This window comes from Micromonospora sp. M71_S20 (genome assembly GCF_003664255.1).
Lineage (GTDB): Bacteria > Actinomycetota > Actinomycetes > Mycobacteriales > Micromonosporaceae > Micromonospora.
Map to the genome: position 1 here is coordinate 169961 of NZ_RCCV01000005.1, position 92540 is coordinate 262500.

78 protein-coding genes, 3 tRNA genes, 2 rRNA genes, 1 other RNA gene and 4 pseudogenes (2 of these 88 running past the window's edge) are annotated in these 92540 nt (G+C 72.8%); 39 read left to right on the forward strand and 49 right to left on the reverse strand.

What is annotated here, in order from left to right:
- The 5 genes from DER29_RS33375 to DER29_RS33395 form a co-directional block, all read right to left on the reverse strand.
- A protein-coding gene (locus DER29_RS33375; protein WP_121401653.1) for an adenylate/guanylate cyclase domain-containing protein crosses the window boundary here: on the reverse strand, positions 1 to 2998 show its 5' portion. Its footprint begins 587 nt before the window's first position; the window shows 2998 of its 3585 coding nt (coding positions 1-2998); its start codon is at positions 2996 to 2998; the stop codon falls past the left edge of the window.
- Positions 2995 to 3822, reverse strand: a complete 828-nt coding sequence (locus DER29_RS33380; protein WP_121401654.1) for an MBL fold metallo-hydrolase — start codon at positions 3820 to 3822, stop codon at positions 2995 to 2997. The genes DER29_RS33375 and DER29_RS33380 overlap by 4 nt, the downstream gene beginning before the upstream one ends.
- 120 nt (positions 3823 to 3942) lie before the next feature.
- Complete coding sequence (locus DER29_RS33385) at positions 3943 to 4404, reverse strand: RidA family protein (RefSeq protein ID WP_121401655.1); 462 nt, start codon at positions 4402 to 4404, stop codon at positions 3943 to 3945.
- Between the two features lie 76 nt (positions 4405 to 4480).
- Positions 4481 to 4636: a DUF4177 domain-containing protein gene (locus DER29_RS33390; RefSeq protein WP_018222171.1), complete on the reverse strand. Its 156-nt coding sequence runs from the start codon at positions 4634 to 4636 to the stop codon at positions 4481 to 4483.
- Between the two features lie 46 nt (positions 4637 to 4682).
- Positions 4683 to 5162, reverse strand: a complete 480-nt coding sequence (locus DER29_RS33395) for a hypothetical protein (protein WP_121401656.1) — start codon at positions 5160 to 5162, stop codon at positions 4683 to 4685.
- A 309-nt stretch (positions 5163 to 5471) separates the two neighbouring features.
- On the opposite strand from DER29_RS33395, the gene DER29_RS33400 reads away from it, so the two are divergent.
- From DER29_RS33400 to DER29_RS33410, 3 genes are read left to right on the forward strand one after another with little or no spacing between them, the layout of a single operon-like run.
- Positions 5472 to 6155 (forward strand): hypothetical protein, encoded by a 684-nt coding sequence (locus tag DER29_RS33400; RefSeq protein WP_121401657.1) that lies wholly within the window; start codon positions 5472 to 5474, stop codon positions 6153 to 6155.
- Positions 6156 to 6181: 26 nt separating this feature from the next.
- A complete protein-coding gene (locus tag DER29_RS33405; RefSeq protein ID WP_121401659.1) occupies positions 6182 to 7159 on the forward strand; it encodes an ArsA-related P-loop ATPase in 978 nt (325 codons plus the stop codon).
- 54 nt (positions 7160 to 7213) lie between these two features.
- Positions 7214 to 8365, forward strand: a complete 1152-nt coding sequence (locus tag DER29_RS33410) for an ArsA-related P-loop ATPase (protein WP_199729672.1) — start codon at positions 7214 to 7216, stop codon at positions 8363 to 8365.
- Positions 8366 to 8371: 6 nt separating this feature from the next.
- Here the strand turns inward: DER29_RS33410 and DER29_RS33415 are convergent, their stop codons facing one another.
- A complete protein-coding gene (locus tag DER29_RS33415) occupies positions 8372 to 8692 on the reverse strand; it encodes a WhiB family transcriptional regulator (protein WP_089003040.1) in 321 nt (106 codons plus the stop codon).
- Positions 8693 to 9097: 405 nt separating this feature from the next.
- On the opposite strand from DER29_RS33415, the gene DER29_RS33420 reads away from it, so the two are divergent.
- The gene (locus DER29_RS33420; RefSeq protein WP_121401661.1) at positions 9098 to 11536 is read left to right on the forward strand and encodes a penicillin-binding protein; all 2439 of its coding nucleotides are present in this window, start codon (positions 9098 to 9100) and stop codon (positions 11534 to 11536) included.
- A 90-nt stretch (positions 11537 to 11626) separates the two neighbouring features.
- On the opposite strand, the gene DER29_RS33425 is transcribed toward DER29_RS33420, so the two are convergent.
- On the reverse strand, positions 11627 to 12082 hold the full coding sequence (locus DER29_RS33425; RefSeq protein WP_121401662.1) for a GatB/YqeY domain-containing protein: 456 nt from the start codon (positions 12080 to 12082) through the stop codon (positions 11627 to 11629).
- 25 nt (positions 12083 to 12107) lie between these two features.
- Between DER29_RS33425 and DER29_RS33430 the strand changes: the two genes are divergently transcribed.
- A complete protein-coding gene (locus DER29_RS33430; protein ID WP_121401664.1) occupies positions 12108 to 13001 on the forward strand; it encodes a metallophosphoesterase in 894 nt (297 codons plus the stop codon).
- Between the two features lie 126 nt (positions 13002 to 13127).
- Positions 13128 to 13204: transfer RNA gene (locus DER29_RS33435), tRNA-Pro, on the forward strand.
- A gap of 53 nt (positions 13205 to 13257) precedes the next feature.
- Here the strand turns inward: DER29_RS33435 and DER29_RS35865 are convergent.
- A pseudogene (locus DER29_RS35865) lies at positions 13258 to 13395 on the reverse strand (site-specific integrase); the annotation flags it as partial.
- Positions 13396 to 13495: 100 nt separating this feature from the next.
- Positions 13496 to 14725 (reverse strand): cytochrome P450, encoded by a 1230-nt coding sequence (locus DER29_RS33445; protein ID WP_158619138.1) that lies wholly within the window; start codon positions 14723 to 14725, stop codon positions 13496 to 13498.
- A gap of 258 nt (positions 14726 to 14983) precedes the next feature.
- Here DER29_RS33445 and DER29_RS33450 point away from each other — a divergent pair, with 258 nt between their 5' ends.
- On the forward strand, positions 14984 to 15214 hold the full coding sequence (locus tag DER29_RS33450) for a DUF5988 family protein (RefSeq protein ID WP_121401669.1): 231 nt from the start codon (positions 14984 to 14986) through the stop codon (positions 15212 to 15214).
- A gap of 149 nt (positions 15215 to 15363) precedes the next feature.
- Positions 15364 to 15787: pseudogene (locus DER29_RS33455) on the forward strand (transposase); the annotation flags it as partial.
- A gap of 134 nt (positions 15788 to 15921) precedes the next feature.
- On the opposite strand, the gene DER29_RS33460 reads toward DER29_RS33455, so the two are convergent.
- Positions 15922 to 17001, reverse strand: coding sequence for a helix-turn-helix domain-containing protein (locus tag DER29_RS33460; protein WP_121401671.1), 1080 nt, complete (start codon positions 16999 to 17001; stop codon positions 15922 to 15924).
- Positions 17002 to 17345: 344 nt separating this feature from the next.
- On the opposite strand from DER29_RS33460, the gene DER29_RS33465 reads away from it, so the two are divergent.
- Positions 17346 to 18545, forward strand: coding sequence for a helix-turn-helix domain-containing protein (locus DER29_RS33465; protein ID WP_233600312.1), 1200 nt, complete (start codon positions 17346 to 17348; stop codon positions 18543 to 18545).
- 451 nt (positions 18546 to 18996) lie between these two features.
- Here DER29_RS33465 and DER29_RS33475 read toward each other — a convergent pair whose 3' ends face one another.
- The 4 genes from DER29_RS33475 to DER29_RS33490 all read right to left on the reverse strand — a co-directional run bounded on the left by DER29_RS33475 (position 18997) and on the right by DER29_RS33490 (position 21401).
- A complete protein-coding gene (locus DER29_RS33475) occupies positions 18997 to 19602 on the reverse strand; it encodes a transposase (protein ID WP_233600313.1) in 606 nt (201 codons plus the stop codon).
- Positions 19581 to 20072, reverse strand: coding sequence for a winged helix-turn-helix domain-containing protein (locus DER29_RS33480; protein WP_121401676.1), 492 nt, complete (start codon positions 20070 to 20072; stop codon positions 19581 to 19583). Before DER29_RS33480 ends, DER29_RS33475 begins: the two co-directional genes overlap by 22 nt.
- Before the next feature lie 60 nt (positions 20073 to 20132).
- Positions 20133 to 20549 carry a hypothetical protein gene (locus DER29_RS33485; protein WP_121401678.1) on the reverse strand — a complete coding sequence of 139 codons (417 nt, stop codon included), beginning with the start codon at positions 20547 to 20549 and terminating at the stop codon, positions 20133 to 20135.
- 378 nt (positions 20550 to 20927) lie between these two features.
- Entirely contained in the window at positions 20928 to 21401 is a 474-nt protein-coding gene (locus DER29_RS33490) for a hypothetical protein (RefSeq protein WP_121401750.1), read from the reverse strand.
- Between the two features lie 132 nt (positions 21402 to 21533).
- Between DER29_RS33490 and DER29_RS33495 the strand changes: the two genes are divergently transcribed.
- A complete protein-coding gene (locus tag DER29_RS33495; protein WP_121401680.1) occupies positions 21534 to 22817 on the forward strand; it encodes an MFS transporter in 1284 nt (427 codons plus the stop codon).
- A gap of 94 nt (positions 22818 to 22911) precedes the next feature.
- On the opposite strand, the gene DER29_RS33500 is transcribed toward DER29_RS33495, so the two are convergent.
- The 4 genes from DER29_RS33500 to DER29_RS33515 all read right to left on the reverse strand — a co-directional run bounded on the left by DER29_RS33500 (position 22912) and on the right by DER29_RS33515 (position 27062).
- Positions 22912 to 24624 (reverse strand): bifunctional UDP-sugar hydrolase/5'-nucleotidase, encoded by a 1713-nt coding sequence (locus DER29_RS33500; protein WP_121401681.1) that lies wholly within the window; start codon positions 24622 to 24624, stop codon positions 22912 to 22914.
- A gap of 266 nt (positions 24625 to 24890) precedes the next feature.
- The gene (locus DER29_RS33505; RefSeq protein ID WP_121401683.1) at positions 24891 to 25346 is read right to left on the reverse strand and encodes a lamin tail domain-containing protein; all 456 of its coding nucleotides are present in this window, start codon (positions 25344 to 25346) and stop codon (positions 24891 to 24893) included.
- Positions 25347 to 25615: 269 nt separating this feature from the next.
- Positions 25616 to 26257: a histone deacetylase gene (locus DER29_RS33510; protein ID WP_233600315.1), complete on the reverse strand. Its 642-nt coding sequence runs from the start codon at positions 26255 to 26257 to the stop codon at positions 25616 to 25618.
- Positions 26258 to 26279: 22 nt separating this feature from the next.
- The gene (locus tag DER29_RS33515; protein WP_121401686.1) at positions 26280 to 27062 is read right to left on the reverse strand and encodes a phosphodiesterase; all 783 of its coding nucleotides are present in this window, start codon (positions 27060 to 27062) and stop codon (positions 26280 to 26282) included.
- 216 nt (positions 27063 to 27278) lie between these two features.
- Here DER29_RS33515 and DER29_RS33520 point away from each other — a divergent pair, with 216 nt between their 5' ends.
- A complete protein-coding gene (locus DER29_RS33520) occupies positions 27279 to 28700 on the forward strand; it encodes a diguanylate cyclase (protein ID WP_121401687.1) in 1422 nt (473 codons plus the stop codon).
- A 14-nt stretch (positions 28701 to 28714) separates the two neighbouring features.
- Here the strand turns inward: DER29_RS33520 and DER29_RS33525 are convergent, their stop codons facing one another.
- From DER29_RS33525 to DER29_RS33540, 4 genes are all read right to left on the reverse strand, one after another.
- On the reverse strand, positions 28715 to 29218 hold the full coding sequence (locus DER29_RS33525; protein ID WP_121401688.1) for a helix-turn-helix transcriptional regulator: 504 nt from the start codon (positions 29216 to 29218) through the stop codon (positions 28715 to 28717).
- A gap of 62 nt (positions 29219 to 29280) precedes the next feature.
- Positions 29281 to 29694, reverse strand: a complete 414-nt coding sequence (locus tag DER29_RS33530; protein WP_121401690.1) for a hypothetical protein — start codon at positions 29692 to 29694, stop codon at positions 29281 to 29283.
- 1648 nt (positions 29695 to 31342) lie between these two features.
- On the reverse strand, positions 31343 to 32404 hold the full coding sequence (locus tag DER29_RS33535) for an aspartate-semialdehyde dehydrogenase (RefSeq protein ID WP_121401691.1): 1062 nt from the start codon (positions 32402 to 32404) through the stop codon (positions 31343 to 31345).
- A gap of 5 nt (positions 32405 to 32409) precedes the next feature.
- Positions 32410 to 33675 (reverse strand): aspartate kinase, encoded by a 1266-nt coding sequence (locus DER29_RS33540; RefSeq protein ID WP_121401692.1) that lies wholly within the window; start codon positions 33673 to 33675, stop codon positions 32410 to 32412.
- 224 nt (positions 33676 to 33899) lie between these two features.
- On the opposite strand from DER29_RS33540, the gene DER29_RS33545 reads away from it, so the two are divergent.
- The 3 genes from DER29_RS33545 to leuA all read left to right on the forward strand — a co-directional run bounded on the left by DER29_RS33545 (position 33900) and on the right by leuA (position 37361).
- Complete coding sequence (locus DER29_RS33545; protein ID WP_233600316.1) at positions 33900 to 34736, forward strand: hypothetical protein; 837 nt, start codon at positions 33900 to 33902, stop codon at positions 34734 to 34736.
- 84 nt (positions 34737 to 34820) lie between these two features.
- Positions 34821 to 35372: a nitroreductase family protein gene (locus DER29_RS33550; protein ID WP_121401693.1), complete on the forward strand. Its 552-nt coding sequence runs from the start codon at positions 34821 to 34823 to the stop codon at positions 35370 to 35372.
- Positions 35373 to 35609: 237 nt separating this feature from the next.
- Positions 35610 to 37361 carry a 2-isopropylmalate synthase gene (leuA, locus tag DER29_RS33555; RefSeq protein ID WP_121401694.1) on the forward strand — a complete coding sequence of 584 codons (1752 nt, stop codon included), beginning with the start codon at positions 35610 to 35612 and terminating at the stop codon, positions 37359 to 37361.
- Between the two features lie 22 nt (positions 37362 to 37383).
- Here the strand turns inward: leuA and DER29_RS33560 are convergent, their stop codons facing one another.
- On the reverse strand, positions 37384 to 38838 hold the full coding sequence (locus tag DER29_RS33560; protein ID WP_121401695.1) for an MFS transporter: 1455 nt from the start codon (positions 38836 to 38838) through the stop codon (positions 37384 to 37386).
- 108 nt (positions 38839 to 38946) lie between these two features.
- On the opposite strand from DER29_RS33560, the gene DER29_RS33565 reads away from it, so the two are divergent.
- Together DER29_RS33565 and DER29_RS33570 are read left to right on the forward strand one after the other, a co-directional pair.
- Positions 38947 to 39612 (forward strand): HNH endonuclease family protein, encoded by a 666-nt coding sequence (locus DER29_RS33565; RefSeq protein ID WP_121401696.1) that lies wholly within the window; start codon positions 38947 to 38949, stop codon positions 39610 to 39612.
- The gene (locus DER29_RS33570; RefSeq protein ID WP_121401697.1) at positions 39594 to 40049 is read left to right on the forward strand and encodes a hypothetical protein; all 456 of its coding nucleotides are present in this window, start codon (positions 39594 to 39596) and stop codon (positions 40047 to 40049) included. Before DER29_RS33565 ends, DER29_RS33570 begins: the two co-directional genes overlap by 19 nt.
- A gap of 58 nt (positions 40050 to 40107) precedes the next feature.
- Here the strand turns inward: DER29_RS33570 and DER29_RS33575 are convergent, their stop codons facing one another.
- From DER29_RS33575 to DER29_RS33605, 7 genes are all read right to left on the reverse strand, one after another.
- Entirely contained in the window at positions 40108 to 41211 is a 1104-nt protein-coding gene (locus DER29_RS33575; protein ID WP_121401698.1) for an ABC transporter ATP-binding protein, read from the reverse strand.
- Complete coding sequence (locus tag DER29_RS33580; RefSeq protein ID WP_121401699.1) at positions 41208 to 42305, reverse strand: ABC transporter ATP-binding protein; 1098 nt, start codon at positions 42303 to 42305, stop codon at positions 41208 to 41210. The genes DER29_RS33575 and DER29_RS33580 overlap by 4 nt, the downstream gene beginning before the upstream one ends.
- 63 nt (positions 42306 to 42368) lie before the next feature.
- Positions 42369 to 43325 carry an ABC transporter permease gene (locus DER29_RS33585; RefSeq protein WP_121401700.1) on the reverse strand — a complete coding sequence of 319 codons (957 nt, stop codon included), beginning with the start codon at positions 43323 to 43325 and terminating at the stop codon, positions 42369 to 42371.
- Positions 43322 to 44326 carry an ABC transporter permease gene (locus DER29_RS33590; RefSeq protein ID WP_121401701.1) on the reverse strand — a complete coding sequence of 335 codons (1005 nt, stop codon included), beginning with the start codon at positions 44324 to 44326 and terminating at the stop codon, positions 43322 to 43324. Before DER29_RS33590 ends, DER29_RS33585 begins: the two co-directional genes overlap by 4 nt.
- Positions 44327 to 44404: 78 nt before the next feature.
- Positions 44405 to 46069, reverse strand: coding sequence for an ABC transporter substrate-binding protein (locus tag DER29_RS33595; RefSeq protein WP_121401702.1), 1665 nt, complete (start codon positions 46067 to 46069; stop codon positions 44405 to 44407).
- A 320-nt stretch (positions 46070 to 46389) separates the two neighbouring features.
- On the reverse strand, positions 46390 to 46983 hold the full coding sequence (recR, locus tag DER29_RS33600) for a recombination mediator RecR (protein ID WP_089003014.1): 594 nt from the start codon (positions 46981 to 46983) through the stop codon (positions 46390 to 46392).
- 7 nt (positions 46984 to 46990) lie between these two features.
- Positions 46991 to 47299 (reverse strand): YbaB/EbfC family nucleoid-associated protein, encoded by a 309-nt coding sequence (locus tag DER29_RS33605; protein WP_233600326.1) that lies wholly within the window; start codon positions 47297 to 47299, stop codon positions 46991 to 46993.
- 159 nt (positions 47300 to 47458) lie between these two features.
- On the opposite strand from DER29_RS33605, the gene DER29_RS33610 reads away from it, so the two are divergent.
- A complete protein-coding gene (locus DER29_RS33610) occupies positions 47459 to 48532 on the forward strand; it encodes a DUF2332 domain-containing protein (RefSeq protein WP_121401704.1) in 1074 nt (357 codons plus the stop codon).
- 94 nt (positions 48533 to 48626) lie between these two features.
- On the opposite strand, the gene DER29_RS33615 is transcribed toward DER29_RS33610, so the two are convergent.
- Together DER29_RS33615 and ffs are read right to left on the reverse strand one after the other, a co-directional pair.
- Positions 48627 to 51449, reverse strand: a complete 2823-nt coding sequence (locus tag DER29_RS33615; RefSeq protein WP_121401705.1) for a DNA polymerase III subunit gamma and tau — start codon at positions 51447 to 51449, stop codon at positions 48627 to 48629.
- 107 nt (positions 51450 to 51556) lie between these two features.
- Positions 51557 to 51646: signal recognition particle sRNA small type (ffs, locus tag DER29_RS33620), an RNA gene on the reverse strand.
- Positions 51647 to 51728: 82 nt separating this feature from the next.
- Between ffs and DER29_RS33625 the strand changes: the two genes are divergently transcribed.
- The 4 genes from DER29_RS33625 to DER29_RS33640 all read left to right on the forward strand — a co-directional run bounded on the left by DER29_RS33625 (position 51729) and on the right by DER29_RS33640 (position 54581).
- A tRNA-Ser gene (locus DER29_RS33625) sits at positions 51729 to 51813 on the forward strand.
- Between the two features lie 247 nt (positions 51814 to 52060).
- Positions 52061 to 52852 carry a sulfite exporter TauE/SafE family protein gene (locus DER29_RS33630; protein ID WP_199729678.1) on the forward strand — a complete coding sequence of 264 codons (792 nt, stop codon included), beginning with the start codon at positions 52061 to 52063 and terminating at the stop codon, positions 52850 to 52852.
- Between the two features lie 587 nt (positions 52853 to 53439).
- Entirely contained in the window at positions 53440 to 54054 is a 615-nt protein-coding gene (locus DER29_RS33635) for a hypothetical protein (protein ID WP_121401706.1), read from the forward strand.
- Positions 54051 to 54581 (forward strand): hypothetical protein, encoded by a 531-nt coding sequence (locus DER29_RS33640; protein ID WP_121401707.1) that lies wholly within the window; start codon positions 54051 to 54053, stop codon positions 54579 to 54581. Before DER29_RS33635 ends, DER29_RS33640 begins: the two co-directional genes overlap by 4 nt.
- Here DER29_RS33640 and DER29_RS35870 read toward each other — a convergent pair whose 3' ends face one another.
- Complete coding sequence (locus tag DER29_RS35870; RefSeq protein ID WP_233600318.1) at positions 54582 to 55130, reverse strand: kinase; 549 nt, start codon at positions 55128 to 55130, stop codon at positions 54582 to 54584.
- Between the two features lie 214 nt (positions 55131 to 55344).
- Between DER29_RS35870 and DER29_RS35875 the strand changes: the two genes are divergently transcribed.
- The 4 genes and pseudogenes from DER29_RS35875 (at position 55345) to DER29_RS33655 (ending at position 58126) form a co-directional block, all read left to right on the forward strand.
- Entirely contained in the window at positions 55345 to 55896 is a 552-nt protein-coding gene (locus tag DER29_RS35875) for a DUF5872 domain-containing protein (protein ID WP_233600319.1), read from the forward strand.
- Between the two features lie 202 nt (positions 55897 to 56098).
- Entirely contained in the window at positions 56099 to 56299 is a 201-nt protein-coding gene (locus DER29_RS36455) for an NUDIX domain-containing protein (protein WP_370040982.1), read from the forward strand.
- A gap of 40 nt (positions 56300 to 56339) precedes the next feature.
- Positions 56340 to 56859: pseudogene (locus tag DER29_RS33650) on the forward strand (SigE family RNA polymerase sigma factor).
- A complete protein-coding gene (locus tag DER29_RS33655; protein WP_121401708.1) occupies positions 56852 to 58126 on the forward strand; it encodes a rod shape-determining protein MreC in 1275 nt (424 codons plus the stop codon). Before DER29_RS33650 ends, DER29_RS33655 begins: the two are co-directional and overlap by 8 nt.
- Before the next feature lie 510 nt (positions 58127 to 58636).
- On the opposite strand, the gene DER29_RS33660 is transcribed toward DER29_RS33655, so the two are convergent.
- Positions 58637 to 58723: transfer RNA gene (locus tag DER29_RS33660), tRNA-Ser, on the reverse strand.
- A gap of 75 nt (positions 58724 to 58798) precedes the next feature.
- Here DER29_RS33660 and deoD point away from each other — a divergent pair.
- The 3 genes from deoD to DER29_RS33675 all read left to right on the forward strand — a co-directional run bounded on the left by deoD (position 58799) and on the right by DER29_RS33675 (position 60720).
- The gene (gene deoD, locus DER29_RS33665; RefSeq protein ID WP_089003001.1) at positions 58799 to 59506 is read left to right on the forward strand and encodes a purine-nucleoside phosphorylase; all 708 of its coding nucleotides are present in this window, start codon (positions 58799 to 58801) and stop codon (positions 59504 to 59506) included.
- A gap of 111 nt (positions 59507 to 59617) precedes the next feature.
- The gene (locus tag DER29_RS33670) at positions 59618 to 60256 is read left to right on the forward strand and encodes a TetR/AcrR family transcriptional regulator (protein WP_121401709.1); all 639 of its coding nucleotides are present in this window, start codon (positions 59618 to 59620) and stop codon (positions 60254 to 60256) included.
- On the forward strand, positions 60253 to 60720 hold the full coding sequence (locus DER29_RS33675) for a thioesterase family protein (RefSeq protein ID WP_121401710.1): 468 nt from the start codon (positions 60253 to 60255) through the stop codon (positions 60718 to 60720). Before DER29_RS33670 ends, DER29_RS33675 begins: the two co-directional genes overlap by 4 nt.
- Positions 60721 to 60725: 5 nt before the next feature.
- Here DER29_RS33675 and DER29_RS33680 read toward each other — a convergent pair whose 3' ends face one another.
- The 4 genes from DER29_RS33680 to DER29_RS33690 all read right to left on the reverse strand — a co-directional run bounded on the left by DER29_RS33680 (position 60726) and on the right by DER29_RS33690 (position 62713).
- Positions 60726 to 61175, reverse strand: coding sequence for a nucleoside deaminase (locus DER29_RS33680; protein WP_121401754.1), 450 nt, complete (start codon positions 61173 to 61175; stop codon positions 60726 to 60728).
- 184 nt (positions 61176 to 61359) lie between these two features.
- Positions 61360 to 61887 carry a tRNA adenosine deaminase-associated protein gene (locus tag DER29_RS33685; RefSeq protein WP_121401711.1) on the reverse strand — a complete coding sequence of 176 codons (528 nt, stop codon included), beginning with the start codon at positions 61885 to 61887 and terminating at the stop codon, positions 61360 to 61362.
- 122 nt (positions 61888 to 62009) lie between these two features.
- Positions 62010 to 62177: a hypothetical protein gene (locus DER29_RS35000; protein WP_165947875.1), complete on the reverse strand. Its 168-nt coding sequence runs from the start codon at positions 62175 to 62177 to the stop codon at positions 62010 to 62012.
- 143 nt (positions 62178 to 62320) lie between these two features.
- Positions 62321 to 62713 (reverse strand): hypothetical protein, encoded by a 393-nt coding sequence (locus DER29_RS33690; protein WP_121401712.1) that lies wholly within the window; start codon positions 62711 to 62713, stop codon positions 62321 to 62323.
- 60 nt (positions 62714 to 62773) lie between these two features.
- On the opposite strand from DER29_RS33690, the gene DER29_RS33695 reads away from it, so the two are divergent.
- The 3 genes from DER29_RS33695 to DER29_RS33705 all read left to right on the forward strand — a co-directional run bounded on the left by DER29_RS33695 (position 62774) and on the right by DER29_RS33705 (position 67740).
- Positions 62774 to 63502 (forward strand): M23 family metallopeptidase, encoded by a 729-nt coding sequence (locus tag DER29_RS33695; protein WP_121401713.1) that lies wholly within the window; start codon positions 62774 to 62776, stop codon positions 63500 to 63502.
- Between the two features lie 171 nt (positions 63503 to 63673).
- Complete coding sequence (locus DER29_RS33700; RefSeq protein ID WP_233600321.1) at positions 63674 to 66598, forward strand: glycosyl hydrolase; 2925 nt, start codon at positions 63674 to 63676, stop codon at positions 66596 to 66598.
- 65 nt (positions 66599 to 66663) lie between these two features.
- Entirely contained in the window at positions 66664 to 67740 is a 1077-nt protein-coding gene (locus tag DER29_RS33705) for a PHP domain-containing protein (RefSeq protein ID WP_121401715.1), read from the forward strand.
- Between the two features lie 156 nt (positions 67741 to 67896).
- Here DER29_RS33705 and DER29_RS33710 read toward each other — a convergent pair whose 3' ends face one another.
- Positions 67897 to 69015, reverse strand: a complete 1119-nt coding sequence (locus DER29_RS33710) for a DMT family transporter (RefSeq protein WP_121401716.1) — start codon at positions 69013 to 69015, stop codon at positions 67897 to 67899.
- 91 nt (positions 69016 to 69106) lie between these two features.
- Between DER29_RS33710 and DER29_RS33715 the strand changes: the two genes are divergently transcribed.
- A complete protein-coding gene (locus tag DER29_RS33715; protein ID WP_148710170.1) occupies positions 69107 to 69733 on the forward strand; it encodes a Uma2 family endonuclease in 627 nt (208 codons plus the stop codon).
- Between the two features lie 52 nt (positions 69734 to 69785).
- Positions 69786 to 71456: a DUF885 domain-containing protein gene (locus tag DER29_RS33720; protein WP_121401718.1), complete on the forward strand. Its 1671-nt coding sequence runs from the start codon at positions 69786 to 69788 to the stop codon at positions 71454 to 71456.
- A 59-nt stretch (positions 71457 to 71515) separates the two neighbouring features.
- Here the strand turns inward: DER29_RS33720 and DER29_RS33725 are convergent, their stop codons facing one another.
- Positions 71516 to 71887: a hypothetical protein gene (locus tag DER29_RS33725; RefSeq protein WP_121401719.1), complete on the reverse strand. Its 372-nt coding sequence runs from the start codon at positions 71885 to 71887 to the stop codon at positions 71516 to 71518.
- Here DER29_RS33725 and DER29_RS34390 point away from each other — a divergent pair.
- Positions 71886 to 72077, forward strand: a complete 192-nt coding sequence (locus DER29_RS34390) for a hypothetical protein (RefSeq protein ID WP_121401720.1) — start codon at positions 71886 to 71888, stop codon at positions 72075 to 72077. The genes DER29_RS33725 and DER29_RS34390 overlap by 2 nt on opposite strands.
- Positions 72078 to 72762: 685 nt before the next feature.
- On the opposite strand, the gene DER29_RS35885 is transcribed toward DER29_RS34390, so the two are convergent.
- Both DER29_RS35885 and DER29_RS33740 read right to left on the reverse strand, forming a co-directional pair.
- Positions 72763 to 72876, reverse strand: coding sequence for a hypothetical protein (locus DER29_RS35885; RefSeq protein ID WP_233600322.1), 114 nt, complete (start codon positions 72874 to 72876; stop codon positions 72763 to 72765).
- A 579-nt stretch (positions 72877 to 73455) separates the two neighbouring features.
- Positions 73456 to 74577, reverse strand: a complete 1122-nt coding sequence (locus DER29_RS33740; RefSeq protein WP_158619139.1) for a DUF3068 domain-containing protein — start codon at positions 74575 to 74577, stop codon at positions 73456 to 73458.
- Between the two features lie 110 nt (positions 74578 to 74687).
- On the opposite strand from DER29_RS33740, the gene DER29_RS33745 reads away from it, so the two are divergent.
- Complete coding sequence (locus DER29_RS33745) at positions 74688 to 75887, forward strand: acyltransferase (protein ID WP_121401722.1); 1200 nt, start codon at positions 74688 to 74690, stop codon at positions 75885 to 75887.
- On the opposite strand, the gene DER29_RS33750 is transcribed toward DER29_RS33745, so the two are convergent.
- Positions 75779 to 80089, reverse strand: coding sequence for an alpha-(1->3)-arabinofuranosyltransferase family protein (locus DER29_RS33750; RefSeq protein WP_121401723.1), 4311 nt, complete (start codon positions 80087 to 80089; stop codon positions 75779 to 75781). The genes DER29_RS33745 and DER29_RS33750 overlap by 109 nt on opposite strands.
- Before the next feature lie 86 nt (positions 80090 to 80175).
- Between DER29_RS33750 and DER29_RS33755 the strand changes: the two genes are divergently transcribed.
- A complete protein-coding gene (locus DER29_RS33755) occupies positions 80176 to 81387 on the forward strand; it encodes a glycosyltransferase family 4 protein (RefSeq protein ID WP_121401724.1) in 1212 nt (403 codons plus the stop codon).
- On the opposite strand, the gene DER29_RS34030 is transcribed toward DER29_RS33755, so the two are convergent.
- Together DER29_RS34030 and DER29_RS33760 are read right to left on the reverse strand one after the other, a co-directional pair.
- Positions 81372 to 81563: a hypothetical protein gene (locus DER29_RS34030; RefSeq protein ID WP_148710173.1), complete on the reverse strand. Its 192-nt coding sequence runs from the start codon at positions 81561 to 81563 to the stop codon at positions 81372 to 81374. The genes DER29_RS33755 and DER29_RS34030 overlap by 16 nt on opposite strands.
- 139 nt (positions 81564 to 81702) lie before the next feature.
- A pseudogene (locus DER29_RS33760) lies at positions 81703 to 83268 on the reverse strand (hypothetical protein); the annotation flags it as partial.
- An 86-nt stretch (positions 83269 to 83354) separates the two neighbouring features.
- Here DER29_RS33760 and DER29_RS33765 point away from each other — a divergent pair.
- Positions 83355 to 84614 (forward strand): polysaccharide biosynthesis protein, encoded by a 1260-nt coding sequence (locus tag DER29_RS33765; RefSeq protein WP_148710175.1) that lies wholly within the window; start codon positions 83355 to 83357, stop codon positions 84612 to 84614.
- 89 nt (positions 84615 to 84703) lie between these two features.
- Positions 84704 to 87166 carry a DUF5005 domain-containing protein gene (locus DER29_RS33770; RefSeq protein WP_121401727.1) on the forward strand — a complete coding sequence of 821 codons (2463 nt, stop codon included), beginning with the start codon at positions 84704 to 84706 and terminating at the stop codon, positions 87164 to 87166.
- Between the two features lie 42 nt (positions 87167 to 87208).
- Here DER29_RS33770 and nudC read toward each other — a convergent pair whose 3' ends face one another.
- Entirely contained in the window at positions 87209 to 88129 is a 921-nt protein-coding gene (gene nudC, locus DER29_RS33775; protein WP_121401728.1) for an NAD(+) diphosphatase, read from the reverse strand.
- Positions 88130 to 88308: 179 nt separating this feature from the next.
- On the opposite strand from nudC, the gene DER29_RS33780 reads away from it, so the two are divergent.
- Positions 88309 to 90123, forward strand: coding sequence for a VanW family protein (locus tag DER29_RS33780; protein WP_121401755.1), 1815 nt, complete (start codon positions 88309 to 88311; stop codon positions 90121 to 90123).
- 122 nt (positions 90124 to 90245) lie between these two features.
- Here the strand turns inward: DER29_RS33780 and DER29_RS33785 are convergent, their stop codons facing one another.
- The 3 genes from DER29_RS33785 to DER29_RS33795 form a co-directional block, all read right to left on the reverse strand.
- Positions 90246 to 90983 (reverse strand): hypothetical protein, encoded by a 738-nt coding sequence (locus tag DER29_RS33785; protein WP_233600323.1) that lies wholly within the window; start codon positions 90981 to 90983, stop codon positions 90246 to 90248.
- Between the two features lie 188 nt (positions 90984 to 91171).
- Positions 91172 to 91288 (reverse strand): 5S ribosomal RNA (gene rrf / locus DER29_RS33790).
- Positions 91289 to 91375: 87 nt separating this feature from the next.
- Positions 91376 to 92540 (reverse strand): 23S ribosomal RNA (locus DER29_RS33795); it runs 1942 nt beyond the window's last position.

Genomic DNA, 92540 nt, shown 5'->3' on the forward strand with positions numbered 1-92540 from the left:
GCTCCGGCTCGCCCAGCCCGCGCGCCACGACGCCCCGGACGACCAGCGCGAACCCGCGCCCCCAGTCGTCGGAGGCGGCGGCGAACTCCCGGTACGCCCGCCGGGCCCCACGGTCCGCCTCGCCCAGCTCGCCCAGCTCGGCGGTGGCGAACGCCTCGACCGCGCGCAGCGTGCCCACCGCCCACGCCTCGCCGACCCGCTCGCCGAACGGCAGGAAGACCTGCGCCATCCGGCACGCCTCGCGCAGCCGGCCGGCGAGCAGCCGGGCGAAGGCGGTGGTGCCGCGCAGCCAGGCCCGCCCGTACGGGTCCTTCAGCTCGGCGAAGAGCCGGGCGGCCCGGCCGAGCACGGCATCGGTGCCGGCGAAGTCGCCCCGGGTCGTGGTCACCCAGGCCAGGTTCTGCAACGACCACGCCTGCCCCCGGCGGTCCTGCGCCTGGAGGCTCACCTGGTACGACGCGGCGAGCCGGCTGCTGGCCTGCCCCAACCGCCCGGCGACGAAGTCGGCCATGCCGAGTCGGCGCATCGCCGAGGCGCGCAGCGTCGGCAGCCCGCCGGCCGTGGCCACCTGCAACGCCTCCTGCCAGCAGCCCACCGCGCGCGCCTGGTCGCCCATGGTCTGGTGGGCCTGCCCGGCGAGCAGCAGCGCGCCGGTCCGGACGGCGGACTCGTCACCGGCGTTGGCGGCGATCTTCTCGGCGAAGGCGAGCGCGTCGGCGGGGCGCCCGACCTGGAGCAGCGCCCGGGCGTGCACCACCCGGTCGGCCGCCGGCACCCCGTCGCGGGCCAGCTCGGCCGCGCGTTCGGCGTACTCCACCGCCATCGCGGGCTCGCCCGCCTGCAACGACCGGCGCGCGGCCCCGCCGAGCGCGGTGACGCCCAGACCGACGACGGCCCGCGCCGGCGCGTCCGGTCGCAGCCCGACCGCGTCGGCCAGCGCGGCGGCCCGTTCCACGTGCTGGGCCACGAAGACGTCCCGGGCCGCCTCGGCGAAGCCGCCCGGCGCGCCCGCGCCCGCCGCCGGATCGGCCGCGGCCCACCGGGCCAGCGCCGCGTGCCGCTCGGCCAGTTCGGCCTTGCTCACCCCGGCGTACGCGGCCTCCCGCATCAACGGGGTCGCGAAGGCGTACCCGGTGCGGGTGCGGTGCAGCATCCGGCGTTGCAGCAGCTCCTCCACCGCCCGTTCCAGCTCGACGGCGACCACCGCCGCCGGTCGGCCGTCGCGGCCGGCCCGCTGCTCGCGCAGCGCCTCCAGCGCACCGTCCGGCACCGTGTCGCCGACGACGGCCGCGTCCCGCAGCACGGAGCGCGCCTCCGCCGGCAGCGCGTCGATGCGCGCGGCGAGCACCGCGGCCAGGTCGCGGGAGAGCAGGCGGCTGCCGAGCGAGCCGGGCACCAGTCGCCAGCCGCCCGGATTCGGGGAGTTCCGCTCGGCGACGGTGGTCAGCGCGCCCCGCTCCATCAGCAGGGTGACCAGCTCGGCCAGGTAGAACGGGTTGCCCTGGGCGGTGGCGAGCAGCCGGTCGGCGTCGGCCTGCGGCAGCCTGCCGCCGCCGAGGTAGGTGGTGAGCAGCCGGGCCGCGTCGGCACCGCGCAGCGGCGGCAGCGCGTGCACCTCGGCGTCCGCGACCCGGGTCAGCGCCCCGGCGGTACGCACCAGCTCGGGCCGGCCGAGCAGCAGCACCAGCACCGGGCCGGCGAGCCGGGACAGGGTGACCCCGAGCGCCTCGATGGTCTCGGCGGTGGCGTCGTGCAGGTCGTCGACGACGACCACCAGGGGCGCCTCCCCGGCGAGCGCGGTGAGCAGGTCCGCGACCGCGTTCGGCACGGCGTCGGCGTCGGCGGGCTGGGCGGTGCCCCACTCGCCCTGGTCGGCCGGGCCGCCGCCGGGCAGCTCGGCGTACCCGAGCAGGGCCAGCAACTGGTCGACGGCGACCGGCGCCGACTCGCCGGAGCGACTGAGTCGCTGGCCGAGGCGGCGCAGGCGTTCCTCGACGGCCGGGCGGGTGAGCGCGGTGGCGGCGTCGTTGGGCAGGCCGACCGCCGCCCGGACCAGGTCGGCCAGGGGCGCGAGCCTTCGCCGCTCGCCGAACGCGGCGCAGCGCACCGACAGCACCCGGGCACCGGTGTGCGCGGCGTACCGGCCCGGGCCCACGTCGTAGCCTGCGGCGAGGCGTTCCACCTCGGCGGCGAACCGGGACTTGCCGATCCCGGCCTCGGCGGTCATCAGCAGCACCCGGGGCTCGGCGCGGTCGATCACCTCGGCGAGCCGACCGGCGACCCGACCGATCTCGGTCTCCCGGCCGACGAAGGGGGCCTCGTCGCCGAGGCCGGACCGGGTGCCCGGGGCGTCCAGGAGACCGAGCAGCTCGTACGCCTCGACCGGCTCGCGCTTGCCCTTGAGCCGCAGCGGGCGCAGCGCCCGCCAGGAGGCCACGTGCCGGGTGGCGGCGGAGGTGCGTGCCCCCGCGTAGACGGCGCCGACGGCGGCGGCGTCGGCCAGCCGGGCGGCGGTGTTGACGGTGTCGCCGATGACCGTGTATTCGATCGCGGCCTGGATGCCGGCGATCACGTCGCCGGTGTTCAGCCCGACCCGCAGGCCGAGCGGCGCGCCGCCGCCCCGCTCGTCGTCGAGCACCCGGCGGACCGCCCGCTGCATCGACAGCGCGGCCCGCACGGCCCGCTCGGCGTCGTCCTCGTGCGCGACCGGCGCCCCGAAGACCGCCATGATCCCGTCGCCGGTGAGCTTGTCGACGTGACCGCCGAACGTCTTCACCGCGCCGGCCAGCGCGGCGAGAACCCGGTCGGTGACCGCGCCGACGCGTTCCGGGTCGAGGTCCTCCGACCAGGAGGTGAAGTCGGACAGGTCGCCGAAGAGCACCGTCACCACGCGGCGTTCGGCCGCGGGCAGCGTCGCGGCGGCCGGCAGCGCGGCGCCGCAGTTGTGGCAGAACCGCGCGCCGGGCACGGCGACGGTTCCGCACACCGGGCAGGTCACGCTTGCTCCAACCCCGCGGCACCTCCGCCGGATTCCCGGCCCAGGTACTCCAGCTGGGCCCGGACGGACCACTCGGCGGCCCACCACAGCGACCGGTCGACGTCGGCGTAGACCGTCGCGACGACCTCCGCGGGAGTGGTGGCGCCCCCGGCGACCGCCGCCCTGACCTGGTCGAGCCGGGCCCGGCGGTGGGCCAGGTAGAAGTCCGCGGCGACGCCGCAGTCGGCCAGCGCCGGGCCGTGCCCCGGCAGCGCCGGGATCCCCCGGTACGTCGAGAGCAGCTCCAGGCTGGCCAGGTAGTCCCCGAGGTGCCCGTCCGGGTGGGCGACCACGGTGGTCCCCCGGCCCAGGATCGTGTCGCCGGTGAGGACCACCCGCTCGTCGCCGTGCCCGACCAGGAAGCAGACCGAGTCGCCGGTGTGCCCGGGGGTCGGCACGAGCCGGACGCCCAGGCCGTGGCCGCCCAGCTCCTCCCCGGGCGTGGCCAGCGGCTCCCCCGCGATGGTGTGCGCCGGGTCGGCGGCGCGTACGGGCACCCCGCCGAGCAGTTCGTGCAGGCGGCGCGAGCCGTCGGTGTGGTCGGGGTGGCCGTGGGTGATCAGCACCAGGCCGATCGGCCCCCGCGCGGCGATCGCCGCCAGGTGCCCCTCGTCGGCGGGGCCGGGATCGACCACGACGGCGTGCTCCTGGCCGGGGGCGCGCAGCACCCAGGTGTTGGTGCCGTCGAGCGTCATCGGCCCCGGGTTCGGGGCGCGCAGCAGCGTCACCCAACCCGGCAGCTCGTCGGCGAGCGCCGCCGCCGGCGCGGTGAAGTGCCCGGTCATGGCTGCGATCGTACGGCCCCGCCGGCCGCTCCCCGCGATCTTGCAGTTCCGGCTTCCGATACGTCCCTTTTCACGGCTTCACCGGGCACCAGGCGCAGGATCGCGGGGAGGCGGCGCAGGTCAGGCGACCTCGACGATGACATCGACCTCGACGGGGGCGTCCAGCGGCAGCTCGGCCACCCCGACGGCGCTGCGCGCGTGTCGACCGGCCTCACCGAAGACCGCGCCGAACAGGTCGGACGCGCCGTTGATCACGCCCGGGACGGCGGTGAAGCCGGAGGCGGCGGCGACGAAGCCGGTCAGCTTGACGACCTTGACGACGTTCTCCAGGCCGACCAGCGAGTCGATCGCGGCCAGCGCGTTGAGCGCGCACTGCTGGGCCAGGTCCTTGGCCTGCTCGGCGGAGACGCCGGCGCCGACCTTGCCGGTGGCGAGCAGCTTCCCCTCGACCATCGGCAGCTGCCCGGAGACGTAGACGTGCTGCCCGGACTGGACGGCCGGCACGTAGCTGGCCAACGGCGGGACCACCTCGGGCAACGCGTGCCCGAGCTCGGCGAGCTTCGCGTGCGGACCGTTGCTCATGCCGCCACCTCGCTGCACTCGGCGGCGTCACGAGACACCGACGCGCCGAGCAGAGTGATTCGCTCGCTCCGCTCGCTCATGCCTTCGGCCGCTTCAGGTAGGCGACGAGCTGCTCCGGGTTGGGACCGGGAACCACGGAGACGAGTTCCCACCCGTCCTCACCCCAGTTGTCGAGGATCTGCTTGGTCGCGTGGACCAGCAGCGGGACCGTGGAGTATTCCCACTTCTGCATAGGTGGAGGGCTCCCTTGGCTGGAGTTCGACTTCTCGACGCACAGCCTACGGTCCGGCCGACGGGCGGGGCGCGGGACGTTGCTCCGGGGGCGCCGGCACCTCCCCGCAGGGGCCGCCGTGCTCGTACGGCTGGGGGCAGCGGGAGCGGTCGGGCAGCAGCAGGTCGCAGAAGACCCGGTGCCGGTTGTTCTGGTCGTCGGTGCTGGAGACGGTGGTCTCGCCGGCGTCCAGTTCGCTGAGGAAGCTCAGCGAGGTGGCGACCGTCCCGGCCAGCGCGGTGGCCGCCCGCAGATTGGCGACCCGGATCGGCAGGTGGATGACGAAGCCGGGCTCCTCCTCGTCCCGGGACCCCGGGCCCGGCCGGGCGGGCACGCGCACCACCTCGACGGGCTCGGCGAGCCGCCGGTACGACCGTTCGTTGATGGGCAGGCCGACGCCGCCCTCGGCCTCCCCAGGGGAGCCGGGCCGCCGCGCCCGGTCGCCCGCCGGGAACTGGGCCCGAGGAGTGTTTTCCACGTCGCGCATGCCTTGCCTCCGGACGTCGTACCTGTTCAGGTCATCGCTTGCGGTTCCGGGCCCTCCGCCCGGCCCGCCCCCCGCGCCGCTGAGAACGTAGGTCCGTGGCGACAGCCGCGCCAACCGGACGCGCACATGCGATCACACAAAGTCACATATGCGACACACCATCGGTAAGGAACCTGACGGCACCCGCCGCCCCCCGGAGCGGGGAACCGACCGCTACCCTTCCGGTCGGACGGGCGCTCGCCGGCTCGCCGCCAGCTCGATCACGCTCGTCGTCCGGTCAGGCGACGACGCCGCAACCCGGGGGATGAGATGACCCAACCACCCAGCGGTGGCCCCGTCGGACCGCCGGCCGACCAGCCGGGCTCCCCGGCCGCACCCGGCCCGAGCCCCGCGCCCGGCCCGGCAGTCCCACCGGGCCCGGCGGCCCCGCCCGGCGCGGCCGTCCCACCCGGGCCGGCCGCCCCGCCCACCGGCCCCGCCGCCGCCCAGGACCCGTCGATCCCGCCGCCCCCGGCCGGGTACCCGCCCTACCAGCCGCCCGCCGCGCCCAGGAAGAAGCGCGGCGTGCTCATCGCCTCCATCGCCCTGGCCGTGATCCTGCTGCTCTGCGCCGGAGGTGGCGTCGTCGCCTTCCTGACGCTGCGCGACGCCGAGAACGGCGAGGGGGCCAAGGAGCCGACGGTCGCGGTGGACGAGTTCCTCAAGGCCGTCTACCAGGAGCGCGACGCGGACCGGGCGGCCGGCCTGGTCTGTTCCTCGTCCCGCGACGAGAAGAAGATCGCCGCCAAGGTCGCCGAGGTCGAGAAGCACGTCTCGGCCCACCAGAGCCCCCGGTTCCGGTGGAGCGCCCCGAAGGTGGACAACCAGACCGGCGACCGCGCCACCGTCACCACCAAGGTCACCATGACCACCGCCGACGAGAAGGTGGCCGACCAGGACCTGCGGTTCACCGTGGTGAAGAAGACGGGTTGGTGGGTCTGCGAGGTCGCCTGAGCCCAGGGCCTGGATAGGCTCGACGGGTGCGAGCAGCAGAGTCGCCGGCCGACCCGGCCGGCCCGGAGTGGCCGGCCCGCCTCCACGTCGTGACCGGCAAGGGCGGCACCGGCAAGACCAGCGTCGCGGCGGCGCTGGCCCTGGCGCTGGCCGCCGGCGGCCGGCGCACGCTGCTGGTCGAGGTCGAGGGGCGGCAGGGCATCGCCCAACTCTTCGGCACCGATCCGCTGCCGTACGAGGAGCGGCACCTGACCGACGCGCCGGGCGGCGGGGAGGTGCGGGCCCTGGCGGTGGACGCCGAGGAGGCCCTGCTGGAGTACCTCGACATGTTCTACAAGCTCGGCGCGGCCGGCCGGGCGCTGCGCAAGCTCGGGGCGATCGACTTTGCCACCACCATCGCCCCGGGCCTACGGGACGTCCTGCTCACCGGCAAGGTGAAGGAGGCGACCACCCGCACCGCCGGCCAGCGGCGCGCGTACGACGCGGTGGTGCTGGACGCGCCGCCCACCGGGCGGATCGGCCGGTTCCTCAACGTCACCGCGGAGACCGCCCGGCTCGCCAAGGTGGGCCCGATCAAGACCCAGAGCGAGGGGGTCGCCGCGCTGCTGCGCTCCCCGATCACCGCCGTGCACGTCGTCACCCTGCTGGAGGAGATGCCGGTCCAGGAGACGGTGGACGCGATCGCCGAGCTGACCCAGCTCGGCTTCCCGGTGGGGCGGGTGATCGTCAACGGCGCCCGGCCCCCGCTGCCCGCGGGCCGGGTGGTGGCCGCCGACGAGCTGGAGCGGGGGCTGCGCGCCGCCGGGCTGCCGACCGACCGGGACACCGTCGCTGGGCTCGCCGCCGAGGCGCGTGACCAGGCCGTCCGCCGGGAGCTGGAGGATTCGCTCCGCGCCGACCTGGTGGAGCTGGGACTGCCGATGACCGAGCTGCCGCTGCTGCCCGACGGGGTGGACCGGGCCGGCCTGGACCGGCTCGCCGCGACCCTCGTCCGGGCGGATTGACTCACACCTGCGACCGGCCCGGGCGCACGGACCGACCCGGCCCGATACGCTCGATTGGTGCCTTCCGAAGACGCGGCGCCGCAGCTGGACGTCGACCAGATCCTCGCCGATCCGGGCGTCCGGATCGTGGTGTGCTGCGGGGCGGGCGGGGTGGGAAAGACCACCACGGCCGCCGCGCTCGCGCTGCGCGCCGCGGAGCGGCACGGCCGGCGCACGGTGGTGCTCACCATCGACCCGGCCCGCCGGCTGGCCCAGTCGCTCGGGCTGACCGAGCTGGACAACACCCCCCGCCAGGTCAAGGGGATCGACGTCGAGGTCAGCGGCGGCGAGCTGCACGCCATGATGCTCGACATGAAGCGCACCTTCGACGACGTGGTGCTCCAGCACACCGATCCGGCGAAGGCGGCGGAAATCTTCGCCAACCCGTTCTACCAGGCCATGAGCTCGACCTTCGCCGGCACGCAGGAATACATGGCGATGGAGAAGCTGGGCCAGCTGCACGCCCGGGGCGAGTGGGACCTGATCGTGGTGGACACCCCGCCGTCCCGCTCGGCGCTGGACTTCCTGGACGCACCGGCCCGCCTGTCCCGCTTCCTCGACGGGCGGATGCTGCGGCTGCTGCTGGCCCCGGCGCGTACCGGCGGGCGGAGCATGTTCAGCCTGGTCACGGCCTCGTTCGGGATGTTCTCCAAGGTCGTGCAGAAGGTGCTCGGGGCCCAGTTGCTGACCGACCTCTCCGGCTTCGTCGCCGCGCTGGATTCGATGTTCGGCGGCTTCCGGCAGCGCGCCGAGCAGACGTACCGCATCCTCCAGGCGCGGGAGACGGCGTTCCTGCTGGTCGCGGCGCCGGAGCCGGACGCGGTCCGGGAGGCCGCCTACTTCGCGGGCCGGCTGCGCGAGGAGAAGATGCCGCTGGCGGGCCTGGTGCTCAACCGGGTGCACCGCCCGGCGGCGCCCGGGCTCGACGCGGCGGAGAGCCTGGCCGCCGCGGAGCGGCTGGCCGGCCTCGGCGGGCACGAGGGCACCGTCGACGTGCTGCGGGCCCACGCCGCGCTGGCCCGGCAGGCGGTACGCGAGCGGCAGGTGGCGGCCCGGTTCACCGAGGCGTTCCCGGCGGTGCCGGCGGTGTCGGTGACGGCGCAGCCCGCCGACGTGCACGACGTCGACGGGCTGCGGACGATCGGCGCGGCGATCAGCCGGCCGTGACGGTGCTCAGCCGGCGGTGGTGACGAGGATCTTGTCCTTGCCGGCCTTGTCCTTGGCGTTCTTCTTCATCGCGGCCTCGAACATCTTGCGCCAGCTCGCCACCTGGGGGTGACGGCGCAACAGCGCGCGGCGTTCGCGTTCGGTCATGCCGCCCCACACACCGAACTCGATCCGGTTGTCCAGCGCGTCGGCCAGGCACTCGTACCGAACTGGGCAGCTCCGGCAGATCCGCTTCGCCACGTTCTGTTCGGCGCCCTGTACGAACAACGCGTCCGGGTCCCCGTTCTGACACGCCGCCAGCGACGGCCAGTCAGTGATCATGCCCATCTGTACACGTCCCCCCTTGCAGTACCTACCGACCCCGTCGCGGACCAGCCGGCAATTCCCCCCGATCGCCCTGCCCGCCTTCCCCAAGGCGGCACGGACGACATGTGGCGCTGTCGCCGCCCCCATCATGCTCTGTAGTCGACTGATTACGCAACGTTGTCGGCGAAATCCATCATTCCGGACACTCCCGGCTTCCCGGGCTTCGCGACCGCCGGTTACCCCGTCGGGGTCCGTGAAAACGCTGCGAGCCTCCTCCCGCAGGAGGGAGACTCGGCGGCGGATTCACGCAACCACGCACCGGGGGTCGTGCGTTTAGCACAACGAGGTCGGCGCGCGCAGGAAATGGGGAAAGAACGCCCCGGCGCCCCTCGTTCCCTACTCGCGTACCCTGTCGAGGTGACCTGGATGCGGAAACGTGACCACAATGTGCTGACCAACGCCGCATCGCTACTCATATGTGGCCTGTTGGCCGGCGTGGTGGTCGCGGCGGCGGCCTTCCCCGCGGTGGCGATGTCCGGACTGGCCGCGAAGGCCGGCGCCGAGACCTTCGGCGCACTGCCCAAGGAGCTGACCGTGGCGCGCGCGCCGCAGATCAGCTACCTTCTCGCCTCCGACGGCAAGACCCCGCTGGCGACCATGTACGACGAGAACCGTCGCGACGTGAAGCTGGCCGACATCGCGCCCATCATGCAGAAGGCGATCATCGCCGCCGAGGACCACGACTTCTACAAGCACAACGGCGTGGACCTCAACGGCATCGCCCGGGCCTTCGTCAACAACCAGTCCAACGCGTCCAGCCAGCAGGGCGCCTCGACGCTGACCATGCAGTACGTCCGGCTCGCCATCGCGTACTCGGCGAGCCACCCGGCGGACGTGGTCGCGGCCACCGAGGACACCAGCGCCCGCAAGCTGCGCGAGATGCGCTACGCAATCCAGATCGACAAGGAGCTCTCCAAGGACGAGATCCTGGAGCGCTACCTCAACATCGCCGCGTTCGGCAACGGCGCGTACGGCATCTACGCCGCCAGCCAGGTCTACTTCAACAAGCCGCCGAGCAAGCTGAAGCTCGAGGAAGCGGCCATGCTCGCCGGCATGGTGAAGGCGCCGAGCACCAACGACCCGACCACCAAGAGCGGCCACGCGGCGGCCCTCGCCCGGCGCAACTACGTCATCCAGAACATGGTCGAGACCGGCGCCATCACCCAGCAGGAGGCGGACGCCGCGAAGGCCACCAAGCTCGTGGTCACCGGCAAGCGGGCCCCCAACGGCTGCGTCTCGACCAACGAGAAGGGCTGGGGCTTCTTCTGCGACTACTTCTACCGCTGGTGGATGGGGCAGGAGACGTTCGGCTCGACCTCGTACGACCGGGAGCGGCGGCTGAAGAGCGGTGGCTACACCGTCGTCACCACCCTGGACCCGCAGGCCCAGCGGGGCGCCGACAAGGCCGTCCGCAAGGCCAAGTCGGAGAAGAGCAAGGAAGCCGCCATGGTGGCGGTGGTCGAGCCGGGCACCGGCCGGGTGCGGGCGCTGGCGGTGAACCGCAACTTCAAGCTCGACGACCCGAAGAAGCCGGCCAACAAGGAGCACAGCGACCCCAAGCAGCGCAAGAAGGGCAAGCGCGGCAACTACCCGAACACCGTCAACCCGCTGCTCACCGGCGGCGACGGCCTCACGGGCTACCAGGCCGGCTCGACCTTCAAGATCTTCACCATCGTGGCGGCGCTGGAGAAGGGCATCCCGCTCGGCTACACGATCAACGCCCCGCAGACGTTCAAGTCGGAATACATCGTCGAGGCGGGCAGCCAGGCCGCCTGCCCCGGCACCAACAAGTACTGCCCGACCAACTCCGGCAAGAAGGCCGGCGGCGTGCAGAACATGTGGAGCGCCTTCGCCCAGTCGATCAACACGTACTTCGTGCCGCTCCAGCAGCAGGTCGGCGCGGAGAACGTGGTCGACGTGGCCAAGCGGCTCGGCATCCAGTTCCGGGTCAGCGAAGAGAACAAGTGGGCCAACAACAAGGACTACGCGCACGACTGGGGCGCGTTCACCCTGGGCGTCTCGAACACCACCCCGCTGGAGCTGGCCAACGCCTACGCCACCCTCGCGGCGGACGGTAGGTACTGCGAGCCCATCCCGGTGCAGGAGATCAAGGACCCGGAGGGCAAGAAGCTCGACATCGCCAACCCGCGTTGCGAGAAGCGGGTCAGCACCGAGGTGGCCCGCGCCGCCGTCGACGCCGCCCGCTGCCCGGTCGGTGACAACTCCTCCACCAGCAAGTGCGGCGGCAGCCGCACGGCCGCCGAGGTCAAGGGGGCCGTCGACGCGCCGGTGGCCGGCAAGTCCGGCACCACCGACTCGGAGAAGAGCGCAGCCCTGGTCGCGATGACCAGGCAGTACGCGGTGGCCGGCATCATGGCCGACCCGGACTGGCCGCAGACCAACGTCAAGATGAAGCACAAGCAGAAGGACGGCATCAACCCGCCGGTCTACGAGACGTTGAAGGCCGCCATGAAGGGCAAGGACCGGAAGAACTTCGAGCCCCCGGGCCAGAAGATCCGTGAGGGCGACCAGCGCCGGATCCCCGACGTGAAGTGCCTGGACCCGGAGCAGGCGAAGTCCCGGATCGAGGCGGAGGGCTTCGACGCGGTCATCTCCGACATCAAGGTCCCGTCGAGCTGCCCGGCCGGCAAGGCCGCCGGCACCAGCCCCGACGGCCGCACGATCAAGGGCGGCGTGGTCACCATCCAGATCAGCGTCGGCGCCGGCACCGCCCCGGGCACGACGCCCGACAACAACCGGCCGCCGACCAACCCCGGCCGACCGCCGGGCCGCCCCGGCGGCTGAGCCGGCCGGACGAACGCCACGGGCGGGCACCCCCGCGGGGGTGCCCGCCCGTTTCGCGTACGCGGGTCGGTACGGCCCGGTGCGGCCCGGTCAGAGGCCGAGCTGTCGGCGTACCTCGGCGGCGACCCGACCGCCCTCGGCCCGGCCAGCCACCGCCGCCTGGGCCGCCTTCATGGCCGGACCCATCTGCGACTTGCCGGTGAAGCCGCCCGCGGCGAGCGCCCCCGCGACCAGCTCGGTCAGCTCGGCGTCGGGGAGCTGCTTCGGCAGGTAGCGCTCCAGCACCTCGCCCTCGGCGACCTCCTTCGCGGCCTGCTCGGTGCGGCCGGCGTCACCGAAGGCGGTGGCGGCCTCCCGGCGCTTCTTCGCCTCCTTGGTCAGCACCGCGAGCACCTCGTCGTCGGTGAGCTCGCGCTTGGCCTTGCCGGCGACCTCGGCGGTGCCGACGGCGGCGAGCGCCATCCGCAGCGTGGAGGTGGTCAGCTCGTCGCGCGCCTTCAGGGCGGCGCGCATGTCGGCGGTCAGACGGTCCTTCAACGTGCTCATGGTCGGTGAAACTACCCTGAACGGCATGCGAAAGCGCACACTATTCCGGCTCGCGACCGGGACCGCCGCCCTCGGCGCGGCGACCCTGGCGTACGCGTCACTCGTCGAGCGCAACATGTTCACCCTGCGGCGGCACGACGTGCCGGTGCTGCCGGCCGACGCGGAGCCGCTGCGGGTCCTGCACCTGTCGGACCTGCACATGATGCCCGACCAGGGGCGCAAGCAACGCTGGGTGGCGTCGCTGGCCGCGCTCGACCCCGACCTGGTCGTGGTCACCGGGGACAACATGGCGCACCCCGACGCCGTGCCCGGCGTGCTGCGCGCCCTCCAGCCGCTGCTCGACCTCCCGGGGGCCTTCGTCTTCGGCTCCAACGACTACACCGGGCCGGTCTGGAAGAACCCATTCACCTACTTCCTGCCCGACCGGGAGTACGCGGAGGGCGTCGAGCTGCCGCACGAGGAGCTGCGCGACGTCTTCGTCGGCGCCGGCTGGGCGGACCTGAACAACACCCGCACCACCCTGAAGGCCGGCGGCCGGGTCGTCGAGCTGCTCGGGGTCGACGACCCGCACGTCGAACGGGACGACTACGACTCGGTGGCCGGGCCGGTGTCGCCCACCGCCGACCTGTCGATCGCGCTCACCCACTCCCCCGAGCCGGCCGTCCTCGACCGGATGGCCGCCGACGGCTTCGGGCTGATGCTCGCCGGGCACACCCACGGCGGTCAGGTCTGCGTACCGGGGGTGGGTGCCCTGGTCACCAACTGCGGGCTGCCCCGCTCCATGGCACGCGGCCTGCACCGCTGGCCCGGCTCCGACTCCTGGCTGCACGTCTCCGCCGGGCTCGGCACCCACCCGACCGCGCCGGTCCGGTTCGCCTGCCCGCCGGAGGCGAGCGTGCTCACCCTGATCCCCCGCTGACCCGTACGCCGGTGCTCCGCCGGGCCGCTGCCCGCGGCCCGGCGGCCGGCCGCGAGGGCTGGTGCGGCCCTGGGGGTACCGAGTTGGACCCCCGACCGGGGTGGGCTACTATTTGTCGGCACGCCTCGGGGTGTGGCGCAGCTTGGTAGCGCGCTTCGTTCGGGACGAAGAGGTCGTCGGTTCGAATCCGGCCACCCCGACCAGGTGAGAGGGCACATCCTATCGAAGGATGTGCCCTCTAGTGCTTCCTGAGTGACTAACGTTCCGGGGTGAGCGCGAAGATGCGATCCATCGCTACCGCGCCACTCAGCAGCACCGGCCGCAGTTGGTGCCGGTAGACCTTCTCCGTGACCGTGGTGCCGGAGTGACCGCACAGGTCGGCGATGTCCGCCAGGTGATCGATTTCGTGACCGGCGCCAACTCCGGACCGCGCTGACCGTACGTGGGAGACGGAGCGGCCGGCCGGGATCGGCCGGCCGCTCCGTCTCACCGGTTCACCAGGTGACCGGCAATTCGTGAACGCCGAAGAAAGCGCTCTCGTGTTTGTATGACAGCTCCTCCAGCGGCACGGTGCAGCGCAGGTCGGGGAACCGCCGGAACAGGGTCTCGAAGACGATCTCCAGCTCCGCATTGGCGATGTTCTGGCCGATGCACTGGTGGATGCCGTAGCCGTACGCCATGTGCCCGCGCGTCGAGCGATGAATGTCGAAGGTGTCCGGGTCCTCGAAGAAGTCCTTGTCGTGGTTGGCCGAGGCGGCGAGGAGATACAGACCCTCACCGGCCGCGATCCGTTGTCCCGCGATCTCGACGTCCTCCTTGGCGATCCGGGGCAGAACCAGATCGCCGACGCTGAGGTAGCGGAGCAACTCCTCGACAGCCTTGGGCCACAGGGCCGGATCGGCTTTCAGTTCGGCGAGCGTACCGGGGTGTTCCAGCAGGACCAGCGTGCCGAGGGCGATCATGCTGGCGGTCGACTCGTGCGATGCGTTCAGCACGCTCTGGGCCGCGCCGGCGAGCTCGGAATCCGCCAGCTCGAGTTCGGCCGGTGCATGCGCGAGTTTGGTGAGGATGTCGTCGCCCGGGTTACGGCGTTTCTCGTCCAACAGGGCGAGCATGTGGGTGCGCATCTCCATCACGATGGTCCGGAGTTCGTTCATCGTGCCGCTGCGCTCGAGCAGGACATTCGCTCGGGTCTGGAAGAAGTGGTGCTCGGACTCCGGCACGCCGAGAAGTTCGCAGGTGAGCACCGACGGCACCCGTAGCGCCACCAGTTTCACGAGGTCGGCGGGCTGGCCACTGTCCCGCATGACGTCCAGCGCATCGTCCACCATCCGCTGGATCCGCGGGCGCAGGGTCCGGATCTTGCGCATCGTGAAGTCGGGCATCAGCAGTTTGCGGTATATGCCGTGCTCGGGCGGGTCCATCCGGACGAACGACGAACGTCGTCCTTGCGGGTCCACCCCGGTAGCGCCGGCCAGGGGAATGCCCGGGATGGTGCTGTCGCTGCTGATCCGGGGGTCGGTGAGCGCGGCCTGGACGTCGGCGTACCGCGAGACCAGCCAGACGGTGCTGCCGTCGCGAAGCGTGGCCCGGGACACCGGTTCCGTCGAGCGCAGCGTCTCGTACTCCGGGGGTGGGTTGAAGGGGCACCCGGAGCGGCGCATCGGGAATGACGGCGGACTGTCGGCCGTGCCGGCCGGCACGGTGGGGCCCAACGTTGCCATGCTGACTCCTGTTCGCAGGTGACCGCGATGTGGGGTGATCTCGTCTGTTGCCGCGCTGACGAAACATAGGATCCGCCGTGGAACAAGCCGGTAATCACCGGGTAAGCAACGTGGATCGGCGAATGCGGCCGCCATCGGCTTCCCCGATAGGGTTCCGTGAGGGGTGGGGCCCGTTCCCCCGATTGATTGCCGTCGAATGGCGTGGCGTCGAGATCCTGTTTCCGGACGTCATTCGCCACCGAAGTGTCGAGGAGGGGCATGGCGATGGGTCATCTCGCAGACGACAACCTCGTGGATGTTGTCCTGGAGGGCGGTCCGGCGGACCTTCCGCCCGAACGTCGCCTGCTCAAAGCCGTGGCTGCCGGCGAGAGGTCGAAGATCGAGCACTACGGCGGCTACGAGCATTTCGAACGCCAGACGGGCGCCGATCCCGCGGACGACGGCCCGATCGCCTTCCGCTGGACGATGCGTACCCGGATCGCCGAATAGCGGCCGCGAGCATTTCCGACGTCGGGGTGAGGGAGGAAGTCATCGTGCGTTCGGACGAGTCCTGGGAAAAGACCGGCTGGCGGGTCGCCGTGGACCGGAACCGGCGTACCGGGTCGAGCATGTGCGAAAGTGTCGCGGCCGGGCACTTCGCCGGCTGGCTGGCGTTCCTGCGGTCGTTGACCGCCCGCGGCCTGTCCGACGTCCGTCTGGTCATCTCCGACGCCACGCCGGCCTCGTGGCCGCCATCGGCGCCGCCCTGCCCGGCGCCTCCTGGCAACGCTGCCGCACCCACTACCTGCGCAACCTGCTCACCAAAGTTCCGAAGTCCGCACAGCCCTGGATCGCGACCCTGGTGCGCACGATCTTCGACCGCCGCACCGACGTCGTCGGGATCTTCCCCAACCGGCCGGCGATCATCCGCCTCGTCGGAGCCGTCTTGGCCGAACAAACCGACGAGTGGACGAAGGCCGCCGCTATATGGGCCTGGAACCACTCGCCAAAGCCCGCCTGATCACCGTCGAACCCGACCAACACGAAACCGACCAGACCGACCCCGCCCCGATCGCCGCATAGCATCAGACCGGATCCCGCGATGGCCGTCTCTTACACCACCAGCGCGGACGTGACCCGCCCGGCACGTGCTCACCGACGCGGGCCGCCACCAGTTGGCATAGGCCAACAGATTGGGCCCTGTCTCCCAGCGAGGTTCAGGTTGGCTTGCGGGCTGCTCTCTCGACTTCCTGTAGGACCAGTCCAAGAGTCTGTGAGCGGCGGTCTGCTGGCAGTGTTGCCCAGGCTCGTCGGGCGTAGGCGAGCCCTCCGGACCGATCTCCGGACTTGCTCATCATGAGGGCGCGGTGTAGCTCGATATGGGTGGCGAACCGGGTCAGCGCTGGCGGTCGGAGTCGGTCGGCGTCGGTCTGGGCCTGTTCGCCGGGGCCGACCATGCCGAGTCGGGCGTAGAGCATCGACCGGAAGGTAGCCATTCGCCAGGCGGGTACGGCGGCGTCGGAGATCTCCCCGTCTGGTGAGGCAGCTAGATCGAAGATCCGTCGTGCGTCCTCATCGGCCGTGATGGCTCCGCCGATGTCGCCTCGTCCGGCGGCGACGTGTGCGCGGGCCATCAGTGCCTGGAGGCGTCCGAGCGATGGCCGGTCGGACAGGGCGATGGCTTCGTCGGCGTACCGCTTGGCGACGGGCAGGGCCGCGCCTTCGTAGGCCAGGGCGATGGCGGCCCGGCCGCGTACCCAGACCCGGACGGTGAGGTCGTCGGAGCGGTCGGCGGCAATCCGGGCGGTGTCGTACCAGCCGATCGCCTCGGTCGGGTCCTTGGTCGTCTTGCCGTAGGTGGTGAGCGCGCGGGCGGCGGTCGCCCACATGGTCGGGGAGTCGAGCTGCTGTTGCAGGACGACGAGGTCACCGGCGAGCCGGGTCTGGAGGTTGTCGGCACCGATCTCCATGTAGTCGCGGCCGTACTGGTCGACCCGGTCGCGCCAGCGGTCCTCGCTGTCGCGGCGGCCGGCGAGGGCGGCGGTGAAGCCGGACCGGATCAACTCGTTGGCCGCGATCGGGCCGATTGTGGCGGCTTTGAGGAGGTGCCTGCGTCTCACGTCCGGGTCTCCCAACGCTCGCCCGTAGGCGAGCACGATGTCCGGCGTCGCGGTCCGGCGTCCCGCCTCGACGTTGCTCAGGTGCGATGCCGAGTAGCAGGTACGGGCCGCGATGGAGGCCAGCGTCACGCCGGCTTCAGTACGAGCCTGCCTCAGTTGTGCGCCGAGGTCATCCATCGGATCCCCTGTGAAAGGTCCTGAAAGCATCGAGGCGCTTCCGTGCGTAGCCGTGCGGTCACAAGAGTAGTTCCCAGGCGCGGCCGGTGCGGTCGGTGTGAGAACCAGGCCTGGTCGCGTCGCCAGCCGGCGCGGCGGCATCGGTCCTTCCAAGAGCAGTGCCGCCGCGCCCCTTCTCGCAGTGGAGGCGGGAATGAGCGACGACGCTCCAGCCGAGAGCCGAGGCGAGCAGATCCAGCAGGCGGAACAGGAAGCGGCGCGACGGCGGATTCTCGCGCAGGCTGTGGCGGATCGAATACCAGCCGAGGAGACGACCCGGGCTGTACCGGATCGGCGGTGGCGTCGTGGACGGCATTGAGTTGTTGCCGGTGGGTCGGCGGGTGGCGTACTGGCGGGGGCGGCGCAAGCTGTCGCAGCAGGTGTTGGCGGATCGGTTGGGTAAGTCGAAGAGCTGGGTGGACAAGGTCGAGCGGGGCGTGCGTTCGCTGGACAAGGTGTCGACCCTTCAGGAAATCGCCGCCGTACTGCGCATCGACACGGCGGTGCTGCTCGGCCGGGACATCCAGCCGACCGAGGCTGCCGAGCGTGTCGAGGGTGTGGAGCGGATCCGGGCGGCTCTGTCGACGTACGAGATTGCGTTGGAGCGCCCGGCGGCCCACGGTGTGCTGCCGGTCGACCGGTTGGTGCGGCAGGCCGCACACGTGTGGACGACCTTTCAGCACGCCCGCTACCCGCAGGTGGTCGACCTGGTGCCGGGGCTACTGGCCGAGGCGCAGCGCACCCATACCCGCGACCCCGGCGCCGGACGGGTGCCGCTGGTGGAGGCGTACCGGGTGACCGGGTCGGTGTTGGTAAAGCTCGACGCCCCCGACGTGGCGTGGCTGGCCGTAGACCGGGCGATGCTCGCCGCCACCGGCGACCGGGTGCTGGTGGCTGCGGCTGCGGTGCAGCTCGGGCAAGTGTTGCGTGCCTCGGGCCGGGCGCGGGTGGCGAAATCGGTGATGCTGAGCGCCGCGTACCGCATCGCGCCACCGGTGAGCGATGCCGGCGACCCGGCGGAGCTGTCGCTGTGCGGGACGTTGTTGGTGCAGGCCGCCTTGGCCGCCGCCCGTGACGGGGACGACCGGGCCGCCGTCGACCTGGTTGACGAGGGCGGCGAGATGGCGGCGCGGGTGGGCGACGGGCACGACCACTATCGGACCGGGTTCGGGCCGACGGCGGTGGAGTTGGCCCGCATCGCCGTGGCGGTGGAACGGGGCGACGCCGAGGAGGCCGTGGCGCGGCACGGGAGGGTGACCGTGCAGGACGGGTGGCGGTGGCTCAGCGTCGAGCACCGCGCCGCGTACCTCATGGATGTCGCCCGCGCCTACCTACACACCGACGACCCGGTCGGCGCTGGGCGGGTCCTGGTGGAGGCCGACCGAATCGCGCCAGCCGAGATCCGGCAGCGGCCAGCCGGCCGCGACATTGTCGCCCAGGTCGTCCGGGAGTCCGCCGCCCCGACGACGCTCACCCACCTCGCCGCGGCCCTCGGGGTGGGCTGAGCGGCGACCGCGCCGTTCCTGTCCCTGGCGCAGATCCGCAACCGACTGGTCCTCACCGCCCGAGCCATCCTCCGCCACCACCGACCCGGACCCGACGGACGCTGCCCGATCTGCCGAACCGCAGGCTGCCCCGTGGCGACCGCCGCCCGAAACGTCCTCCGTAGCGCCGAGGAAGTACAGCAGCGGAGTACAGCAACCGAACCGACCACACCCGACCGGGACGATCCCCAGCAGGCCGGCTGACCTCGGACGACACCCGATCCGACCGCCCCGCCGACAGTTCGGGACGAAGAGGTCGTCGGTTCGAATCCGGCCACCCCAACCAGAGGTAAGAGGGCACATCCAGTCGATGGATGCGCCCTCTCGTGCCCCGCACAGGTCGGCGACACCCTCCAGCCTCACAGCGCCTACTGCGCGCTACGCCCTTCCTGTTGCTACAGATCTTGAATGGTCAGGTTGTGTCGGGTTCGAGTGTCAGTCCGGTGTGAGCGAGGAACCCGTCGAGTAGGTCGGTGCGGTACTGGATGCTCTTGAGTCGGTTCTTGATGATCGCGAGGAGGTGGTCGACGCCGGTGACGGCGAGGTTGCCGATGCTGCGTTTGAGGTGGGACCGCACTGCCTCGGTTGGGTTGAGGTCCGGGGCGTAGGCCGGTAGCCGGATGACGGTCAGCCAGTCCCGGGCGTCGATCATCTGCCGCATGGCGGCGGAGACGTGGGTGTTCAGGTTGTCCCAGACGCACACGATCGGGCCGCCGAGCTGTTGGTGGGCGGCATCCAGCAGGGCGATGTAGTCGCGTTCGCTGAAGCTACGGCGCTCGTTCTTGCGGCCCCGGTGCACGATCGTCCGGTAGATGAACCGCGACCGCTGGCCGGGCCGGTAACAGGTCAACCCGGCGATCGAGACGCGACCGGAGCCCTTGCCGGAGACCGGGACCACGGGGGTGTGGCCGCGTCGTCCCCAGGTCCGCGCCTTTGGCGGGCGCAGCGTCTGACCGGCCTCGTCCTCGAAGACCAGCCACGCCTGCCGCTGCGCCGCTACCGTTTTCCCGCCGGCCACGTCTCCCGCCGCCAGGTGACGATCGCCGTCTCGTCCCGCTCGACCGCACGATGCGTGGGCACCTGCACCGACCAACCCAACCGGTACATGATGTTCGCCGTCCCGCGCAGCGTGTACCGGGTGCGAAACATCCGAGCGATCAGGTCCGACACCCGAGCCAGGGTCCACCGCTGATCACTATCGAAGCCGTGCGCCGCCGGGCCCTCATCCAGGGCATCGGCCAGCCGCCGCAGCCGCCCCTCATCCAGCCGGCACCGAGACCCACCAGGCCCTTTCGACGCCAGAGCCTGCTCACCACCGGCCTGCCACCGTTTACGCCAGCCGTACACCGCGGTCTGCGACACCCGCAGCCGACGCGCGATCTCCGGCACCGACACGTCCTGGGCGAACCACCCCGCCGCCTGCCGTCGTACCGCCTCACGCTTCGCCCGCCCCCGCGCGGACAACCCACCTCCATCGGGATACCTCATCCCATCGATCTACCCCAGCCCAAGGCCATCAGGCAGACCACTTCGGACGAACCTGGCCATTCAAGATCTGTAGCAGGTCGGCGAATCCATGATGCGAATCTTGTCTACCGTCCAGAAACCCGTGGGATTCGTCGAGTTGTTAACGTAGGTGCTGGGGTGAAGACAGTAGGTGTAGCCGTTGGTGTAATGCAGCAAGGCTCCGTCGTCATTCCGGGAGTTGTATACGTAGTAAGACCCGTAGGCGCCAGAGCTCAGGTTCTGGTAACTGCCGGTGATGTCCTGGTAGGCCGCAGTCCAGTCCCTCGCGGTCCAGTTGGCCTGGGTCTTGTAGAAGCAGACCTGCGGGTAGCCGCATCCGTAGGCCGTGCCGGCGGGGCCGACGTCACCTGCGATGGCGGGTGAACTCGAGCCGATTGCCGCAGAGACGACCGCAAAAGCTGTGGTCAACCCGGCTGCGAGAAGCTTCTTTACGCCCATTGTCCGGTGCACTCCTTGCCGTAGGGGCCGCAACAACACACAAGTAGCCGTGCGACTGCGTGGCGTAAAGGGCAAAGACGCCCGGACGGTCAGGTAGAGACATTGATCACAACCTTTGGTTACCTGCGACAGATCCCGTCGGATACCAGCGTAGTGACTAAAGGCGCAGGTCAATCAGTTCCACGTCGGCAGCGCGACGACGTTCGATCGAAAGACAGGCCGGCGAGCTCCGTGGCCGGCTGATCGCCCGCATTTCCATGCGGGGCTTGACCTATTTGTTCCGCCCCGAAAGCCGTTCGACCGCGCCCATCCGTCGCGTTCGATGAGATGCAGCGGCGAGGAACAGCAACCGTGTCGGCGCGCGCTCAGTCCTGTCGCTCAGTCGTGTCGCTCGGTGCGCGCGATCTCGGCGAACGCGGCGGCCAGGTAGCCGTCGAGGGGCCGGCCGGTGACGGCGAGCAGGTCGGCGACGAGCAGCGGCGCGTGCCGCGCCACGGCGGGCGGGTCGGGCGGCGACTCGTCGCCGTCCGGGTCGTAGACGCCGAGGGCGCCCGCCAGCAGGACGAGCACCACGTGCGGTTCGACGTCGGGCCGCCACTGCGCGGCGTCGCGGACGCAGCCCTCGAGCACCTGACGGACGTCGTCGCCGTCCAGGCCGTCCGGGTGGGTCTCCTCCAGCAGCAGCCGGACCACCGCGCCGAGCACCAGGCCCGACCGTTCGGCCGCCGCGAGCCGGGCCACCGCGACGTCGTACGCCTCGGGTGCACGCTCGCGCGCGGCGGCGACCGCGTCGGTGGCGGCGGTGGCGATCTCGCGGGCCGGTGCGGGCAGGTGTCGCCAGGTGGTGGTCATCCCGACCAGGATCGCAGAGAGGTACGACGCCCCGCCGGCACGCTCCCGGTGTGACACCGCGCACACGGTGAGCGGCAAACTCCGAGCGAAAAGGTCTCGCGCTGCGTCACACCCAGAGCACAGAATCGGGGGATGCTCAGTCGCGCCCTGCCCCGCCGTCCGGAAGCCCGGCGGATGCTCATCGGCACGCTGTTGTCGGCGATCGGGCGCGGTCTCACCCTGCCGTTCCTGTTCATCTACCTGACCGACGTCCGGGGTCTCACCGACACCCGCGCCGGCCTGGTGATCGGTTGGTACGGCGTGATCACGCTGGCGCTGTCGCCGATCGGCGGCACGCTCATCGACCGGTTCGGCGCCCGCCGGATCCTGCTGACGGGCCTGGTGATCGAGGCGGTCGGCACCGGGTCGCTGGCGCTGGTCGACTCGAGCGCCTCGGCGTTCGGGGTGATGACGCTGGTCGCGATGGGCAGCTCCGTCATCTGGCCCGGGCAGAACACGATCCTCGCCTCGCTCACCGACGCCGACGAGCGGCAGCGGGTCTTCGGGCTGAACTTCGCCCTGCTCAACCTCGGCATCGGCCTCGGCGGCCTGACCTCCGGCGCGATCGTCGACACGACCCGCGCGGTCACGTTCCAGACGATCTACGTGCTCGACGCGATCAGCTACCTGATGCCCGCGCTGATCCTGCTCACCCTGCCGCACGTGGGCCACCGACTCGCCGCCGCAGCGGCCGCGGACCGGACGTCGGCCGGCGGCTACCTCACCGTGCTGCGCGACCGCCCGTTCCGGCGGCTCGTCATCTTCGGCCTCGTCCTGACCACCTGCGGCTACGCGCAGATCGAGGTCGGTTTCACCGCGTACGCCGTGCGGGTGGCCGAGGTGACGCCGCGCGTGGTGGCCTGGGCGCTGGCCGGCAACACGGTGATGATCGTGCTCTCCCAGCTGCTGGTGCTGCGGCGGATGGAGGGGCGCAGCCGGACGGGCGGGCTGGCGGTCGTGGGCGCGGTCTTCGCGATCGCCTGGCTGGTCCTGGGTGCGGGGGGCGTGGTCGGCCCGAGCAACGCGCTGATCGCCGCCCTCTGCGTCGTGGCCTGCTCGGCGATCTTCGGCTTCGGCGAGACCCTGCTGTCGCCGGTGATGCCGGCGCTGACGAACGCGCTCGCCACGGACGCGCTGCGCGGCCGGTACAACGCCATGAGCTCGATGATCTTCGGCATCAGCGGAGTGATCGGCCCCGTCACGGCGGGCCCGCTGCTCGGGGCGGCCGACGGCCGGATCTGGGTCGGGGTGGTCGTCAGCGGCTGCCTGGTGGCCTCGCTCATCGCGCTCTCCCTGCGCCGGCTGCTCACGCCGGCCCAGGACGGCCGCGCGCCGGCCGCCCCGCCGGCCGCCGAACCGGCCCCCGCGCAGGCCTGACCACCGGACGGAGAACCCGGCCCCGGCCCGGCCACCGGACGACGACGGGCCCCGGAGCATTCGCTCCGGGGCCCGTCGGTACTTACCGCTGCCGTCAGGCGGTGGGAACCTCCGTGGTGGTGCGGATGCGGTCCAGGGCCGGCGCCGAGACCGGGGACTCGGCGGTCAGGTAGGCCACGAACGCGTCCAGGTCGATCATGCCGGTGACTGCGTTGGTGCCGCCGGTGAGGACGGTGAAGCCGTCGCCGCCGCCGGAGAGGAAGTTGTTCACCGTCACCCGGTACGTGGCGTCGGCGGTGACCGCCACCCCGCCGAGGGTGAGGCTGCCCCGGACGACCCGGGTGCCCGTGCAGGCGTCGGCAACGGTGCCGGTGGTGCCGGCCGGGTCGACGACGTACCGGACGGTCGACGACGGGTAGAGCGTCCGGCCGGTGACGAACTGCTGCTCCAGCATGCAGTAGAGCTGCGCACCGGTGAGGTCGAGCGTCACGAGGTTGTTGCCGAACGGCTGCACCGTGAACGCCTCCTCGTAGGTGACCGGGCCGGCGTCGAGGTCGGCGCGTACGCCACCGGGGTTCATGAAGGCCGCGACGGCGCCCTGCTCGTCGTCAGTGGCGGCGAGCTGCGCGTCGGCGATCACGTTGCCCAGCGGGGACTCGCCCAGGGTCGTACCGAAGAGGGTCTCCTGGGTCTTCTTGATCTCCGTGGTGGTCTGGCCGACCTCGCGGCCGGCCACCGGGCCGAGCACGGTCTTGTAGCGGTTGATCAGGTCGGTCTGCGCCCGGTCCGGGGCGACGTCCCGGGTGACCACCACGTTCTCGGCCTTGGCGCTGATCACGTCGCCGGTGCGCCGGTCGATGGAGAGGTCGATGTCGGTGACCAGGCGGCCGAAGGAGCTGGCGCTGGTGACCAGCTTGCCGTTGATGTCGCAGTTGTACGCCTGGTGGGTGTGGCCGCTGACGACGACGTCGATCGACGGGTCCATCCGGTTGGCGATGTCCACGATGGGGCCGGAGATGCCCTTGCAGTCGTTGATGCCGCCGGTGGCGTCCTGGGTGCCGCCCTCGTGCAGCAGCACGACGATGGTCTCGACGCCCTGGCGGCGCAGCTCGCGGGCGTACCGGTTGGCGGTCTGCGCCTCGTCGGCGAAGGTCAGACCGGCGACGCCCTGCTGGCTGACGATCCGCGGGGTGCCCTCCAGCGTCATGCCGATGAAGCCGACCTTGACGCCCTGCACCTTGTGGATGGCGTACGGGGCCAGCAGCGGCTGGCCGGTCGCGGTCTTGAAGGCGTTCGCGGAGAGGTACTGGAAGCCGGCGCCCTCGTACGGGGTGCCGTCGACGCAGCCGTCGACCGGGTGGCAGCCGCCGTTCTGGATGCGCAGCAGCTCGTCGGCGCCCTCGTCGAACTCGTGGTTGCCGACGCTGGCGTAGTCGAGCCCGGCCAGCGAGAGCGCCTCGATGGTCGGCTCGTCGTGGAACGCGGCGGAGAGCAGCGGGGAGGCGCCGATCAGGTCGCCGGCCGCCACGGTGATGGTGTTCTGCTCCTTGGCGGCGCGCTTGCGCAGCTCGGCGAGCTGGGTGGCGAGATATTCGGCCCCGCCGGCGGGCTGCCCGGCGATGGTGCCGTTGGTGGTGCCGGACGGCGGTTCGAGGTTGCCGTGGAAGTCGTTGAGGGCGAGCAGCTTGACGGCGACCGGCTTCGGGCCGGCGTCCGCCTGGTCGGGGGTGGTCGTGACCGCGCCGAGGGCGGTCACGGCGAGCGCGGTCAGGCCGATGGCGGCCCGGCGCATCCCGGGGTTGGACATGGAACTCCTCGTGGGAAGCCGGCGCGGGCACCCGGATGACGGTCAACCCGGGGGCTGGCCGCGCCGTCGGCAGTGTTCGGTCGTGGTGACGCCGGTGGGGGATCGTCGCCGCGTCGCCGACAGCCTCTCATCGCCGCCCGTCCCCGTCGACCGGGGCGTGCCCCCGGAGCTGGGCATACCCGCGACCGGGGGGCAGGTCCGGACGGGCGTTTCCGACATGCCCGGCAGTGCCGCCGGCCCCGGTCGCCCGGGGCCGGCCGCCCGCCTCAGCAGTACGTGTAGCTGCCCTTGCTCCCCCACGAGCAGGAGTCGATCAGGGTGCCGGACGAGTTGCGCAGGTACGCCTTGTCGCCGGTGTTGTTCCAGATGTAGGCGCCCGAGCCCCAGTAGCGGTGGGTCGAGCTGTTGGTGCCCTTCCCGGTGTGCACGAAGACGCTGGCGCCCGGGGCCAGCCGGAAGTCGCCGGAGAACTTGTAGACGTGGTTGGACTGGTCGCGCAGCGTCCAGTACTTCAGGTTGACGGTGGTGGAGCGCCGGTTGGTCAGCCGGATGTACTCGGCGTTCAGGCTGGAGTTCGAGCGGTTGTCGGCGCCCGGCGAGTTGTAGTAGGCCTTGGTGATCTGGACGGCCGGGGTGGCGGCCTGGGCCGGGCCGGCGGCGGTCAGCGACACGCCCACCGTGACGCCGAGCGCCACCGCGAGACCGATCAGCCTTCTCCTCATGCGATTCCCCCACACAGACGGCCGGTCGTGGAGCCGGCGGATGAGCCGTGCTCACGCACGGCCGGCCGAGGTTATCGATCTGCGGTGGTGATTGTGGACGGTGAAACGGCCGCCTCGGGCAATTGGGTCCGCCCGGTTGACCCGCTGCCGGCCGGCGGGACGTGCGCCGTCGTCCGACCGACCGCCGGGGTGCCCGGGCGGCGCATTACGGTCACCGAGCGTCCCGTCCCCGCGCGGCGTTCGGCGCCCGGGGCCGTACGGTGCGTCGGTCAGCCCGGCACCTCGCGCCGGTCCGTCCCGGCGATCAGCGCCGCGACGGCCGCCGCGTCCCAGGCGCCGGCGACTCCCGGGCGGGCCAGCAGGTAGCGGGCGATCCGGTCGGCGTCCCAGCCGTGCGACTCGCGCAGGCCACGGGCGATCATGTCGAGGTAGGCCGGGGCCGGGGCCCGCCACCGCACCTCGGACGCCGCCCACGGGGCGGTGAAGGTCAGCAGCGGGAGCCCGTCGAGCCGGCCGGGGCAGAGCAGGGTCTCGTACCGGCCGGGGCCGAGGGTGGCCCTCCCGGTGGCGACGGCCTCCGCGATCAGGCCGGCATCGGCGCCGGGTTCCCGGTACATCTCCTGGGCGGCCACGTCGGCGAACTGCCCGACGTCGAGCAGGTAGGCCCGGGCCGCCGCCTCGCCGGGGAGCGCCGGGTCGTAGAACGCCATCCCGCCGGTCCACGCCCGGGACTCGCCGGCGAAGTAGACGCCGCCGGGCAGCGACACCGGCACCGTACGCCTGGGTGGTCGCGGGTCCCGGCAGCCCGGGTACGTCCGCCGCCCGCCGGGCGGGCAGCCCCCCGCCAGGTAGAAGCCGAGCCGGGCGGCGTGCATGTTCGACCCGTACGCGACGTACCAAACCTCGCCCACCGCGACCGACCGGTCCGGGCGGTCAGAAGCCGCAGGTCATGCCGGCGGCGTGGCTGGCCTGCACCAGGTGCGTGACGCAGCCGCTGCCGGTGACCCGGTGCAGCAGGAAGCCGGTCGGCTCGACGACCCAGCCGAACTGGTCGTCCGCGCTGGTGGTGAGGGAGCTCTGCCGCCAGGTGCTCGGCGCGGTGGTGAGCACCGTGCCGGCGAAGTTCACGGTGACCGGGCGGTGGACGTGCCCGGCGACCACCCGGACGACGTGCGGATGGCGGGCGACCACCTCGGCCAGCTCGTCGCCGTCGGTCAGCCGGATGTCGTCGAGGAACGGGATGCCGACCGGTGCCGGCGGGTGGTGCAGGCAGACCACGGCCGGCACCTCGGGTCGACCGGCCAGCACCCCGTCCAGCCAGCCGAGCTGGTCCTCGCCGAGGCAGCCGGCGCCGTCCCCGCCCGGCATCAGGGAGTCCAGCACCACGACCGTCGCCTCCGGGTGGTCCACGTGGTAGTGCGCCGAGAAGCCGCCGCCGAGCCACGGCGTGCCCCCGAACGCGTCCAGCAGCGACTCCCGGTCGTCGTGGTTGCCGGCGACCAGGTGCACCGGCAGCGGAAACCGGCCGATGACCTCGCGCAGCGTCGCGTACTCGTCGGGGCGGCCGCGGTCGACCAGGTCGCCGGTGATCACCACGCAGTCGGGCCGGGGGTTCAGCGCCAGCACCCGGCCCAGGGCGCGGCGCAGGCCGGCGGCCGGCTCGGCGGCGAGCACGCCGGTGGTCAGGTGCGGATCACTGAGCTGGGCGATGAGCATCGGTGCCTCCACTCGACCGGGACCCTCACGCTATCGCCGCGAGCCCCGGCGCGCGGCCCGCCGAACCCACAGGCCCTGTCCACAGCCTGTGGATGGCACATGTGTACGAAAGCGGGGACGATCTTGATCGCGGGTGGTCCCCGCGCCGCCCTGAGTACGCTTGATCGCGGGCCCGCCCGCCGGTCGCAGCCCTCCCTACCTGGAACGACGTGCCGAGTGGATCACGAGCGAGTCATCCGTGACGTCACGGTCCGCCTCCCCATGGCGTCGACCGTCGTGGAGGCGTGCCGGTGGACGGTCACCGCGCTCGCCCGCCACGCGCCGGCCACCATCTCCGTCCTGCTGCACGTCCACGACCGGCTCCGCTGCGTCGCGGCCACCGGCTCCTGGCAGGTCTTCTCCACCGTGCCGCCGAAGACCGGGATCGTGGGCCGGGTGTACGCCTCCGGCGAGACCGCCGTCGTGCCCGACGTCGTCGCCGACCCCGACTACATCCCGGTACGCCCCGACGTCACCGCCGAGGTGTGCGTACCGGTGCTGGACCCGGCGGGCCGGCCCATCGGGGTGCTGGACCTCCAGTGGTGCGGCCCGACCGACCTCGCCCCGTGGCGCGACACCGCCGAGCGGCTGGCGGCGCGGCTCGGGGCCCGGATCGTGGCGCTCGGCGGGCCACCTGCGGAGAGCCGCAGCGAGAAGCTGCTGCGGCACGCCGCCGCGCTGACCTCCGCGTCGACGGAGTGGGACCTGTTCGCCGCCGCGATCGCCGCCGCCCGGGACGTGTCCACGCTCTCCGCGGCGGTACTGGTGCTCGCCGGCCCGGACGGACCCCGCCTGGGTACGCCGCCGGCGACCCCGGGCGACCTGGAGGCCCGGATCCGGGCGGAGCTGGCCGAGGCGGACCCCGCCGCGCTGGACGGGCTGGTCGCCCGCGCCCACCGCCACGGCGTGGGCTACACGCTCGGCGAGGCGGGACACCCGCCCGTCCCCGACCACCGGCCGCTGACCCGGGCCGGGGTGCGCACCCTGGTCGCGGTGCCGGTCGGCCGGCCCGACGACGGCGGGGTGCTGCTGGTGGCCGACGAACGGCTGCTGCGCCCCGACCCGACCACGGTCAACCTGTTGGAGCTGCTCGCCGGCCAGGCGTGGAGCTGCCTCGACCGGCTGCGTACCCTGGCCCGCCTGCGCGAGCAGGCCAACTCGGACCCGTTGACCGGGCTGCGGCACACGGGGCCGTTCGGCCAGCGCATCGCCGTGGCCACCCCGGGGCGTACGGCCCTGCTGGCGATCGACGTGGACGGCTTCAAGGCCGTCAACGACACGTACGGCCACCAGGCCGGCGACCGCGTGCTCGTCCGGCTGGCCCGCGCCCTGGAGGCTGCGCTGCGGCACGGCGACGAGCTCTACCGCATCGGCGGCGACGAGTTCGTGGCGGTGATCGAGGTGAGCCGCCCCGACGAGGCGGTCCGGATCGCCGAGCGCCTGGCCGAGGCGGCGAGGCGGATCGGCCGCACGATCAGCGTCGGGGTGGCCCTCCCCCGCCCCGGCGAGTCACCCGAGGCCACGCTGCGCCGCGCCGACCAGGCGCTCTACGCGGTGAAACGCCAGGGCCGCGACGGCGTCCGCCTGGCCCCCGCCTGACCGCCTCCGTCCGGTCACCGCCGGCGGCGGGCGACGTTCACCGACTTCTGCTCGTTCGGGGACATCTCGCCCCGGGCGACACCGGCGTGCCACCGGGTGTGCAGCGCGGTGTCCGCGATCCACGCCCCGCACCGGTGGCAGACCTCGACGTCCTTCGGCCGCCGCCCCGCGGGCAGCAGTTCCCCGCCGGCGTTGTCGGTCCCCGTGAGCGGGTTGGCCTCGTTGTCGGCGAGCATCCAGAGCCGGTGCCAGGTGGTCTTGATGTCCTCCCGGGAGACCCCGAGCGCGAGCAGCAGCTCGGTCAGGTTCTCCCACTTCGGTGGCTTCCTGGCGGTGAAGATGCGGCTGATCGTGGAGGTCGACAGGCCGATGGAGGTGGTCCGGATGATCGTGCGGTAGGACGGGTTCCCCGCCTGCCGGTAGGTCAGCTTGAGTTGACGGACGAGTTCGGTGAGGTGCGGGCTGCCGGTCTCGGAGCCCGGGCCACCACGCCCGGCGTTGTTCGTGTTCGTGGACATCGGCGGCGCGCCGTCGTCGCCGGTGCCGGACCCGCGTCCGGCACCGGCGCGCTTCGTCGGCGCTACACCCCCCACCGAGGGCCAGGCGCCCCGAGCAGCCAGGTGGAGACCCGGCTGGCGACGACGCCGGTCAGGCAGACCGCCAGCGCGACCTCGGTCGGTGGCCGACCGGTCAGCAGCACCGCACCGGCGAGAACGGCGACCGCCGCGGTCACGAGGGCCGTCGGCAGCGGTCCGTGGACGCCGACGGTCCGGCGTGCCACCTCGCCGGCCAGCAGGACGATCGCACCCGCCGTCAGCAGGGTCTCGGCCAGGGCCCGCCCCGACAGCAGCAGGGCGACCGACATGGCGATCACGATCACGATGACGATGACGCCGGGCCACCAGGCCCCCGGCTGCGGGGCCGGTCGCCGGGTTGCCGGGGCATCGCACGGGACGGCCGCCCGGCGGGGGTCGAGGGATGGTTGTTCGGTCATCCGGCTCGGAACTCCTTCGGTCGTGGCGGCCGTGCGGCCGCCTCCGAGTTGACCGGGGCGGGCGTCCGCCCCGGCAGGCGGGGCGGAGGCATCGCCTCCGCCCCGGTGGTGCTGGTCCGGGCCTCCCGGGGGAGTCGGTTGTTGCGCACAGCACGGGCCCGCGACGCGGGCCCGCGTACCGCCCCTGGTTGCAGCCAGTGTCCGGCGGTACCCGACCATCATCGGGCACGGAACCGGCCCAACTGAAGCGCCTGAATCAAGCTGAAACGCCGGGACAGTCGCCCGCCGGGCACCGTCGTCGTCAATGCGCGAACCGGCGAAGAAAACCGTACGTCCGTCCTGCGCGAACCGCCGGCGCAATCGAAATTGTCGATTCACGCCGAAAAACAGAAACCCCCCGCTGCAACGAGGGGTTTCCATTGCGCTTTTCCCGAGATCGGGCCCGGACCAGCAGGCAGCAACTCGGAGGTTTTCCCGATGGAGAAAACCAGGTAGCGCTCATCGGCCGGACTGGCGGCCGAGTCGGCTACAGGTTTCCCGATCGGGCGGGATACCTCAACCCACGGAGCCGGACCTGCAACGGGATGAAACACATCGACGCACGAACATGAGCCGATGCCACACCCCTTCGGCCCTTCGCCCCATATGAACCCTTTGAAGGGTGATCCACCGGCTCCACCCGGAGAAAGTTTCATCCCAGTGTGATCACGCGGCGACCGAGAGTCCGACACGCACTCCGCCGCATCGGCCCCGATGGCCCGAACAGCCCTCACCGGTTCCCCCGAACGTGAGGTTTCACTGGGGGACGGCCCAGGATTATTCGACAGTCAGTCGACGGCCCACCGGGAGTGCCGGTGGCCGGAAGCCAAAAGGACATTACCGGCAGGTAGCTCCACCTCGAAACGGCGGCCGATCCCGAACTCGCGACGCCCGGAGCGTCGGTAATAGATACCGGCGAATGCCGCTTTCTGAGCGCAAAGGGTAAGCCGGCCGGCGCGCCGGGGGCGGGCGGCGGCGCGCGGGCCACCGCCGGAACCCATCGACATCAGGCGATCGCCCCCAACAGCCGGCACCCGCTGGAGCCGGTGAAAAGTCCTCCCGCTCCGGCGTGTCGCCACTGCAACATCGGCCGCCGCACTGCGCGACATGGCGCGCCCGCCCGGCGATTCGGTCAGCAACGCGCGCGACTGTCGGCATCACGACGCGGACGCCGAGCGGCGGGTAGACCAACGGTGGAAATTCCACGATTGAAAATTGCACTCTTCGAGACCGGAGTTGCCTGCGGACCATTTTCGGCGCCGCCCGGTGCCCTTTCCCAAGTCGGGCGCGGCGGCTCCCGATGGAGCGTAGGCGCATCGCGCGGCGGAGCATCGGCGCGCCGCACGACAGCGGCTCGGCGCGCCGCACGACAGCGGCTCGGCGCGCCGCACGACAGCGCCTCGAAGCCGGCGCGGCAGCGCCTTCCAGCACCGTCCCGGCGGCGCCACGGGAAACCCTCCGGCGTCGGCGGGGGCCGGGCTGGGGCGCGGGCGGTCGACGATGTCGAGGTGGGCGGTCACGGCGAACGCCGCCGCGACCGGGCGGGCGGCCCTGGAAGGACGGCCGGGCCTCCGGCGCGGCGCGTCCGTGGGACGTGCCGGCCGGCGGCTCAGCGGACGGTCAGTTCCTTGGCCAGGAGTTCGGCTATCTGGGCCGTGTTGAGGGCGGCGCCCTTGCGGAGGTTGTCGCCGGTGACGAAGAAGTCCAGGGCGCGGGGGTCGTCGACGGCCCGGCGGATCCGGCCCACCCAGGAGGGGTCGGTGCCGACCGCGTCGATGGGCATCGGGAACTCGCCCGCCCCCGGGTCGTCGACCAGGATCACCCCCGGGGCGTTCCGCAGCACCTCGCGGGCGCCCTCGGCGTCCACCTCGGTGGCGAAGACCGCGTGCACCGCCACGGAGTGGCCGGTCACCACCGGCACCCGTACGCAGGTGGCGGAGACCTTCAGGTCGGGCAGCCCGAGGATCTTGCGCGACTCGTTGCGCAGCTTCATCTCCTCGGACGACCATCCCGCGTCGGCCAGGGAGCCGGCCCAGGGCACCACGTTGAGCGCCAGCGGCGCGGGGAACGGGCCCACGTCGTCGCCGACCGCCTGGCGTACGTCACCGGGGCGGGAGCCGAGCACCCGGTCTCCCGCGATCTTGGTGAGCTGGGCGTGCAGGGTGTCCACGCCGCTCTGGCCGGCGCCGGAGGCCGCCTGGTAGGAGGCGAGCACCAGTTCGCGCAGCCCGTACTCGCGGTGCAGCGGGGCGATCGCGATGATCATCGCCAGGGTCGTGCAGTTGGCGTTGGCGATGATCCCCTTCGGCCGGTTGCGCACCTGCTCGGGGTTGATCTCCGGCACCACCAGGGGGACGTCGCGGTCCATCCGGAAGGCGCCGGAGTTGTCCACCGCGACGGCCCCGCGGTCGACCGCGATCGGCGCCCACCGCGCGGAGACCTCGTCCGGGACGTCGAACATCGCCACGTCGACGCCGTCGAACGCCTCCGGGGTCAGCGCCTGGACGGTCAGCTCCTCGCCCCGGCACCGCAGCCGCCGCCCGACCGAGCGCTCGGAGGCGAGCAGCCGGATCTCGCCCCAGACGTTCTTCCGGCCGCTGAGCAGCTCGCACATCACCGTGCCAACGGCACCGGTCGCCCCGACCACGGCCAGGGTGGGCAGCGGCGACACGGTGGCTACCGTCCCGTCCCCGCGTAGACGACGGCCTCGGTGTCGCCGCCGAGGTCGAAGGCCTCGTGGATGGCGCGCACGGCGGCGTCGAGGTCGGTGTCGCGGCAGACCACTGACACCCGGATCTCCGAGGTGGAGATCATCTCGATGTTCACCCCGGCCGCGCCGAGGGCGGCGAAGAAGCCGGCCGCGACGCCGGGGTGCGAGCGCATGCCGGCCCCGATCAGCGAGACCTTGCCGACGTGGTCGTCGTAGAGCAGGCCCTTGAACTTGACCGACTCCTGGATCTTGCTCAGGGCGGCCATGGCCGTCGGGCCGTCGGCCTTGGGCAGCGTGAAGGAGATGTCCGTGCGGCCCGTGCCCTCGGTGGACACGTTCTGCACGATCATGTCGAGGTTGATCTCGGCGCCGGCCACGGTGTCGAAGATCCGCGCGGCGGCGCCCGGCTCGTCGGGCACGCCCACGATCGTGATCTTGGCTTCGCTGCGGTCGTGGGCGACCCCGGTGATCAGTGCTTGCTCCACAGGAAGGTCCTCCATCGATCCGGTGACCATCGTGCCGGTGTTGGTCGAGTATGACGAACGGACGTGGATCGGCAAGCCCGCCCGGCGGGCGTACTCCACGCTGCGCAGGTGCAGGATCTTGGCGCCGCAGGCGGCCAGCTCCAGCATCTCCTCGTAGGTGATCTGGGTGATGTGCCGCGCGTTCGGGACGATCCGCGGGTCGGCGGTGAAGACGCCGTCCACGTCGGTGTAGATCTCGCAGACGTCCGCGTGCAGCGCGGCGGCGAGCGCCACGGCGGTGGTGTCGGAACCGCCCCGGCCCAGCGTGGTGACGTCCTTGGTGTCCTGCGAGACGCCCTGGAAGCCGGCGACGATGACCACCGCGCCCTCGTCGAGCGCGCCCTTGAGCCGCCCCGGCGTGACGTCGATGATCCGCGCCCGGCCGTGCACCGACGTGGTGATCACGCCCGCCTGCGAACCGGTGAACGAGCGGGCCTCGTACCCCAGGTTGTGGATGGCCATGGCGAGCAGCGCCATGGAGATCCGCTCCCCGGCGGTGAGCAGCATGTCCAGCTCGCGGCCCGGCGGCAGCGGACTGACCTGGTTGGCCAGGTCGAGCAGCTCGTCGGTCGTGTCCCCCATGGCGGAGACCACCACGACGACGTCGTCGCCGGCCTTGCGGGCGGCGACGATGCGCTCGGCCACCCGCTTGATCCGCTCCGCGTTGGCGACGGAGGACCCGCCGTACTTCTGCACCACGAGTGCCACGACGGTGCACTCCCTCCCAGCGACGACCCTGAGCGTGCCGGCGCCGCCGGATAGGAGCCGGCGGCGCGTGTCAGACGGACCCAGGGTATCGGTCGGCCGACCCGGGCGGGTCGGGTGATCCCACGATCCGGCCCGGCCGCCCGGGGCGGGGTGGTTCGCGACACGCCGGGGCGGCGCGCGTGGCAGGGCCCCCGCACGTCGTTTCCGGGCCGCAGAATGGCCCCGTGCACGCCCATCTCCGCCCGGCCGGCCCTCCCGCGAAGCCCGCGCGCCCGCCGGTGCGTCCGGCCCGACGCCTGGCCGGCGCGCTCGCGCTCGCCCTGCCCGCGCTCCTCGTCGCCTGCACCGCCGACGAACCGGCCACCCGGCCCACGCCCACCTCGACACCGGCGTCGGCGGGGGTGGACGCGGCGCGCGACGAGTTGGCGGCGCTGGCGGCCGCCGCGCAGGATCGGCACCTGGTCGCCAGCTACACGCTGCGCGCCCCGGAGTCCCCGGACCGGACGATCCTGGTGACCAGCGCGAACGACGGCAGCTGGCGGGTCGACGTGCCGGGCGGCGCGCTCGGCGGCACCGCCGACGTCTCGTTCGCCGCCACCGCCGACGGGCTGTTCCAGTGCGCCCTGCCGTCCGCGGCCCGGCCCGAGCCGGCGACCTGCGTACGCCTCGGCGACCGGGACGAGGCCGTGCCCCGCCGGCTCGACCCCCGGGTTCAGCACCCGTTCACCGACTGGCTGGACGTGCTGACCGACCGGCGGGCCCCGCTCGCCGTGTCCCCCGCCGAGCCGCCGCCCGGCGCGTCCGGCGCCTGCTACTCGGTCGAGACCACGTCCGCGTCGATCAACGCGCCGCTGGACGTGGGGATCTACTGCTACGGCCCCGACGGCACGCCCACGGCGGTGCGCACCGCGTCCGGCACGCTGATCCTCGCCGGGACGCCCGCGCCCGCCCCCGCCACCGTGCAGCTGGCCGGGCCGGTGGTCGACGCCGACCCGCTCGGCACGGCGGCGCCGGAGTCGACCGCGGAGGCGACCGCGAGCCCGGACGCGGGAACGCCCTGACCCCGGCAACGTTACGGGTGCCGTTCGCCACATTCGGACATCCCGCCCTTAACTGCTGAATCGCCCTTACGGGACACTCGCCCCATGGCCGACCTCACCCCGCTGCTCGCGTTCCGCTGGAGCCCCCGGTCCTTCGACCCGGTGGCGGAGCTGTCCCGCGAGGACGCCTCCGCGCTGCTGGAGGCGGCCCGCTGGGCGCCCTCGGCCGGCAACGCCCAGCCGTGGCGGTTCGCGCTCGGGCACCGGGACGACGAGACGTTCAAGCGGATCCTGGTCAACCTGCCGGAACGGGAGCAGCGCTGGGCGCAGCGCGCCGCCGCCCTGCTGCTCGGCGCACACCGCACCGGATCCGCCGGGCACGCGTACGACCTGGGCCAGGCGGTCGCCCACCTCACCGTGCAGGCCACGGCGCTCGGCCTGCACGTGCGCCAACTGCACGACCTCGACCACGCCGGCCTGGCCGCCGACCTCGACCTGCCGGCGGGCGTACGGCCGCACGTGGTGGCGGCCGTCGGTCAACTCGGCGACCCGCTCAGCCTCCCCGCCGACCTGCTGCGCTCGGAGACCGGGCTGCGCCGCCGGCTCCCCCTGGCCGAACTCCTGCTGACCAGCCAGGCTGCGAAGTGCGTCTCATAGTCCGGACCGGCCTTCCCGCACCCCGGCCCGGCACGTAGGGTTACCTGGTCATGTGGCGGGCGTACCTTCTCCTTGGTCGCCGCGACGAGGCCTGAAGGCCGGCACCTCGTCGCGGAGTCGAACCGCGCCGTCCAGCACATCCGAACTTCCCATCGGCAACCGCCCGGGCACCGTCGCCCGGCACCTGGCCGACACCTTCCGATTGCTGACGCCACATGTTCCAGGGAGCACTCCGTCATGGCTCAACCCGTCACCGACGCTGAGACCGATCCGATCGCCCGGCAGCGCCCCAGCCGGATGCCGTACCACCGCTACCAGCCGTACCAGCGGCAGTTCCGGCTCGACCTGCCCGACCGCACCTGGCCGACGCGGCACGTCGAGGCCGCGCCGCGCTGGTGCGCGGTGGACCTGCGCGACGGCAACCAGGCGCTGATCGACCCGATGTCGCCGGAGCGCAAGCGCCGGATGTTCCAGCTGCTCGTGCAGATGGGCTACAAGGAGATCGAGGTCGGCTTCCCCTCGGCCAGCCAGACGGACTACGACTTCGTGCGGCAGCTCATCGAGCAGGACCTGATCCCCTCTGACGTCACGATCCAGGTGCTCACCCAGTGCCGGGAGCACCTGATCGACCGCACCTTCGAGTCGCTGCGCGGCGCGCGGCGCGCGATCGTGCACTTCTACAACTCGACCTCCACGCTCCAGCGGCGGGTGGTCTTCGGGCTGGACCGCGACGGCATCGCCGACATCGCCACCCAGGGCGCGCGGCTCTGCCGCAAGTACGCGGAGATCCACACCCCGGACACGGACATCCACTACGAGTACTCGCCCGAGTCCTACACGGGCACGGAGCTGGAGTACGCGCTGGAGGTCTGCGCCAAGGTCATCGAGGTCATCGACCCGACCCCGGACCGCAAGCTGATCGTCAACCTGCCGGCCACCGTCGAGATGGCCATGCCGAACGTCTACGCCGACTCGATCGAGTGGATGCACCGGCACCTGCCCCGCCGCGACAGCCTGGTGCTGAGCCTGCACCCGCACAACGACCGGGGCACGGGCGTCGCCGCCGCCGAGCTGGGGCTGCTGGCCGGCGCGGACCGGGTCGAGGGCTGCCTCTTCGGCAACGGCGAGCGCACCGGCAACGTCGACCTGGTGACGCTGGGGCTGAACCTCTTCTCCCAGGGCGTCGACCCGATGATCGACTTCTCGAACATCGACGAGGTGCGGCGCGCCGTCGAGTACTGCAACCAGCTCCCGGTGCACGAGCGCCACCCGTACGCGGGCGACCTGGTCTACACCGCCTTCTCCGGCTCCCACCAGGACGCGATCAAGAAGGGCTTCGACGCGCTCGCCAAGGACGCGGCGGCGGCCGGGGTGCCGATCGACCAGCACACCTGGGCGGTGCCCTACCTGCCGGTCGACCCGAAGGACCTGGGCCGCACCTACGAGGCGGTCATCCGGGTCAACTCGCAGTCCGGCAAGGGCGGCGTCGCGTACATCATGAAGAGCGAGCACCAGCTCGACCTGCCGCGCCGGCTCCAGATCGAGTTCTCCGGCGTGGTGCAGCAGGTCACCGACCACGACGGCGGCGAGGTCGACCCGGGCACCATGTGGGAGATCTTCGCCACGCACTACCTGCTCGACCACCAGGTCGACCCGGCGCTCACCCTGGACGGCTACGCCATCGGCACCGCCGAGGGCAAGGTCGAGATCGAGGCCCGCATCGGCCTGGGCGGGGAGTCCCGCTCGCTGACCGCCGTCGGCAACGGCCCGATCGACGCGTACGTCAACGCGCTCCAGTCGGTGGGCGTGGCGGTACGGGTGCTCGACTACCACGAGCACGCGCTCTCCTCCGGCGGGGACGCGCAGGCCGCCGCCTACGTGGAGTGCGAGGTGGACGGTCGTACGGTCTGGGGCGTCGGCACCGACGCCAACATCGTCACCGCCTCCGTGAAGGCCGTGACGAGCGCCGTCAACCGCGCTCGCGCCTGACGGGCCGGGAAGGGCACCCCGTTCAGGCAGGGCGCCCTTCCCGGCGCCGGGGTGGGCGGTGGATGAGCAGGGCCGCCATCGCCGCCCCGGCCAGCAGCAGGCCGGCGCACCAGAGCATCGCGCCCCGGTACGCGTCGGTCAGCGCGGCCGGCTGCGCGTAGCCGGAGCCGGAGAGCCCGACCAGCAGCGGGAGCGCCGCCACCGCCAGCAGGCCGCCCGCCCGGGACGCCGCGTTGTTGAAGCCGCTCGCCACACCGGCGAACCGGTCGTCGACCGCGGCCAGCACGGAGGCGGTCAGCGGCGCCACCACCAGCGTCAGCCCGATCCCGAAGAGCACCACCCCGGGCAGCACGTCCCGCCAGTACGACGCGTCGGGCTTGACGCCGCGCAGCAGCACCAGCCCGGCGGCGGCGACCACCGGCCCGACGGTCAGCGGCAGCCGCGGCCCGATCCGCGCCGACAGCGCGCCCGCCCGCGCCGAGCCGACCAGCAGCAGCACCGTCATCGGCAGCAGCGCGACCCCGGTGAGCAGCGCCGACCAGCCGACCACGTTCTGCAGGTAGACGGCGAGGAAGAACGTGAAGCCGCCGAGCGCCGCGTAGACGAGCACGGTGAAGACGTTCAGCACCGAGAAGAGCCGGCTGCCGAACAGGCCGGTGGGCAGCATCGCGCCGTCCCCCCGGCGCCGCTCGACCAGCACGAAGGCCACCGCGCCGGCCACGCCCGCCAGCGCGGCGGCGAGCACCGGCACCGAGTCGAGGCCCCGGACGGGGGCGTCGATCAGCGCGTACGTGACGCCGGCCAGGGCGAGCGCGCCGAGCAGCGCGCCGGCCACGTCGAACCGGCGGCGGTGCCGCCCCGGCCCCCCGGTGCGGGACGCGGCCTCGTCCCGGCTCTCCGGCACCCAGCGCAGCGCCGCCAGCACCACGAGCACGGCCAGCGGCAGGTTGAGGAAGAAGATCCACCGCCAGGAGAGCGCGTCGATCAGCCAGCCGCCGAGGAACGGGCCGAGCGCGGTGGAGACGCCGGACAGCCCCGACCAGGCGCCGATGGCGCGGCCCCGGTCGTCCGGGTGGAAGCTGGCCTGGAGCACCGACAGCGAGCCGGGAGTGAGCAGCGCGCCCCCGGCGCCCTGGAGGAACCGGGCCGCGACCAGCCACTCGGTGCCCTGGGCCAGGCCGCAGAGCAGCGACGCGAGAGTGAACCAGACCACACCGAGCAGGAAGACCCGCCGCCGCCCGAAGCGGTCGCCGAGCGCGCCGCCGAGCAGGACGAAGGCCGCGAGCATCAGCAGGTACCCGTTGACCGTCCACTGCAGACCAGCGACGGTGGCGTCGAGGTCCGCACCGAGACGGGGCAGCGCCACGTTGACCACGGTGGTGTCCAGGAAGACCATGCCTGAGGCGAGGACGGCGGCGAGCAGGGTGCCCCGTCCGTGCACGGTGCCCAGCCGGAGCGCGGGGGTGGTTTCGGTCATGGCGTCCAATCTGCCCCGCGCGATATGAGAGACGCCACGAATCGCCGAAACCGGGCCCGGGTACTGTGCGGGATCGCCGGGAGCCCGCAAGCTGGAGAGGTGTCGTCTGTGCGTACCAGATCAGGACCGCGCGCCGCGGTGACGGCCGCGCTCGCGGCGGCGCTGGCGCTCGGCGCGGCCGGTTGTGTCGCCGTCGACGAGCCGGACGTCGCGCCGAGCAGCGGTGGTGGCGGCGGCAACGCCGCGCAGAAGCTGACCCAGCTCACCGTGGCCACCGCCGGGTCGATGAAGGGCTACAGCCGGGAGCGCTTCCCGCACTGGCGCGACACCGGCAAGAACTGCGACGTACGCGACAGCGTGCTCAAGCGCGACGGGGAGGACATCAAGCTCTCCGGCTGCAACGTGGTCGACGGCCGCTGGGAGAGCGTGTACGACGGCCGCGCCTTCACCGACCCGTCCGACGTGGACATTGACCACATGGTGCCGCTGGCGAACGCGTGGCGTTCGGGCGCCGACGAGTGGGACGACGCGAAGCGGGGCGAGTTCGCCAACGACCTGGACCGGCCGCAGCTCATCGCGGTTTCCGCCTCCTCGAACCGGGCAAAGGGTGACCAGGACCCGTCCCAGTGGAAGCCGGCGAACCGGTCGTTCTGGTGCCAGTACGCCGAGAACTGGGTGACGGTCAAGCACCACTGGCGGCTCACGGTGACCACTGCCGAGAAGGCCGCCCTGACCGACATGCTGGAGGGCTGCACATGGGCGAGCAAGCCGTGACCGGAGCCGGGGCCACCCCCGCCCCGGAGCAGACGCCGGACGCCACCGGGGAGGACGCGGCGGCGGCCACCGGCAGCGCGCCGGCCGGCCCGGCCACGGCCGGCATGACGGCGGACGGAGCTGCCGGCACGACCACCGGGGTGCCGGGGGCGGGGATGGCCGCCGACGCCGAGGGCACGTCGACCGCCGCGCGGGAGCTGACGGCCGACGTCGTGCCCGGCCCGGGCGGGGTGATGACCGACGAGGTCGGGGTGGTCACCGGCGAGCTGACCCTGCGCACCGGGTACGCCGACGGCCGGGCGACGCTGACGGTGCAGTACAAGGACGCCGACGAGTGGTACACGGTCAGCGGCGGCAGCGTGGCGCTGGCCGACCCGGCCGGGCTGGACGCGGTGCACGGCATCGCGGTCGCCCTGCTGCACCGTCCCGAGGGCTGACCCACCGACCGCCCGCCCGGACGCGGCCCCGTCGAGGGGCCGCGTCCGCGACGCGGGTTCAGACGTACGAGCCGGGCTCGTTGGGGGCGGAGACGGTGTGCGGCTCCTCACCCTCGCCGACCGGGCGGGTGAGCTGCACGCTGACCTTGTGCGGGCGCAACTCCCCGCTCGCGATCCGCTCGGCGAAGTGGCAGGCGACCCGGCTGCCGCCGACGTCCCGCAGCGCGGGCCGCTCGTCGGCGCAGCGGGTCGGCTGCGCCCACGGGCAGCGGGTGTGGAACCGGCAGCCCGCCGGCGGGTTCGCGGGCGAGGGCAGGTCGCCGGCGAGCAGGATGCGCTCGCGGCGGTCCTCCACGTCCGGGTCCGGCACCGGCACCGCCGACATCAGCGCCCGCGTGTACGGGTGCATCGGCTCCGTGTAGAGCCGGTCGCTCGGCGCCTCCTCGACCAGCGCGCCCAGGTACATCACGCCGACGGTGTCGGAGATGTGCCGGACCACCGCGAGGTCGTGCGCGATCACCAGGTAGGTCAGGCCGAGGGTGTCCTGGAGGTCGTCGAGGAGGTTCACCACCTGGGCCTGGATCGACACGTCGAGCGCGGAGACCGGCTCGTCGGCGACGATCAGGTCGGGCCCGAGCACCAGCGCCCGGGCGATGCCGATGCGCTGCCGCTGGCCGCCGGAGAACTCGTGCGGATAGCGGGAGAGCGCCCAGCGGGGCAGGCCGACCTTGTCCAGGGTCTCGCCGATGACCCGCCGCCGCTCGTCCCGGTTGCCGCCGATGCCGTGGGCCTGCAGGCCCTCGGTGAGGATCGACTCGACGTTCTGCCGAGGGTCCAGGCTCGACATCGGGTCCTGGAAGATCATCTGCATCCGGCGGCGCATCGACCGCAGCTTGCCCGACGACAGCTTCGTCAGCTCGACGCCGTCGAACCGGACCTCGCCGCCGGTGGGCGGGGTGAGCTGGAGCAGCGCCCGGCCCAGCGTCGACTTGCCGCAGCCGGACTCGCCGACCAGGCCGTACGTCTTGCCGCGCGGAATGCTCAGGTCGACGCCGTCGACGGCCTTCACGTGGCCGACCGTCCGGTCGAGGATCACCCCCCGCCGGATCGGGAAGTGCACCTTCAGGTCGCGGACCTCGACGAGGAATTCGCTCTCGGTCACGGCTTCTCCTCCTCGCGCGGTGCGGGCACCGGGCCCGCGGTCGCCTCCGCCGCCGGGGCGGTGGCGGCCGGCGCCTGCGCCGGGGCGGTGCTGGTGGCGGCCGGCCGGGGCACGGTGCCGGGCACCGGCGCCGGGTTGACGCAACGGTAGCTGCGACCGTCGTGGGCGAGCACCAGCGCGGGCGGCTCCCCCACGCACTCGTCGATCCGCCGCGTGCAGCGCGGCGCGAAGGCGCAGCCCTCCGGCCAGGGCAGCAGGTCGCGGACCGAGCCGGGGATCGGGTTCAGCCGCTCGCCGCGCCCGGCGTCCAGGCGCGGCACCGAGCCGAGCAGCCCCACGGTGTACGGGTGCCGGGGCTCGCGGAACAGCGGGCGACGGCGGGCCGTCTCCACCACCCGGCCGCCGTAGAGCACGTTGATGGTGTCGCACATGCCCGCGACCACGCCCAGGTCGTGCGTGATCATCACCAGGGCGGTGCCGGACTCCCGGACCAGTTCCTTGAGCAGCTCCAGGATCTGCGCCTGGATGGTGACGTCCAGCGCCGTGGTGGGCTCGTCGGCGATCAGCAGCCGGGGCTTGCAGGCCACCGCCATCGCGATCAGGGCGCGCTGCCGCATGCCGCCGGAGAGCTGGTGCGGGTACTCCTTCAGCCGCCGCTTCGGGTCGGGGATGCCGACCCGGTCCAGCAGGGCCGCCGCCTCCTTCTCGGCCGCCGCGCCCTTCATCCCCCGGTGCCGCGTGAGCACCTCGGTGACCTGCAATCCGATCGGGATCACCGGGTTCAGCGACGAGAGCGGGTCCTGGAAGATCATCGCGACGTCGCGACCCCGGATGTCCCGCCGGGACCGGTCGTCGAGCTGGAGCAGGTCCGTGCCGTCGAAGACCGCCTTGCCGCCGACGCGCAGGCCCGGCTGCTTGGGCAGCAGACCCATGATCGCCAGCGAGGTGACGCTCTTGCCGCAGCCGGACTCGCCGACCAGGCCGACCACCTCGCCCGCGTCGACGGAGAAGGAGACCCCGTCGACGGCGTGCACGGTGCGCTGACCGCGCCGGGCGAAGGTGACGGAGAGATCTTCGACATCAAGCAGAGCCATGTCGGGCCCGCCTTTCGTTCGCGACTGCGGGGCTCGCAAGCTCACTCCTCGCGCTCACCGGCCCTACTTCCGCAGCTTCGGGTCGAGTGCCTCGCGCATCGCCTCGCCGAGCAGGGTGAAGCCCAGCGCGGTGACGATGATGGCGAGGGCGGGCAGGATCGCCAGCCGGGGCGCGGAGTCGAGGTACTGCTGCGCGTCGGCGAGCATCACACCCCACTCGGGGATGGAGGCGTCGTTGTTGCCGAGGCCGAGGAAGGAGAGCGCCGCGGCCTCGATGATCGCGGTGGCCAGGGTGAGGGTGGCCTGCACGATGACCGGGGCGAGCGAGTTCGGCACCACGTGGGTAAGCGCGATCTTCGGCTTCTTCACGCCCAGCGAGACGGCGGCCAGGACGTAGTCGCTGTTCGCCTGGGAGATCATCGAGCCGCGCAGCAGCCGGGCGAAGACCGGCACCGACACCACGCCGACCGCGATCATGACCGTGGTCAGACCGGCGCCGAGCAGGGCGGCGATGCTGATCGCCAGCAGCAGGCTCGGCATGGCCAGCAGCATGTCGACGAAGCGCATCAGCACGTTGTCGACCGCCCGGCCCCACCGGCCGCCGAGGCCGGCGGCGGCGCCGGCGACCCCGCCGATCAGCGAGCCGACCGCGAGGCCGATCAGGGTGGAGACCACGCCGACCAGCAGGGTCTGCCGGGCGCCGACGATCATGCGGCTGAACTCGTCGCGACCGATGTGGTCGACGCCGAACCAGTTCTCGCCACGGAAGCCGGGGAAGTCGCCGAGGCGGATCTCGCTCTTCCAGAGCTGGGCGTCCGGGGGGTGCGGGACGAAGAACGGCCCGAGGATGGCGACCAGCAGGAACAGGCTCAGGATCACCGCGCCGACGATCGCCGCCGGGTTGCGCCGCAGCCGGCGGAACGCCTCCTTCCAGAGGCTGACGCCGCGCTCGTCCTCCCGGGCCGCCAGTTCGGCGAGCCGGTCGATCTTTTCCTTCTTGGTGCCGCCGGTGATCGTCATCGGACCCTCACCCTCGGGTCGATCAGGCTGTAGGAGAGGTCGACCAGGAGGTTCACCAGCACGTACACCACCGCGATGATCAGGATGAAGCCCATCAGGACCGGATAGTCACGCTGGCTGATCGCCTCGTAGATGAAGGCTCCGATGCCGCTGAAGGCGAAGACGGTCTCGGTCAGCACCGCGCCGGAGAGCAGGCCGCCGGTGAGCAGGCCGATCGAGGTGACCACCGGGAGCATGGAGTTGCGCAGCACGTGCCGGCGCCGGACCGTGCTCTCGGTCAGGCCCTTCGCCTCGGCGGTGCGGACGAAGTCCTCGTTGAGGACCTCCAGCACGCTCGCGCGGGTGATCCGGACGATGATCGCCAGCGGGATGCTGGCCAGCGCGACAGCCGGCAGCACCAGGTGCCAGAGCGCGTCGGCGGCGGCGTCCCACTCCCGGGTCATGATCCCGTCGAGGACGAAGAAGTTGGTGATCCGCGTCGCCCCGAGCGTCGGGTCCTGCCGGCCGCTCGCCGGGAACCAGCCGAGGTTCTCCGCGAAGATCGCCTTGAGCACGTACGCGAGGAAGAAGACGGGGATGCAGATGCCGATCAGGGAGCCGCCGACCGAGAGGTGGTCCAGCATCCGGCCGCGGCGCCGGGCCGCCAGGTAGCCCAGCGGGATGCCGACGCCGATCGCGATCAGCATCGCGGTGATGGACAGCTCGACCGTGCCGGGGAAGCGCTCGACGAACTCGGTGACGACGGTCCGCTTGGTGGAGGTCGACGTGCCCAGGTCGAGGCGGATCAGCCGCCGCACGAACCGGCCGTACTGCACCAGGATCGGCTCGTCGAGGCCCATGTTGCGCCGGATCTGGGCGCGCATCTCGGGCGTCCCGCGCTCACCGAGGATGGCGGTCTCGGGACCGCCGGGCAGTCGGCGGAGCCAGATGAACAGCAGGAGGGAGAGCCCGAACAGCGTGGGTATCAGCTGAAGCAGGCGTCTGACGATGAACCGGAACACGGCGGCCTCGAAAGGGGTACGGAGGGTCGTGGGCGGGCGCTGCCGAAACAGCGCCCGCCCACGACTCGGAGCGTCAGATCAGGACTTGAACTCGGCGGTGGAGAACCGCTCGTCGGTGAGCGGGCTCGCCTTGACCCCGGTCACGTCCTTGCCGAACACGATCGCCGGCGGCGAGTGCGACACCGGGACACCGGGCAGGAAGTCCATGATGGCCTTGTTCAGGGCCTTGTACTTCTCGGTCCGGGCCGCCGCGTCAGCGGTGGTGTCGGCGTCCTGGAACTGGGCGAACAGAGCCGCGTTGTCAAAGCCCCACTCGTCCTTCTTCCGGTCGAACATGGTGCCGATGAAGTTGTACGCGTCGCCGTAGTCACCGGTCCAGCCGAGGAAGTGCAGGTCGTGCTTGGCGCCCGACGTGGTGGCGTTCAGGTAGTCCGGGCTCCACTTGAGCGGGATGGCCTGGACGTTGATGCCGACCGCCTTGAGGTCCGCCGAGAGCAGCTCGAAGATGTCCTTCGGGTTCGGCATGTACGGCCGGGTGACCTCGGTCGGGTAGTGGAACCGCAGGGTCAGGTTCGTCGCGCCGGCCTCGGCCAGCAGCGCCTTCGCCTTCGCCGGGTCGTAGTTGTACTTGGTGACGTCGCCGTTCCAGCCCTCGACGGTGTCCGGCATGAAGTTGTCGGCGACCTTGGCGCCCGGGGGCAGCTTCGAGTCGACGAGAGCCTGCCGGTTCAGCGCGTGGGCGATGGCCTGGCGGACCTTCACGTCGGCGAGCTTCGGGTTCCCCTTCTGGTTGATGCCCAGGTAGAGGATGTTGAACGCCGGGCGGGTCAGAACGTTGAAGCCCTCGCCCTTCAGCGGCTCGACGTCGGCCGGGCCGACCAGGTCGTACCCCTGGATGTCGCCGGAGCGCAGCGCCTGCTTGCGCGCGTTCTCGTCCGAGATCGTCTTGTAGATGAGGGTCTTCAGCTTGGCCTTGGTGCCGGCGTAGTCCTCGTTGCGCTCGATGGTGAGCGTCTTGTTGGCGACGTCCCAGGACTTGAACTTGAACGGGCCGGTGCCGGTCGGGTGCGCCGTGGCGTAGGCCGGGTACTTGATGTCCTCGGCGGTGCCGCCCACGTTGCTGGCGTCGTACTTCTCCAGCGCGGTCGGGCTGTGCATCGAGAACGAGGGCAGCATCAGCGCGGCCGGGATCTTGCTGGAGACCCGGGTGAAGGCCAGGTCGACGGTCGTGGCGTCCTTGGCGGTGCAGGACTTGAAGAGGCTCGGCGGCAGGTCCGCGCTCTCGTTCTTGGCGAAGCCGCCCATGACGTCCTGCCAGTACGGGGTCACGTCGGGGCTCTGCATGAGGCCCTTGGCGTTGTACCAGCGGTCGAAGTTCTTGCAGACCGCCTCGGCGTTGAATTCGGTGCCGTCGTGGAACTTCACGCCGGAGCGCAGCTTGAAGGTCCACGTGGTGCCGGCGGCGTCCGGGGTCCAGGTCTCGGCCAGGCCGGGGGTGACCTTGGTGCCACCCTCCTCCGGACGGACCAGCGTCTCGAAGACCTGACGCGCCACGCGCAGCGACTCACCGTCGCTGGCGAAGCTCGGGTCGAGCACCTTCGGGTCTCCGGCTACGCCGAAGACGAGGGTGTCCTTCTTGCTACCGCCGGAACTGTCATCGCGGTCGCTCTCGGCGCAGCCTGCTACCGCGAGGGCCGCGACCGCGACGGCCGCGAGGGCGACCTTCGGCCTGGATGCACGCATGGGTGCTTCACCTCGTCCTTGGGGTTACGGACAATCGTGGTGACAGGGGTCACCGATCGCCGTGACCTTAGCCGCCGTTCGGACCGGCGGGAAACCGTCGTGGAACCGGTTGGTACCGGATCGTGTCTTAACCGATGCGCACCGCCTCAGCGGCAGTTCCGGACCGCCGACAAAGGGGCGCTATGTCCGGGTTGACCGATGCCGATTTGTTACATCGATCGTCGCCCGCATCGCTGCGATGTCAGACCCCACAGTGGATCCGACAGTGTCCGTACGACGATGGTCGGCACCCCGATCGGGTGCCGACCATCGCGGAAACGTCAGACGGCGCGCCGGCCCTCGAAGGCGCGGCCGAGCGTGATCTCGTCGGCGTACTCCAGGTCGCCGCCGACCGGCAGGCCGCTCGCCAACCGGGTCACCGAGATGCCCATCGGCTTGACCATCAACGCCAGGTACGTCGCGGTCGCCTCGCCCTCGGTGTTCGGGTCCGTGGCCAGGATCAGCTCCCGCACGGTGCCGTCGCTGAGCCGGGCCATCAGCTCGCGGATGCGCAGGTTGTCCGGCCCGATCCCCTCCAGCGGATTGATCGCCCCGCCGAGCACGTGGTAACGGCCCCGGAACTCGCCGGTCCGCTCGATCGCGACCACGTCCTTCGGCTCCTCGACCACGCAGAGCACCTCGTCCGTGCGGCGCGGGTCGCGGCAGATCCGGCACCGGTCGGACTCGGCCACGTTGTAGCAACTGGTGCAGAACCGCACCAGCTCCTTGACCTTGCGCAACGCCCCGGCCAGCCGGTTGACGTCGGCCGGGTCGGCGGACAGGACGTGGAAGGCGATCCGCTGGGCGCTCTTCGGGCCCACGCCCGGCAGCCGCCCCAGCTCGTCGATCAGGTCCTGGATGGCACCCTCGTACATCTGCCGCTCAGAAACCGGGCAGGCCGAGGCCGCCCATGCCGCCGGTGACCGGGCCCATCTTCTTCTCGGTCAGCTCCCGCGCCGCCTCGGCGGCGTTGTGCATGGCCGCGACGACGAGGTCCTCCAGGGTCTCCACGTCCTCCGGGTCCACCGCCTTCGGGTCGATCTTGATCGACTTCAGCTCGCCGGTGCCGGCGACGGTCGCGGTGACCAGGCCACCGCCGGCGGTGCCGGTCAGCTCCGCCTCGGCGAGCTCGGCCTGCGCCTTGGCGATCTGCTGCTGCATCTTCTGCGCCTGCTTCAGCATCTGCTGCATGTTCGGCTGTCCACCTGGGCGCACGGATGGCTCCTTCTCGCACTCGTCTGCTCGGCCGCCGCTCAGCCTATCCGCTGTGAGCGGACTCGCCCCGCCCGGTGCTTTGCTCCCGCCGGGTCCGGGCGCACGATCACGGGACCGACCGGACGGAGGTGGCGGATGCCCCGTGAACAGGCCGCGGCGGCCATGGAACGGCAGGCCCGGGCCTGCGCCGACATGGCCGCCGCCCTCTACGCCCACCTGCTGGCGCGCGCCGCCGGGGACGTGCGCGCCGGCGGCCCGTGCGCCACCGTCATCACGGGGTACGAGGACGCCGACCCCGACGCCCTCGTGTCGCTACGCCTGCTCGGCGGGGTGCACGCGCTGGTGCTCTCCGGCCGGGCGCCGGAGCTGGCCCGGTACTACCCCAGCGCGGGCGGGGCGTACCGGGCGGCGGACGCCCCCGCCTGCTGGGCCGCGTTCCGGGCGGTCGTCGAGGCCGAGCACGACACGCTGCGCGGCTGGCTGCGCCGGCCGCCCCAGACCAACGAGACCGGCCGGGCCAACCTGCTGCTGGCCGGCCTGCTGCACGCCGTCCACGAGGTGGGCGGGCTGCCGGTGCGCCTCGTCGAGCTGGGCGCGAGCGCCGGGCTGAACCTGCGCGCCGACCGGTTCCGCGTCGAGGCCGCCGGCTTCGCCTGGGGGCCGGCCGACTCCCCCGTACGGCTGCCGGACGCCTGGCGGGGCGGGGCGCCCGACTGGCTGCGGGAAGCCGCCGGGGCGCACCCCGAGCTGACCGTCGTGGAGCGGCTCGGCTGCGACGTCACCCCGATCGACCCGGGCGACCCCGACGGCGCGCTCGCGCTGCGGGCGTACCTCTGGCCGGAGCACACCGCCCGCGCGGCCCGGCTGGCCGGCGCGCTGGAGCTGGCCGGGCGGCTGCCGGCCCGGGTCGTCGCGGCGGGGGCGGCGGACTTCCTCGCCGGGATCACCCCGCGCCCCGGCACGCTGACGGTGGTGTGGCACTCGGTGATGCGGCAGTACGTCCCGGCCGAGGAGTGGGCGCGGGTCACCGCCGAGCTGGACCGGCTGGCCGCCGCCGGCAGCGCCGACGCGCCGGTCGCCCACGTGTCCTTCGAGCCGCACCCGCGCGAGGCCCGCGACGACTTCCAGCTCCGCGCCCGGCTCGGCACCGGCCCGGAACGCCTGCTGGCGGAGGCACACCCCCACGGCCTCCCGGCCTGGCCCGCCTGACCCCTCCTGCCCGGCGGGGCGCACCCCCCGTGGAGATCTTGGTGCGGAAGCGCCCCCGGAGGGGCCGTCTCCTACCAAGATCCGCCGCAGCGGGTCAGCGGGCGTCCACCTCGTCGATCTTCTCGGCGCCGAAGGCCTCGCGCAGCAGCCGTACCGCCTGTTCCTCGCTGGACTCCCGCGCGGTCTGCTCGTCGATGACCTCGTCCAGCGGCTCGTCGCCCGGGTCGAAGCCCTCGAAGTTCGGGGCCGCCGGCCGGGCGCCGCCGGGGCGTCCCCCGCCGCCGCGCACCGGGCCGTCGAAGTCCGGGTCGTACGGCGGCTCGCCGGCCCAGTCGGCGTCCGCGGTCTTCCGGACCGGCTGGCCGGTACGCGGGCCGCGTCCCGCCGCAGCGGCCCGTGCCGCCGCGATCGCGCTGCTCACCGGGGGGCCGGCGGGCGCGGCCTGCTGCGGCGCCCCCGACGGTCCGGCCGGCTTCGGTACGGCGGGCGTGGCGGTCGCCGACGCCGTGGCGGCGCTCGCCGGCCGGGTGGTCGACGCCGCGCCGGGCAGGCCGGTCGCCGTCGGGGCGGCTGCCGTGCCGCCGGTCGACGTGACGGCCGACGTGCCGCCCGGCCGAGCCGGCTCCGGCCAGTCGTCGCCGCCCCCGGCCGCGCCACCCGGGCGGGCCGGTTCCGGCCAGTCCTCGGCGCTCCCGGCCGCGCCACCCGGGCGGGCCGGCTCGGGCCAGTCCTCGGCCGCGTCGGCGGCGGGAGCACCGCCGAGCCCCGACGCGCCAGCGCCGGAGGCGGGCCGGGTCGCCCCGACCTGGTCGGCAGCGGCACCACCCGCACCACCCGCGCCACTCGCGCCACCAGGCCCGCCGACCGCGACACTGAGGCCATCCGGACCGGCCAGTCCGTTCGGGCCGGCCAGGCCGCTCGGGCCACTCGGGCCGGCCGCGCTATTCGGGCCGCTCGGGCTACTCACGCCGCTCGGGCCGTTCGGACCACTCACGCCGCCTGGGCCGCTCGGGCCGCCGGAGGGGCCGGCACCGGACGGGCTGCCGGTACCGCTTCGGTCCTGGTTGGCGGGGGCTGCCGGCGGCGGGGACGCCGGGCGGGCCGGCGCGGCGGGACGGGACGAGCCACCGAGTGACGCGCCACCCCGCTCGCCGGCCACCTCGCAGCGGATCTGCCAGCGGCCGCCGAACTCCTCGTACAGCACCTCGGCCAGCACCGACGTGTGGTTGCCCATCATCTGTGCGAGCACCGGCGACTTGACGGTCAGCACCAGGGTGTCGCCGTCCACGTCGCGGACCACCGCGTCGCGCATCAGCGCGGCGGCCGGCTTCTTGATCCGGTTGACCTTCGCCACGATGTCCGGCCACACCCGGCGCACCGCGACGGCGTCCAGGTTGCCCGTCGCAGCCGCGCCGGGGCGGGGCGGGGCGGGGGTCGCCGGGTCGGGCATCACCGCCGAGGGCGGCACCTGGCGACGGGCGGGAGCATCGGCGGGCGGGCCACCGGCGGGCGCACCCACCGGTTCGGCGGCGCCCGGGGCGGCCTCCGCCGCCCGGGAACCGTTGGCAGCCGGGGAACCGGCGGCGGCCAGAGCCGCGGCACGGGCAGCCGCGGCACCGGACGGAGCGCCGGCAGCCGCCGGCGGGCCGGCGGGCTCCGGGTCAGTCGCGGTCGTGGCGGGGGCGGGCTCGGGGCGTACGGGAGGAGGGGCGGCGACCGGCGCGGGGCCGGCGGCGGCCGGCGGCGCGTCGGTGCCGGCGAGGGTGAGCCGGCGCTCCATGCGTTCGAGGCGCTGGAGCAGACCGCCGGTGCTGTCGTCGGCCCCGGGCAGCAGCATCCGGGCGCAGATCAGCTCCAGCAGCAGCCGGGGCGCGGTGGTGCCGCGCATCTCCACCAGGCCGTTGTGCACGATGTCGGCGCAGCGGGACAGTGTGGCCGGGCCGAGCCGCTGGGCCTGGGCGGCCATCCGCTCGATCTGGTCGGCCGGGCCGTCGATCAGGCCCTTGGCGGCGGCGTCCGGCACCTGCTGGAGCACGATCAGGTCGCGCAGCCGCTCCAGCAGGTCGGAGGCGAACCGGCGCGCGTCGTGCCCGGCCTCGGCGACCCGGTCGACGGTCGCGTACGCCGTCGCGCCGTCCCCGGCCGCCAGCGCGTCGCACATCTCGTCGATGAGGGCGGCGTCGGTCACGCCGAGCAGGGCGGCGGCCCGGGAGTAGGTGACCCCCTCCGGCCCCGCCCCGGCGATGAGCTGGTCGAGCACGGAGAGGCTGTCCCGGGCGCTGCCGCCGCCGGCGCGCACCACCAGCGGGAAGACCGCCGGCTCGACGGCGACGCCCTCGGCCTCGCAGAGCTGCTCCAGGTAGGGCCGGAGCACCTTCGGCGGGATCAGCCGGAACGGGTAGTGGTGGGTCCGCGACTTGATCGTGCCGAGGACCTTCTCCGGTTCGGTGGTCGCGAAGATGAACTTGACGTACTCCGGCGGCTCCTCGACCAGCTTGAGCAGGGCGTTGAAGCCGGCCGACGAGACCATGTGCGCCTCGTCGATGACGTAGATCTTGAAGCGGCTCTTGGCCGGCGCGAAGATCGCCTTCTCGCGCAGCTCGCGGGCGTCGTCGACGCCACCGTGGCTGGCCGCGTCGATCTCCAGCACGTCGATCGAGCCGCCGTCGGTGGCCAGCTCGCGGCACGAGTCGCACTGCCCGCACGGCTCCGGGGTGGGGCCCTGCTCGCAGTTGAGCGAGCGGGCCAGGATCCGGGCGCTGGAGGTCTTGCCGCAGCCGCGTGGGCCGGAGAAGAGGTAGGCATGGTTGAGCCGCCCGCTGCGCAGCGCCTGCGACAGCGGCTCGGTGACGTGCTCCTGCCCGATGACCTCGGCGAAGGTACGCGGCCGGTACTTGCGGTAGAGCGCCAGTGCCACTCGTCCCGCCTCCTCTCGACCGAGCCATTCTGCGCCGGTCGGGCGCGGGTGACCACCCACCACCCCGTGACCTGACCCGCAGGGACGTTACCGGGCCCCGGAGACAAAAAGGCCTCCCGTGCACCCGGCAGAGCCCGCTTATCCTTGCTGCCTTCCGGCCCTGGGGAGGTTCACGAGATACCGCCGCACGGGAGGTACCGCCAACCCTACCCGACGCCGCGTCGATCTTCAGGGGGTGGTGGGGTGGCCCACCCGCCGGGGACCTGTATCCTCGTCTGCGGAGGATTCGCCTAGAGGCCTAGGGCGCACGCTTGGAAAGCGTGTTGGGTTAACACCCTCACGAGTTCGAATCTCGTATCCTCCGCTCGCTGAGCAGCACGAACGCGAGGGCCGACCCCATCGGGGGACGGCCCTCGTACCGTTTCTGCGCTCATCCTCGTCGCGTTCGCTCCCGCCGACGCTCTCGCACGGGCGTGATCCCCACCGCACGTCGATCGCCCGGCGGGTCCCGGACCCTACGCTGACAGCCGCAACCGGCAGCGAGACAACCGGACGGCGGCGACCTGCGGGCGACGACCGGCCCGGGGAGAGCGCAGACACGAGTGAACGCAATGCTGAACGTCGCCGAAGGGCTGGCCGTGCTGGCCGCCGGGGTCGCGGCGGGCGCCATCAACGCGGTGGTGGGCTCGGGCACGTTGGTGACCTTCCCGGTCCTGCTCTCCCTCGGCTATCCGCCGGTGGTGGCGAACGTGTCGAACACCGTCGGGCTGGTGCCAGGGTCGTTCTCCGCGGCGTACGCCTATCGCCGGGAGCTGGCCGGGCACGGTGGCCTGCTGGCCCGCCTGGGCGTCGCCGCCGTGCTCGGCGGGGTCACCGGCGGCGTACTGCTGCTGCTCCTGCCGCCCGGCGCGTTCCGGGCCATCGTGCCGGCGCTGATCGTCCTGGCGTTGGTGCTCGTGGTGGTGCAGCCGCGACTGGCGCGGGCGTTGGCCCGCCGGCGGCCGGTCGCGGACGACGCGGGCGCGTCGTCGGCCGGCGGTCAGGCGGTACGGCGGGTGGGGCCGCTGCTGCTGCTCGGCGTCTTCGGCACCGGGGTGTACGGCGGCTACTTCGGCGCGGCCCAGGGAGTGCTGCTGCTGGGGCTGCTCGGGGTGCTGCTCTCCACCGACCTGCGCTGGGTCAACGGGGTGAAGAACGTGCTCGCCGGCCTGGTGAACGGGGTCGCGGCGGTCCTGTTCGTCATGGTGGGGAACGTGGCATGGCAGCCGGCGCTGCTGATCGCGGTGGGTTCGGTGGTGGGGGGCCTGGCCGGCGGCCGGTGGGGACGCCGGCTCCCGCCGGTGGCGCTGCGCGCCATCATCGTGGTCGTCGGGCTCGCCGCCCTGGTCAACCTGCTGCTCTGACCGCCGGACGGAGCGCAGGCTCGGCCATGGCGAAGCCGGGAGGCGGGTAGGCGCGACGCAGCGGGTGGTCATCGGCGCGGGCGGACCAGGAGAGGAAGCGGCCGGCGAGCTGGGCCTGGCTCACGCCGGGGCGCGGCGAGCTGTTCGGGGCGGCCTCGACCTGGAGGGTCGCCAGGTGGACGGCGAGCGCGCCGCGGTCGTGGCGGTACTCGCGAGCAGCGGCAGAGGCGCCTCCGGTGCGGGGCGCGAGTGGAACACCATGGTTGTCTCCCGGCGTGGGATACACCCGTGGTGTTCCACTCGCGCCCCGTCCGCCCGACGGCCGCGCCTGCCGGGTGCGGCCCGGACGCCGGCCACGCCCGGCGGGTGCGGCCCGGAGGCCGGCCCGCTCCGGCCGTCGCGCCGGGTGCTGCGCCTTGGCTCCGCGCCCTTCGGGCGAAGGGCGCAGGTCGCCCCGGAACGGGCCGACAGCGCAAATCGCGGGGCGGTGCCGGCAGGGGACGATTCGGTACGGTGCGGAGGGCGGCGGAGGTGGCATTCGTCGTACACATGTTCCATCCACAGGCTGTGGACGGCGGAGGGCTCCCATGGGTTACCAGCTCAGCGCGGTCGTCGCGGACGCCGAGCTGCTCCGCGAGCAGACCGCCGACCTCGACCACGCGGTCCTGGGCGAGCTGCGTCAGGACTTCGCGCTACTGCCGGTCACCCCGCAGCTCGTCGAGGAGCTGACCGGCGCGCTGCCCGACTTCTCGGTGGCGGAGCGGTCGCCGGAGGAGCCGTTCCACCTGTCGCTCTCGGCACCCCTCGCCGACGCCCTCGCACGGTGGTCGCGGTCGGGCCCGGTCGCGTACCTGGAGGCGGAGTTCGCCGGCGGAGCCGGCTACCAGTCGGCGGTGGTGTGGCTCGGCGGCCAGGTGAGCTGGGGGCCGGGTTTCGATCGACTCTTCGACGGGCCGCGCGCCCAGTGGCCGCTCAACGCGGCGCTCGCCCGGCTCGGGGCGGAACCCGGCGCATGGATCGACCCGTTCGCCGAGCTGGGCCTGCACGTCGAGCGGAACACCGCCGGCTGGCTGACGCACGGACGCCGGCGGCTCAGCGCCGACTACTGGGACGAACTGGCCGAGGAGTGGGAGAACCGGCAATCTGCGGGCGGGCAGCAACCTGAACGGCCCGGTCCCGTTGGGGACTGGGGGATTCCATGAAATTGCGACAATTTGGCTTCATCGCCGCGCTGACGACGGCTGCCTGGGTTTCGGGCAGCGGCGCACATCCGCCGTCGTCCGGGTTGGACGGTCGGCCCGTCGGGGCCGTCGAGGTGGTCGACCTCAACGGCCTGCGCGACGTGGAGTTCGGCGACACCGAGGACGAGCTGACCCGGCGGGGCATCCTGCGCTCCGACGTCGACGCCTGCGGCCCGGCGCTCGCCGGGTACGACACGACCAGCCCCATCTTCGTCGACGACCGGCTGGTGCTGCTCTGGCTGGGCGAGGCGACGCGCACCCCGCAGGGAGTCACCGCCGGCATGCCGGTCGAGGAGGTCCGCAGCCGCTACCCGTCGGTGCGGGAGCTGGACGCTCCACAGGGGACGTACCGGCTCGACGGGCTGCTCGCCCGGCAGGGCGACCGGGCGTACCTCTTCCTGCACGACGGGCGGGCGGTGAAGAAGATCATCGCCGGGTACGCCGACTGGGCCCAGCGCCTCTTCCACGAGGGCCACAGCCCCTGCTGACTACGGGACCGGCGGCCCTGACCACGGCTGACCCATGGCGGTGACCCGGCTGTCGATCTGCCGGGCGGCGTCCTCCGGGTCGGTCAGGAGGGTGTTGATGGTCAGGTCCGCGTGCCCGATGATCGGGACCTCGTCCCAGCCGTCCGTGTCGCCGGTGCCGCGCTGCCCGACCCGCACCTCGGCGATCTCCCGGGGGCACCAGACGAAGGCCACGAGCCAGCGCGCGTCGGGGAAGGCTCCGGTGACGGCGTCGATGCCTTCGACGTGGCGGAGGTGGATCACCGGCACATGCTCGGCGAGCCGCGCGGCGAGTCCCGGCCGGTCGATGACGTGGGCGGCCCCGTGCCGCCGGCTCGCCCAGACGATCTCGCCTCGCCGACGGAGTTCCTCGATCTCGGTCGGGGTGGCCGTCCGGGTGCCGTTCGTCCGGCCCGGCCCGGCTTCGAGGCAGGGGAACAGGACGTACCGCTGGTCCAACACCCCCAGGTAGCGGGTGATGGTGTCCTTCCCCGCCGCCGGCGGGCCGTAGAGGACGACGCCGCGCTTCAAGCCGGCGCTCCCACCCGAGGAAGACATTGTCCGGTCCTCTCGACGAGGGCATCCGGCCGGGCCGCCGGAACCTCGGAAGCTACCAGTCGCCCCCGTGCCCGCCCGAGCGCGAAGCACACGGCGGGTCGCCGGCGCTGCGGAAGCCGTCGGAGGCTCGCGGGAGCAGCCGAAGCCACGGAAGCATGGGCCCGGGAGTGCCGGGTAACCGCCGGGCATGGCGCGGTACACGAAGCCCGAACTCCGGGAGCAGGTCAAGGAAGAGGTCAAGGCATCCGACAAGGGCGGCCGCCCGGGACAGTGGTCGGCACGCAAGTCGCAGCTGGTCACCCAGGAGTACAAGAGGCGCGGCGGGGGCTTCGTCGGCCCGAAGGACGAGCGGCAGAAGTCCCTACAGCGCTGGGGCGGCGAGCACTGGCAGACCAAGGAGGGCGACACCCGGGCGCGGCACGGCGACGAGACCAGCCGCTATCTGCCCGAACAGGCCTGGAAGGAGCTCTCCGAGAAGGAGAGGCGGGCGACCGACGCCAAGAAGCGGAAGGAATCGAAGTCCGGCAAGCAGTACGTCGCCAACACCGGACCGGCCAAGCGCGCTCGCCGCAATGTCACCGCGGCCGAGCGGCTGTCGGAGTTGCCGGTCGCCGAGGCGGCCAAGCTGGTCCGCGGCCTCGACAAGGGCCAACTGAAGTCCGCCCTGCGCCGCGAGCGCGACGGCAAGTCCCGCAAGACGCTCATCAAGCGGCTGGAGTCGGAACTCACCCGCCGCTGACCGGCGACCCCACCCGCATCGACTGGTCCGCCCGGCAGGCCGCCGCCGCCATCCCGTTCCGGGTCGTCAGCGGCCGGCCGGTCAACCCGGGCGAGCGCACCCGCGTCCGCTACGGCCGCAACCGCCTCGGACACTGGGGCGAGGCGCAGTGGGCCAACGCCGCGGTGACCGCCACCGACACCACCGGCAGCCTGTAATCGTCATGATCGAGCGCCGCGACGGCGGCGGATGGGCGCTGTCCGGCGGCCACATCGAGCCGGGCGAGACCGCAGCCGACGCGGCGGCCCGGGAGCTGACCGAGGAAACCGGGCTGGTCGTCACCCTCACCGATCCGCGGGTCGAGATAATCGATCGTCAAAAATCTCCGGAGTCACGGCAACGTTTGCTGGGGTCGAGAGCGTAAGTAGTGGCCGTGAGATTGAAGCTGAGGGTGCGGGTGGCTGATGCATGATCGCGAGGACAAGGAGGTGACAGCCTTTGTACGGGCGCGTTACGGATCGCTGCTCCGGACCGCCTTCCTGCTGTGCGGAGACCGAGGAAAAGCCGAGGATCTGGTCCAGACGACGTTGGCCAAGACGGTTGTGGCGTGGTCTCGACTGCAACACGCAGAATGCGTCGACCACTACGTTCGGCGCATTCTAGTCAACACCTTCGTGACCTGGAGGCGGCGCCGATCCTGGTGGGAACAGCCCTTGGGTCGGCTGGTGGAGCGTCAGGCACGCGACGAGTACGTGGGGGTGGAACAGCGGGACTTGCTCCGCCGGGCGTTGGACGGGCTGCCAGCACGACAGCGTGCCGCCGTAGTACTGCGCTTCTACGAGGACCTGTCCGAGCAGGACAGCGCACGTACTGGGTTGTTCGGTCGGCACGGTCAAGAGTCTTTCATCAAGGGGTCTGCAGACTCTTCGTAAGCAGTGGGTTGAGGCCGACGCTGCTGCTGATCAAGAGGTGCGCTATGCATAACACGACCGAGTTGCGTGACGGCCTGGCGGATCTGGCCGAGTCGGTGGTACCGACCGAGGGCTATGAAGGCAAGATCATGCGGCGGGCAGACCGGCGTCGCGGGCGGCGGCGTATCGCCGCCGGAGCCGCGGCCGCAGTATGCCTGGCGGTGCTGGTCACGATGTTTCGGGTTGTCGGATTCGGGCCCACATCGCAACTCGCTGCACCGCCGCCGGATGGCCCGTTCCTGGGCTGGTCCCCGGCGGGAGACGTGGACGCTGGCCTGGTACGTGAGGCCACCAGCGTCTGGGACCGTGCCAACTCGGCAGGCCCGCACACTGATGTTCGGGCCCTTGTCGCGACGCGCCATCCACGCCTGCGCTCGACGGTGGTAGTCCTGCAGGGATACGACAAGCAGGGCGACGCGCGGTTGGCGTTCTTCACCGGTGATCTTAACGCGGCGGACGCCTTGCGGATGCGGGTTGATCGGCCGGCGCCCGACCCCGTGAAGACTCAGGTGATAAGTCTGGTCAGTCCACGGTTGTCCGGAGCTGCCGGCGAGGTTAGTGATGACCCTGCGGGTACCTATGCCATTGCCCTCGCCATGCCGGGCGTGACAGCGGTGCGGGTGTCGAATACCGCAGTCGATAATGAAATGATACAAGAACCGGACGGACCGACCAGTCGCCTTGTTGTAAAACGATTCCCGCTCGCTGCGACCGCGCAGACGACGACGATCGCGGGGTTCATCAAGCCGAAGCGACCGTTCGCCAGCCTCACGAAGATGTTCGAGGTGCCTGGTGAGGACGGTGTGGACGGCGACGCGCGGGCCGTACCCGCTGAGGTAGTCGGCAGGAACGGCCAACAGATAATCGTGGCGTTCCCGAAGGATCAGGGAGTCAGGCAGGGGCAACTAGCCGTTGTCGCCGAAGGTTTGGTCGGACGCGTAACGGCAGTCGATGCCGTCCGCGGCGAAGCCACTGTCGACCTCATTACCAGCACCGGATTCGCCGGCCAGGTGTACACGAATATCAGTAATGTTCCGGGTTCCGTACGCGGCACCGGCGGAAAGCTGGTCATGGAAGGCGTTCCCGCAGACGGTGAGATTTACCAGACCAACCGTGTCTTGATGCCGGATCCGTCCCAGCGAAGCAATCAGGTTGGCGCTGTCACGATCGGGCGAGCGTCTGCGGACAAGGCGGCAGGCGCGACCACGGTGGAGCTTACCCCGACAGCCGACCTTGCCAACCTGACCAGGTTGTCGATCATGACGCCATCCGCCCCCTGACGGCGCCCCGCCCACGCAAGGATGCGCGGAGGCGACTCGCATCCTCAACAGGTTGCAGGTCAGTAGTGGACCGCGCCGCTGCCGGAAGCCTTTTGTGCGCACGTAGAGGGTGTACTCGGCGGCGCCGGGGTTGGCGCTGCGCCGCCGGATCGTGGCTTCGTCCACGACGTGCGGACGGGTGTCGCGGGCAGGCGAGCGGTGAGCAGCGGTGCTCATCCGGGTCGTCCTTGAGGCACGAGAGATGGGCCCGGCAACGGCGATGTTGTCGGGAGCAGGCCGGGATCCCTTTCCCGACGCCTGCCCCCTCTCGCAGCGTCGATCATGCACTTGTGGTGGGAAGTAACTCCCTATACGCCCCATCCGCGGGGCACCACAACTGCATGATCGGCGCCGTCAAAGGTCGGTGCCGTCAAAGGTCGGTGCCGTCGGGGGCCGGCGTTTGGTGGGGGCGCGTAAGCGCAAACGCCCGGCCGATCCTCGGATCTGCCGGGCGTTTGCGCTGTTCATGAGCGGTGGCGGCGGGATTTGAACCCGCGGAGGGCGTAAACCCTCACACGCTTTCGAGGCGTGCTCCTTAGGCCACTCGGACACGCCACCGCCGAGAAGGGTACATGACCCCGGGTTCGGACGCCGAACCGGTATGCCCGGGGACGGCCTGGCAGGATCCTTGCCATGAGTACGCACATCGGCGCGAAGCCGGGAGAGATCGCCGAGCGGGTCCTGATGCCGGGCGACCCGCTGCGGGCCAAGTGGATCGCGGAGACCTACCTCGAGGGCGCGCAGTGCTACTCGACGGTCCGGGGCATGCTGGGCTTCACCGGCCGCTGGAACGGCGTCGAGGTCTCCGTCCAGGGCTCCGGCATGGGCATGCCCTCCGCCTCCATCTACGCCCACGAGCTGGTCAACGAGTACGGCGTGAAGAGCCTGATCCGGGTCGGTTCCTGCGGGGCCCTGACCGAGGACCTGCGGCTGCGCGACGTGATCGCCGCCATCGGCTCGTCCACCGACTCGAACATGAACCGGATGCGCTTCGACGGGCTGATCGACTACGCCCCGGTGGCCGACTTCGGGCTGCTGCGTACGTCGGTCGAGGTGGCCGAGCGGCGCGGCATCGCGATGCGGGTCGGGCCGATCCTGGCGGCGGACGCCTTCTACACCGACCGCCCGGACCTCTACGACAGCCTCGCCGACTACGGCGTGCTGGCGGTGGAGATGGAGTCGGCGGCGCTCTACACGATCGCGGCCCGGTTCAAGGCCCGCGCGCTGACCCTGCTGACCGTCAGCGACCACATCAAGACCGGCGAGAAGACCACCTCCGAGGAGCGTGAGCAGACCTTCAGCCAGATGGTCGAGATCGCCCTGGACACGATCGTCGCCTGAGTTCCGTTCGGCAGCCGCCCCGTCGTCCTCCCGGACGGCGGGGCGGTTTCGTGACCACGGTCACGCGGGAAAACTATACGAACGGTCGTTCTTATTCATTAGCCTCAGCCCATGACAGTCGACGGACGCGTCGCGCGGGGCGACCGGACTCGCACCGCCGCGCTGGACGCCGCCGTGGTGCTCGCCACCGAGGTCGGCCTGCACGGGCTCTCCCTCGCCCAGCTCGCCGACACCCTCGGCGTCAGCAAGTCCGGCCTCTTCGCGCACTGGGGTTCCAAGGAGGCGCTCCAGCTCGCCACCGTCGACCGGGCGGTCGAGCAGCAGCGGCAACGGATCATCGAGCCGGCTCTGCGTGCCCCCCGGGGCGTACGGCGGCTCTGGGCGCTGCACCAGGCCCGGATCGACTTCTTCGCCGCCCGGGTGCTTCCCGGCGGTTGCTTCTTCGCCAGCGCCGACTTCGAGTACAACGCGCGTCCCGGCCCGGTCCGGGACCGGCTCGCCGAGGTGTTCGGCCGCTGGACCGCGTTCCTCGAACAACTCGTCCGCGAGGCGGTCGCCGCCGGCGAGCTTCCCGCCGACGTGGACGTCCCTCAGCTGGCGTACGAGATCGACGCGCTCGGGATCACCGCCGCGATGCGCTCCCGCCTGCTGGACCCCGACACCGCCTACCGGCACGCCCGCCAGGGCCTGCTGAACCGCCTGCGGGCACTGTGCCCCGATCCGAACCTGCTACCGGAAGGCATCTCATGAGCCAGGCCATCGTCGACCAGCCCGCCGCCGAGTTCGGTCACGTCGCGCACGTCGCGGTGCACTTCGACGACCTCGACGCGTTCGGCCTGCTGCACAACGCCCGGTACGCGGTGCTGCTCGAACGGGCCCTGACCGGATACTGGGCGGAGCACGGCGTCTCGTTCCAGGGCGGGCGGCGCAGCGCGCCGGACGTCTTCCACGCCGTACGCGAGTTCACCATCAGCTACCGGACGCCGGTCACCGGGACCGGACCCGTGGCGGTGCACTTCTGGCTCGACCACTTCGGCACCAGCAGCGCCCGGTACGCCTACCGGTTCCAGTCGGTGGACGGCGGCACGGTGCACGCGGAGGGCGCGCGGGCGATCGTCCGGCTCGACCCGGCGACCCTGCGCCCCACCCCGTGGACCGACACCGCCCGCGCGGTGGCCGCGACCCTGCTCCGGCCCGCCCCGACGGGTGCCTGAGCCGGTCAGCGGAAGAAGGCGCGCAGGATGGCGGCGCTCTCCGACTCCAGGACGCCGCCGTAGACCTCCGGCCGGTGGTTGAGCCGGCGGTCGCGCAGCACGTCCCACAACGATCCGGCCGCCCCGGTCTTGGGCTCCCAGGCGCCGAAGACCACGGTTGACACCCGGGCCAGCACCAGCGCGCCCGCGCACATCGTGCAGGGTTCCAGGGTGACGACCAGGGTGCAGCCGTCGAGCCGCCAGCGGCCCAGCCGCTCGGCGGCCCGGCGCAGCGCCAGCACCTCGGCGTGCGCGGTCGGGTCGCCGGTCAGCTCCCGCTCGTTGCGCCCGGTCGCCAGCTCGGTGCCGTCCGGCCCGTAGAGCACGGCGCCGACCGGGATGTCGTCGGCGGCGTCGGGGCCCGCGCCGGCCGGGCTGTCGGGCCCGGTCACGGCCACTTCCAGCGCCCGGCGCATCCACAGCTCGTGCCGCTGCCGCCGGCCGGCGCCGTCCGGATCGGCCAGCCCCTCGTGGGCGCCGGGCCCGACCCGGCCCGCCGCGCCCGGGGTCGGCTGCCCGGGGCGTACGGTGCCCAGCGCCGGATCGGTGGCGTCGGCCGGCTCGGCGCCGCCCGCCCCGGCCCGGCCCGGCCCGGACGGCTCAGACCTCACGCAGTTCCTCGACCTCGTCGGCGCAGCCGAGCACCTGGCACACCTCGGCGGTGACGTCGCCCGGCATCATGCCCTCCTGCGCGCAGAGGTTGAGCAGCTTCTGCGCGGAGATGCCCAGGTCGGCCAGGAGGTCGGCCTCGCCGACCGGGTCGGCCTCGGGGTCGACGGCGGGCTGCTCGGTGTCATCGTCGCCGCGGCCGGACGGGCGCGGCTCCTCGGTGTCGTCCAGCCCGGTCACCGAGGTCTTCAGGTCCCCGACCAGCAGGGCGCCCAGCCGGGACTCCTCGGCGTAGGCCGAGTCGGAGCCGAAGACCCGCAGGTCCTCCCCCTCGTCCAGGCGCATGACCACCAGGTACGTGTCGTCCGCCTCGACGAAGAGCAGCGACAGGTCGGCGTCGGAGTCGACGTCGCGCAGCCGGTCGGCGACGTCCTCGATGTCGGTGACGCCCCGCAGGTTCACCTCGGCGGCCGTCCAACCGCTGTCGTCACGTACGACGGCCGCAGCGAAGTACGACACGGTTCCCCCAAAAGAGCCTCGGCAGGCCGACCCGTTACGCGTGCACGTTAGCCGGTCGGGTCGGCAGGCGACCGGTCAACGCCCCGAAGGGCCGGTCAATCCTGGGGAAAGTCTGCCTGTCGTCAGCCGGCGACCCGGCGGCGGGTGGCGATTAGCTCCCGCAGGCGCTCGCTGCGCACCCGCTGCGGCCGTACGCGCTGGCGTACCGCCCGGGCGCCCGCCAACTCGGCGAGGAGCTGCTGGCGACGGCGGCTGCGCTCGGGGTCGAGCCGCGGAGTGGTCCAGGCCATAACGCCGAGGGTGCCGAGTTCGGGCGGCCACGTCAAGGCGGGATTCGCTGCGCAGCCGGCCCGCGACGCAGCGCAGCCACGGGCCGGCCGGAGCGGGTCCCCGGCGGCGGGTCGCGGCCCGGGCGGGAGGGGCCGGACCGGGCTCACCAGAGCGGCCAGTCCCCGCTCGACGCCCACCGCACCGTCACGATGGCGGCGGCGATGCTCCACCCGCCGGCGGTGACGATCGCGATCCCGGTGGCCACGCCCCGGTCGCCCGCGCGGACCAGCAGCAGCGCGGCCAGCCAGGCCAGCCCGCCGGCCAGCAGCGTCCACCAGGCGTAACCGGACACGCCGCGACCGAGCAGGCCGAACAGGAGCAGCCAGACGGCCGCCACGGCGGCGCCGGACGCGACGCCCGCGCCGGTGACCGGGTGCGGTTCGCGGTAGGTGGGCTGGGACGGCGGCCCGGACGGGAAGAGCCCCGAGGGGACCCGTGGCGCCGGCCGGAACCCGGCGTCCGGCTCGGGCGGGTAGGCGTACCGTCCGGTCGTCATCGACCCCTCCCCTTCTGCCGTGCGCCTCCACCACCGTACCGACTCTGTCAGGATGACCGGATGCCCTCGCCGACGATCGGACGCCGCGCGCGCCCTGCGTACCCGGTCCTGCTGGTGCTCGTGCCGGTGCTGGCCGCCGGCTGCGCGACGACGCGGCCCGGGACGACGCCGGGCGAACCCCGGCCGAGCCTGCCGGCGACAGCCGGGCAGCCCGCGCCGCCGGCCGCGACCCCGACCGGCCCGTCGACCGCGCCGACCCGCGCCGGGCTGCCGCACGTCTTCCCGGTACGCGCGGCGGGCGTCGCCTACCACCCGACCCACTCGGCCTACCCGGGGACGGACATCTTCGCCGACTGCGGCGAGCCGGTCGTGGCGGTGACCGACGGCGTGCTGCTGGAGGTCAGCCGGGTCGACCGGTTCGACAAGCGCGGGCCGCGGGGGCCGCACAACGGCGGGCTGTCGGTGTCGCTGCTCGGCGACGACGGGGTGCGCTACTACGGCTCGCACCTGCGCCGCATCGCCGACGGCATCGACGCCGGGGTACGCGTGCGCGCCGGGCAGCGGCTCGGCGAGGTGGGCCGGACCGGGAATGCGAACAACGTCTGCCACCTGCACTTCGGCATCTCCCCGCCGTGCACCGGCCGGGACGGCTGGTGGATCCGCCGGGGCGTGGTCTGGCCGGCGCCGTACCTCAACTCGTGGCGGCGCAAGGGCAACAAGGAACCGGCCGCCGAGGTGGCCGCCTGGCACCGCCGGCACGGCTGCCCGAAGGCGCCGCCGGCCGCCTGACGACCGCTCCCGTTTGTCGTCATCAGCGCTTCATCGGTCGGAAACATTGACGGAAGTCTCGGCGCTGGGCTAGCGTCCCGCTGCAAGAGAGCGCTCTCTGAGGCCACTTTCCACACAATTCGCCCGCAGAACGCGCCCGTCCCCGACCGGCGCTCCCCGACCGGAGGCACTGTGACACCTCCTGCGACACGCCGCACCTGGGCCGTGGCGGCCACCTCCGCCCTGGCCCTCGCCCTCGGCGGCCTCGCCGTCGTGACCACCACCCCCGCCCAGGCCGCCACCGTCGGCGCCGGCAGCTACACCACGGACCGCGTGGGCCCCCTGCCCACCGGCTGCGGAGACATGACCACCAACCCCCGGCAGTTCGCCACCGCCGACGCGCCCGCCGGGCCGATCCCCACCAACGACTGGTGGTCGTCGCTGCTGTGGAAGCGGACCAACTGCTCCTACAGCGAGCCGCTGCACGCGCACCCGGCCTCCTACCAGCCGGCCGGCGACGGCCTCGGCCTGTCGGCCACCTCCACGCCCACGATCAGCGGCACCGCGACCGGCGTCGGCGAGTTCAAGTACACGTACTCCGAGGACATCCGGGTCGGCATCGCCGGGCTCGGCGCCCCGGTCGTCAAGGTCGACGGCTGGACCGACTGGACGGTCACCCCGTACTGGAACGACGGCGCCCGGACCATGCGCGCCACCATCGGCCACGGCCTGCCGTTCGCGTACTTCCGCACCAGCGGCGGCGACGCCCTGATCAACGCCACCGGCGGCAGCGCCACGGTCTGGTCGAACAGCGGCGCCACGATCGGCTTCACCGTCCGGGGGCACGACTACGTCGCGTACGCGCCCACCGGGGCCACCTGGTCCGTCAACGGTGGACGGATCACCTCCAACCTGGCCGGCAGGGGCTACTTCTCGGTCGCCCTGCTGCCCACCACCCCGAGCACCGACGCCGCGTCCCGCACCGAACTGGCCACCACCTACGGCCGGTACGCCCACGCGCACGTCACCGGCACCCGGGTCTCGTACGCCTACGACCAGGCGACCAGCACCGTCAACACCACGTACGCCTTCACCACGACCGCCCGGGAGGGCACGGCGAACCAGACCGTCGTCAGCCTCTACCCGCACCAGTGGCGGTCGCTGACCGGCGCCACCCCGCTGACGCTCACCTACCCGTCGGCGCGCGGCCGGATGAAGGTGCTCACCGGCGTCAACGCGTTCCGCACCTCGATGAAGTTCAACGGGGTACTGCCGGAGGTCCCCGCCGTCGCCACCGGCGCCGGGGCGGACCTGACGACGCTGCGCAACCACCTGGCCGCGGTCAGGGGCAACCCGATGGACCAGCGCGGCGGCGACACCTACTGGACGGGCAAGGGCCTGGGCCGGGCCGCCCGGATCGCCGAGATCGCCGACCAGGTCGGCGACGCCGAGACCCGGACCTCCGCGCTGAACGCCATCCGGAGCACGCTCAACGACTGGCTCACCGCCACGCCCGGGGAGACCGAGGGCGTCTTCCACTACGACCGCAACTGGGGGACCCTGATCGGCTACCCGGCCTCCTACGGCTCCGACCAGGAACTCAACGACCACCACTTCCACTACGGCTACTACATCGCCGCCGCCGCCACCCTGGCCAAGTTCGACCCGACCTGGGCGCGGCAGGACCAGTACGGCGGCATGATCGACCTGCTGATCCGGGACGCGAACAACTACGACCGTACGGACAACCGCTTCCCGTACCTGCGCGACTTCGACATCTACGCCGGGCACGACTGGGCCGCCGGGCACGGCTCGTTCAACGCCGGCAACAACCAGGAATCCTCGTCCGAGGGGATGAACTTCGCCAACGCCCTCATCCAGTGGGGCCAGGCCACCGGCAACACCGCCGTACGCGACGCCGGCATCTTCATCCACACCACCCAGGCCGCGGCGATCCACGAGTACTGGTTCGACGTGACGAACGAGAACTACCCGGCGGCGTTCGGGCACTCCACGGTCGGCATGGTCTGGGGTGACGGCGGCGCGTACGCCACCTGGTTCAGCGCCGAGCCGGAGATGATCCAGGGCATCAACATGCTCCCGGTCACCGGCGGGCACCTCTACCTCGGTCACCACCCGGCGTCCAACCGCGCGAACTACCAGGAACTGGTGCGCAACAACGGCGGGGAACCGACCGTGTGGCAGGACATCCTCTGGCAGTTCCTGGCGCTCGGCGACCCGGACGCGGCGCTGGCGAAGCTCCGCGCGAACCCCGGGTACACGCCCGAGGAGGGCGAGAGCCGGGCACACACCTTCCACTGGATCCGCAACCTCGCCGCCCTCGGCACGGTGCACACCGGAATCACCGCCAACCACCCGCTGGCCTCGGTGTTCCAGCGCAACGGCGTCCGCACATACGTGGCGAGCAACATCACCGCCGCGCCGCTGACGGTCACGTTCTCCGACGGCACCCGGCTCGCCGTGCCCGCCGGGAAGACGGCCACCAGCGGTGCGTACACCTGGAGCGGCGGCACCGCGACCGGTGGGGTCACCGGCACGCCGCCGCCCACGACCACCCCGCCGACGACCCCGCCGCCCACCACGGCCCCGCCGACGACCCCGCCGCCCACCACCCCGCCGCCGTCGGCGGACTTCCCCACCCGGTACCTGCTGCCCGGTGGCGGACTGGCCGCGGCCGGCAGCCCGGCGACCGCCACGGTGGCCGGCGCGGGCGGCGCGAACCGCGACGGCACGCCGACCAACCCGCAGGTCTTCACCGCGACGGGCCTGGACCTGGCGTACGCCGGCGGGCAGACCACCTTCGACCTGTTCCTCGACGCCGGCAACGCGGTCGGCAACGGGGTGCAGGTGCGGGTCTCCTACGACCTGACGGGCAACGGCAGCTGGGAGCGGGTGGAGACGTACCGCTACTTCGCCACCGACCCGGTTCCCGGCTACGAGCGCTACACCCAGCAGAGCGGCCTGCACTCCGCCACCGGCGCCCTCGGCAACCTGTCGAACGGCACCGTACGGGTGGAGGTCTGGTCGGCGATCGGGAACAACCCGACCACCCTCGGCATCGGTGACCGGTCGCTGGTGAAGCTGCCGCACTCCTGATCCCGTGAGCCTCCGCGCCGTCGGTCGTCTGACGACCGGCGGCGCGGAGGCGTATTTTCCATGGCATGAGCGCCCGGGACCCCATCGCCGACCTACGCCGGATCGCATTCCTCCTGGAACGGGCGAACGAGGCGACCTACCGGGTCCGGGCGTTCCGCTCGGCGGCCACGGCCCTCGGCGCGCTGCCGGGGAGGGAACTGGCCGAGCGGGCCCGCGCCGGCAAGCTCACCGAGCTGTCCGGGGTCGGCGACGTCACCGCCCGCTGCGTGGCCGAGTCGCTCGCCGGCGAGGAGCCGGTCTACCTGCGCCGGCTGCTCGCCACGGAGGGCACGGACCTGGACGAGGCGGCCACCGCGTTGCGTACGGCGCTGCGCGGTGACTGCCACACCCACTCCGACTGGTCCGACGGCGGCTCACCCATCGAGGAGATGGCGCTCGCGGCCGTCGAGCTGGGCCACGAGTACGTGGTGCTGACCGACCACTCGCCCCGGCTGAAGGTGGCCCGGGGGCTGACCGCCGACCGGCTGCGCCGGCAGCTGGACCACGTGGCGAAGGTCAACGACGCGCTGCCGGAGGGCTTCCGGATCCTGACCGGCATCGAGGTGGACATCCTCGCCGACGGGTCGCTCGACCAGGACGAGGAGCTGCTGGCCCGCCTCGACGTGGTGGTCGGGTCGGTGCACAGCGGCCTGAACGACGACCGGGCGAAGATGACCCGGCGGATGCTGACCGCGATCGCGAACCCGCACCTGGACATTCTCGGCCACTGCACCGGGCGGATGGTGGCGTCCCGGCCCGCCGGGGTGAAGGGACCGGGCGACCGGGCGCACCGGCCGCGTACCCGGGCGGAGAGCGACTTCGACGCCGACGCCGTCTTCGCCGCCTGCGCGGAGCACGGGGTGGCCGTCGAGATCAACTCGCGGCCGGAGCGGCAGGACCCGCCGAAGCGGCTCATCCGCCGGGCGCTGGAGGCGGGCTGTCACTTCGCCGTCAACACCGACGCGCACGCCCCCGGGCAGCTCGACTGGCAGCGGTTCGGCTGCGAGCGCGCCGCACTGTGCGGGGTGCCCGCCGACCGGGTGGTCAACACCTGGGACGCCGACCGGCTGGTCGACTGGGCCCGCGGGCACGCCGCCGGCTGACCCCTGGCTGCCGTACCGCCGGACGGCGCCCTGGCCGGCGGCCCGGGCGATGGCCGGCGGCCCGGGCGATGGCGTCACGGCCGCTGTCGAGCTGCCCCGTCCATGGGACCGCGTCGCAGCGGGCCCGACGGCCCTCGTGGTGAAGGCCGGGACCGCTCAGCAGCGGGCAGCCGGCGCGGCAGGCACCGACGGGTCGGCCGACCCGGAGGAAACGGGCTGCACGGCGGCGGCCGGCACGGTGGCGGCATCGGCCGGCACGGTGGCGGCGACGGTGCCGGCATCGGCCGGCACGGTGGCGTCGGGCACGGACGGCTCGGGGGCCCGGGCCGTGGACGGCTCGGCGACACCGGCGGGTGCGGGCCGGCGACCGATCAGGCCCTGCGAGACGGCCACGCCGAACAGCACGATGAGCGCGCCCACCGGCTGGTGCCAGGTGAGCCGCTCGTCGAGGGCCAGGGCGCCGATCAGCACCGCGAACACCGGTACCAGGTAGGTCACGGTGGACGCGGTGCTCGCCCCGGCGACCCGGATGTTGCGCAGGTTGATGACGAAGGCGAGGCCGGTGCCGAGCGCGCCGAGCGCGAGCACGCTGGCGAGCACCTCGGCCGAGAGGCCGGTCGGGGCCGGCGGCGCCCCCGCCACCAGCGGCGCGACGACCGCGAGCTGGGCGGTCGCGACCAGCAGCTGCGCCGCCGAGAGCGAGAGCCCGGAGCGCGCGCTGCCGGCGACGAACTTCTTCTGGTACGGGATGGCGACGCCGTAGCAGGCGGCCGCGCCCAGGCACATGAGCTGCCCGGTGAAGTGGGCACCGCCCACCCCCTGCCAGACCCCGAGCACCACCAGCACCCCGGCGAAGCCCAGCGCCATGCCGACCGCCCGGCGTGCGGTCAGCCGCTCGGTGCGGAACACCAGCACGGCCAGCGGCAGCACGATGAGCGGGGTGGTGGCGTTCCAGATGCCCGCGAGCATCGACTCGACGCGCTGCTCGCCGTAGCCGAACAGGGTGAACGGCACGGCGACGCCGAACGCGGCGACCACGGTCAGGTGCGCCCAGACCCGGGGCTCGGCGGGCAGCCGGTCGCGGAGCACGACGAGCACCAGCAACAGGGTCGCCGCGCCGGCGGCGACCCGGTAGAGGGTGAGGTGGAGTGGATGCAGCTCCCCGATGCCGATCTTGATGAACAGGAAGCTGGAGCCCCAGATGGCGGCCAGCGCCAGAAACCCGGGCAGCCAGCTCCGCAGCGCCGCCCGGTCAGGAGTGGAATCCACTGTCACCCCTGACACTCTGCCGCAGCCGTACGACGAAGTCCCGCGACTTTTGGACGCCGTGTCGATCACCACAGAAACCGCCTACGCTGGTGACGCGTTGACCACCCCCGAGGAGGTGCACGCCGTGACGATGCCGATGCGTTTCGACCCGCTCGTCGACCTCGACGGCATGTGGACGACCGATTTCGCCGACCGATACCTCCCGTTGCCGGGGCTACCCGATGCGCGCTACGAGTGCATCGACGGGAGGTTGGTCATGACGCCCGCCGAGGTCGGCACGAACAGCTACGGCGAGACAAAGCTCGCCCGTCTGCTGTCACCCGCCGCGGAGACCAACAGGTTCTACGTGTTCGGGCAGGTGAATCTGACCTTCTCGCCGCGGCGCTGGGTCCAGCCCGACGTCACCGTCCTGCACGCGCTGCCGAAGACCGACGAGGAGGACCGGTGGATCCCGGCCCACCTCTGCACGATGGCGGTCGAGTTCGTCTCGCCCGGCAGCCGCCGGCAGGACTTCGTCGACGAGCCCATGCGGTGCGCGGAGGGGCGGGTGCCGTACTTCCTGCGGGTCGAACTCTCCCGCCGGCTGGGGCATGCCCAGGCGGAGCTCTTCACCCTCGGCAAGTTCGGCGGTTACGACACCGTCGCGAGGGCGGTCGGCGGTCGGCGGCTCTCGGCCGACCTGCCGTTCCCGATCGACTTCGACCCCGCCGAACTGCTGCCCTGAACACGCAGAACGCGTTCGACAACCCGGCGGTGCCCTCACGTAGGGTCGCAGCGTGGGACGAATCGATGACCTCGCGAACCGCTACGTGGCCGAATGGGCGCCGCTGAGCCCGATCGGCGCCACCTACGTCGGCATCGCCGGCTACGACAACCAGCTCGACGACCTGTCGCCCGACGGATACACGGCCCGCGCGGAGCTGATCCGGCGGACGCTGGCCGAACTGGACGTGACCGAGCCGGAGTCGGAGGCGGAGCGGACCGCCAAGGAGGCCATGCAGGAGCGGCTCGGTCTCGACCTCGCCCGCTACGACGCCGGCGAGGCGAGCAGCGAGGTCAACGTGATCTCCAGCGGTCTGCACGAGGTCCGCATGGTCTTCGACCTGATGCCGACCGAGGGCGACGACGCCAAGGCCGACGTGGCGGCCCGGCTCAACCGCTTCGCGAGCACCCTGGAGGGCTACAAGGCGACGCTGCGCGAGGCGGCCGCCGCCGGCCACGTCAGCGCCCGGGTCCAGCTCGTGGAGGTCGCCAAGCAGTGCGACATCTGGGTCGACCCGGACGGCGACAACTTCTTCCACGGGCTGGTCGAGCGGCTGGGCGCCGACGGCACCCTCGGCGCCGAGCTGCGGCGGGGCGCGGCGGCGGCCACTGCGGCGACGGCCGAGTTCGGCCAGTTCCTCCGCACCGAGCTGGCCCCGCTCGGCCGGGAGAAGCAGGCCGCGGGTCGCGAGCGCTACGAGCTGGCGTCGCAGTACTTCCTCGGCGCCAGGGTCGACCTCGACGAGACGTACGCCTGGGGGTTCGAGGAACTGGCCCGGCTGGAGGCCGAGATGCGGGCGGTGGCCGGCCGGATCGTCGGCCCCGGCGCCACCATCGACGAGGCGGTCGAGGCGCTCGACGCCGACCCCGCCCGGACGATCCGGGGCAAGGAGGCGTTCCGGGACTGGATGCAGGCGCTCGCCGACAAGGCCATCGGCGACCTGCACGGCACCCACTTCGACATCCCGGAGCAGGTACGCCGCATCGAGTGCTGCCTCGCCCCGACCAGCGACGGCGCGATCTACTACACCGGCCCGAGCGAGGACTTCTCCCGCCCCGGGCGGATGTGGTGGGCGGTGCCGCAGGGCGTCACCGACTTCTCCACCTGGCGCGAGGTGACCACCGTCTTCCACGAGGGCGTGCCGGGTCACCACCTCCAGGTCGCCCAGACCGCCGTCCGGGCCGAGCTGCTCAACCGCTGGCAGCGGCTGCTCTGCTGGGTCTCCGGGCACGGCGAGGGCTGGGCGCTCTACGCGGAGCGGCTGATGGACGAGCTGGGTTACCTGGAGGATCCGGGCGACAAGCTCGGCATGCTCGACGGGCAGGCGTTCCGGGCCGCCCGGGTGATCGTCGACATCGGCATGCACCTGGAGCTGGAGATCCCGAAGGACAACCCGTTCGGCTTCCACCCGGGCGAGCGCTGGACGCCGGAACTGGGCTGGGAGTTCATGCGGGCGCACTGCCGGGTGCCGGACGAGAACCTGCGTTTCGAGCTGAACCGCTACCTCGGCTGGCCGGGGCAGGCCCCCTCCTACAAGGTGGGCGAGCGGATCTGGCTCCAAGCCCGTGACGAGGCGAAGGCCCGCAAGGGCGCCGACTTCGACCTCAAGGAGTTCCACCGCCAGGCGCTCGACCTCGGCTCGCTGGGGCTCGACCCGTTGCGCAAGGCGCTCGCCCGCCTCTGAGCCCGGCGGTGCGGGGCCGGAGGGACACCGGCCCCGCACCGGGTGGTGGTGGAGTGAGGTCAGGAGAGGGTCAGCTGCAACGCCGGCCGGGCGGTCAGCGTGTCGCTGGTGACGAACGCCAGCTCCATGGCCGGCTCGGTGAAGGTGATCGGAACAGGTGACGTGATCGGCAGGCCGTCGGGGAACGGCAGGTCCGGGGTCAGCGTGATCTTGATGCCGAGCAGCCGCCCGACGAACCGGGTGGCGTAGAAGGCGACGTCCCCCTGCACCGTCAGGCGGTCCGTGGCGAACCGCACCGTCCGGCCGGCCGGCCCCGGCGAGCGGAGCAGGAAGTCGTCGGTGACCGCACGGTCCATGGTGAACTTCAACGCTCTCAGGCTGCCGTCGGCGGTGGGCAGGTCGACGATGCCCTCGAACCGCAGCCCGACCATGGTCACCTCCGAACCGCTGAGCTTCGACGGGACCGCCGCCACCATCGGCTGCCCCGGGTCGGCGGCGATCCGGGGCAGTGGCCTGCCCGGCACCACCTGCCCGGGTCGGCTCGGCTTCGGGCTGGCCGGGGCGCACCCCGGCCGGGAGCCGCCGGCCGACCCGTGGCCGTGGGGCGGACGCTCGGGGTGACGGTGGGGCGGACGCTCCGGTTGGTCGTGGGGTGCACGCCCGGGATGGCCGTGGGGCGGACGCTCGGCGTGGTCGACGGCGTCGCCCCGGGGGCCGCCTCCTCGTCGGCGTCCCGGCCGCCATCGAGGAGGTCGCCGATGCCGTCGAGGATGTCGCGGACGGCTTCGCGTCCGCCGCCCGTCCCCGGGGACAGGCTGGGGGCGGGCGGGGCGGGCGTTTCGGCCGGGGCCGGCGTCGCGCCCGGCGTGCCGGTCGGCGTGGGTCGCGTTCCGCCCTGGTCGGGAGCCGGGGTCGGGCAGGGCGCGGTCGGCGGCGCCACGGCGTGCACCAGCGTGGGACCGGGCGCGGCGAGGGCGACGGCGGCGGCGAGGCCGAGCAGCACCGGCAGCACCACGTACGGTCGAAGATCGCGCGGCCCGGCGGCGCACCGGATCGACCCAACCGCCGGCACGGCACTGGCAGGCCTGGTGCCGGCCGGCACGGCAGGCACCGGCTGGGCCAGCGCGGTCAGCAGGCCGCCCCAGAACGGTCGCGCCCGCCGCCAGCGGCGGAAGCCGTGCCACGCCTCGCGGAACCGGTCGCGCCACGCGGGCTGCGGATCGACGGTCGTCACGTACGCCTCCTGCCGGGACCAGAGGGGAGGGGTCGGGCCCGCGGAGCGAGACCCGTGGGCCTGCGGATCAGGTCAGGAGCATTCCTTGGCGTCCGCGCCGACGTCGACCTTCATCGTCAGTCCGGTCAGGTTGAAGATGCCGGCGTGGGTGGACCGGGCGACCTGCCGCACGTCCTTGATGACCACCGTGTCGGCCTGCTGCCCGAACGCCTTCGCGTCGCCCGTCGCGCCCGCCGGGCCGCCCGTGCGGGTCGGACACGATCGCGCCGGCGACGGCCGTCGCGGGCACCAGCATCGCGGCGAAGCGCCGCCACCGGGTGCGGCCCTGGTCGTCGAACCGATCCTGCACGGCTTCCTCCTCAGGGAACGTCGCGCGGGTCGCCGGTCGAGCGGCGACGGCCCCGCACCCGAGTCACCACAGTTACCGGCGAGTAACGAAACTGCGATGATGATGCCGCGCGGAGGCGCAGGTCACAAGGCCCGAATCGTCGTCCGTCGCAGCCAAGGACACGCTGGGTAGCGAGTGGCCGCGGAGGTATCCTCGACTACATCGGCATTGATCGATGATAGCCGCGCAAACCGGGCACATCTTCGTTCGGTGACGACAGTCCGTGACGAGCAGCGGCGCAGGTCACGGTTCAGTAACGACAAGGCCCTGCCTGCACAAGAGAGGCCGCCACCGTCGCCCCGCGTACGGGGGGAGACGGTGGCGGCCTGCCTCCTGCCGGTGGTCGGCGCCCCTAGGTGGACGCCGTCCACGGTCCGCTACCGGTGCCCGGCCTCGCCGTCGCGCACGGGCCCCCCGGAGGTGACCTGCTCGGACGACGCCCGCGGCGCGGGCGCCGTGGCGGCGTCGGCGTCGCCGTCGGCGCGGTGCCGCGCGGCGGCGGTGGCCCGGCGTCCGGCCAGCACCAGCCAGAGCCCGACGATCAGCGCCAGAGCGCCGACGACCGTCAGCACGAGCGGAATGGTCCGCCCGATCAGCAGCAGCTTGTCCCGGTTCTTACCGGCCGACTCGACGCTGTTGGCGATCGTCTGGTCGGTGTAGACGAAGTCGCCGTCCAGCAACGGGGTGCTCGCGCCCTGGTCCGGCACCAGCGTCTTCTTCTGCTGCTCGCGCACCTTGACGAAGTTGCCGCTGACCGGCTCGACCCAGATGGTGCGGGTGTTGCTGTACATCACCTTGCCGCTGGTCGCGCCCGGCGCGAACGCCCCGAGCAGGGCACCCACCCGCTCGGCCGGCATGCCCAGGTCGGTCTCCTCGATGACCTGCTGGAACCGGTACGCCTCCGTGCCGTTGATTTTTTCGGTGCCGTCGAACCGGATCGGCAGCGCCTTGCGCAGGTCACGGTCGAAATACTCGTAGTCCTTGCGCTCCGTGTTGAACGGGAACTTGTAGGTCTGACCACCGAAGGTGACCTCGCTCGGCCCCTCCGGGCCGTCGGCCTGGAGGAACTGCTTGTCCCAGTCGACCGCCGCGGCGGTCTTCCGGTCCAGGGCCAGCTCCGCGGAGTACTGGCTGATCACCTCGCCGGTCTGGACCCACTTAACCGTGCCGTACGCGCCCCAGACGACCGCCTTGCCCTCCAGGTCACCGGTCATCTCCGCCTCGGTGCTGCCGGCCTGCGGCGCCACCTCGGTGGTGGACTCCAGCCTGCCGGTCTGCACGGTCGGCGGGGCGTCCTTCTTGAGCTGCAGGAACTTGGCGTTCTCCGCCACCGCGACGCTCGGCTTCAGGCAGCCCTCGGGCTTGCCCTCCGCGTTGCACAGCTTGAGGTCGTACGGCAGTTTCGTCACCGTCGGCGCCACGAAGAACGCCGCTCCCGCGGCGAGCACGAGACACAAGACGCCTATTCCGAACAGCACGGCGCCCAGACGAGCCTTCACTGATCCTCCCAACAAAGACAGTCAGCCGGTGTCCGGCGAGCGGTCCTGTCCCTAAACTTGGCCGCAGGTTACTCCCGGGTTACATATTCACGCGACCCTCTGGACGGTTGATGTCTGCCCCAACTCCGGATCACGACCTCCGCCGACTGCCCGCGCTGGACGCCGTACGGGTGATCGGCGCGCTGGCCGTCGTCGGGCACCACGTCGGGTTCGCCACCGGTGCGAACACCGGCGACTCGGGGCTGGGCAGCTGGTTGTCCCGCCTCGACGTGGGCGTCGCCGTCTTCTTCGTGCTCTCCGGCTTCCTGCTCTTCCGCCCGTACGCCCACGCGTCGGCCACCGGGCAGCGGTCCCCCTCCGCCCGGCGCTACCTGTGGCGCCGCGCCACCCGCATCCTGCCCGCCTACTGGCTGACCGTGGTGGTCTGCCTGCTGGTGCTGCCGCAGAACCAGCCGGCCTCCGCCGGTGACTGGTGGCGGCACCTGACGCTGACCCAGATCTACGAGCCCCGGCAGTTGCGCCACGGCCTGAGCCAGACCTGGAGCCTCGCCACCGAGGTGACCTTCTACCTGCTGCTGCCGCTGCTCGCCGTGCTGCTGATGCGGCGGCGCTGGCGGCCCGGCCGGTTCACCGTCCTCATCGTCGCGGCGGGGCTGGCCATCACCGCCGGCTGGGTGGCCCTGATGGGATCAGGTCTGCTCGACCTGGGCCTGCACACCATGTGGCTGCCCTCGTACGCCGGCTGGTTCGGCGCCGGCATGGCGCTGGCGACCGTCCACGTGTCGCTGCGCACCGGCACCGGTCACAGCTGGCGGTGGCTCGACGACCTGGGCGCCGCGCCGCTGGCCTGCTGGTCGGTCGCGCTGGCCGCCCTGGCCGTGGCCACCACGCCGATCGTGGGTCCCCGCGACCTGGCCGAGCCCACCGCCGCCCAGTTCGGGCTGAAGATGGCGCTGTACGCCCTGGTGGCGGTGATGATGGTGCTACCGGTGGCGTTCGGGCCGGCCACCCGCACCAAGGCCGTCCTCGGCGGCGCCGTCGGCCGGTGGCTCGGCCGGGTGTCCTACGGGCTGTTCCTCTGGCACCCGTTCGTGCTGGAGGGGGTGTACATCGTGGGCGACCGGCCGAACTTCACCGGCGACACGGGCGAGATCTTCCTGCTCACCGTCGCCGGTGGGCTGGTCCTCGCCGCCATCAGCTACTACGCCGTCGAGCGCCCCTTCCAACGCTGGAACGCCCCCCGGCCGCGCCGAGGCGCAAGCACGAGGGAGAACCAGAGCACCGTCACGGCGGCGACCGCCGCCAACTGAGGCGCCGCGTCGGTGTGCCCGCCCCGGGTCACCGCGTACCAGCCGGCCAGCCCGAAGCAGGCCACCGGCAGCCAGCGTCCGGCCAACCGGTAGAACCGGCGCAGCCCGCGCCGGTCCGGCGGGTGCAGTTGCGGCGCCAGCGCGTGGCCAGCCACCACGCCGGCCGCCGCCAGCAGCGCCACCGCGACCGCGGCCAGGCCGCCGACCAGCAGCAGCGCCGCCCCGCCGAACACGAGGGCGAGCAGCCGGTGCCGGCGTCGACGCGGCGGCCCCGCCACCGGCGCCGGCACGCCCCGGCTCGGGAGCAGGGCGGCCAGCGCGACCCCGCCCAGCGCGATCGCGCCGGCGCCCAGCGCCAGGACGTACCCGTCGTCCGGGGCGAACCGCAGCAGCACCTCGCCGGAGAACCCGGCCGGCACCAGCCAGCCCTGCTGCCAGCCGTCCACCACGAACGGGGTGAGTCGCTCGCCGCCCGCGGTGGCCTCCCACCCGGCGTTCGCGTTCTCCCGCAGGGCCAGCACCCGCTGACCCGGGTACCCGTCCAGGTGCAGCGACCGGCGGGTGGCCGACCAGCCGTCCACCCGGACCGGGGTCTGCACGGCGTCCGCCACCTGCGCCGAGCCGGCGACGCCCGCCGAGCCGGCCGCGCTGCCGTCGGAGGGCCCCGGAACCACGGCGTGCGGGGTCAGGACGAGCCGGGTGGGCGTCGCCAGCCGGCTCGCCGCCGCCACCACCCGCACCTCTCCGCCGGCCAGCGGCAGCGGATCCTTCGCGCCGGCGCCGCACAGGAGCGCGTCCACCTCGCGCAGCTCCGCCAGCTCCCGGCGGCTGGCCACCAGCGCCGTACGGCGCCGTACGGCGCCGACCTCGACGGTGGGCCCGCTGCCGCAGGGGAGCGTGACGCGCGCCTCCGGGTCGTTGCGGGGCACCGGTCCGTCCGGCAGCACGGTCAGCTCGCCGACGCCGACCGGCAGTCCCTGCGACAGCCGCCGGTACGGGTCGAAGGTGTTGGCCGGCACCACGTCGGAGATCAGCACGGTGATCTCGTCCGTCTTCAGCGGCCGGTCGAAGACCAGGCTCCCGCCCTCGTCGAAGACGCCGCCGCGCATGCCGCCGTCCCCGATCACGGTCGCCTGCCACGGGCGGGCCGCCGCCGCGGTGGGCGGCAGGGTCACCTTCAGCCCGGCGATCTGGCGGGCCTTCGGCCAGGTCAGGCGCAGCCACGGCTGCCGGTCGGAGCCGGCGGCGTACCAGGTCGTCGCCGGGTCGCCGTCGACCACCGCGCCCGGCCGGGCCGCGGGGTGGGAGACGCCGACGCTGGAGGCGGCGACCACCGGGGTGACCCCGCGCGCGACGGCCGCCGCCCCGCCGCCGTCGAGCAGCGCGTTCAGCGCGCCGCCCGCACGCGGGCGCACCCGCAGCGCGACGTCGTAGCCGGCGGCGACCGGCAGGCTCAGCGTCCGGTCGATCCGGTCGCCGTCCTCGGACTCCCGGACGAGCCCGCCGTCGCAGATCGGCCGGCCCTCGTCGAAGACGCAGGGCGAGGCGCCGGCGGCGGCGGTGAGCACCACGGACGCCGGGGCGGCGGTCGCCGGGGGCGCCGGCACGGCCAGGGTGCGCTCGGCCCGCACGCCCGGGATGGTGACCTCGGCGATGCCGACGCCGCCGAAGCCGGCCCGGATGTCGAAGACCTCGTCGATGGAGATCCGCACCCGCCGGGTCGGATAGCCGGCGGGCACGGTGACCTGCACGCTCTGGCCCGGGTTCTCCACCACCGCCTGCTGGTTGCCGGCGCTGACGGTGATCCTCGTGGGCAGGGCGTCGGCGCCGGTGTCGAAGACGATGCCCACCTCGCGGACCACCTGCGGCTCGATCAGCTCTACCTCCAGCCACTGCTCGGTGGTGACCGTCCCGGGCGCCGAGCGCCAGGCGGTGGCGAGGCTGCCGTCGAGCGCCGCGTACGGCTGGTGCGCCGGCCGGCCGCCGACCAGCGGCTGCGCGTCGGACCAGGAACTCGACGCGGTGACCGACCCGATGCCCAGGTAGCGCACGGTGGTGGCCTGGTCCTCGCCCCACGGCGGCAGGTAGTCGCGGGCGGGCGCGCCGAGCCTCGCCTCGTCGGCCGACGTCATCGTCGCCGAGGCGTTGTCGTGCGGCTGCCCGAACGCGACCTCGCGCCGGCGCATCCCGTCGGTGAGCACCACCGGGCCGTCGGCCAGCCCCGCCGGCCGATCCCCGGCGAGCACCGTCGGGGCGTCGGAGAGCCGGCCGGCCGCCGCGATCTGGAGCAGTGACTCCGGCCCGCCCACCACGGTGGTCAGGCCCTTCGCGTCGTACGCGACGACGGGGCTGACCGGCTGGGCGACCTCGTACACCTCCAGGGCCCGGACCTTCACGTCGAGTCCGTGGTCGACGAAGTTGCCGGGCAGTTGGCCGCCGCCGACCTCCGGTCCGAAGGCCCGCACCGGACGAATACCGGGCGAGCGTTGCAGCGCCTGCCGGACCACCACCGGTTGGGTGGCGCCCGAGCGCCCGTAGTCGAGGTCGGAGCGGAGCAGCAGGTAGCGCACGCCGGAGCGGGCCAGCACATCGGCCAGCCCGGCGGAGCCCTCGCCGTTGGCCAGCGCCGACTCGACGGCGTCGAGCAGCCGGATCGTGCCCGGCGGGGTGAGCGGCACCGAACTGCGTACCGCCCAGGGGCTCTCCAGCAGCGGCTGGGTGACCTCGTCGCTCGGGCTGCCCCACAGGTAGCGGGGGAAGCGGGCGGCGGGCACCACCAGCACCCGGTCGTCGCCGAGGTTGCGGTCCAGCCAGGAGGTCGCCTGGTGCCAGTAGCCGGGCACCTCCCGGAAGCTGCCCTGGGCGGGCAGTCCGGCGGCCAGTGCCGGCGCGGCCACCCCGGCGACCGCGACGAGGGCGGTGCCGGTGACCAGCACGGCGCGCAGCCGCACCGGCTGGAGCAGGCGGGGCAGGCCCGGATTCACATCGGGCCGGTCGCCCGCGCGGGCCGCCCGGGCCACCAGCCCGAGCAGGTGGGCGAGCCCGAGGATGAGCGGCAGCCGCAGCACCACGTCGAACTTGTGCACGTTGCGCAGCGGCGCGCCGGCCGCGTCGAGGAAGTCCCGCTGCGTCTGGGCGCCGAACCCGTCGACCGCGCCGAGGTGGCCGAGCCCGACCAGGGCCAGCCCGACCAGCAGGCCGGTGACCAGGAAACGCCGGTGCGGCATCCCGCGCCGGGCCAGACCGGCGAGGCCCAGGCCGGCGACCACCAGGGTGGCGACCACCAGCGGCTGCTCGGTGGCCAGCCGCCACCCGGCCGACCAGGACGGCCCGTAGGCGCCGTTGAGGTACGCGTGCCAGTGCGAGGCGCCGCGTAGCACGGTGGTCATGTCGGTGGGGGCCGTGGTGACCGGCGCCGTCTCGATGTAGTCGAGGAACGGCGGACTGTACCGGCCCAGCAGCAGCAGGGGCACCAGCCACCAGGCGGTGGCGGCGCCCACCGCCAGTCCCCAGGCGACCAGCGCCCGGATCCGCAGCCGGAACGGGTGCAGGCCGACCAGCCAGAGACCGGCCAGCGGCACGACGGCCAGCACCGCCGTCGCGTTGACGCCACCGGCGCACGCCACCACCAGCGCGGACAGGGTGACCGCGCGGCGTACGGAGCCACCCCGGGCCAGCCCCACGAGGGGCACCAGCACCCAGGGCGCGAGGGCGCTCGGCCACGCCTCCACCGAGATCGGGCCCAGCTCGGTGACCAGCCGGGGGGAGAGCGCGAAGGCCACCCCGGCGACCAGGCGGGCGGCCGGCGTGCCGATGTGCAGCCGCTCGGCCAGCCGGACCACGCCGGTGCAGGCCACCGTCATGAGCAGCGCCCACCAGAGCCGCTGCACCACCCAGGCCGGGATGCCGAGTTCATCGCCGAGCAGGAAGAACGGGCCCATCGGCCAGAGGTAGCCGTACGCCTGATTCTGAAGCTGGCCGAAGGTGCCGTCGGGGTCCCACACGTGCAGGGCGCGGCTCAGCCATCCGGCCGGATCGACCGCCAGGTCCACCTTCGTGTCGATGACGATCATGCCCGGATCCTGGAGGAACGCCAGGGCCGACAAACCGAGACAGACCGCGACCAAGCGCAGACGCCACACCCTTCTCGATGTGACGTCCGGTCGGTCGGTCAGCTCCGGGCGGGCCGGCGCCTGCTGCATTTCGCCTCCGATCGGGGCATTGCGGGGGGCGTGACGAAGCCCATAGTGTGACGCGACGCGAAGACTACTCGGCAGTAGGAGTAAGTGTGGAAGCACCGCCTGCCGCCACCCGGCACGTACTTTTCCTCAACTGGCGTGACACCCGGAACCCGGAGGGCGGCGGTTCGGAGGTGTACGTCGAGCGGATCGCCGGTGAACTCGTGCGCCGGGGCCACCGGGCCACGCTGCTCTGCGCCACCCACTCCGCCGGCCCCGCCGAGGAGGTCACCGCCGCCGGCGTACGGGTGCTGCGGCGCGGCGGTCGGCACACCGTCTACCTGCGCGCCGCGCTCGTCTACCTGGCCGGCGCGTTGGGCCTCGGGCCGCTGGCCCGACGGCGGGGCGGTCGCCCCGACGTGATCGTGGACGTCGGCAACGGCCTGCCCTTCCTGTCCGCCCTGTACGCCCGCCGGCCGGTGATCGCTCTGGTGCACCACGTGCACCGCGAGCAGTGGCCGGTGGTGCTGGGCCGCTGGCTGGCCGGCTTCGGCTGGTGGGTCGAGTCCTGGCTCGCCCCGCGCGTCTACCGCCACTGCCAGTACGTGACCGTCTCCACCGCCACGCGGCAGGAGCTGGCCACCCTCGGCATCGACCCGTCCCGGGTCGCCATCGTGCACAACGGCACGCCCGACATGACGGTCGGGCCGGTGCCGCGCACCCCGCACCCGTCCCTGGTGGTGCTCGGTCGGCTGGTCCCGCACAAGCAGGTCGAGCTGGCCCTGCACGCGCTCGCCGGGCTCGCCGGCGAGTTGCCCGGGCTCAGCCTCGTGGTCGCCGGCCAGGGCTGGTGGGAGCCGCAGCTGCGCCAGCTCGCCGAAGAGCTGGGCGTCACCGACCGGGTCCGGTTCACCGGCTTCGTCAGCGACGCCGAGAAGCGGGAGCTGCTGGCCAGCGCGTGGGTCGCGCTCACCCCCTCGCTCAAGGAGGGCTGGGGGCTGACCATCGTGGAGGCCGGGGCGGTCGGCACGCCGACGGTGGCGTTCCGCGGCGCCGGCGGCGTCGAGGAGGCGCTCGTCGACGGCGAGACCGGCCTGCTCGCCGACGACGTCGACGACTTCGTCGCCAAGGTGCGGCTGCTGCTGACCGACGACGGCCGGCGCACCACGATGGGCACGGCGGCGCGGGCGCACGCGGCCCGCTTCACCTGGCCGGTCTCGGGCGAAAAATTCGCGGCCCTCGTGACGAGGGCCGCGAACGTTCGGGCTGTGGTGCCGGCGGAGCAGTTGGAGCCGGTGGAACCGTCCTACCTCGTGCCGTAGACCAGCGGCTTGTTGGCGCCGCCACCGCCGTCCGAGCTGGTCCGCGCGGCCTGCTCGGCCTTCGCGGCCTCGGACGACGAGGTGCCGGTGAGGGTGGTGGCCAGCGCCACCGACCCGAAGACGCCGAGAGCGACCGCGATCACTCCGGCGAGAACCAACGAGAGAGCACTGCGCATGGTGCTGACTTCCTCCTCGTGAGCTGCGTGCGCGGGACGTTACCACCAAGTAGCGTCAGTGGGGAGGGCCGCGAGGACGATCGATACCGGCCCGGCGGCGGGAACCGGCGGCAGCTCACCGCGCACCGGGGCCGCGCGCGGCCGGGTTCTCGTACAGGGTCAGGTCCTCGCCGGCGTACACCTCGCGCAGCCCGACCAACGCCGCCGGGTCCGCCCGCTGCCCGCCGGCCACCCGTTGCACCACCACCCAGCGCACCCCGGTGTCCCGCACCGGGGCACCGGCGTCGAGCACCCGCCGCACCTGCGCGACACGTGGGTTCTCCCCGCTCACCTCGCTCGTGCCCACCCAGAGCGTGTCGTCGACGAGGACGTCGGCGTCGACGTAGCGGGGCAGCGGGTCGAGCGCCGTCCGGCCCCCGTTCCAGGGATACGCCCGGTATGAGCCCAGCGGCAGCGAGAGCACCTCGCCCGGCTGGCCGTCGAGGCGGGCGGCGACGGCGTCCCAGTCCGCCGGATAGACCACCGGCCGCAGCCGGCCGGCCGCGCCGAACGCCAGGTCCGGCAGGACCACCACCGGCAGCGCCAGCGCCCCGGCCAGCACCGCGCCCGCGCCGGCCCGCCCGGTCCGGCCCGCCGCCCCGGCCAGCCGTTCCGCGCCGAGCGCGAACCCCAGGGCGACCAGCAGGGCGTACGGGACGAGGAACTTCTGCCCGTCGCGCAGCACCCCGGCTCCCGGCACCGTGGCCACCAGCCACTCCAGCGACGCGCCCAGGCCGGGCAGCACGCCCAGGGCGGCGAGCAGGAAGCCACCGGCCGCCAGCACGGCGAGCCGGTCGCCGAACCCGTCCGGCCACCGGCGGCGCAGCGCCCGGTAGCCGAAGACCGCCAGGGCCAGCACGACGGCGGTGGCCAGCGGCGCCAGCGGCGACGACCGGCTCGCCGGCGTGGTCTGCGCGTTCCAGATCCCGCCGGTGCCGGCCAGGGCGCCGAGCGCTCCGCTCCAGTTCTCCGCCCGCGCCGCGAACGCCGCCACCCCGTCGGGGTCGGTCCGGGCGTCGGCCCGGGTCAGTGCCGCCGCCACCAGCCAGGGCGCGTTCAGCAGCAGCACCGCCGCGATCGCGACGGCGCCGACCCGGCCCCCGCCCCGTCGCGGCACCAGCACGACGGTGGCGGCCAGCGCGATGAGCCCGCCGGTCGGGGTCACCGCGGCGAGGGCGGCGGCCAGCACCAGCAGCGGCAGGGCCCGCCGCTCACCGGCCCGCAGCCGGATCACCGCCAGCACCAGCCAGGGCAGCGACGCGTACGCCAGGAGCAGGCCCCAGTGCCCGATCAGCAGCCGCTCCGCCAGGTAGGGAGTCCACGCGTACCCGACGGCGGCCACCAGCCGGGTGACCGGGTGCCGGGCCGGCACCAGCAACCCGGCGCCGACGGTGGCGAGCAGCAGCACCGCGACCAGCGCCAGCCGCTGCACCAGCCACCCGGGCACCACCTGGCTCGCCAGCGACACCAGGGCGTCCAGCGGCACCGCCCGGGGCAGCGAGTCGGACGGGGCGACGAGTTCGGCGCGCCACGGCTGGTGCGGCACGAAGACCATGTCGTAGCTGAGCACGTAACCGGGTGCCGCCAGCGGAGCCAGCACCAGCAGGGTGACGGCCAGCCCGAGCCCGACGAGCACCGACCTCTCCCGCAGGGTTGACCTCCTCATTACGCTGACCGGGCGTGGCACCGGCGTGGCGCCACTGTACGCGCGCCCGTTGCACAGCCGGGAGTGCCGGCGACACGGGACGGTTGATGGGTACGGATTCGGAGCAACCCGGCCGGGCGAGGAGTCTCGGCACCGCCGGCGTCGCGGTGACGCTGGCCGGCGTGTTCGTCAACGGGCTTGCCTACGTGGTGCCCGTCCTCGGCGCGCGGCACCTCGATCCGGCGGAGCTGAGCGCGCTCGCCACGCTCCTGGCGCTGGGTGCGATCGGCGGCGTGGCCAGCACCGGGCTCCAGATCGCGGTCGCCGTGCACCGGGCCCGGCACGGTCGCGCCGCCACCGCCCGACCGACCCTGCTCACGGTGCTCGTCTCCGCCGCGCTGCTCGCCCTGGCGCTGCCGGTGGCCGCCGTCCAGCTCCGGCTGTCCGCCCCGGCGGTGCTGCTGCTCGGCGTGCTCACCGTGGCGGTCGTGGCGGCCGGCCGCTGGCTCGGCGAGTTGCAGGGCGACCAGCGCTTCCTGCGCCTCGCCGGCGGCATGGCGCTGCTCGGCGCCGGCCGCTACGGGGGAATGGTCGCCGGGCTCTCGCTCGGCGGCGGGCTCACCGGGTCGCTGCTGGCCGGCGCGCTCACCTCGGTCCTGGTGCTGGCCCTGCTGGTACGCCTCAACCGGGGCGCCGGCATCGACCCGACCGTGCCCTCCCTCGCCACCCGGACGGTGCTCACCGCCAGCGGGGCCACCCTGGCGATGCTGGTGGTCTCCTACGCCGATCTCCTGCTCGCCCGCCGCTTCCTGCCGCCGGACGTCTCCGGCACCTACGCCGTCGGCACCGTGCTGACCAAGGGGGCCCTGTGGGCGCCGCAGGTGGTGACCGTGATCGCGCTGCCCCGGCTGGCCAGGGGTGACCGGCGGGCCCTGCTCACGGCGCTGGCCCTGGTCGCCGGCGCCGGGGCGGTGCTGGTGCTCGGCTCGGCGCTCGCCGGCGGGCTGGCCTTCCGCCTGGCCGGGGGCCCCGCCTATGCCGCCGCCGGCCGTTACGCCCCGCTCTTCGCCGCCACCGGCGCCCTGTACGCGGTCGTGTTCATCCTGGTCAACGCCCGGGTCGCGGCGTCGGCCCGGTGGCCCGCCGCTCCGCTGTGGACGTCCACGGCGATCTTCGTGGCCGCCGTCGCGACCGTCGTGCCGCGGACCGTCGCCGGGATCGCCGGGGCCGCCCTGGCGACGGCGGCGGTCACCGCCGTCGTCACCGGATTCCTGACATTGGCCTACGAACGGGACAGCAGGCCGAAACGCACCCGTACGGCCACTACCACCCCAGCGGGAGGACATGTCACAGTGCGGGACGGATAACCAGGAGACGGGGGTTTCTGGTGAGCGTCAGCACGGCCACGACCGGATCCGGGCCAGGGAAGGGCCGCACCCACGCACGCTGGTTGCTCGTGTTGTACGCGACCGCGCTGGTGCTCACCCTGACGGCCGGCGTACCGGGCCGGGCGCGGGCCGAGGGCGGCATGTCGGCCGACCGGCTCACCGCTCTCTTCGAGCGCTACGGCGACACCTCCGGCCGGTGGAACGGCGCCGACCGGACGGCCTCGGTCCGGCTCCCGGACGGCCGGCTCCTCTGGCTCTTCTCCGACACCTTTCTCGGCCCCGTGGGCCCAAACGGTTCCCGCCCCCGCACCGCGTCGTTCATCAACAACTCGGCCGTGGTGCAGCAGGGCGACGAGCTGCGCGAGACGGTGCACGGCGGCACCGCCGACGACCCCGCCTCGCTGGTGCCGCCGCCGGCCGCCGACCAGTTTTACTGGATCGGCGACGCCCAGGTCGTGGGCGAGATCCTCCAGGTGCTGGTCAACCGCTACCGCCGGACGGGCGACGGCCCGCTGGACCACGTCCTGCTGGGCACCTCGCTGGCGACCTTCGCACTGCCCGGCCTGACGCCCACCGGGGTCCGGCCGCTGCCGCTCGGGGAGCGCATCTCGTGGGGCTCCACCCTGCTGCGCGACGGCGGACACACCCTGATCTACGGCACCGAGGCGAGCGGCGAGACGAAGTTCGCGCATGTCGCCCGGGTCGCCGGGACCGACCTGAACGGCCCGTGGGAGTTCTGGACGGGCACCGGCTGGGCGCCCACGGCGGACCGGTCCGCCCGCATCCTCAGCGGGGTCGGCACGTCGTACGGGGTGCAGCGGGTCGGCGACCGGTACGTGCTCGTGACCCACGAGAACAACCTGGTGTTCAGCGCCGACCTGGTGGCGTACTCGGCCGACGGGCCGACGGGTCCGTTCGACGGGCCGGACTACCTGCACCGCGCGCCCGAGACCGACGCCGGGCACCTCGTCTACGACGCCGACCTGCACCCCGACCTGGCTCGTCCGGGCAAGCTGCTGGTCTCCTACAACGTCAACAACGTCGACGACGCCGTGACGTACGCCGACGCCGGCCTCTACCGGCCGCGCTTCGTCGAGGTCGGCTGGCCCCGCCCCCGGCCGGACCGGGCCGACGTGCCGCCGGCGCCGGCGGCGCTCACGGCCGAGGCGCGGGGCGCGGGCAACGCCGAGCTGCGGTGGCGTCCCGTCCCGACCGACGACGAGCTGCGCTACCTGGTGCACCGCCGGAACGTGACCGCCGGCCAGACCCACTTCGTGCGGATCGGCGAGCCGACCGTCGAGCCCCGCTCCTCGGCCGACTTCCTGGTCAACGGGCACCAGTACGAGTTCCGGGTGACCGCCGTCGGTCGGCGCGGCGAGGGCCCTCCCTCGCCCGTGGCGCGGATGACCGCCACCGTGCCGCCGCCACCGCCGCCGGGCGGGGTGCGGGCCGAGGCCGGCCGCACCGGGGACGTCGCGGTGCACTGGGAGCCGGTGCCGTTCGTCCAGCTGTTCCGGCTCTACCGGCGCGACGTCACGGCGGGGCAGCGGGAACCGGCCCTCGTCGGCTCGTTCACCGGCACCAGCGCGACCGTCAGCTCGCTGTGGCACGCCCGGACGTACGAGTTCACCCTCGTCGCGGTCGGCGGCGGCGGGGACAGCCCGCCCTCGACGCCCGTCCGGGCCACCGCCTCGGTCAGCCCGCCGGCCGCGCCGGCCCGGCTGACCGTCCAGGCCCAGCCGGACGGCAACCTCCGGCTCGGCTGGGCCAACCTCGGGCCCGGCGTCTCCTACCGGGTGTACCGGCGCGACGTGACGGCGGGCCGGAGCCGCCTCGGCTCGCCCGCACTCGAGACCCGGCCGAGCCACCTCGCCCGTCACCTGGAGCACGGCCACGAGTACGAGTTCGCCGTCAGCGCGGTGGACCGCGACCGCGAGGGTCCGCTCTCCCCGCCGGTGCGGGCGCAGGCGCGCTTCACCGCGCCGACGGTGGTGCCGACCGACCTGCGGGTGACGAAGCTCGGGCTGGGCGAGGTGGAGCTGACCTGGCGGTCGGCCAATCCCGGCGGATGGCACCGCGTCTACCGGCGGGACCTCACCGCCGGGGAGCGGGAGTTCACCGAGGAGGAGGTGCCCGTGCAGGGCACCGAGGCCACCATCCGCCAGCTGCGCAACGGCCACGAGTACGAGTTCGTGGTCGCCGCGGCCAACCAGGCCGGTGCCGGGCGGCAGAGCAGGCCCGTCCGGGCCGTCCCGCGGCTGCCCACGCCGGCCGGGCTGGCGGCGACGGCAGCCGGCAACGGCGAGGCCCGGCTGACCTGGCGTCCGGCGGGGCCGGGCCTCGCCTACCGCGTCCAGATGCGGGACGTCACGTCCGGCGGGGAGTGGCGGACGGACCCGGTGCCGGTCGGCGGGACGGACTTCACCGCCGTGCTGCTGGTCCGCGGGCACCGCTACGAGTTCCGGGTCGCCGCCACCGACGGCGTCGACACCGGTACGCCGTCCGCGCCGGTCGCCGTGCTCGTCCGCTGAGAGACCGGCGGCGGCCGCGTCGCGCTGGACGAGCTGGCCCGGTCAGGCCCCGGCGGCGAGCCAGGAGTGCAGCAGGTGGTGGTCGATCGAGTCGGCGCGGCCCAGCGGCCGTCCGGCGGCCGCCCGCTCGCGCAGCTCGTCCCGGGTGAACCAGCGCGCCTCCAGCAGCTCCTCGCCGTCCACCCGCACCTCCTCGGACGCGGCGGTGGCCCGGAAGCCGACCATCAGGCCGGCCGGGAAGGGCCACGCCTGCGACCCCACGTACGCCAGGTCGGTCACCGTCACGCCGGCCTCCTCGGCCATCTCCCGCCGGACGGCGTCCTCCAGGCTCTCGCCCACCTCGACGAAGCCGGCGAGCGTCGAGTACGCCCCCTCGGGCGCGCCCGCGTGCCGGGCCAGCAGGCAGCGGTCGGGGGCGCCGGGCGCCTCGATCAGCACGATGACCGCCGGTTCGATCCGGGGGAAGAGGAGCCGGCCGCAGTCCGCCCGCGCGCACGACCGGACGTGTCCGCCGCCCCGGGCGACGGTCGACGCCCCGCACGTGCCGCAGAAGCGCTGCTGGCGGTGCCAGTGCAGCAGCCCCCGCGCGTACGCCTGGACGGCCGCCCCGGCCGGGGCGAGCCGGCCCACCAGCGCCCGGACGTCCACGGCGGCGTCCGCCACCGCCACCTCGACGGCGGCGGCCTCGGGCAGCCCGGAGAGGTCGACGGCGAAGACGGCCGAGCCCTCGTCCATGCCCAGGAAGACGGTCTCGTCGGCGACGGCGAGCGCCTTGGCCGCCCGTTCCCCGGTCAGCCGCACCGGCACGTCCCCCGCGACCAGGCAGCGGTCCCGCCAGAGCGGCAGCAGGGTGCTCGCCGGGTCCGCCAGCAGCGCGGCGATCCGTTCCGGGTCGGTACGCAGTTCCCCCGCCCGGTCCAGCCAACCGCCCCCGTACGCCAGGACCGCCTCGTCCGCTCCCATGCCCCTACCGTGCCATGCCCGCCGGCCCGCCCGACGACCGGCCGGTGTCCCCCGACACGCCGTGCGACACGCCGCGACGCGACGGGTGGGGCGCTGGCTCCCGCCCCGCCGCAGCGCCGGTTACCGTAGGTGTCTTCCGGGCGGAGGCGCGCTCCCCCGTTGTGGTACGTCCGATCGAGGTGACCGTGACGCTGTACGGCGAGCAGACTCCACCCGCCGACGACCGGCCCACCGTGCAGGTCAAGGCTGTGACCTGGCCCGGTGACGAGCCGGAGCCGGCCGCGCCGGCGGGCAGGCCGGGCGGGTCACGGTCCCGCCGGTTCCGCCTGCTGCTGGCCGCCGGGGCCGCCGCGGCGGTGCTGGCCTCCGTGGCGGGGGCGGGCGCCTACGCGTACGCCGGTGACGTGCCGCGCGGGACGACGGTGCTCGGCGCGGAGCTGGGCGGCCGGAGCCGCGCGGACGCCGCCCGGGAGTTGCGGACCGAGCTCGAACGCCGCGCCGGCACGCTCAACGCCCCGCTGTCGGTACGCGTCGGCGAGCGGACCGCCACGATCGACCCGGCCACCGTCGGCCTGGCGGTCGACGTCGACGCCACCGTGGCGGCGGCGGCCGAGGCCGAGGCGCACGCCGTCGACCGACTCGTGGGGTCCCGGGCGGTGCAGCCGGTGGTGACCGTGGACGCGGCCCGGCTCGACGCCGCCCTGGAGAAGGTCGTCGGCGACCAGGGCCGGAAGATGACCATGCCGGCGATCACCTGGAAGGGCACCACGCCGAAGGCGGTGCACCCGAAGCCGAGCCTCGCGCTGGATCCGGAACGGTCGGCGCAGGTGGTGCGGGAGGGCTGGCTCAGCGGCCAGCCGGTGACCGTGCCGCTGGTCGAGACGCACCCGGCGACCACCATCGAGGAGGTGGACCGGCTGGTCGCCGAGCTGGCGAAGCCGGCCGTCGCCGCCCCGGTCACGCTGACCACCGGCAAGGGCTCGGTGCAGATCCCGCCGAAGGCGATCGCGAGGAGCCTCCGGTTCACCGCCGACAAGGCCGGCAAGCTGACCCCGCAGGTCGACGTGAAGCGGCTGCGGGCCGCGCTCGGCGACGAACTGGCCGCGATCGAGGTGCCGCCGAGGGACGCCCGGATGACCATCTCCGGCGGCAAGCCGAAGGTCGTCGACGGCAAGCCCGGGCAGCAGCTCGACAGCGCGGCCCTCGGCCGCGACCTGCTCGCCGTCCTGCCGAAGGCCGACGACCGGAAGGTCACCGGCGAGCTGAAGCCGGCGGAGCCGGAGCTGACCGCGGAGAAGCTGGCCGGCCTGGGCATCAAGGAGCGGGTCTCCACCTTCACCACGCACTTCACCGGTGGGCTCTCCTCGCCGCGCAGCCAGAACATCGTCACGATCGCGAAGGACGTGGACGGCACGGTGGTGCTGCCCGGCGAGACGTTCTCGCTCAACGGGCACACCGGCGAGCGCGGCTACGCCCAGGGCTACCGGGACGCCCCGGTCATCCTCGACGGCAAGCTGGTCCCGGGGGTTGGCGGCGGCACCTCGCAGTTCACCACGACGCTGTTCAACGCGACGTACTACGCCGGGCTGGAGGACGTCGAGCACAAGCCGCACTCGTACTGGTTCAGCCGGTACCCGGCGGTCATCGAGTCGACCATCTTCTGGCCGGACCTGGACTTCAAGTTCCGCAACAACACCGAGCACGGCGTCCTGATCGACACCTCCTACACGTCGAGTTCGATCACCGTGTCGATCTGGAGCACGAAGATCTGGGACAGCGTGAAGACCGAGTACAGCCCGCGCCGCAACATCACCCACCCGAAGACGGTCTACCTGGAGCCCGGCCCGACCTGCATCCCTGCCAGCGGCAGCCAGGGGTTCACCCAGGACGCCTTCCGGGTGTTCAAGAAGGACGGCAAGGTCGTGAAGCGGGAGAAGTTCACCTGGCGCTACTCCGCCGAGCCGCGCTTCATCTGCGGCCGGGAGCCGTCCTGACGGCCGCCTGACTCACGCTCGGGGAAGCCCCGCCGGCCACGTCGCCGGCGGGGCTTCCTCCTGTCGTACGCGCACCGCGTCGCGGCCTCCGTGGGGTGCCGCGGCCGGTCCCTACGCCTGCCCTACCGGTGCCGGAACCACAGGTTGGGCTCGGTGTAGGTGCCCTGGTCGAGCTCGCGGTCGACACGCAGCGGGGCGAGACCGTCGGGGATGACGTAGTCGCCGCTGTCGGGGAAGACCATGCCGGTCCACTGCTCCCACTCGGCGACGGTGCCGGTCATGGTCTGCGACCGGGGCGCCGCGGCGATCAGCCGGCCGCCGAGCCGCCAGTGTGTACGCACCCAGGGATCGAGCGGGGCGCCGTCCTCGCGGGTCCAGGTGGCGAACCGCTCGATCGGGGTCAGGGGGTAGCGGGCCTTGAGCGTGGGCCGCACCGGGGCGACGACCCGCGGCCAACCCCGCTGGTCGGCCAGCGACCGCAGAGCCGTGAGCACGTCACCGGCCAACCCCCGGCCGCGTAGGTCGGGGCGGACCTGGGCGGCCATCACCACCAGGGTGTCGGGGCTCTCGCCGCGGTCGTGGCCGCCGAGGGCGTGCTGCAGCGAGTCGGTGTATCCCTCTGGCAGCTGCGCCGGTTCGCCGTCCCAGCGGATCGGCACACCCCATCCCGCCGCCACCAGTTCGTCGTCGCCGTCGAGCAGCACCAGCTCCAGGTCGGCGAACACCTCCCGTACGCGGCCGAGATGACGACTCGCCTGCCGGTCGGCGCCGATGAAGGCCGGCCAGCCACCGGAAAAGAGCCGCCGCATCTGGTCGTCAGGCCGGGGCCGGACCTTCAGGGGTTCCACGACGGTCCGCACAGCGCCCTCCCCGCGACGGTCCGCGCGTCCTTGCCGCTGTTGGTCGACAGGGTCGGCGTTTCCGTTTGTGGTGTTCGTTTCCTCGTGGCGGTCGGCCGCCTCTTCTCCCGGCTCGCCCGTGAGCCGCGAAAAGGTCCGTAACGCAGTTCAGGGCCACCCCGAAAGGGGTGGCCCTGAACCGAAAGATTGTCCGGCGGTGTCCTACTCTCCCACACCCTCCCGAGTGCAGTACCATCGGCGCTGGAGGGCTTAGCTTCCGGGTTCGGAATGTAACCGGGCGTTTCCCCTCCGCCATGACCGCCGTAACTCTATCGACATGTCAAACAACACCACAACACGAGTGGTCTGTTGTTCGTTCATCGAGAGTTGCACAGTGGACGCGTAGCAGCTTAGTAGTCAAGTCCTCGGCCTATTAGTACCGGTCAACTGAACCCGTTACCGGGCTTACATTTCCGGCCTATCAACCCAGTCGTCTAGCTGGGGGCCTTACCCCACCAAGGTGGGTGGGATACCTCATCTTGAAGCGAGCTTCCCGCTTAGATGCTTTCAGCGGTTATCCCTTCCGAACGTAGCTAACCAGCCGTGCCCCTGGCGGGACAACTGGCACACCAGAGGTTCGTCCGTCCCGGTCCTCTCGTACTAGGGACAGCCCTTCTCAAGTATCCTACGCGCACGGCGGATAGGGACCGAACTGTCTCACGACGTTCTAAACCCAGCTCGCGTACCGCTTTAATGGGCGAACAGCCCAACCCTTGGGACCTGCTACAGCCCCAGGATGCGACGAGCCGACATCGAGGTGCCAAACCATCCCGTCGATATGGACTCTTGGGGAAGATCAGCCTGTTATCCCCGGGGTACCTTTTATCCGTTGAGCGACACCGCTTCCACTCGCAAGTGCCGGATCACTAGTCCCGACTTTCGTCCCTGCTCGACCTGTCAGTCTCACAGTCAAGCTCCCTTGTGTACTTGCACTCAACACCTGATTGCCAACCAGGCTGAGGGAACCTTTGGGCGCCTCCGTTACCCTTTAGGAGGCAACCGCCCCAGTTAAACTACCCACCAGACACTGTCCCTGAACCGGATAACGGTCCGAAGTTAGATACCCAAATCAACCAGAGTGGTATTTCAAGATTGCCTCCACCCATACTGGCGTATGGACTTCACCGGCTCCCACCTATCCTACACAAGCTAATTCGGATACCAATGTCAAGCTATAGTAAAGGTCCCGGGGTCTTTCCGTCCTGCCGCGCGTAACGAGCATCTTTACTCGTAATGCAATTTCGCCGGGCCTGTGGTTGAGACAGTGGGGAAGTCGTTACGCCATTCGTGCAGGTCGGAACTTACCCGACAAGGAATTTCGCTACCTTAGGATGGTTATAGTTACCACCGCCGTTTACTGGCGCTTAAGTTCTCCGCTTCGCCCCGAAGAGCTAACAGGTCCCCTTAACGTTCCAGCACCGGGCAGGCGTCAGTCCATATACATCGAATTACTTCTTCGCATGGACCTGTGTTTTTAGTAAACAGTCGCTTCCCCCTGCTCTCTGCGGCCATACAACG

What these genes read in the sequence shown, in the direction of transcription:
- DER29_RS33380 (WP_121401654.1), bottom strand. Translation starts at nt 3,822, where the DNA reads ATGACCGGGCACTTCACCGCGCCGGCGGCGGCGCTCGCCGACGAGCTG.
- DER29_RS33385 (WP_121401655.1), bottom strand. Translation starts at nt 4,404, where the DNA reads ATGAGCAACGGTCCGCACGCGAAGCTCGCCGAGCTCGGGCACGCGTTG.
- DER29_RS33390 (WP_018222171.1), bottom strand. Translation starts at nt 4,636, where the DNA reads ATGCAGAAGTGGGAATACTCCACGGTCCCGCTGCTGGTCCACGCGACC.
- DER29_RS33395 (WP_121401656.1), bottom strand. Translation starts at nt 5,162, where the DNA reads ATGCGCGACGTGGAAAACACTCCTCGGGCCCAGTTCCCGGCGGGCGAC.
- DER29_RS33400 (WP_121401657.1), top strand. Translation starts at nt 5,472, where the DNA reads ATGACCCAACCACCCAGCGGTGGCCCCGTCGGACCGCCGGCCGACCAG.
- DER29_RS33415 (WP_089003040.1), bottom strand. Translation starts at nt 8,692, where the DNA reads ATGGGCATGATCACTGACTGGCCGTCGCTGGCGGCGTGTCAGAACGGG.
- DER29_RS33420 (WP_121401661.1), top strand. Translation starts at nt 9,098, where the DNA reads ATGCGGAAACGTGACCACAATGTGCTGACCAACGCCGCATCGCTACTC.
- DER29_RS33425 (WP_121401662.1), bottom strand. Translation starts at nt 12,082, where the DNA reads ATGAGCACGTTGAAGGACCGTCTGACCGCCGACATGCGCGCCGCCCTG.
- DER29_RS33430 (WP_121401664.1), top strand. Translation starts at nt 12,108, where the DNA reads ATGCGAAAGCGCACACTATTCCGGCTCGCGACCGGGACCGCCGCCCTC.
- DER29_RS33445 (WP_158619138.1), bottom strand. Translation starts at nt 14,725, where the DNA reads ATGGCAACGTTGGGCCCCACCGTGCCGGCCGGCACGGCCGACAGTCCG.
- DER29_RS33450 (WP_121401669.1), top strand. Translation starts at nt 14,984, where the DNA reads ATGGCGATGGGTCATCTCGCAGACGACAACCTCGTGGATGTTGTCCTG.
- DER29_RS33460 (WP_121401671.1), bottom strand. Translation starts at nt 17,001, where the DNA reads ATGGATGACCTCGGCGCACAACTGAGGCAGGCTCGTACTGAAGCCGGC.
- DER29_RS33480 (WP_121401676.1), bottom strand. Translation starts at nt 20,072, where the DNA reads ATGAGGTATCCCGATGGAGGTGGGTTGTCCGCGCGGGGGCGGGCGAAG.
- DER29_RS33485 (WP_121401678.1), bottom strand. Translation starts at nt 20,549, where the DNA reads ATGGGCGTAAAGAAGCTTCTCGCAGCCGGGTTGACCACAGCTTTTGCG.
- DER29_RS33490 (WP_121401750.1), bottom strand. Translation starts at nt 21,401, where the DNA reads ATGACCACCACCTGGCGACACCTGCCCGCACCGGCCCGCGAGATCGCC.
- DER29_RS33495 (WP_121401680.1), top strand. Translation starts at nt 21,534, where the DNA reads ATGCTCAGTCGCGCCCTGCCCCGCCGTCCGGAAGCCCGGCGGATGCTC.
- DER29_RS33500 (WP_121401681.1), bottom strand. Translation starts at nt 24,624, where the DNA reads ATGTCCAACCCCGGGATGCGCCGGGCCGCCATCGGCCTGACCGCGCTC.
- DER29_RS33505 (WP_121401683.1), bottom strand. Translation starts at nt 25,346, where the DNA reads ATGAGGAGAAGGCTGATCGGTCTCGCGGTGGCGCTCGGCGTCACGGTG.
- DER29_RS33515 (WP_121401686.1), bottom strand. Translation starts at nt 27,062, where the DNA reads ATGCTCATCGCCCAGCTCAGTGATCCGCACCTGACCACCGGCGTGCTC.
- DER29_RS33525 (WP_121401688.1), bottom strand. Translation starts at nt 29,218, where the DNA reads ATGTCCACGAACACGAACAACGCCGGGCGTGGTGGCCCGGGCTCCGAG.
- DER29_RS33530 (WP_121401690.1), bottom strand. Translation starts at nt 29,694, where the DNA reads ATGACCGAACAACCATCCCTCGACCCCCGCCGGGCGGCCGTCCCGTGC.
- DER29_RS33550 (WP_121401693.1), top strand. Translation starts at nt 34,821, where the DNA reads ATGGCCGACCTCACCCCGCTGCTCGCGTTCCGCTGGAGCCCCCGGTCC.
- leuA (WP_121401694.1), top strand. Translation starts at nt 35,610, where the DNA reads ATGGCTCAACCCGTCACCGACGCTGAGACCGATCCGATCGCCCGGCAG.
- DER29_RS33560 (WP_121401695.1), bottom strand. Translation starts at nt 38,838, where the DNA reads ATGACCGAAACCACCCCCGCGCTCCGGCTGGGCACCGTGCACGGACGG.
- DER29_RS33570 (WP_121401697.1), top strand. Translation starts at nt 39,594, where the DNA reads ATGGGCGAGCAAGCCGTGACCGGAGCCGGGGCCACCCCCGCCCCGGAG.
- DER29_RS33580 (WP_121401699.1), bottom strand. Translation starts at nt 42,305, where the DNA reads ATGGCTCTGCTTGATGTCGAAGATCTCTCCGTCACCTTCGCCCGGCGC.
- DER29_RS33585 (WP_121401700.1), bottom strand. Translation starts at nt 43,325, where the DNA reads ATGACGATCACCGGCGGCACCAAGAAGGAAAAGATCGACCGGCTCGCC.
- DER29_RS33595 (WP_121401702.1), bottom strand. Translation starts at nt 46,069, where the DNA reads ATGCGTGCATCCAGGCCGAAGGTCGCCCTCGCGGCCGTCGCGGTCGCG.
- recR (WP_089003014.1), bottom strand. Translation starts at nt 46,983, where the DNA reads ATGTACGAGGGTGCCATCCAGGACCTGATCGACGAGCTGGGGCGGCTG.
- DER29_RS33605 (WP_233600326.1), bottom strand. Translation starts at nt 47,299, where the DNA reads ATGCAGCAGATGCTGAAGCAGGCGCAGAAGATGCAGCAGCAGATCGCC.
- DER29_RS33610 (WP_121401704.1), top strand. Translation starts at nt 47,459, where the DNA reads ATGCCCCGTGAACAGGCCGCGGCGGCCATGGAACGGCAGGCCCGGGCC.
- DER29_RS33630 (WP_199729678.1), top strand. Translation starts at nt 52,061, where the DNA reads ATGCTGAACGTCGCCGAAGGGCTGGCCGTGCTGGCCGCCGGGGTCGCG.
- DER29_RS33635 (WP_121401706.1), top strand. Translation starts at nt 53,440, where the DNA reads ATGGGTTACCAGCTCAGCGCGGTCGTCGCGGACGCCGAGCTGCTCCGC.
- DER29_RS33640 (WP_121401707.1), top strand. Translation starts at nt 54,051, where the DNA reads ATGAAATTGCGACAATTTGGCTTCATCGCCGCGCTGACGACGGCTGCC.
- DER29_RS35875 (WP_233600319.1), top strand. Translation starts at nt 55,345, where the DNA reads ATGGCGCGGTACACGAAGCCCGAACTCCGGGAGCAGGTCAAGGAAGAG.
- DER29_RS36455 (WP_370040982.1), top strand. Translation starts at nt 56,099, where the DNA reads ATGATCGAGCGCCGCGACGGCGGCGGATGGGCGCTGTCCGGCGGCCAC.
- DER29_RS33655 (WP_121401708.1), top strand. Translation starts at nt 56,852, where the DNA reads ATGCATAACACGACCGAGTTGCGTGACGGCCTGGCGGATCTGGCCGAG.
- deoD (WP_089003001.1), top strand. Translation starts at nt 58,799, where the DNA reads ATGAGTACGCACATCGGCGCGAAGCCGGGAGAGATCGCCGAGCGGGTC.
- DER29_RS33670 (WP_121401709.1), top strand. Translation starts at nt 59,618, where the DNA reads ATGACAGTCGACGGACGCGTCGCGCGGGGCGACCGGACTCGCACCGCC.
- DER29_RS33675 (WP_121401710.1), top strand. Translation starts at nt 60,253, where the DNA reads ATGAGCCAGGCCATCGTCGACCAGCCCGCCGCCGAGTTCGGTCACGTC.
- DER29_RS33680 (WP_121401754.1), bottom strand. Translation starts at nt 61,175, where the DNA reads ATGCGCCGGGCGCTGGAAGTGGCCGTGACCGGGCCCGACAGCCCGGCC.
- DER29_RS35000 (WP_165947875.1), bottom strand. Translation starts at nt 62,177, where the DNA reads ATGGCCTGGACCACTCCGCGGCTCGACCCCGAGCGCAGCCGCCGTCGC.
- DER29_RS33690 (WP_121401712.1), bottom strand. Translation starts at nt 62,713, where the DNA reads ATGACGACCGGACGGTACGCCTACCCGCCCGAGCCGGACGCCGGGTTC.
- DER29_RS33695 (WP_121401713.1), top strand. Translation starts at nt 62,774, where the DNA reads ATGCCCTCGCCGACGATCGGACGCCGCGCGCGCCCTGCGTACCCGGTC.
- DER29_RS33705 (WP_121401715.1), top strand. Translation starts at nt 66,664, where the DNA reads ATGAGCGCCCGGGACCCCATCGCCGACCTACGCCGGATCGCATTCCTC.
- DER29_RS34390 (WP_121401720.1), top strand. Translation starts at nt 71,886, where the DNA reads ATGGTCACCTCCGAACCGCTGAGCTTCGACGGGACCGCCGCCACCATC.
- DER29_RS33725 (WP_121401719.1), bottom strand. Translation starts at nt 71,887, where the DNA reads ATGGTCGGGCTGCGGTTCGAGGGCATCGTCGACCTGCCCACCGCCGAC.
- DER29_RS33745 (WP_121401722.1), top strand. Translation starts at nt 74,688, where the DNA reads ATGTCTGCCCCAACTCCGGATCACGACCTCCGCCGACTGCCCGCGCTG.
- DER29_RS33750 (WP_121401723.1), bottom strand. Translation starts at nt 80,089, where the DNA reads ATGCAGCAGGCGCCGGCCCGCCCGGAGCTGACCGACCGACCGGACGTC.
- DER29_RS34030 (WP_148710173.1), bottom strand. Translation starts at nt 81,563, where the DNA reads ATGCGCAGTGCTCTCTCGTTGGTTCTCGCCGGAGTGATCGCGGTCGCT.
- DER29_RS33765 (WP_148710175.1), top strand. Translation starts at nt 83,355, where the DNA reads ATGGGTACGGATTCGGAGCAACCCGGCCGGGCGAGGAGTCTCGGCACC.
- nudC (WP_121401728.1), bottom strand. Translation starts at nt 88,129, where the DNA reads ATGGGAGCGGACGAGGCGGTCCTGGCGTACGGGGGCGGTTGGCTGGAC.